This window comes from Aureimonas sp. AU4 (assembly GCF_001463765.1).
Lineage (GTDB): Bacteria > Pseudomonadota > Alphaproteobacteria > Rhizobiales > Rhizobiaceae > Aureimonas.
In genome coordinates this window covers 167,477-279,382 of record NZ_BBWK01000002.1, presented here as the reverse complement: position 1 = coordinate 279,382, position 111,906 = coordinate 167,477, and the positions used below count along the sequence as shown (strand labels likewise).

At 67.0% G+C, this 111,906-nt stretch carries 106 protein-coding genes, 1 tRNA gene and 1 pseudogene (2 of these 108 only partly in view); 63 read left to right on the top strand and 45 right to left on the bottom strand.

Translation table 11 applies throughout. The features are described from left to right. Window positions 1-68, top strand: partial view of a 2-amino-4-hydroxy-6-hydroxymethyldihydropteridine diphosphokinase gene (gene folK / locus AUL35_RS01825; protein WP_062011399.1) — the 3' end only. 433 nt of this gene lie to the left of the window's left edge; the window shows 68 of its 501 coding nt (coding positions 434-501); its start codon lies beyond the left edge, outside the window; its stop codon occupies window positions 66-68. Here the strand turns inward: folK and AUL35_RS01820 are convergent. The 4 genes from AUL35_RS01820 to AUL35_RS01805 form a co-directional block, all read right to left on the bottom strand. Next, window positions 65-598 (bottom strand): hypothetical protein, encoded by a 534-nt coding sequence (locus tag AUL35_RS01820; RefSeq protein ID WP_062011397.1) that lies wholly within the window; start codon window positions 596-598, stop codon window positions 65-67. The genes folK and AUL35_RS01820 overlap by 4 nt on opposite strands. Before the next feature lie 80 nt (window positions 599-678). Then, window positions 679-1,734, bottom strand: coding sequence for a YcjF family protein (locus tag AUL35_RS01815; protein ID WP_062011395.1), 1,056 nt, complete (start codon window positions 1,732-1,734; stop codon window positions 679-681). Further along, complete coding sequence (locus AUL35_RS01810) at window positions 1,731-3,185, bottom strand: YcjX family protein (RefSeq protein ID WP_062011393.1); 1,455 nt, start codon at window positions 3,183-3,185, stop codon at window positions 1,731-1,733. Before AUL35_RS01810 ends, AUL35_RS01815 begins: the two co-directional genes overlap by 4 nt. A gap of 67 nt (window positions 3,186-3,252) precedes the next feature. Further along, on the bottom strand, window positions 3,253-3,741 hold the full coding sequence (locus AUL35_RS01805) for a histidine phosphatase family protein (protein ID WP_062011392.1): 489 nt from the start codon (window positions 3,739-3,741) through the stop codon (window positions 3,253-3,255). A 328-nt stretch (window positions 3,742-4,069) separates the two neighbouring features. Between AUL35_RS01805 and dksA the strand changes: the two genes are divergently transcribed. Next, a complete protein-coding gene (gene dksA / locus AUL35_RS01800; protein WP_062011390.1) occupies window positions 4,070-4,486 on the top strand; it encodes an RNA polymerase-binding protein DksA in 417 nt (138 codons plus the stop codon). A 50-nt stretch (window positions 4,487-4,536) separates the two neighbouring features. On the opposite strand, the gene AUL35_RS01795 is transcribed toward dksA, so the two are convergent. Next, complete coding sequence (locus AUL35_RS01795) at window positions 4,537-6,042, bottom strand: flagellar biosynthetic protein FliO (RefSeq protein ID WP_062011388.1); 1,506 nt, start codon at window positions 6,040-6,042, stop codon at window positions 4,537-4,539. Window positions 6,043-6,335: 293 nt separating this feature from the next. Between AUL35_RS01795 and cckA the strand changes: the two genes are divergently transcribed. Then, window positions 6,336-8,855, top strand: a complete 2,520-nt coding sequence (gene cckA / locus AUL35_RS01790) for a cell cycle histidine kinase CckA (RefSeq protein ID WP_244493632.1) — start codon at window positions 6,336-6,338, stop codon at window positions 8,853-8,855. 6 nt (window positions 8,856-8,861) lie between these two features. On the opposite strand, the gene AUL35_RS01785 is transcribed toward cckA, so the two are convergent. Together AUL35_RS01785 and AUL35_RS01780 are read right to left on the bottom strand one after the other, a co-directional pair. Next, on the bottom strand, window positions 8,862-9,773 hold the full coding sequence (locus AUL35_RS01785) for a pseudouridine-5'-phosphate glycosidase (RefSeq protein ID WP_062011384.1): 912 nt from the start codon (window positions 9,771-9,773) through the stop codon (window positions 8,862-8,864). Then, window positions 9,770-10,738, bottom strand: a complete 969-nt coding sequence (locus AUL35_RS01780; protein ID WP_062011383.1) for a PfkB family carbohydrate kinase — start codon at window positions 10,736-10,738, stop codon at window positions 9,770-9,772. Before AUL35_RS01780 ends, AUL35_RS01785 begins: the two co-directional genes overlap by 4 nt. A gap of 135 nt (window positions 10,739-10,873) precedes the next feature. On the opposite strand from AUL35_RS01780, the gene recA reads away from it, so the two are divergent. After that, a complete protein-coding gene (gene recA / locus AUL35_RS01775) occupies window positions 10,874-11,944 on the top strand; it encodes a recombinase RecA (protein ID WP_062011381.1) in 1,071 nt (356 codons plus the stop codon). 263 nt (window positions 11,945-12,207) lie between these two features. After that, the gene (gene alaS / locus AUL35_RS01770) at window positions 12,208-14,862 is read left to right on the top strand and encodes an alanine--tRNA ligase (RefSeq protein ID WP_062011380.1); all 2,655 of its coding nucleotides are present in this window, start codon (window positions 12,208-12,210) and stop codon (window positions 14,860-14,862) included. A 106-nt stretch (window positions 14,863-14,968) separates the two neighbouring features. On the opposite strand, the gene AUL35_RS01765 is transcribed toward alaS, so the two are convergent. From AUL35_RS01765 to AUL35_RS01750, 4 genes are all read right to left on the bottom strand, one after another. After that, window positions 14,969-15,337 (bottom strand): hypothetical protein, encoded by a 369-nt coding sequence (locus AUL35_RS01765; RefSeq protein ID WP_062011377.1) that lies wholly within the window; start codon window positions 15,335-15,337, stop codon window positions 14,969-14,971. 134 nt (window positions 15,338-15,471) lie between these two features. After that, entirely contained in the window at window positions 15,472-16,686 is a 1,215-nt protein-coding gene (locus AUL35_RS01760) for an NADP-dependent isocitrate dehydrogenase (protein ID WP_062011375.1), read from the bottom strand. Between the two features lie 188 nt (window positions 16,687-16,874). After that, window positions 16,875-18,254 (bottom strand): HAMP domain-containing sensor histidine kinase, encoded by a 1,380-nt coding sequence (locus AUL35_RS01755; protein WP_062011374.1) that lies wholly within the window; start codon window positions 18,252-18,254, stop codon window positions 16,875-16,877. 32 nt (window positions 18,255-18,286) lie between these two features. Continuing rightward, window positions 18,287-18,952, bottom strand: a complete 666-nt coding sequence (locus tag AUL35_RS01750) for a response regulator transcription factor (protein WP_062011372.1) — start codon at window positions 18,950-18,952, stop codon at window positions 18,287-18,289. A 151-nt stretch (window positions 18,953-19,103) separates the two neighbouring features. On the opposite strand from AUL35_RS01750, the gene AUL35_RS22460 reads away from it, so the two are divergent. Further along, window positions 19,104-19,967, top strand: a complete 864-nt coding sequence (locus AUL35_RS22460; RefSeq protein WP_062011370.1) for a hypothetical protein — start codon at window positions 19,104-19,106, stop codon at window positions 19,965-19,967. A 100-nt stretch (window positions 19,968-20,067) separates the two neighbouring features. Here AUL35_RS22460 and AUL35_RS01740 read toward each other — a convergent pair. Next, window positions 20,068-20,141 (bottom strand) — tRNA-Gln (locus AUL35_RS01740). Window positions 20,142-20,357: 216 nt separating this feature from the next. On the opposite strand from AUL35_RS01740, the gene AUL35_RS01735 reads away from it, so the two are divergent. The 3 genes from AUL35_RS01735 to AUL35_RS22455 are packed head-to-tail and all read left to right on the top strand — an operon-like array spanning window position 20,358 to window position 22,956. After that, entirely contained in the window at window positions 20,358-21,794 is a 1,437-nt protein-coding gene (locus AUL35_RS01735; protein ID WP_374754472.1) for a Ppx/GppA phosphatase family protein, read from the top strand. Continuing rightward, window positions 21,791-22,495, top strand: coding sequence for an RlmE family RNA methyltransferase (locus AUL35_RS01730; RefSeq protein ID WP_062011368.1), 705 nt, complete (start codon window positions 21,791-21,793; stop codon window positions 22,493-22,495). The genes AUL35_RS01735 and AUL35_RS01730 overlap by 4 nt, the downstream gene beginning before the upstream one ends. Window positions 22,496-22,512: 17 nt before the next feature. Then, on the top strand, window positions 22,513-22,956 hold the full coding sequence (locus tag AUL35_RS22455) for an N-acetyltransferase (RefSeq protein WP_062011366.1): 444 nt from the start codon (window positions 22,513-22,515) through the stop codon (window positions 22,954-22,956). 10 nt (window positions 22,957-22,966) lie between these two features. Here AUL35_RS22455 and AUL35_RS01720 read toward each other — a convergent pair. After that, window positions 22,967-24,361, bottom strand: a pseudogene (locus AUL35_RS01720) (MFS transporter); the annotation flags it as partial. 177 nt (window positions 24,362-24,538) lie between these two features. Between AUL35_RS01720 and AUL35_RS01715 the strand changes: the two are divergent. Together AUL35_RS01715 and guaB are read left to right on the top strand one after the other, a co-directional pair. Beyond that, the gene (locus AUL35_RS01715) at window positions 24,539-25,537 is read left to right on the top strand and encodes an MBL fold metallo-hydrolase (RefSeq protein WP_062011362.1); all 999 of its coding nucleotides are present in this window, start codon (window positions 24,539-24,541) and stop codon (window positions 25,535-25,537) included. Window positions 25,538-25,654: 117 nt separating this feature from the next. Further along, window positions 25,655-27,160 (top strand): IMP dehydrogenase, encoded by a 1,506-nt coding sequence (gene guaB / locus AUL35_RS01710; RefSeq protein ID WP_062011360.1) that lies wholly within the window; start codon window positions 25,655-25,657, stop codon window positions 27,158-27,160. On the opposite strand, the gene AUL35_RS01705 is transcribed toward guaB, so the two are convergent. Beyond that, the gene (locus tag AUL35_RS01705; protein WP_062011358.1) at window positions 27,139-28,050 is read right to left on the bottom strand and encodes a hydrogen peroxide-inducible genes activator; all 912 of its coding nucleotides are present in this window, start codon (window positions 28,048-28,050) and stop codon (window positions 27,139-27,141) included. The genes guaB and AUL35_RS01705 overlap by 22 nt on opposite strands. Window positions 28,051-28,156: 106 nt before the next feature. On the opposite strand from AUL35_RS01705, the gene AUL35_RS01700 reads away from it, so the two are divergent. The 4 genes from AUL35_RS01700 (at window position 28,157) to mgtE (ending at window position 33,160) form a co-directional block, all read left to right on the top strand. Further along, window positions 28,157-29,665 carry a catalase gene (locus AUL35_RS01700; protein WP_062011357.1) on the top strand — a complete coding sequence of 503 codons (1,509 nt, stop codon included), beginning with the start codon at window positions 28,157-28,159 and terminating at the stop codon, window positions 29,663-29,665. A gap of 176 nt (window positions 29,666-29,841) precedes the next feature. After that, window positions 29,842-31,140 carry an RsmB/NOP family class I SAM-dependent RNA methyltransferase gene (locus AUL35_RS01695; RefSeq protein ID WP_062011354.1) on the top strand — a complete coding sequence of 433 codons (1,299 nt, stop codon included), beginning with the start codon at window positions 29,842-29,844 and terminating at the stop codon, window positions 31,138-31,140. Next, a complete protein-coding gene (locus tag AUL35_RS01690) occupies window positions 31,137-31,586 on the top strand; it encodes a TspO/MBR family protein (protein ID WP_062011352.1) in 450 nt (149 codons plus the stop codon). The genes AUL35_RS01695 and AUL35_RS01690 overlap by 4 nt, the downstream gene beginning before the upstream one ends. Window positions 31,587-31,813: 227 nt before the next feature. Continuing rightward, window positions 31,814-33,160, top strand: coding sequence for a magnesium transporter (gene mgtE / locus AUL35_RS01685; protein WP_244493638.1), 1,347 nt, complete (start codon window positions 31,814-31,816; stop codon window positions 33,158-33,160). 51 nt (window positions 33,161-33,211) lie between these two features. On the opposite strand, the gene AUL35_RS01680 is transcribed toward mgtE, so the two are convergent. Continuing rightward, on the bottom strand, window positions 33,212-34,570 hold the full coding sequence (locus tag AUL35_RS01680; protein WP_062011347.1) for an esterase-like activity of phytase family protein: 1,359 nt from the start codon (window positions 34,568-34,570) through the stop codon (window positions 33,212-33,214). Window positions 34,571-34,729: 159 nt separating this feature from the next. Here AUL35_RS01680 and guaA point away from each other — a divergent pair, with 159 nt between their 5' ends. From guaA to AUL35_RS01635, 9 genes are all read left to right on the top strand, one after another. Next, a complete protein-coding gene (gene guaA, locus AUL35_RS01675) occupies window positions 34,730-36,286 on the top strand; it encodes a glutamine-hydrolyzing GMP synthase (protein WP_062011346.1) in 1,557 nt (518 codons plus the stop codon). 121 nt (window positions 36,287-36,407) lie between these two features. Then, a complete protein-coding gene (locus AUL35_RS01670) occupies window positions 36,408-37,172 on the top strand; it encodes a tetratricopeptide repeat protein (protein ID WP_062011344.1) in 765 nt (254 codons plus the stop codon). Then, window positions 37,169-38,590 carry a ribosome biogenesis GTPase Der gene (gene der, locus AUL35_RS01665; RefSeq protein ID WP_062011342.1) on the top strand — a complete coding sequence of 474 codons (1,422 nt, stop codon included), beginning with the start codon at window positions 37,169-37,171 and terminating at the stop codon, window positions 38,588-38,590. The genes AUL35_RS01670 and der overlap by 4 nt, the downstream gene beginning before the upstream one ends. A gap of 77 nt (window positions 38,591-38,667) precedes the next feature. Continuing rightward, window positions 38,668-39,801 (top strand): cell wall hydrolase, encoded by a 1,134-nt coding sequence (locus AUL35_RS01660; protein WP_062011340.1) that lies wholly within the window; start codon window positions 38,668-38,670, stop codon window positions 39,799-39,801. 61 nt (window positions 39,802-39,862) lie between these two features. Continuing rightward, entirely contained in the window at window positions 39,863-40,198 is a 336-nt protein-coding gene (locus AUL35_RS01655) for an AtpZ/AtpI family protein (protein ID WP_062011338.1), read from the top strand. Between the two features lie 124 nt (window positions 40,199-40,322). Then, complete coding sequence (locus AUL35_RS01650; protein ID WP_062011337.1) at window positions 40,323-41,072, top strand: F0F1 ATP synthase subunit A; 750 nt, start codon at window positions 40,323-40,325, stop codon at window positions 41,070-41,072. 71 nt (window positions 41,073-41,143) lie between these two features. Next, window positions 41,144-41,371, top strand: a complete 228-nt coding sequence (locus AUL35_RS01645) for a F0F1 ATP synthase subunit C (RefSeq protein WP_062011335.1) — start codon at window positions 41,144-41,146, stop codon at window positions 41,369-41,371. Between the two features lie 79 nt (window positions 41,372-41,450). Continuing rightward, window positions 41,451-42,065, top strand: coding sequence for a F0F1 ATP synthase subunit B (locus AUL35_RS01640; RefSeq protein ID WP_062011333.1), 615 nt, complete (start codon window positions 41,451-41,453; stop codon window positions 42,063-42,065). 10 nt (window positions 42,066-42,075) lie between these two features. Then, window positions 42,076-42,558, top strand: a complete 483-nt coding sequence (locus AUL35_RS01635; RefSeq protein WP_062011331.1) for a F0F1 ATP synthase subunit B — start codon at window positions 42,076-42,078, stop codon at window positions 42,556-42,558. 62 nt (window positions 42,559-42,620) lie between these two features. On the opposite strand, the gene AUL35_RS01630 is transcribed toward AUL35_RS01635, so the two are convergent. After that, window positions 42,621-43,253, bottom strand: coding sequence for a ribonuclease HII (locus AUL35_RS01630; protein WP_062011330.1), 633 nt, complete (start codon window positions 43,251-43,253; stop codon window positions 42,621-42,623). A 64-nt stretch (window positions 43,254-43,317) separates the two neighbouring features. Further along, the gene (locus AUL35_RS01625) at window positions 43,318-44,466 is read right to left on the bottom strand and encodes a PA0069 family radical SAM protein (protein WP_062011328.1); all 1,149 of its coding nucleotides are present in this window, start codon (window positions 44,464-44,466) and stop codon (window positions 43,318-43,320) included. 120 nt (window positions 44,467-44,586) lie between these two features. Here AUL35_RS01625 and AUL35_RS01620 point away from each other — a divergent pair, with 120 nt between their 5' ends. Then, complete coding sequence (locus AUL35_RS01620) at window positions 44,587-45,072, top strand: hypothetical protein (protein WP_062011326.1); 486 nt, start codon at window positions 44,587-44,589, stop codon at window positions 45,070-45,072. A gap of 19 nt (window positions 45,073-45,091) precedes the next feature. Here the strand turns inward: AUL35_RS01620 and moaB are convergent, their stop codons facing one another. The 4 genes from moaB to AUL35_RS01600 form a co-directional block, all read right to left on the bottom strand. Next, window positions 45,092-45,634: a molybdenum cofactor biosynthesis protein B gene (gene moaB, locus AUL35_RS01615; RefSeq protein WP_062011324.1), complete on the bottom strand. Its 543-nt coding sequence runs from the start codon at window positions 45,632-45,634 to the stop codon at window positions 45,092-45,094. Then, a complete protein-coding gene (locus AUL35_RS01610; RefSeq protein ID WP_062011322.1) occupies window positions 45,627-46,529 on the bottom strand; it encodes a 4-(cytidine 5'-diphospho)-2-C-methyl-D-erythritol kinase in 903 nt (300 codons plus the stop codon). Before AUL35_RS01610 ends, moaB begins: the two co-directional genes overlap by 8 nt. Before the next feature lie 4 nt (window positions 46,530-46,533). Continuing rightward, window positions 46,534-48,375, bottom strand: coding sequence for a tetratricopeptide repeat protein (locus tag AUL35_RS01605; protein WP_062011320.1), 1,842 nt, complete (start codon window positions 48,373-48,375; stop codon window positions 46,534-46,536). Between the two features lie 140 nt (window positions 48,376-48,515). Then, on the bottom strand, window positions 48,516-49,529 hold the full coding sequence (locus AUL35_RS01600) for a polyprenyl synthetase family protein (RefSeq protein WP_062011318.1): 1,014 nt from the start codon (window positions 49,527-49,529) through the stop codon (window positions 48,516-48,518). Between the two features lie 141 nt (window positions 49,530-49,670). On the opposite strand from AUL35_RS01600, the gene AUL35_RS01595 reads away from it, so the two are divergent. The 12 genes from AUL35_RS01595 to AUL35_RS01540 all read left to right on the top strand — a co-directional run bounded on the left by AUL35_RS01595 (window position 49,671) and on the right by AUL35_RS01540 (window position 62,187). Then, complete coding sequence (locus tag AUL35_RS01595; protein WP_062011316.1) at window positions 49,671-49,898, top strand: DUF2007 domain-containing protein; 228 nt, start codon at window positions 49,671-49,673, stop codon at window positions 49,896-49,898. Continuing rightward, window positions 49,888-50,649: a tRNA1(Val) (adenine(37)-N6)-methyltransferase gene (locus tag AUL35_RS01590; RefSeq protein ID WP_062011314.1), complete on the top strand. Its 762-nt coding sequence runs from the start codon at window positions 49,888-49,890 to the stop codon at window positions 50,647-50,649. Before AUL35_RS01595 ends, AUL35_RS01590 begins: the two co-directional genes overlap by 11 nt. A 78-nt stretch (window positions 50,650-50,727) precedes the next feature. After that, window positions 50,728-51,585 (top strand): S49 family peptidase, encoded by an 858-nt coding sequence (locus AUL35_RS01585; RefSeq protein WP_082666021.1) that lies wholly within the window; start codon window positions 50,728-50,730, stop codon window positions 51,583-51,585. A 62-nt stretch (window positions 51,586-51,647) separates the two neighbouring features. Next, complete coding sequence (locus AUL35_RS01580) at window positions 51,648-51,827, top strand: hypothetical protein (protein WP_062011463.1); 180 nt, start codon at window positions 51,648-51,650, stop codon at window positions 51,825-51,827. A gap of 97 nt (window positions 51,828-51,924) precedes the next feature. Next, window positions 51,925-52,860 carry a glycine--tRNA ligase subunit alpha gene (locus tag AUL35_RS01575; protein ID WP_062011311.1) on the top strand — a complete coding sequence of 312 codons (936 nt, stop codon included), beginning with the start codon at window positions 51,925-51,927 and terminating at the stop codon, window positions 52,858-52,860. 95 nt (window positions 52,861-52,955) lie between these two features. Beyond that, complete coding sequence (locus AUL35_RS01570; RefSeq protein ID WP_062011309.1) at window positions 52,956-53,861, top strand: neutral zinc metallopeptidase; 906 nt, start codon at window positions 52,956-52,958, stop codon at window positions 53,859-53,861. 87 nt (window positions 53,862-53,948) lie between these two features. Further along, on the top strand, window positions 53,949-56,078 hold the full coding sequence (gene glyS / locus AUL35_RS01565; protein WP_062011307.1) for a glycine--tRNA ligase subunit beta: 2,130 nt from the start codon (window positions 53,949-53,951) through the stop codon (window positions 56,076-56,078). A gap of 12 nt (window positions 56,079-56,090) precedes the next feature. After that, on the top strand, window positions 56,091-57,170 hold the full coding sequence (locus tag AUL35_RS01560) for an acyltransferase (RefSeq protein WP_062011305.1): 1,080 nt from the start codon (window positions 56,091-56,093) through the stop codon (window positions 57,168-57,170). A gap of 280 nt (window positions 57,171-57,450) precedes the next feature. After that, window positions 57,451-58,905 (top strand): glycoside hydrolase family 25 protein, encoded by a 1,455-nt coding sequence (locus AUL35_RS01555; RefSeq protein WP_062011303.1) that lies wholly within the window; start codon window positions 57,451-57,453, stop codon window positions 58,903-58,905. A gap of 93 nt (window positions 58,906-58,998) precedes the next feature. Next, complete coding sequence (locus AUL35_RS01550) at window positions 58,999-59,967, top strand: L-threonylcarbamoyladenylate synthase (RefSeq protein ID WP_062011301.1); 969 nt, start codon at window positions 58,999-59,001, stop codon at window positions 59,965-59,967. Between the two features lie 37 nt (window positions 59,968-60,004). Beyond that, window positions 60,005-61,435 (top strand): FAD-binding oxidoreductase, encoded by a 1,431-nt coding sequence (locus tag AUL35_RS01545; protein WP_062011299.1) that lies wholly within the window; start codon window positions 60,005-60,007, stop codon window positions 61,433-61,435. A gap of 176 nt (window positions 61,436-61,611) precedes the next feature. After that, a complete protein-coding gene (locus AUL35_RS01540) occupies window positions 61,612-62,187 on the top strand; it encodes a DUF6101 family protein (RefSeq protein WP_062011297.1) in 576 nt (191 codons plus the stop codon). A 6-nt stretch (window positions 62,188-62,193) separates the two neighbouring features. On the opposite strand, the gene ubiA is transcribed toward AUL35_RS01540, so the two are convergent. Then, window positions 62,194-63,189, bottom strand: a complete 996-nt coding sequence (ubiA, locus tag AUL35_RS01535; protein WP_156417785.1) for a 4-hydroxybenzoate octaprenyltransferase — start codon at window positions 63,187-63,189, stop codon at window positions 62,194-62,196. A gap of 133 nt (window positions 63,190-63,322) precedes the next feature. On the opposite strand from ubiA, the gene purD reads away from it, so the two are divergent. The 4 genes from purD (at window position 63,323) to AUL35_RS01515 (ending at window position 69,529) form a co-directional block, all read left to right on the top strand. Continuing rightward, window positions 63,323-64,573 (top strand): phosphoribosylamine--glycine ligase, encoded by a 1,251-nt coding sequence (purD, locus tag AUL35_RS01530; RefSeq protein WP_062011293.1) that lies wholly within the window; start codon window positions 63,323-63,325, stop codon window positions 64,571-64,573. 86 nt (window positions 64,574-64,659) lie between these two features. Further along, on the top strand, window positions 64,660-66,915 hold the full coding sequence (locus tag AUL35_RS01525) for an acyl-CoA dehydrogenase (RefSeq protein ID WP_082666019.1): 2,256 nt from the start codon (window positions 64,660-64,662) through the stop codon (window positions 66,913-66,915). A gap of 74 nt (window positions 66,916-66,989) precedes the next feature. Further along, window positions 66,990-68,780, top strand: a complete 1,791-nt coding sequence (locus AUL35_RS01520) for an acyl-CoA dehydrogenase (RefSeq protein ID WP_062011290.1) — start codon at window positions 66,990-66,992, stop codon at window positions 68,778-68,780. Beyond that, window positions 68,780-69,529, top strand: coding sequence for a crotonase/enoyl-CoA hydratase family protein (locus AUL35_RS01515; protein ID WP_062011288.1), 750 nt, complete (start codon window positions 68,780-68,782; stop codon window positions 69,527-69,529). Before AUL35_RS01520 ends, AUL35_RS01515 begins: the two co-directional genes overlap by 1 nt. Here AUL35_RS01515 and AUL35_RS01510 read toward each other — a convergent pair. The 7 genes from AUL35_RS01510 to aroC form a co-directional block, all read right to left on the bottom strand. Then, the gene (locus AUL35_RS01510; RefSeq protein ID WP_062011286.1) at window positions 69,482-70,138 is read right to left on the bottom strand and encodes a DedA family protein; all 657 of its coding nucleotides are present in this window, start codon (window positions 70,136-70,138) and stop codon (window positions 69,482-69,484) included. The two genes, AUL35_RS01515 and AUL35_RS01510, sit on opposite strands and share 48 nt — an antisense overlap. 9 nt (window positions 70,139-70,147) lie before the next feature. Then, window positions 70,148-71,374, bottom strand: a complete 1,227-nt coding sequence (locus AUL35_RS01505) for a class I SAM-dependent RNA methyltransferase (protein WP_062011284.1) — start codon at window positions 71,372-71,374, stop codon at window positions 70,148-70,150. Then, complete coding sequence (locus AUL35_RS01500; RefSeq protein WP_082666018.1) at window positions 71,371-72,132, bottom strand: TlyA family RNA methyltransferase; 762 nt, start codon at window positions 72,130-72,132, stop codon at window positions 71,371-71,373. The genes AUL35_RS01505 and AUL35_RS01500 overlap by 4 nt, the downstream gene beginning before the upstream one ends. Further along, the gene (gene dxs / locus AUL35_RS01495; RefSeq protein ID WP_062011280.1) at window positions 72,129-74,036 is read right to left on the bottom strand and encodes a 1-deoxy-D-xylulose-5-phosphate synthase; all 1,908 of its coding nucleotides are present in this window, start codon (window positions 74,034-74,036) and stop codon (window positions 72,129-72,131) included. Before dxs ends, AUL35_RS01500 begins: the two co-directional genes overlap by 4 nt. Before the next feature lie 106 nt (window positions 74,037-74,142). Next, window positions 74,143-74,412 (bottom strand): exodeoxyribonuclease VII small subunit, encoded by a 270-nt coding sequence (locus AUL35_RS01490; protein ID WP_062011279.1) that lies wholly within the window; start codon window positions 74,410-74,412, stop codon window positions 74,143-74,145. A 21-nt stretch (window positions 74,413-74,433) separates the two neighbouring features. Continuing rightward, window positions 74,434-75,360, bottom strand: coding sequence for a histone deacetylase family protein (locus tag AUL35_RS01485; protein WP_062011277.1), 927 nt, complete (start codon window positions 75,358-75,360; stop codon window positions 74,434-74,436). Window positions 75,361-75,405: 45 nt separating this feature from the next. Then, window positions 75,406-76,500, bottom strand: a complete 1,095-nt coding sequence (gene aroC / locus AUL35_RS01480; RefSeq protein ID WP_062011275.1) for a chorismate synthase — start codon at window positions 76,498-76,500, stop codon at window positions 75,406-75,408. A 157-nt stretch (window positions 76,501-76,657) separates the two neighbouring features. Between aroC and AUL35_RS01475 the strand changes: the two genes are divergently transcribed. Beyond that, window positions 76,658-76,873, top strand: coding sequence for a DUF1344 domain-containing protein (locus tag AUL35_RS01475; RefSeq protein ID WP_156417784.1), 216 nt, complete (start codon window positions 76,658-76,660; stop codon window positions 76,871-76,873). Window positions 76,874-76,888: 15 nt separating this feature from the next. On the opposite strand, the gene AUL35_RS01470 is transcribed toward AUL35_RS01475, so the two are convergent. The 4 genes from AUL35_RS01470 to AUL35_RS01455 all read right to left on the bottom strand — a co-directional run bounded on the left by AUL35_RS01470 (window position 76,889) and on the right by AUL35_RS01455 (window position 79,938). Beyond that, window positions 76,889-77,485, bottom strand: coding sequence for a histidine phosphatase family protein (locus AUL35_RS01470; RefSeq protein WP_062011271.1), 597 nt, complete (start codon window positions 77,483-77,485; stop codon window positions 76,889-76,891). 10 nt (window positions 77,486-77,495) lie between these two features. Continuing rightward, the gene (gene fabI, locus AUL35_RS01465; protein ID WP_062011269.1) at window positions 77,496-78,314 is read right to left on the bottom strand and encodes an enoyl-ACP reductase FabI; all 819 of its coding nucleotides are present in this window, start codon (window positions 78,312-78,314) and stop codon (window positions 77,496-77,498) included. A 132-nt stretch (window positions 78,315-78,446) separates the two neighbouring features. Next, window positions 78,447-79,388, bottom strand: a complete 942-nt coding sequence (locus tag AUL35_RS01460) for a DnaJ C-terminal domain-containing protein (RefSeq protein ID WP_062011267.1) — start codon at window positions 79,386-79,388, stop codon at window positions 78,447-78,449. 127 nt (window positions 79,389-79,515) lie between these two features. Further along, a complete protein-coding gene (locus AUL35_RS01455) occupies window positions 79,516-79,938 on the bottom strand; it encodes an RT0821/Lpp0805 family surface protein (RefSeq protein WP_062011265.1) in 423 nt (140 codons plus the stop codon). 77 nt (window positions 79,939-80,015) lie between these two features. Between AUL35_RS01455 and pdxH the strand changes: the two genes are divergently transcribed. Next, the gene (pdxH, locus tag AUL35_RS01450) at window positions 80,016-80,630 is read left to right on the top strand and encodes a pyridoxamine 5'-phosphate oxidase (protein WP_062011263.1); all 615 of its coding nucleotides are present in this window, start codon (window positions 80,016-80,018) and stop codon (window positions 80,628-80,630) included. A gap of 24 nt (window positions 80,631-80,654) precedes the next feature. On the opposite strand, the gene tldD is transcribed toward pdxH, so the two are convergent. Next, window positions 80,655-82,070 (bottom strand): metalloprotease TldD, encoded by a 1,416-nt coding sequence (gene tldD / locus AUL35_RS01445; RefSeq protein ID WP_062011461.1) that lies wholly within the window; start codon window positions 82,068-82,070, stop codon window positions 80,655-80,657. Between the two features lie 70 nt (window positions 82,071-82,140). Then, window positions 82,141-82,632, bottom strand: a complete 492-nt coding sequence (locus tag AUL35_RS01440) for an invasion associated locus B family protein (RefSeq protein WP_062011261.1) — start codon at window positions 82,630-82,632, stop codon at window positions 82,141-82,143. Window positions 82,633-82,933: 301 nt separating this feature from the next. Between AUL35_RS01440 and coxB the strand changes: the two genes are divergently transcribed. The 11 genes from coxB (at window position 82,934) to rnhA (ending at window position 92,068) form a co-directional block, all read left to right on the top strand. Continuing rightward, the gene (gene coxB, locus AUL35_RS01435; RefSeq protein WP_062011259.1) at window positions 82,934-83,878 is read left to right on the top strand and encodes a cytochrome c oxidase subunit II; all 945 of its coding nucleotides are present in this window, start codon (window positions 82,934-82,936) and stop codon (window positions 83,876-83,878) included. A 22-nt stretch (window positions 83,879-83,900) separates the two neighbouring features. Further along, window positions 83,901-85,505 (top strand): cytochrome c oxidase subunit I, encoded by a 1,605-nt coding sequence (gene ctaD / locus AUL35_RS01430; RefSeq protein ID WP_062011257.1) that lies wholly within the window; start codon window positions 83,901-83,903, stop codon window positions 85,503-85,505. Window positions 85,506-85,604: 99 nt separating this feature from the next. Next, window positions 85,605-86,567 (top strand): heme o synthase, encoded by a 963-nt coding sequence (locus AUL35_RS01425; RefSeq protein ID WP_062011255.1) that lies wholly within the window; start codon window positions 85,605-85,607, stop codon window positions 86,565-86,567. After that, window positions 86,557-86,703 carry a hypothetical protein gene (locus AUL35_RS01420; RefSeq protein WP_062011253.1) on the top strand — a complete coding sequence of 49 codons (147 nt, stop codon included), beginning with the start codon at window positions 86,557-86,559 and terminating at the stop codon, window positions 86,701-86,703. The genes AUL35_RS01425 and AUL35_RS01420 overlap by 11 nt, the downstream gene beginning before the upstream one ends. 4 nt (window positions 86,704-86,707) lie before the next feature. Continuing rightward, the gene (locus AUL35_RS01415) at window positions 86,708-87,304 is read left to right on the top strand and encodes a cytochrome c oxidase assembly protein (RefSeq protein WP_062011252.1); all 597 of its coding nucleotides are present in this window, start codon (window positions 86,708-86,710) and stop codon (window positions 87,302-87,304) included. 110 nt (window positions 87,305-87,414) lie between these two features. After that, a complete protein-coding gene (locus AUL35_RS01410) occupies window positions 87,415-88,305 on the top strand; it encodes a cytochrome c oxidase subunit 3 (protein WP_062011250.1) in 891 nt (296 codons plus the stop codon). 74 nt (window positions 88,306-88,379) lie between these two features. After that, entirely contained in the window at window positions 88,380-88,775 is a 396-nt protein-coding gene (locus tag AUL35_RS01405; protein WP_062011248.1) for a DUF983 domain-containing protein, read from the top strand. After that, window positions 88,772-89,572: an SURF1 family protein gene (locus AUL35_RS01400; RefSeq protein WP_062011246.1), complete on the top strand. Its 801-nt coding sequence runs from the start codon at window positions 88,772-88,774 to the stop codon at window positions 89,570-89,572. The genes AUL35_RS01405 and AUL35_RS01400 overlap by 4 nt, the downstream gene beginning before the upstream one ends. Before the next feature lie 35 nt (window positions 89,573-89,607). Then, window positions 89,608-90,633, top strand: coding sequence for a 4-hydroxy-3-methylbut-2-enyl diphosphate reductase (gene ispH, locus AUL35_RS01395; protein WP_062011244.1), 1,026 nt, complete (start codon window positions 89,608-89,610; stop codon window positions 90,631-90,633). Beyond that, entirely contained in the window at window positions 90,633-91,598 is a 966-nt protein-coding gene (locus AUL35_RS01390) for a homoserine kinase (protein WP_062011242.1), read from the top strand. Before ispH ends, AUL35_RS01390 begins: the two co-directional genes overlap by 1 nt. An 8-nt stretch (window positions 91,599-91,606) precedes the next feature. Continuing rightward, the gene (rnhA, locus tag AUL35_RS01385; RefSeq protein WP_062011459.1) at window positions 91,607-92,068 is read left to right on the top strand and encodes a ribonuclease HI; all 462 of its coding nucleotides are present in this window, start codon (window positions 91,607-91,609) and stop codon (window positions 92,066-92,068) included. A gap of 3 nt (window positions 92,069-92,071) precedes the next feature. On the opposite strand, the gene AUL35_RS01380 is transcribed toward rnhA, so the two are convergent. Further along, the gene (locus AUL35_RS01380; protein WP_062011240.1) at window positions 92,072-92,557 is read right to left on the bottom strand and encodes a peroxiredoxin; all 486 of its coding nucleotides are present in this window, start codon (window positions 92,555-92,557) and stop codon (window positions 92,072-92,074) included. Next, the gene (locus AUL35_RS01375) at window positions 92,554-93,312 is read right to left on the bottom strand and encodes a protein-disulfide reductase DsbD domain-containing protein (RefSeq protein ID WP_062011238.1); all 759 of its coding nucleotides are present in this window, start codon (window positions 93,310-93,312) and stop codon (window positions 92,554-92,556) included. Before AUL35_RS01375 ends, AUL35_RS01380 begins: the two co-directional genes overlap by 4 nt. A 171-nt stretch (window positions 93,313-93,483) precedes the next feature. Between AUL35_RS01375 and AUL35_RS01370 the strand changes: the two genes are divergently transcribed. Further along, window positions 93,484-94,077 carry a YqgE/AlgH family protein gene (locus AUL35_RS01370; RefSeq protein ID WP_062011458.1) on the top strand — a complete coding sequence of 198 codons (594 nt, stop codon included), beginning with the start codon at window positions 93,484-93,486 and terminating at the stop codon, window positions 94,075-94,077. 9 nt (window positions 94,078-94,086) lie between these two features. On the opposite strand, the gene AUL35_RS01365 is transcribed toward AUL35_RS01370, so the two are convergent. Genes AUL35_RS01365 through thrC form a run of 4 tightly spaced genes read right to left on the bottom strand, consistent with a single transcriptional unit; the run spans window position 94,087 to window position 100,349 of the window. Then, complete coding sequence (locus tag AUL35_RS01365; RefSeq protein ID WP_062011236.1) at window positions 94,087-96,981, bottom strand: EAL domain-containing protein; 2,895 nt, start codon at window positions 96,979-96,981, stop codon at window positions 94,087-94,089. 37 nt (window positions 96,982-97,018) lie between these two features. Beyond that, window positions 97,019-97,603: a GNAT family N-acetyltransferase gene (locus AUL35_RS01360; protein WP_062011455.1), complete on the bottom strand. Its 585-nt coding sequence runs from the start codon at window positions 97,601-97,603 to the stop codon at window positions 97,019-97,021. Window positions 97,604-97,638: 35 nt separating this feature from the next. Further along, window positions 97,639-98,943 (bottom strand): pitrilysin family protein, encoded by a 1,305-nt coding sequence (locus AUL35_RS01355; RefSeq protein WP_062011234.1) that lies wholly within the window; start codon window positions 98,941-98,943, stop codon window positions 97,639-97,641. Continuing rightward, window positions 98,940-100,349 (bottom strand): threonine synthase, encoded by a 1,410-nt coding sequence (thrC, locus tag AUL35_RS01350; RefSeq protein WP_062011454.1) that lies wholly within the window; start codon window positions 100,347-100,349, stop codon window positions 98,940-98,942. Before thrC ends, AUL35_RS01355 begins: the two co-directional genes overlap by 4 nt. A 145-nt stretch (window positions 100,350-100,494) precedes the next feature. Between thrC and AUL35_RS01345 the strand changes: the two genes are divergently transcribed. Then, complete coding sequence (locus tag AUL35_RS01345; protein ID WP_062011232.1) at window positions 100,495-101,070, top strand: hypothetical protein; 576 nt, start codon at window positions 100,495-100,497, stop codon at window positions 101,068-101,070. 3 nt (window positions 101,071-101,073) lie between these two features. Here AUL35_RS01345 and AUL35_RS01340 read toward each other — a convergent pair whose 3' ends face one another. Beyond that, window positions 101,074-101,757: an HAD family phosphatase gene (locus AUL35_RS01340; protein WP_062011230.1), complete on the bottom strand. Its 684-nt coding sequence runs from the start codon at window positions 101,755-101,757 to the stop codon at window positions 101,074-101,076. A gap of 163 nt (window positions 101,758-101,920) precedes the next feature. On the opposite strand from AUL35_RS01340, the gene AUL35_RS01335 reads away from it, so the two are divergent. Next, window positions 101,921-103,063, top strand: a complete 1,143-nt coding sequence (locus AUL35_RS01335) for a site-specific DNA-methyltransferase (RefSeq protein WP_062011228.1) — start codon at window positions 101,921-101,923, stop codon at window positions 103,061-103,063. A 10-nt stretch (window positions 103,064-103,073) separates the two neighbouring features. On the opposite strand, the gene AUL35_RS01330 is transcribed toward AUL35_RS01335, so the two are convergent. Further along, window positions 103,074-103,679, bottom strand: a complete 606-nt coding sequence (locus AUL35_RS01330; protein WP_062011226.1) for an HAD family phosphatase — start codon at window positions 103,677-103,679, stop codon at window positions 103,074-103,076. Next, entirely contained in the window at window positions 103,676-104,851 is a 1,176-nt protein-coding gene (gene mutY / locus AUL35_RS01325) for an A/G-specific adenine glycosylase (RefSeq protein WP_244493631.1), read from the bottom strand. Before mutY ends, AUL35_RS01330 begins: the two co-directional genes overlap by 4 nt. On the opposite strand from mutY, the gene AUL35_RS01320 reads away from it, so the two are divergent. The 5 genes from AUL35_RS01320 (at window position 104,829) to ppdK (ending at window position 110,907) form a co-directional block, all read left to right on the top strand. Then, window positions 104,829-105,566: a glycosyltransferase family 25 protein gene (locus AUL35_RS01320; RefSeq protein ID WP_192847018.1), complete on the top strand. Its 738-nt coding sequence runs from the start codon at window positions 104,829-104,831 to the stop codon at window positions 105,564-105,566. The genes mutY and AUL35_RS01320 overlap by 23 nt on opposite strands. 20 nt (window positions 105,567-105,586) lie before the next feature. After that, window positions 105,587-106,792, top strand: coding sequence for an O-antigen ligase (locus AUL35_RS01315; protein WP_192847017.1), 1,206 nt, complete (start codon window positions 105,587-105,589; stop codon window positions 106,790-106,792). Next, window positions 106,789-107,316: a DUF721 domain-containing protein gene (locus tag AUL35_RS01310; RefSeq protein ID WP_062011220.1), complete on the top strand. Its 528-nt coding sequence runs from the start codon at window positions 106,789-106,791 to the stop codon at window positions 107,314-107,316. Before AUL35_RS01315 ends, AUL35_RS01310 begins: the two co-directional genes overlap by 4 nt. A 112-nt stretch (window positions 107,317-107,428) precedes the next feature. After that, the gene (locus tag AUL35_RS01305; RefSeq protein WP_374754474.1) at window positions 107,429-108,109 is read left to right on the top strand and encodes a DsbA family protein; all 681 of its coding nucleotides are present in this window, start codon (window positions 107,429-107,431) and stop codon (window positions 108,107-108,109) included. A gap of 116 nt (window positions 108,110-108,225) precedes the next feature. Then, window positions 108,226-110,907 carry a pyruvate, phosphate dikinase gene (ppdK, locus tag AUL35_RS01300; RefSeq protein ID WP_062011216.1) on the top strand — a complete coding sequence of 894 codons (2,682 nt, stop codon included), beginning with the start codon at window positions 108,226-108,228 and terminating at the stop codon, window positions 110,905-110,907. Window positions 110,908-110,914: 7 nt separating this feature from the next. On the opposite strand, the gene AUL35_RS01295 is transcribed toward ppdK, so the two are convergent. Next, window positions 110,915-111,310: a hypothetical protein gene (locus AUL35_RS01295; protein WP_062011214.1), complete on the bottom strand. Its 396-nt coding sequence runs from the start codon at window positions 111,308-111,310 to the stop codon at window positions 110,915-110,917. Between the two features lie 119 nt (window positions 111,311-111,429). Between AUL35_RS01295 and AUL35_RS01290 the strand changes: the two genes are divergently transcribed. Continuing rightward, window positions 111,430-111,906, top strand: partial view of a long-chain-fatty-acid--CoA ligase gene (locus AUL35_RS01290; RefSeq protein WP_062011212.1) — the start only. It continues 1,143 nt past the right edge of the window; 477 of the gene's 1,620 nt are visible here — the first part of the coding sequence; its start codon is at window positions 111,430-111,432; its stop codon lies off the right edge, out of view.

Below are 111,906 nucleotides of genomic sequence, written 5' to 3'. Positions count from 1 at the left end.
CCGACCTCGATGCGTCGGCGATACGGTCGGAAACCGCCGATGGAGAGTGGTGGCGTTCGGTCGCCTAGCGCTCGATCGACGCCTTGCGGACGCTGCCGTCGCGCTTCAGCGTCATGCCGATGACGGGTACGAGTTCTCCCGCCACCTGGACCGAGATCGTGACCGCGAGCTTATCGGTATTGTCGAGCCGCGCGACCATGGCGCCCTTCAGCTGCTTGCGGTCGAGCCCGACCACGACGCGGTTGCCCTCGACATTGCCGGATATGATGTCCAGCCCCTTGCCCTGCGAGCCGTCGAGGAAGGCGCCCTTGTAGGACGAGCCGCCCCGGACGAAACGAGCGCTCATCGGCTGGGAGAAGAGACCGACCCGGCAGGTTCCATCGAGCGACATGCCGACCTCGCGGTCGGGCCGGGCACCGGCGAGATCGCAGGTGAACTTGGTGCCCTTGTATTTTCCGGCGACGATCTCGCCCGGACCCGTCCAGCGTCCGAACACCTGATCGAAGAAAACGGCATCGGGATCGGCGGCCCAAGCCGGAGCCTGAACGAGAACCGACGCAAGAAGACAGAATCCGGCAGCGAGCGAGCGGCGGAGCATGAGCGACCATCCGAGAAAGGCGACAAGTGCGTCTTCCTCGTTTATCGCCTCGAACGGTTAATCGATCCTTGCCGGCCGCCTCACGTCGCGTCACCCTGACCTCTCGCAAGGTCCGAGAGAAAGTCGCCCGCCTTGGGGCGTTGGATCGTGAGGAACGGAAGGGGACGGCAGAGATCCATCGCCGCGAGCCCGATACGCGCGGTCAGAAGTCCGTTGACGACGCCTTCGCCGAGCCGGGCCGAAAGCCGCGCTGCGACACCATGACCGACGACCTGCCCGATGAGGCTGTCTCCCACCGAGATCGTGCCGGTCACGGCGAGGTGGGCGAGAACGTCGCGCGTCAGGCGCACGAGTCCGATGGCGCCGGGACGCGCACCGTAGAGTTCCGACATGGCGCGGATCAGCCGGACCGTTTCGAACAAGACGAAGGCAAGGTCGACCACGGCCCTCGGGCTGACGGCCGTCACCACGGAGACGCGCTTCGACGAGGCCGCGACGAGCGCGCGCGCGCGCGCGTCGAGCGGCAGTAGCAATTCGCGCTCGGCCAGCGCGACGAGATCGCGACCGTCGATCACGTCGTCGCGCAGTTCCGAGAGTTGCGCCCGCCCGCGTGCGGTCTCACTTCGATCTGCGAGCAGCGTACCAAGACGCGCGACCACGGTCCTAGCGGCCTCGGCATCGTTCGTCTCAAAGGCGTGGCGGCCGTCGCGGCGTTCGCGCTCGACCGTGTCGAGACGCATGACGCCCATGACCTCGCGCAGGACGACACCCGCGACGCCGAGAAGAAGCAGAGCGGTCAACCCGATGGCCAACCAGCCCAGCCATTCGGCCCGCGCGAAGAGCTCGGAAATGAGCCGGTCGACCGACAGACCTAGCGCGAGGGAGGCGAGCGAGCCGAAGGCGACTGCGGCGAGGCGTCCGAACGAGAAGCCGCGACTCGACGGCCGGCGGCGGGCGGGCTCTGCATCGAGCGCGTCCAGAGCTACGCGCTCGAGAGCGTCGTCGGCTTCGATCTCAACGCGGGTCATGTCCTCCACCGCTCGCGGCGCGCGTGGTGCCGCCGGTCGGACGTCCACCGGCGGGGCGGACGGCAGATCGAAGGCGCCGGGTTGCCGGCCGCTCGGGCGATCGCTCATGCCAGCTTGTCCCCGATCAGGAACTGGAGCGCGCGGTCGAGGCGGATATGCGGGAGCGACAGGGTCAGCCCGGCCTCGTTGCGCTCCAGACGCGGCGGCCTGAACCGGACGAAGGTGAGGGGGTCGAGCCGCTCGCCGCCCTCGCCGCCTTTCAGGAGGCGGGAGACGTCTTCCGGCAGGTCGCCCGGAAAGACGGCGGTTTCCGTCTCGCCGTCGAAGCGCCTGCCACCGATGGTTTCGCCGGAGATGGGCGTGCCGACGATGACGGGCAGGCGATCGCCGCCCTCCGTGACGTTCGCCTCGCGGGTGGCCCGGATCGCGGCCATGGCGACGACCTCGGTTCGGGCACCGGAAAACTGGGCGCGTCCGATGGCATCGTCGACGAGCCGTCGCACCACCGCTTCCAGACGGGAGTGGCTTTCGCGGTGCAGGTGGTCGGCCTTCGTCGCGGCGACGAGGATGCGGTCGATACGGCGCGTGACGAAGGAGCCGAGCCAGGACGAGCGGCCGGGTCGGAAGCACGACAGGATATCGGTCAGCGCCGCCTCGAGGTCCGCCACCGCCTCCGGCCCGGCATTGATCGCCTGCAGGGCATCGACCAGCAGGACCTGCCGATCGAGACGCGCGAAGTGCTCACGGAAGAAGGGTTTGACAACGATCGACTTGTAGGCCTCGAACCGCCGTCCGTGGATGTCGGCAAGGCTTGCACGCCCATAGGCGCGATCCGGCTCGACAGGTAGGGGCGCGAAGGTGAGCGCGGGTGATCCTTCGAGATCGCCTGGCATCAGGAAGCGACCCGGCGGCAGCGTGGACAGCGCGGTGCGATCCTCACGGCACGCCCGCAGGTATGCGGCGAAGGCGCCGCTGAGCTTCTGGCTCGTCGGCTCGTCGGCGGGACGCGCGACGTCGAGACCGTCGAGTAGCGCTAGGAAGGGTCCCGCCATCTTGGCGCGCGAAGGCAGTCGCGCCCGCTCCAGCGACTCGCGGGAAAAGGTGGCGTAGTCCTTGTCCAGAAGCGGAAGGTCGAGCAGCCATTCGCCGGGATAGTCGACGATGTCGAGGCTGAGGCGACCGGGTGAGAACAGGCGCGACCAGCCGGATGCGGACTGGAACTCGATGGTCAGGCGCAGTTCCGAAACGGCGCGGGTCGACTGCGGCCAAAGCCTGTCCTCGAGCACCGTGCGGATATGCTCCTCGTACTGGAAGCGAGGCACGCCCGCATCAGGCTGCTCCTGCAGAAGCGCGCGCGATATGCGTCCGCGACTTTGCGCCTCGAACAGAGGAAGGCGACCGCCGTGCAGAAGGTTGTGGACGAGCGACGTGATGAAGACCGTCTTGCCGGCGCGCGACAGCCCGGCGACACCCAATCGCAGCGTCGGGTTGAAGAGGTGGGCACTGCGATCGGCGATGTTGTCGAGCGCGATCCGCGCTTCGTCGGCAAGGGTCGTCATGGGTTCCGATCGGCTGTCGTGACCGGCGCTATATAAGGGGGCCTCGCGCCGATCGACAGGCGCGGTCTCAGTTCGGCGGCGTTAGGGACAGGAGCCGTCCTTCCAGCAGTCTGCCTGCCGCGTCGATGCCGAGCTGCATCGTGATCCAAGTCGCCGGCTTGATCCCCGAGGAGAGCCGCTCGTCGTTTCCCGGACACCAGCGCGCGACGAACGTCTCGATCGTCGGGTTGTGGCCGACGAGGAGAACGGGCGAGGCGGCGTCGCCGGCGAGACATGCCGCTTCGTAGGCTTCTACGCCCATCGCATAGAGATGATCGTCGTAACGGAGCGGCGGTTCGCCAAGAGCCGGCAGCAGCGGAACCAGGGTCAGACGCGCCCGCTCCGCCGTCGAGCAAACGATCCGTGCGACGTCGACGGGCCGATGCAGGAGGCGGTCCCGGATGGATTCGACCTCGCGCCGGCCGCGATCGTCCAGTCCGCGAAGATGGTCGCGCTCGCCCGGCACGGCGCGCGAGGCATGAGCATGGCGCAGCAAATGCACCTTGATCTCGGTCATGGCATCCTCCTCCCGATGTGCTTTCCTGAGCGAGACGCGCCATCCCGGATGGCGTTCCAGCTATCCGGCCTACAGCCATGCGAAAGGCGATCGGATTAAGTATGGAGCGAAACTAAGGGATGTGGGGTGAGAGCGCCGCACGCGCATGGCGAGAGGTGCCGGGCGAGGCGAGCGCGATCGCGCTACCTGCCGATGCGGGACGTTTCTGTCGTGCGATCAGGGGGTTGTGACGTCTTGGCGCCAATTTCGACCTGTCGATCACGTAACTTGTCCCCCCAAGCGAGCGTCGATATAAGCACGCGCAGCAGGCGCCTTCGGAGAACGCGACATGAGCGAAACCCTTCCCCTCGGTCAGGGCCTCCCCGAGGACGGGCCGTTCATGAACGATCGGCAGAAGGAATACTTCCGCAAGAAGCTCCTGGCCTGGAAGTCCGAGATCCTGCGCGAGGCGAAGGAGACGCTCGAAGCGCTGGCCAGCGACAACGCGAACCAGGCGGATGCGGCGGACCGCGCGTCGTCCGAAACGGATCGGGCGATCGAGCTGCGGGCTCGTGATCGCCAGCGCAAGCTGATCTCGAAGATCGATGCCGCCATCGAGCGCATTGATGAAGGCACCTACGGGTATTGCGAGGAGACGGGCGAGCCTATCAGCCTGAAGCGTCTCGACGCGCGGCCGATCGCCACCCTGTCGCTCGAGGCGCAGGAGCGGCACGAGCGCCGCGAGAAGGTTTACCGGGACGAGTAGATCGCCTTCGCGTCGGATGGGAAGGGCCGCGACTGCGGCCCTTTTTCGTTTCAGCGACGATCCGAGACGTCCAGCGTGAAGTCGTGCAGGAGACGTTCCATCTCCTCCTCCAAGGTCAGCGTGCGAGCAGGCGACGCGCTCTCGGCTGGCGCCTGCGGCGCCGCAGGTTCTCCGAGTTCGCGATCGGCTGGCGCAGGCTCCGCCGGGCGATGCGGTGCTTCGACCGGTGCGGGCTGAGGCCGCGCCGCGGCGACGGGCGGTGCCGCAACCGGAGTAACGGGCTGGTGTTCGACGGCAGCGACGGCGGGCGCCGCTGCCGGTGCCGCAACCGGCTGCACGGGGTTGGCGCGGCGTGCCTGGATCGTCGTCGCGAAGCTGCGCACCGAGAGCGGCTGGCGCTCGGAGGTTGCCCCTGCTTCTTCGGTCTCGTCCCTGCCTTCGGTCGCCGCGACATCCGCGGCGCGGAAGACCGCCGGCTGGCGCGGTGGCGCAACGGGCAAGACGGGTTCGACAGCCGGAGCGGCCTCCGCGACCGGTACGGGGGGACCCGCCTGCGCCAACGAATTGCGCGAGGACGCCGCGTCTTCGTCTTCGCTGCGGACTGACTCCTCGCTGCGCGGGTTCATCTGCTCGCTGCGCGGCGTTGGAGTCGGGAAACCCTGCGGCAGCGTTGGAGTCGCCATCGAGCGGGGCTGGACAGGCTGGACGGACGTCGTCGCCTGGGTCGGCGTTCCATCGCTCGGTTGCGGCAGAGCGCTCTGAGCCTCCGGCGCTGGCCGCGCCGCGGGAGCGGGTGCCTGGGGCGGCTGCGGCGCGAGCACCGTCGCCGTTGACTGAGCCGGAGCGGCAGACGGCGGACGGGCAGCCGGCAGCGCGCGCTGGGTCGTCACGCCCAGGAAAGCGGGAAGGGCGGGCACCGGTGTGTCGGCAGCCGTGTCGCTCCGCGCCTCGCTCGGAGCGCGAGCCGGGAGCGGCCGTTCGCCGACGCGTTCGCGTAACGCGTCCTGCGGGAGGGCGCGCGCCGCAGCCGGTGACGTGCGAAGGTCGGCTGGCTCGACCGGCTCCTCGCGGACCGGAGCGGGAGAGCGGACGATGCGCGTCGCGCTCGGCACGTTTTCCCGTGCCGTCGGCGCAACCGGGGGTGGTGCGGCCTGCGGCTTGACCGGTGGCACGCGGCGTTGCGGCATGGGCGGCCTCGGCTCGGTCGGCATGTCCGGCTCCGTCCGACCCGCTGCGGGCGCGTCGACCGGGCGCGTGCGCACGCGCTGGATCCCGCTCTCCACGACGAGGTCGTTCTGGCCGCCGATCAGAAGGAGATGCTCGGTGTCGTCCCGCCGCACGAGAACGAGCTTGCGCTTCGGATCCACCGGCGACACGTCCAGGATCGCGAGGCGCGGTGCCCTGGAGCGCCCGCCCATGCCACCCGTTCCGGCGAAGACGCGCTTGGCAAGCCCGATGATCACCAGTGCGAGCAGGATGACGATCGCAGCCGACACGACGACGCTCACGATGGGGGCCAGACTGTCGCCGACCAGACCGGCAAGCCACTCACGCATATGCTCTTCCTTCGAATGGGACCGAGGGCCGCATGCCGGTTACCTCGAAGCCATGACTGTTTCGGACGAGGCAGACACGACTCGGACGCCGCAAGGTCCGCGTCAGCCTCGTTCTGCACCTCCCGTGTATCATGGAGAACGCGACGGGTTGGCGCAAATTCGACGAAATTGCATGCGCATGGCGCCGTCTGCTCGTAAACCGCTCGGTAACGGCCTTCGAGGCCGTTCCGGGCAGATGGAGCGAGTCCTTGGAACAGCCGAGCCCCGTGGCTTCGATACGAGACGAGAAGCCCTTGATCGACCGTGATTCCACGCCCGGCGGATTGCGGCGGCTCCTGTTTCTGGCCGGATTCCTTTTCGTTCTGGCGGCCGCCCTCGCGCTGTCGCGACATGCCTACGGAGCGCCCGCGCTGGTCGCGATCTTCGGCCTGCTCGCGATGGTCGGCATCGCCGCGGTCTTCGCCCTTGCGCTCGGCCTGATCCGAATCGGCGACGGCGACCGCACCGGTGGCATCGGCAAGGACTTCCTGGACGACCTTCCGACGGGAACCCTGATCACCGACCGGAAGGGCCGCATCGTCTACGCCAATCGGGCCTATGGCGAGCAGACCGGCGCGTCGAGCTCCGCCGAGGTCCGCACGCTGGAGCGTCTCCTTTCTCGGGAACCCGAAGCCTCCGAGGCCATCTACCGCCTGGCGAATCAAGCGCGCGAGCGCGTCCCGGGCGAGGAGGAGTTCCGCCTCAGTCGCGACCTACGGCAAGGCGTCGCGCCGAGCCCGCGCTGGTATCGCGCGACCGTTCGCGCGCTCGGCCGCACGGGCGAGCCGCTTCTCGCCTGGACGATCGCTGACATCACCAGCGAGCGCGAGGAGCAGGAGACCTTCTTTCGCGATCTTCAGCATGCGATCGACTATCTCGACCATGCGCCCGCGGGATTCTTCGCGTCCGACGAGGACGGCCGCATCACCTATCTCAACGCGACCCTGGCGGCATGGCTCGGCGTCGACCTCGCCGAGTTCCGTCCGCAGACGCGGTCCATCAGCGAGTTCCTGACCGAGGAAGGGCGCCTCATCCTCTTGCGGGCGCAGGCCGCCGCTTCGGGCAACGAGGTCGCGACGCTCGACCTCGATCTCGTCACCGCGGCAGGCCAGAGACTTCCCGTCCGGCTCCTGCGCAACTCCAGCCGTCGCGTCGACGGACGCAGCAAGCTGACCCGCACGCTCGTCCTGAACCAGCGTCCGAGCGGCGAGGGCGATCCGGCGCGTGCGGCCGAGGTGCGCTTCGTGCGCTTCTTCAACTCCTCGCCCATGGCCATTGCGGCCCTTGACGCCATGGGCCGAGTGCTTCGGGCGAACGCGGCCTTTACGAAGCTGTTCGGCGAGGCGGCGGCGCTCGGCGGCGTGATGATCACCGATTGCGTGCGCGACCAGAACCGCGAGACCATCCGGCAGGCACTTCTGGCCGCCGTGCGCGGGCAGGCCGGCATTCCCGCGCTCGACGTCCAGCTCGCAGGCGAGGCTGCGCGCGCCGCGCGTCTCTACGTCAGCGCCAATTCCGACATTCACGACGGGTCGGGCGAGGTGGCGATCCTCTACGGCGTCGACATCACCGAGCAGCGCGCGCTGGAGGAGCAGTTCGCGCAGAGCCAGAAGATGCAGGCGATCGGCAATCTGGCCGGCGGCATCGCGCACGACTTCAACAACGTTCTCACCATCATCACCGCATCCGTCGACTTCCTGCTCCTGAATCATCCGACGGGCGATCCGTCGTTCCAGGACCTCATCCTCATCAAGCAGAGCGCCAACCGCGCCGCCTCGCTGGTGCGCCAGCTTCTGGCCTATTCGCGCCGCCAGACCATGCGTCCCAAGATGCTGAGCCTCACGGACGTGATCGCCGACATGCATCTTCTCCTGAAGCGCATCTCCGGTGACCTCGTGAAGCTGGAGCGGCGGCACGCGCGCGATCTCTGGCCCGTCATGGCCGATATCGGGCAGTTCGAGCAGGTCATCACCAATCTCGTGCAAAACGCGCGCGACGCGATGCGCGAGAGCGGCACGGTGACGATCAGCACCCGCAACGTCGAGGCGGCCGAAACGGCCGGCTTCGGCTATGCGGAACTGATACCGGCCGACTACGTGCTGGTGGAGGTGGCCGATACCGGCTCCGGCATGCCGCCCGAGGTGGCCGAGCGAATCTTCGAGCCCTTCTTCACGACCAAGGAGATCGGCAAGGGCACGGGCCTCGGCCTGTCGATGGCCTACGGCATCATCAAGCAGTCCGGCGGATTCATCTTCGTCGACTCGGTGATGGGCGAGGGAACGACGTTCCGCATCTTCCTGCCGCGCCACGTCCCGAGCGAGGCCGTTCTTTCGCTGGAGAGCGCGGCTGCCGGCGCCAGTCAGGCCTCGGCTGCGGCAGCCGCAAAGGACCTGTCGGGCACGTCCTCGATCCTTCTCGTCGAGGACGAGGACAACGTTCGCTCCGGCAACGTACGCGCCCTCAAGATGCGGGGATACGAGGTGCACGAGGCAGCCAGCGGCCTCGAGGCGCTCGACGTCATCGACGAAATCGAGGCCGAAGGCGGTCATATCGATCTTGTCGTATCCGACGTCGTCATGCCGGAAATGGACGGACCGACGCTCCTGCGCGAGATGCGCAAGCGTCGGCCCGACCTCAAGTTCATCTTCGTCTCGGGCTATGCCGAGGACGCCTTCGCGAAGAACCTGCCCGAGGGCGAGAAGTTCGGTTTCCTGCCCAAACCCTTCTCGCTCCGCGAGCTGGCCGTCGCGGTCAAGACGGCGCTGGAGGAGTAGCGGGCGTCAGCCCTTGGCGAGCGCGGTGGCGATCGCTGCGGCAAGGCGCGCGTTGGACCGCACCAGTTCGATGTTGCTGGCGAGCGATCGCCCGTCGCTCAGCTCGAAGATGCGCTTCAGGAGGTAGGGCGTCGTCGCCTTGCCGAGAATGCCCGCACGCGAGGCGTCTGCCAGCGCCTGGTCGATCCAGCCACCGATCGTGCCGCTATCGATCTCATGCTCTGCCGGCAGCGGGTTGGCGATGAGCATGCCGCCCTCGATGCCGAGGGACAGGCGCGTCTTCTGGAAACTCGCGATGGCGTACGCATCGTCGAGACGGATCGGCGTCGCGATGCCGGAATCGCGCGACCAGAAGGCCGGAAGCTCGTCGCAGCCGTAGCCGACGACCGGCACGCCCTTTGTTTCAAGCACTTCGAACGTCTTCTTCAGATCAAGGATCGCCTTGGCGCCGGCCGATACGACGATCACGGGCGTGCGCGCGAGTTCGTCCAGATCCGCCGAGATGTCGAAGCTCGTCTCGGCCTCGCGATGGACGCCGCCGATGCCGCCGGTCGCAAAGACGCGGATGCCGGCGAGATGCGCGCCGATCATGGTCGCCGCGACGGTGGTGGATCCGGTTCGTCCGGCGCTGACGGCGTAGGCAAGGTCGGCGCGCGAGAGCTTCAGGACGTCGCGCGCCTGTGCCAGCCTCTCGAGGTCCGCATCCTCCAGACCGACGCGGATCTCGCCGTCCATGACAACGATCGTGGCCGGCTCGGCGCCATTCTCGCGAACCAGCGCCTCGACGCCGCGCGCCATGGCGAGGTTGTCGGGCCACGGCATGCCATGCGTGATGATGGTCGATTCGAGGGCGACCACCGGCCTCCCCTCGGCGAGCGCGGCTGCGACCGCTGGAGACGGACGATAGGAATGGGTCATGCGACAGGGTCCTCGATGAAGGGAAGGGCGGGCGGCAGCGCTTTGGCGATGCGGGCCGCCCGGGACGCGGTCTCCGGGCCGAGGCCCTCGGTGATGCGAAGAGCCGAGGCGGCGAGCCCGAGGCGCACCGCGCTTGCGAGCGGATGGCCACCGGCATAGGCGAGGAAGGTGACGGCCGCCAGCGTGTCGCCAGCCCCGGTGACGTCGCGCACGTTCGTGATCGAGGCCGGCCGCTGGTGGAATGCCGCCGTCCCGTCGATCACCATAACGGCGCGTGGTCCGTCGGTGACGACGCCGCGCCGAACCCCGAGAGTGCTCAGCGCCGCCCGGATCTCACCGAGCGGGCCATGGCAGCCCGTGAGCGCCCGCGCTTCGGCGAGCGACAGGAAGACGAGGTCCAGATGGGGAGCGACCTCGCGCAGCCGAACCACTTTTTCGGGTGAGACCGCAATGGCTGCCCGCAAGCCCTGCGTCCGCTCGCACAGCGCCTTGAGGGTCGGTGCGGAAAGGTTGGCGTCCACCAGCAGCGCCGAAGCCGAGGCCAACCCCTCGCGCAGATGGCGGCGCGACAGGGCGCGCGGCGTCACCATGTCGTAGATGGCCATGTCGGCGACACCTGCGACGAGTTCGCCCGTATCGTCGAGGATGGCGGTGTAGCTTGCGGTCTCGCGGTCGAGCCACACGATGGCCTCGTCCTCGATCCCGTGCCGGGCCAGCTCGTCGATGACCGCGGCGGCACCCGCATCGCCGCCGCGCGCCGAGACGAGCCGGACCCGCGCGCCGAAGCTGCGAAGGGCGACGGCCGCGTTCAGCGACGCGCCGCCGATGCTCTCCCGCAGGACGCCGGGATTCGAAGCGCCCGGCCGAAAGGACACGCTGCTGCGCGCGATCCGGTCCACATGCGCGGCGCCGACGAGTAGCATTCCGCCGACCGGGAAGCGCGCCGTACAGCCGACGTCCGTCACCGGCACCGATCCTGCGTGAAAAGGATGTCGATGCGGAGTTCGCGCCTTGCGGAATGAGAACAAAACGTGTACATATTCGTCATCGCCGGCGTGATTGCGCCCCGCTTCTCCGCGTGAAATAAGGTCTCTTGCCCCATGGCACAGAACTCGCTTCGGCTCGTTGAGGAAACATCCGTGGATAAGAACAAGGCGCTCGACGCAGCGCTTTCGCAGATCGAGCGCGCCTTCGGCAAGGGCTCGATCATGCGCCTCGGCGCGACCGAGAAGCTCGACATCGAAACCGTGTCCACCGGCTCGCTCGGCCTCGACATCGCGCTCGGCATCGGCGGCCTGCCCAAGGGCCGCATCGTCGAGGTGTACGGCCCCGAATCCTCGGGCAAGACGACGCTGGCGCTCCATACCGTCGCCGAGGCCCAGAAGGCCGGCGGCATCTGCGCCTTCGTGGATGCTGAGCATGCGCTCGATCCGGTCTATGCCCGCAAGCTCGGTGTCGACCTCGACAACCTCCTGATCTCGCAGCCCGACACGGGCGAGCAGGCGCTGGAAATCGTCGATACGCTGGTTCGCTCGGGCGCGATCGACGTTCTGGTCATCGACTCGGTCGCCGCACTCACCCCGCGCGCCGAGATCGAGGGCGAGATGGGCGAGTCGCTGCCCGGCATGCAGGCGCGCCTGATGAGTCAGGCGCTGCGAAAGCTGACCGGCTCGATCTCGCGCTCCAAGTGCATGGTCATCTTCATCAACCAGATCCGCATGAAGATCGGCGTCATGTACGGATCGCCCGAGACGACCACGGGCGGCAACGCGCTGAAGTTCTACGCCTCCGTGCGCCTCGATATTCGCCGCATCGGCGCGATCAAGGAGCGCGAGGAGGTCAAGGGCAACCAGACCCGCGTCAAGGTCGTCAAGAACAAGCTCGCCCCTCCGTTCAAGCAGGTCGAGTTCGACATCATGTACGGCGAGGGCGTGTCCAAGATGGGCGAGCTCATCGATCTCGGCGTGAAGTCGGGCATCGTCGAGAAGTCGGGCGCTTGGTTCTCCTACAACTCCCAGCGCCTCGGCCAGGGGCGTGAGAACGCCAAGCAGACGCTGCGCGACAACAAGGATCTCGCGCAGGAGATCGAGGCCGCGATCCGCCAGAACATGGGCCTGATCGCCGAGCAGCTTCTGGAAGGTGGTCCCGAGGATAGCGACGGCGAGGTCTGACGGCTTCTCGCCCGACCGATGGAAACGAGGCGCCCGCGCAAGCGGGCGCCTTTTTCATGCGTCCCGTCTCCGAGCTCAGTCCCGCTCGATCATCACGCGCAAACGGCACCGGCTCCGTGTTCGGCGGTCCCCAGATATGCGTGCCGACGTCCCGCAGGAGCGACATGGACAGAGCGGATGCGCGCCGTTAAAAACCGGCGCTCGGACGGTTCCGGCGCCTTGCGCCCCCAACATGCCGTCCGGTTCTCGAAGAGGTTGAGCGGATGAGTGGCGTCAACGAAATCCGGCGGACGTTTCTGGACTACTTCGCGGCGAACGGACACGAGCCCGTCGCCTCGTCGCCGCTCGTGCCGCGCAACGATCCGACCCTGATGTTCACGAACGCCGGCATGGTGCAGTTCAAGAACGTCTTCACTGGTCTCGAGAAGCGCCCCTACACCCGTGCGACGACGGCACAGAAGGTCGTGCGGGCCGGCGGCAAGCACAACGACCTCGACAATGTCGGCTACACCGCGCGCCACCACACCTTCTTCGAGATGCTCGGAAACTTCTCGTTCGGCGACTACTTCAAGGAGGAGGCGATCAGCCTCGCCTGGAACCTCGTCACGAAGGAGTACGCACTCGACAAGTCGCGGCTGCTTGTCACCGTCTATTCCGAGGACGAGGAGGCGGCGCGTCTCTGGCGTTCGATCGCCGGCTTCTCCGACGACCGCATCATTCGTATCCCGACCTCGGACAACTTCTGGACGATGGGCGAGACGGGCCCCTGCGGTCCATGCTCCGAGATCTTCTACGACCAGGGCGAGAGCGTCTTCGGCGGACCTCCGGGCTCGCCGGACGAGGACGGCGACCGTTTCCTGGAGTTCTGGAATCTCGTCTTCATGCAGTTCGAGCAGGTCGCGCCGGGCGAGCGGCTGAACCTGCCCCGGCCTTCGATCGACACGGGCATGGGCCTCGAGCGCATGGCGGCCATTCTTCAGGGCGTCCAGTCGAACTACGAGACCGATCTGTTCCGCCGCCTGATCGGCGCCGTCGCGGAGGCGATCGGCTCGCGTCCCGAGGGCGACGCGCTCGCCTCGCACCGCGTGATCGCCGATCACCTGCGCGCGACCGCCTTCCTGATCGCCGACGGCGTTCTGCCCTCCAACGAGGGTCGCGGCTACGTGCTCCGCCGCATCATGCGTCGCGCCATGCGCCACGCAAAGCTGCTCGGCGCGCGCGAGCCGGTCATCTACAAGGTCCTGCCGGCGCTCGTGTCCGAGATGGGCCGGGCCTATCCCGAGCTGGTGCGCGCGGAGCAGCTGATCTCCGAGACGCTGAAGCTCGAAGAGAAGCGCTTCCTGGCCACGCTCGATCGCGGTCTCGTGCTTCTCAACGAGGCAACGGACGGCATGGGCCGGGGTGACAAGCTCGACGGCGAGGTCGCCTTCAAGCTCTACGACACCTACGGTTTCCCGCTCGACCTCACGCAGGACGCCCTGCGCGCGCGCGGGGTGTCGGTCGATCTCGGCTCCTTCCAGGCGGCCATGGAGCGCCAGAAGGCGGAAGCGCGGGCGAGCTGGGTCGGCTCCGGCGAGGCGGCGGACGAGAGCGTCTGGTTCGCCATTCGCGAGCGCGAGGGCGCGACCGAGTTCCTCGGCTACGACACCGAGCGGGCCGAGGGCGTCGTGCGCGCCCTCGTTCGCGGCAAGGAGGAGGTCCGTAGCGCCTCGGCCGGCGAGGAAGTCGCCGTGGTCCTCAACCAGACGCCGTTCTACGGCGAGTCCGGTGGTCAGGTCGGCGATACGGGCGTGCTCACTGGTGAGGGCGTACGCTTCCGCGTCGGCGATACGCAGAAGGTCGCAGGCGGCCTCTTCGTGCATCGCGGCCGGGTCGAGGAGGGGACGCTTCAGGTCGATGCGCCGCTTGAACTCGTGGTGGACCATGCGCGTCGCACGCGCATCCGCGCCAACCACTCGGCCACCCACCTTCTGCATGAGGGTCTGCGGGAAGTGCTCGGCACGCATGTCGCGCAGAAGGGCTCGCAGGTCTCGCCCGATCGTCTGCGCTTCGACTTCTCGCATCCCAAGCCACTTGAGCCCGCGGAACTGGCCGAGGTCGAGGCGCTTGCCAACCGCGTGATCCTCGAGAACGCGCCGGTCGAGACGCGGCTGATGGCGGTGGACGATGCGATCGCGCTCGGCGCTATGGCGCTGTTCGGCGAGAAGTACGGCGACGAGGTCCGCGTCGTGTCGATGGGACGCCCGGGCGAGGGTTCGAACCGCGCGGCCTACTCGATCGAGCTATGCGGCGGAACGCATGCGCGCGCCACCGGCGACATCGGTCTCGTCCATGTGGTTTCCGAGGGCGCGGTCGGCGCGGGCGTGCGTCGTGTCGAGGCGCTGACGGGACAGGCCGCGCGCGACTACCTTCTGGAGCAGGATGCTCGTGTGCGCCGTATCGCATCCGCGCTGAAGGTCGGTCCGGCCGAGATCGGGGACCGTGTCGAGCAGCTCGTCGAGGAGCGCCGCAAGCTCGAGCGGGAGCTGACCGAGGCCAGGAAGCGTCTCGCCATGGCGGGTGATGGAAACGTCGCAGCGCCCGCCGCGCGCGAAATCGCAGGCGTTTCCTTCCTCGGCCGCGTACTGGACGGAGTCGGGGCGAAGGATCTCAAGGGGTTGGTGGACGAGGCAAAAGCCTCGCTTGGGTCCGGGGTGGTCGCCTTCGTGGGTGTGGCGGACGGAAAGGCCAGCGTCGTCGTTGGCGTGACCTCCGATCTCACCGAGCGCTTCAGCGCCGTCGATCTGGTCCGTGCCGCTTCCGAAGCGATCGGCGGCAAGGGCGGCGGAGGACGTCCGGATATGGCACAGGCAGGCGGACCCGAGGCAGAAAAAGCCGGCGACGCCATAGGTGCGATCGAGGCCAGACTGGCAGCCTGATCCAACGAACGGGGTGTCGCCACGGCGCAGCCGAATCGTCATCGGCCCATCCGACAATTCGGATAATTGAAAAAGGGGCGCCGTCCGGCGCCCCTTTTCCTTACGGTCAGCCCGCGTAATTCGGGAACGAGGCGACCTCGGCGGCCGACGTCTTGAGGGTCAGGCGGTTGCCGTCCGGCGTGAAGCGGTCGATCGGGATCACCTTGCTGCCGGTAAACCCGGTGGTCGAACCTTCGAAGTCGACGACCAAGGCAACCGGGGTCTTGGCATCGGTGCCGAGCACCTTCTCCACTTCCCCGAGCTCGACGCCATCGCCTGGCTTGAGAACCTTGGCGTCCTCGATAGCGTCGACGGACTTGTTCCAAGGCATCAGCATGACGTTCTCGCCGACCTCGACGAGGGCGGCGTCCTGAGCCTGGACTGCGGCGCCGGACATGAGGAGGGCGGCGGTGGCAGCAAGAAGCAGACGGTTCATTCAGAACTCTCCATCGGAATTGATGGATCGCTAACGACCGTTTCACGCGCGAGGTTCCCGAGCGACCGACGAGCCTGAAATGAAAAACCCGGCCGAATGGGCCGGGCTCTTTCGCTTCGATCTGGTCTGACGCCTCAGGCGGCCATCGCCGTCTTTAGGTTCTCGTCGATCTTGTCGAGGAAGCCCGTCGTGGAAAGCCAAGGCTGGTCGGGACCGATGAGCAGCGCGAGGTCCTTGGTCATGTGACCGGCCTCGACCGTGTCGATGCAGACCTTCTCGAGCGTCTCGGAGAAGCGCTTCAGCTCCTCGTTGCCGTCCAGCTTGGCACGATGGGCGAGGCCGCGCGTCCAGGCGAAGATCGAGGCGATGGAGTTGGTCGAGGTCTCCTGGCCCTTCTGGTGCTGGCGGTAGTGACGCGTCACCGTGCCGTGCGCGGCCTCCGCCTCGACGGTCTGGCCGTCCGGCGAGAGAAGCACCGAGGTCATCAGGCCGAGCGAGCCGAAGCCTTGCGCCACGATGTCGGACTGCACGTCGCCGTCGTAGTTCTTGCAGGCCCAAACGTAGCCGCCCGACCACTTGAGCGCCGAGGCGACCATGTCGTCGATCAGGCGGTGCTCGTAGGTGAGCTTGCGCTTGTCGAACTCAGCCTTGAACTCGGCGTCGAAGACCTCCTGGAAGATGTCCTTGAAGCGGCCGTCATAGGCTTTGAGGATGGTGTTCTTGGTCGAGAGATAGACCGGGAAGTTACGGAGCAGGCCGTAGTTGAACGAGGCTCGGGCGAACTCGCGGATCGACTCGTCGAGGTTGTACATGGCGAGCGCGACGCCGGCGGACGGCGCCTGGTAGACCTCATGCTCGATGACCTGTCCGTCCTCGCCGACGAACTTGATCGTGAGCGTGCCCTTGCCTGGGAACTTGAAGTCCGTCGCGCGGTACTGGTCGCCGAACGCGTGACGGCCGACGACGATCGGCTGGGTCCAGCCCGGCACGAGGCGCGGCACGTTCTTCATGATGATGGGCTCGCGGAAGATCACGCCGCCCAGGATGTTACGGATCGTGCCGTTGGGCGACTTCCACATCTTCTTGAGCTTGAACTCCTCGACGCGCTGCTCGTCGGGGGTGATCGTGGCGCACTTCACGCCGACGCCGTGCTTCTTGATCGCGTTGGCGGAATCGATCGTCACCTGATCGTTGGTCGCATCGCGATTCTCGACCGAGAGGTCGTAATATTCCAGGTCGATGTCGAGATAGGGGTGGATCAGCTTGTCCTTGATAAGCTGCCAGATGATCCGGGTCATCTCGTCGCCGTCGAGTTCCACGACCGGGTTTGCGACCTTGATCTTCGCCATCGTGCTGGGATTCCTCTGGGGTTGGCGGCCCGGCCGAACGGCGGGCATCGGCGGCGCGGCGGCGCGAGGTCGCCGGCATGGGGCGGCTATACCACCCGAGCCCCGACGCGCAAAGGCAGGCGGCCTTAGCGGGCGCCGTTGCTCCGACGCGCGGGACGGCACGTTTTCAGAGGCCCCGGTCCGGTTGTTCAGGCCGGCTCCACCGGGGCGGGAAGCGTGAGTGTTGCGAGGAGACCGCCCCTATCGCCGCGCCGGAGATGCAGCGACCCGCCGTAGAGTTCGGCGATCTCGGACGTGATCGGCAGTCCGAAACCGTGGCCGGGCAGTGTCTCGTCGAGCCGTGCGCCCGGCTTCAGCACGCGGGCGATCTCGTCTGCCTCCAGGCCCGGCCCGTCGTCGGCGATCGAGATCGTCACGGTGCGTCCGCTTCGGGCCGCTCCGATATCGACGCGGCCGCTCGCGTGCCGGCAGGCGTTGTCGAGGAGATTTCCGAGCATCTCGTCCAGATCCTCTCCGTCCACCGCAACCGCGAGATGCTGCGGCACCGCGAGCGAGATGGCGACCCGCGATCCCGACATGAACTTCTCGAGCATGTCGGCGAGGTCCTTGGCGTGCGAGGCGACCGGCGTGCGGTGGCGGATCGGCCCGCCCTGCGCGGCGCTCCTGGCCCGACGGAGATGGTGGCGGATGCGCCGGTCCATAAGTTCCGTCAGCGACTGCCACTCGCGCCGCATCGGCCCGTCCGGAAGGCGAGCGGCCTGCGCGCTGAGCGTTGCTAGCGGGGTCTTCAGACCGTGCCCCAAATTGGCCACGTGGCGCCGCGCCTGCCGCAGCGTTTCCGCGTCATGCTCGATCAGCGCGTTCAACTCCTCGGTCAAGGGGCGCAGCTCGGCCGGCTGCGGCCCGTCGATCCGCTCGCGCCGGCCGGCGCGGATCTCGGCCAGCATGCGCCGCAGGCGGTCGAGCGGGCTCAGCGCGAAGCGCACCTGCACGGCGATCGCGGCGCCGAGACCGATGCCGAGCAGGCCAAGGGTCAGCGCGATCGTCAAAGCTGCGTCGCGGAGCGGGGCCCTGATCGCTTCCAGCGGTGCCGTGGCCGTCAGGACGATGCCTCCGTCTGGTCCCGGCAGCGTGCGGCTGCGCGCGACGAGGGGCTGGCCATGCGGCCCCGTCAGATCGGTCAGCCGGTTCGGTGGACCCCGGCGCCCCGCCTCCGGCGCAATGGGAGGCAGGGGATCGCCGTCGAGGTTCGGCGAGGCGTCGAGAATGCGCCCTCCCGATTCGATCTGCCAATACCAACCGTTGGGGCCGCGCCCGTCAGGTGGCCCGTCGGGCGGTCCGTCGAAGGGGGCACGGCGAAGATGGCGCGGTTCTCCCTCACGGGGTGGTGCGGGGCGCTCGAGCTCCGCCTCCAAGCCGGCGATCTGCAGGTCGAGGCGGCCGGCGATGTCGGCGCGCACGAAGCGTTCGAGGAGGTCGTTCATGACGTAGCCGGTCGCGGCGATCGCCAGCAGGATGAAGATCGCCGCCGACGCAAGAAGCCGCTCGCGCAGGGAGCGTCCGGCCAAGGGGGGGCGATGCGGGGGCGGCCGAGGCGGTTTCATCGCTCGGCCGCCGTTAGACGGTAGCCCAGGCCGCGCGAGGTCTCGATCATGTCGTGGCCGATCTTGCGGCGTAGCCGCGCGATGATGACCTCGAGCGAGTTGCTGTCGACGTCGACGTCGCCCTCGTAGACACGCTCGGCGAGGTCCGCGCGGGTGACGACGACCTCCTTTCGCAGCATGAGGCAGGATAGGACGCGCCATTCGAGCCCGGTCAGCTTGAGGGGAAGCCCGTCCTTCTCGAATGCGCCGATCTGCGCGTCGAAGGTGAGCGGGCCGCAGTTGATGCGCGTGTCGGCGTGGCCGCGAGAACGGCGCACGAGCGCCCGCAGGCGCATGACGAGCTCCTCGATGCGGAACGGCTTGACGAGATAGTCGTCCGCGCCCGCCTTGAACCCCTGCACCTTATCGCCCCAGCCGTCTCGCGCGGTCAGGATCAGAACGGGCAGAGTTCGTCCGGCGCTGCGCCACGCCTGCAGCACCTCGATGCCGGACAGGGTCGGCAGGCCGAGGTCGAGAACGGCCGCGTCGTAGCCTTCCGTGTCGCCGAGATGCCAGCCGTCCTCGCCGTCGGCGGCATGATCGACAGCGAAGTTCTCGGCACGAAGCGCGGCGACGATTTCGGCCGAGAGTGCCGCATCGTCCTCGACCACAAGTACGCGCATCAGTCCGTCTCTCCGCCATCGCCCACAGGTCGCCGCGCCCGCCCGCTTCGCTAGGCGCGGCGGCTGAATGGAAGCTGAACCGCCCGGTTCAGGATCGGTTTCAAGCGGCTGGCTACAGCTGCGGCATCGCCTCAGGAAAAGGAAAGACGCGATGACGAACTCCATGAAGAAGCGCCTCGCCATGGCGGCTTTGGCCGCCCCACTCCTTGCCGGAACGGCAGCTGCGGTCGCCCAGACGCCGGCATCCGCGCCCGCCGTCGCCGCCACGCCGATCAACCAGCTGCGCGACATGAGCGCGATCACCCTGCAGGGGCGTGTCGCGGAGGTCTACGGCAACAGCTTCGTGATCGAGGACGCCACGGGGCGCGCGCTCGTCGACACCGGGCCGCAAGGTGACCGGCAGTCGCTCGTTGCAGTTGGCGACAGCGTTTCGGTTATCGGCCGCTTCGATCGCGGCAAGCTCCATGCCGAAGCGCTGACCGGCGCTAACGGGCAGACGACGCGCATCGAGCGTCCGCGCCCGGACCGCGACGGACCTCCCGGCCCGCGTGGCCCCGGTCGTCATGGCGGCCCGGGCGGTCCCGATGGCCCGGACGGCCCCCGCCCGGACGGCGACCGCGCCGAGCGCCGTGGAGGACCGATGGACTGGTTCGCCCGGGGCGGCGTCGACGAGACCGCAGCCAAGGCCGCCCTCGAAACGGCCGGCTACACCGACGTCGCCCTGATCGATACGAAGAAGCATCACGCCGAGTTCACGGCGAAGGATGCGAAGGGGGCGGCTTGGCAGCTGCGCGTTGACGAGGACAACCAGATCGCCGAACGCCGTCCCTTCGTCGCCCCCTTGGCGGAGGATGCCGCCCGGGCGGCGGCAGGCCGCCTCGGCTACACGGACCTGTCCGACTATGCCGTCCGGGGCGACCATGTCGAGATGGACGCCAGGGACGCGGGCGGACGCCAGGTGCGAATCGAGCTGAACGCCGACGGCACGCTGCGCAAGGAGCGTCTCGACAGCTGAGCAGTCCACGAAATCACCGGCCGGCGGCGACTTTCGCCGCCGGTCGCCAATGCGTGACGACCATGAGGCAGGCAAGCGGCATTGCGTGAACGGGAAGGAGTGGCTGGGGGACCTGGATTCGAACCAAGACTAACGGAGTCAGAGTCCGCTGTTCTACCCTTAAACTATCCCCCAGCAGGGATCGGAACGTCGACCATCCGGTCGGGCCCGGCAGCGGCGACTGCGTCGGCGCTGCGGGAGGTGAATTAGTCGACGAGCCGGCCTGCGTCAACAGGCGTTTGACGGGCTTTTGCGCATTGGAAGGACAACGGCTGTTTCAAGGCAAGCTGTGAGTCCGAAAACACGTCTCTTGTGCATCGTTGTTCAATTGCTACACTCCGAAGCAACGACATGACCGTTTCGCGGTCCCAGGAGCGCCCTTCGGGCCGGCTCCGGAGACAGATTGTGATCCATGACACGCAGCAGAGCCGCCGCGACGCACAGCCCTTGAGTTCAAACAGCGAAGTCGTCGTCCCGGTCGCGGCGGGAACGGCGGATTGCGACCTTCTGGCCGAGGTGGATCGCGAAACCGACGGAAAGCGACGAAACAAACGGAATCGCAGGCGGCGCGGGCGGAAGGCGGGACCATCCCAGGTCCCATCCGCGTTGCAGGGGGCAAGGGCTCTGCCGCCTTCGCTCGATGCGAAGTTGCGTCAGGCCGAGCGCGCGCTTCTCCTGCGCCAGGAGGAGGATCGGGCCGCCAGGCCCCAGGTGCCGCTGGCTACCCCGATCGAGATCCGGGTGCCAGCCGGTGACGTGCCGGCTGCGCCTCCCAGGATGCCTGCCTATGCGGCGCTGGATCTTGGCACGAACAACTGCCGCCTGCTTGTCGCCGTGCCGACGCGCCCCGGCCAGTTCCGGGTCATTGATGCCTTCTCGCGCATCGTACGGCTCGGCGAAGGGCTCGGCCGGACGGGAAGCCTCGCGGCCACGGCGATGGATCGCGCCGTGGCGGCGCTGGAGATTTGTGCGCAGAAGCTCTCCGCGCGCGAGATCTCCGGCGCCCGCCTGATTGCGACCGAGGCGTGCCGCGCGGCGGCCAACGGAGCGGAGTTCATCGAGCGCGTCTGGGCCGAGACGGGACTTCGGCTCGAGATCGTCAGCCGGGAAACCGAGGCGCGACTCGCCGTATCCGGTTGCGGCTCGCTGGTGGACCGCAATGCCCGGGGCGCGGTCCTGTTCGATATCGGCGGCGGTTCCTCGGAGATCGCGCTCCTGGACCTGCGCGGCGGGACCAGCCGGCGTCTGTCGAATCATATCGTGGCCTGGACCTCGCTGCCCGTCGGCGTCGTCTCGTTGGCGGAGCGCCACGGCGGGCGCGACGTGACGCCTGAGCTTTTCGAGCGCATGGTCGGCGAGGTCGTCACGTTGATTCACGCCTTCCCGGGTCGCGACAGGCTTGCGGCGCTCGTCGGCCGCGACGGTTTCCACCTTCTCGGCACCTCGGGAACCGTCACGACGTTGGCGGGGGTGCAACTGAAACTCGAGCGTTACGACCGGCGTCAGGTCGACGGGCTGTGGCTGAAGGATGACGAGGTGGACGAACTCGTCGACCGCATCCGCGGCTGGACGTTCGAGGAGCGCGTCGCCAATCCCTGCATCGGTTCCGACCGGGCCGATCTGGTCCTGGCCGGCTGCGCGATCCTCGAAGGGATTCGGCGCATCTGGCCAGCGCGCATGCTTCGCGTGGCCGATCGCGGCCTGCGCGAGGGCCTTTTGACGGAAATGATGGTGGCGGACGGCGTATGGCGCCGTTCCAGCGCCGGTGGAATGCGAGTGACGGCATGACGGGACGGGGCGACGACCGGGGGCTGCAGGTCCGGGTCAAGAAGAAGCGCGGGCTCACCGCCTCGTCGCGGCGCTGGCTTGAGCGCCAGCTGAACGATCCCTACGTGCGCCGTTCCAAGGCGGACGGCTATCGTTCGCGTGCGGCCTACAAGCTCATCGAGATCGATGATCGCTACCACCTCCTGAAGCCGGGCCAGCGCGTGGTGGATCTGGGTGCGGCCCCCGGAGGCTGGTGCCAGGTCGCCGTGGCGCGGTGCCTGTCGGGCGGCGAGGGGGCGGTGGTCGGCATCGACTATCTCCCCGTCGATCCGATTCCGGGCGCGACGATCTTGGAACTCGACTTCCTCGACGACACGGCGCCGGGTCGCTTGATCGAGACCCTGGGCGGCACGCCCGACATCGTCCTGTCCGACATGGCTGCGCCGACCACCGGCCATCGCCGGACGGATCACCTGCGCACAATGCACCTGTGCGAGGTCGCGGCCGACTTTGCCGTGCGAACACTGAAGCCCGGCGGTCACTTCCTGACGAAGACGTTCCAGGGCGGGACGGAGGGCGATCTGCTCGCCATGCTGAAGCGGGAGTTCCGCTCCGTCCATCACGTCAAGCCGCCGGCCTCGCGCGATGGCTCGGTCGAGCTCTATCTGCTCGCCAAGGATTTTCGCGGACAGGCCCGACGCGACGAGGAGAGCGAGACCTGAGCGACGATTCGATCCGATTGCGGCTGCGGCTCGACGAGCCGCGAGCTGCGAACTGGCCGACGGGTGTCGTTCTCGCTCCCTTTCGCCCGGCGGACGCGCCGGAAGCGCTGCGGGTCCTGATCGACGCCTACCACGACGGCTATGCGGGCGCGTTCGAAGGCGGTGACGACTGGTATGCGAGGGTATCGCGCGACGACGAGTGGGACCCGGCACTCGTGCTCCTGGCACGGGATGTCGAGACGCAGCGCATCGTCGGCGTGTGCCACGGCTGGACCAGCGCCTTCCTGAAGGACGTCTGCGTGGCGCGGGTCGCCCGCGGACAGGGGCTCGGGGAAGCCCTCGTTCTCTCCCTGGCCGAGTCCTACCGCCAGCGGGGCTTCAGCGCGATGGACCTGAAGGTGCTGCCCGGCAATGCGCCGGCACGCGGCCTCTACGCGAAGATGGGCTTCCAGGAGGCCTGAGCGGCCTCGGCTACTCCGCCGGAACGCGCTGCCCCGAGACCTCGGCGCCCGCCTCGTCGGGGAGACGGCGAAACGGCCAGGCCGCGAAGATCGTCACGAGGCCCACCGCGAAGAAGGCGACCTGGAAGTTCCAGAGCGTCGGATGTCCCGTCCCGTTGAGGAGGATGCCCGCCTCCAAGATCCCGCCTGCCATCGCGACGCCGCCCGCGATCGCTACCTGCTGGAAGGCCGCGACCATCGAGGTCGCGTCGCCGGTCCGCAGCTTCGGCACGTCGGCGAAGGCGAGGACGTTCGTGCTCGTGAAGAAGAGCGAGCGGAAGAAGCCGCCTATCAACAGCAGCACCACGAGGATCGGCACGGGCGTCGACGGCTCGTAGAAGCCGATCGCCCCGATCAGAAGTCCGCCCAGGATCGCGGCTCCGGTGAGCGTCGTGCGGAAGCCGAGGTTGCGCAGGATCGGGCGTACCAGAACCTTCATCGTCATCGCGCCGCCGATGGAAACCGCACTGAGAAGGCCCGACTGAAACGGCGTGTAGCCGAAGCCAAGTTGCAGCATCAGCGGAAACAGGAACGGCACGGCGCCGGCCCCGATGCGGAACACGCCGCCGCCGATGATCGCGGTGCGCAGCGTCTGCAGCTTCGCGAGCCGCAGATCGAGGACAGGACGCTCGGTTCGCCCCGCATGGCGCACGTAGAAGGAGGCGAACAGCAGTCCGAGCGCTGTCATGGCGATGCCGAACAGCGGCGGCAGCGCGGGAAGCGACACGACAGAGAGGCCGAACACGACGCCCGAGCAGGCAAGACCCGACAGGACGAAGCCCGTCCAGTCGAAGCGCACCTCCGGCATCGTCTCGATGCGCGGAAGATATCGCTGCGCAAGCGCCATGCCGATGACGCCGATGGGCAGGTTGATGAAGAAAATCCAGCGCCAGTCCGCATAGGTCGCGATCGCGCCACCGATGGGCGGGCCGATCAGCGGTCCGATCAGGGCGGGGAAGGTGAACCACGCCATGGCGCTGACCAGATCGGATTTGGGAACCGCGCGGATCAGAAGCAGGCGCCCGACCGGCGTCATCATTGCCCCGCCCATCCCCTGCAGGAACCGCGCCGCCACGAACCCTTCTAGCGAGGAGGCGAAGCCGCAGGCGAGCGATCCCAGCATGAAGACGGCGATCGCCATCTGAAACACGGGCTTGGCGCCGAAGCGGTCCGCGATCCGTCCCGAGATCGGGATGAAGACGGCGAGCGAGACGTAATAGCTCGTCAGCGCGAGCTTCAACGCGATGGGACTCGCGCCGATGTCGTGCGCGATGGTGGCGAGCGAGGTCGCGATCACCGTCGAGTCGATGTTCTCCATGAACAGCGCGACGGCGAGGACAACCGGAACGATGCGTTTCAAGGTCGTTTGTCCGGTAGGGCGGGATGGGGATAGGCTGTAAGCTCGACTTAGCGCCCTCGCAAGAGCGTGATCGTGAAAGCTCCGTAAGGGCGTTCGCGTTCCGTTGCGCCCGTATTGCCTCGCCGGTCCGGCGCCTCATCTTGTCGCCAGCCAGAACCCATCTCCTTATGCGGAAGCGAGCCGATGCCAGTCAGGACCGGAATCAATCGACGCCACGCCCTGATGCTGGCGGCCGGCGGCATGGCCGCGGGCGCCATGCCGATGGGCGCGTCCGCACAGGAGGGAACCATGGAGATCGAGACCTTGATCGACGAGAACCCCGGTGCCCCCGGCTGGCGGCGCTTCACGGTCGGCGATGCGGTCGTCGTGCAGATCCTCGACGGCATTCGGCCGGGCGAGGGGCCGTTTCCGACCTTCGGCGAGAACCAGACGGCCGAGGCGGTTGGCGACCTGATGGCGGCCAACGGTCTGCCGCGCGATCGCTTCGTGAACTTCTTCCAGCCGACGCTGATCGAGCTCGGCGACCAGCTCATCCTGATCGACACGGGAATGGGCGAGGGCGGACGCGGGAACGGCTCGGGTCTCCTGCTGCAGCGTATGGGTTCCGCCGGCTACGCACCTGAGGACGTCGATCTGGTCGTCCTGACCCATCTTCACGGCGATCATATCGGCGGACTGATGGAAGGCGGATCGCCGGCCTTCCCGAATGCCCGCTATGCGATCGGCGAGCGCGAGCTCGAGTTCTGGACGTCCGACGAGGCGTTGGCGGGCGCCGCTGCCGGGAATGCGAAGATGGTCGCCCAGATGGTGGTGCCGCTTCGCGACCGCGCGACCATGCTGGAGGACGGCGACGAGGTGGTGCCCGGCCTGACGGCGCGCGCCGCCTTCGGGCATACGCCCGGAATGTTGGCCTTCGAGCTGCGCTCCGGCGAGCGGCGCATGATGTTCATGGCCGACACGTTCAGCCAGTTCGTGGTGTCGTTTCAGCACCCCGAATGGCACGTCCGCTTCGATATGGACAAGGAGGCGGCGGCCGCGACCCGCAAGCGCTTCGCCGAGATGCTGGCGGCGGAGAACATCACCTTCGCGGGCTTCCACCTGCCGTTCCCGGCGGTCGGCACCGTGGTGAAGGACGGCGACGCCTATCGCTTCATGCCGGAGAGTTACGCGACGCTTCTCTAGCCTTCGGCAGCGCGTCTTCTTTTCTTCGCACTGCACACGTGCTACGAGCCCGTGCCAATCCTGATCCGCCGGCGTGTCTCGCCCGAGAGCGCCGGCCTTGTTTTTGAGGACTGGCGCATGGCTCGCATCATCGAAACCGCCACCGGCGCGTTGGCTCTGACCTTCGACGACGTGCTGCTGCAGCCGGCTCATTCGATCGTCATGCCGGGGCAGGTCGATGTGCGCACCCGCATCACGCGGACGCTGAACCTCAACATCCCGATCATTTCCGCGGCGATGGATACGGTGACCGAGGCGCGCCTTGCGATCGCCATGGCTCAGGCCGGCGGCATCGGCGTCATCCACCGCAACCTCACGCCGGCCGAGCAGGCCGAGGAGGTCCGGCAGGTCAAGAAGTTCGAGTCGGGCATGGTCGTGAACCCCGTCACGATCGGACCCGATGCGACGCTCGGCGACGCGCGCGCCCTGATGACCGCGCACAGCATCTCCGGCATTCCCGTGGTGGAGAACGCCGGACGGGGCGGCCAGACCAAGGGCCGGCTCGTCGGCATTCTGACGAACCGCGACGTGCGCTTCGCCTCGGACGACCGCCAGAAGATCTTCGAGCTGATGACGCGCGAGAACCTCATCACGGTGCGCGAGAACGTCGAGCAGGACGAGGCCAAGCGTCTCCTGCACAAGCATCGCATCGAGAAGCTCCTCGTCGTGGACGGCGAGGGGCACTGCATCGGCCTCATCACGGTCAAGGACATCGAGAAGTCGCAGCTCAACCCCAACGCCGCGAAGGACGACCAGGGCCGACTTCTCGCGGCCGCCGCCACAAGCGTCGGCGAGGACGGGTTCGAGCGCGCCGAGCGCCTGATCGACGCGGGCGTCGATCTCATCGTCGTCGACACCGCTCACGGGCATTCGCAGCGTGTTCTGGACGCCGTGAGCCGCGTGAAGCGCCTGTCGAACCACACGCAGGTCATCGCCGGCAACGTCGCCACGCGCGACGGCACGAAGGCCCTGATCGAAGCGGGCGCCGACGGCATCAAGATCGGTATCGGACCCGGCTCGATCTGCACGACGCGCATCGTGGCGGGCGTCGGCGTGCCGCAGCTTTCCGCGATCATGGACGCGGTTTCGGTTGCCGACGATTCGGACGTGCCAGTGATTGCGGACGGCGGCATCAAGTATTCCGGCGACCTGGCCAAGGCGCTGGCGGCCGGCGCCTCGGCCGCGATGGTCGGCTCGCTGCTGGCGGGCACGGAGGAAAGCCCTGGCGAGGTCTATCTGCATCAGGGCCGCTCATTCAAAGCCTATCGGGGAATGGGCTCGGTGGGCGCCATGGCGCGCGGCTCGGCGGACCGCTACTTCCAGGCCGAGGTGCGCGACACGCTGAAGCTCGTGCCTGAGGGCATCGAGGGTCAGGTCGCCTACAAGGGCTCCGCGTCTGCCGTTCTGCACCAGCTGACGGGAGGCCTGCGCGCGGCCATGGGCTATACGGGCGCCGCGACGCTCGAGGACTTCCGCCGCAACTCGACCTTCGTGCGCATCACGAACGCGGGCCTGCGCGAGAGCCACGCGCATGACGTCACGATCACGCGCGAAAGCCCGAACTATCCCGGCGCGGTCGGCTGATCCGCCGAAAGGCAAGTGCGGATCAGTTCGGCAAGCCGCTCGTAGTCCGCGCGCCGGTGCGACGATGTGCGGAAGGCAAGGGCGAGCGTTCTCGATGGCGCCGGCTCGCGAAACGGCAGGAAGGCGATGCCGCCGACCCGGCGCTCGGCCGCGAGCGCGCTCTGGGGCACGAGCGTGACGCCGAGCCCGCCCGCGACCATGCGCAGGAGCGTGGCCAGACTCGTCGCGCCCAGCAGCGACAGGTCGCGCCTGTCGGCCAGCCGGCACACGTCGAGCGCCTGGTCTCGGAGGCAATGGCCCTCCTGCAGGAGGATCAGGCGCCGGCTGTCGAGTCCTCCGGCATCGACCGGTTGCTCGGTGCCGGACGCCTCGCGCTCCGGCACCGCCAGCCAGAACGGGTCGATGCCGAGGAGGATCGTGTCGATCCCGCGTCGCTCCACCGGCAGCGCCTGGACGAGGCAGTCGATCGTCCCGTCCGCAAGGTCGTCAAGCAGCGCGGCGGTCACGTTCTCTCGCACGCCGACCGCGAGCCGAGGGTAGGAGCGTGAGAATTCCGAGAGAAGGCTCGGCAGGAGGTAGGGCGCGAGCGAGGCGATGATGCCGATCCTCAGCTGGCCGACAAGCAGCCCGCCGGCATCCTGTCCCAGCGCCTCCAGATCGCGCAGCTCCGCCATGATGCGCCGTACCCTTGTCTGCACCTCCAGGCCACGCGCCGTCAGGATCGGGCCCGCCGGGCGCCGCTCGAAGAGGGGGCAGCCAAAGACCTCCTCCATCTGAGCGATCTGCGCCGAAAGAGCCGGCTGGCTGATGGCGAGCTGCCGCGCCGCGCGACCGAAATGCAGCGTCTCGGCCAGGGTTTCGAAGGAGCGGAGCTGTCGGGTCGTGAGCATGTCGATCCGATAATCTGATCGGGCGGGTTTGAAAATACGATTGGATGTGATCGGTGGAATCTGTTGGAACGGGTCTAACCCAGGGTCCAGCAGGGAGACGACGACCATGTCCGATAGACCGAGGCTGACGACGACGGCGGGCGCACCGCTTTCCTCCAACCAGAACGCCAAGACGGTCGGCCCGCGCGGCCCGGTTCTGCTCGAGGACTACCAGCTCATCGAGAAGCTGGCCCATCAGAACCGCGAGCGCGTTCCCGAGCGCGTGGTGCACGCCAAGGGCTGGGGCGCCTACGGCACGTTGACCGTGACCGAGGACATCACGCGCTACTCGCGCGCGAAGGTCTTCAGCCAGGTCGGCAAGAAGACGGAGATGCTGGCCCGCTTCTCGACGGTCGCCGGCGAGCAGGGTGCGGCCGACGCCGAGCGCGACGTGCGTGGCTTCTCGTTGAAGTTCTACACCGAGGAGGGCAACTGGGACGTCGTTGGCAACAACACGCCCGTCTTCTTCGTCGGCGACCCGTACAAGTTCCCCGACTTCATCCACACGCAGAAGCGCCATCCGCGCACCAACCTGCGCTCGGCGACCGCCATGTGGGACTTCTGGTCGCTCTGCCCGGAGTCGCTGCATCAGGTGACGATCCTGATGTCGGATCGCGGCATCCCTGTCGATCCCAGCCGCATGAACGGTTACGGCAGCCACACCTTCTCGCTCTGGAATGCGGCGGGCGAGCGCTTCTGGGTGAAGTTCCACTTCAAGACCCGTCAGGGCCACAAGACCTTCACGAACGAGGAGGCGGAGAAGGTCATCGCGAAGTCGCGCGAGAGCTATCAGGAAGCGCTCTACGGCATGATCGAGGCCGGTGAGTTCCCGAAGTGGGACTTCTTCATCCAGGTCATGCCGGAGATGGAGGCCGAGGAGTTCGAGCGGAAGACAGGCTGGAGCGCGTTCGACCTCACCAAGGTCTGGCCGCACGGCATGTACCCGCTGATCAAGGTCGGCGAATTCGAGCTCAACCGCAACCCGGACAACTACTTCACCGAGATCGAGCAGTCGGCCTTCAACCCGTCGAACGTCGTTCCCGGCATCGGCTTCTCGCCGGACAAGATGCTCCAGGGTCGCCTGTTCTCGTATCCGGACGCGCACCGCTACCGCATCGGCGTTCACTACGAATCGCTCGAGGTGAACAAGCCGCGCTGCCCCGTCGCGCACTACAACCGCGACGGCTCGATGCCCTTCGGCCTCAAGACCAACCCGGACGCCTATTACGAGCCTAACTCGTTCGGCGGCCCGGTCGAGGACCCGAGCGTGGAGGAGCCGCCGCATCGCTATTCCGGCGAGGTGGGGCGCTACGAGTTCCGCGGCGAGGCGGATCACTACTCGCAGCCGCGCGCGTTGTTCAACCTGTTCGACGACGCCCACAAGCAGCGTCTGTTCAAGACACTGGCGGGCGCGATGCAGGGCGTGCCGCAGTTCATCATCGACCGGCAGCTGGCCCACTTCGACAAGGTCGACCCGGCCTATGGCGCCGGCGTGCGCAAGGCGCTGTCCGAGCAGGGCCGCGACGACGCGCAGGCGAGCCTGACGACGAGCCATGGTGCCGAAGCCGCCGAGTAGGGCGTCAGCAATTCGAAGCACGAATGCGGGGGCCGGCAGCCATGCCGGCCCTTTCGCGTTTTGGCGTTGTGCCTGTTGCGAACGCGGCGGGCGGTGTATTCGCCCTGCGATCTGTCCCTTACTGCGACGCGAGCCCGCATGACCCAATCGATCCCGACCCTTTTCCAGGTGTGGCGATGCGCTTAGGCGGACGCATCGCAGCCGCCGCCGAGGTGCTCGACGACATGGCGGCCCGGCGTCGTCCCGTTGCCGACGCGCTGAAGGACTGGGGCCTGTCGCACCGCTTTGCGGGATCGGGCGATCGCTCGGCGATCGGCAACCTCGTATACGACGTCCTGCGCCGGCGCCGCTCGCTCGCGGCCCGCATCGGATGCGAAACGAACGCGGACCTCGTCTACGGCGCGGTTCTGGACGCGGGCACGGGCGTCGACACGCTCCTGGCAGCGGTCGAGGGCGACCGCTTCGCGCCGGCCTTGCCGCCGATCGGCCAACTGGAACGCTTCGCCTCGGGTGCGCTACCCGACGATGCGCCGCCTGCGGCCATGGCCGACGTGCCGGACTGGCTTGCAGCGCCACTTGAGGTTTCGTTCGGAAGCGATTGGATTGCTGAAGCGCGTGGCCTCTCCGATCGTCCGCCGCTCGACCTGCGGGCCAACCTCCTGAAGACAACGCGCGACGACGTGGTGGCGGATCTCGGGCCGCTCGGCGCGCGGCCAAGCGCGCTGTCGCCCTGGGGGCTGCGGATCGATCCGATCGAGGGCGACGGTCGCCACCCGAATGTCCAGGTCGAGCGCGGCTTCCAAACCGGCCTGTTCGAGATCCAGGACGAGGGCTCGCAGATCGCGGCGCTTCTGGCGGGCGCCGCCCCGGGTGAGCGCGTGCTGGACTATTGCGCGGGCGCAGGGGGCAAGACGCTGGCGTTGGCGGCCGCCAGCGGCAACGAGGCCGAGATCCACGCCTTCGACGCCGATCGGCAGCGCCTGGCGCCGATCTGGGATCGGCTCGCTCGCGCCGGCGCGGAGGCCGTGGTCCATCAGCCGCGAGAGGATCTGTCGGCGCTGCATGGTGCGATGAACCTCGTGGTCGTCGACGCGCCCTGCACGGGGTCCGGCACCTGGCGCCGCCGCCCGGACGCGAAATGGCGGCTGACCGAAGCCCAGCTTCGCAAGCGCATGGGCGAGCAGGACCACGTGCTGGAACGCGCGTCCGAGTTCACGGCCCCCGGCGGCAGGCTTGCCTACATCACCTGCTCCGTTTTGCGGGAGGAGAACGCCGAGCGCGTCGAGAGCTTCCTGGCCGGCCGCACCGGCTGGCGGCTCCTCGACGCCGAAGCGCTTTGGGCGGAACGCCTGCCGGGAGTGCCCAAGACCTATCGAGCCGCGCGGATCGGGACCGGTTCGGTGCTGACCCTAACCCCGCGCCTGTCCGGAACGGACGGGTTCTTCTTCGCGATGCTGGAGCGAAGTATCGCATGAAGCGATGGCTGCAACTGCTCGTCTTCCTTGCGATATCCGTTGGCGGGGGCGCCTTGATCGGTAGCGCAAACGCTCCGGACGACTGGTACCGGCATCTAGCCAAGCCCTGGTTCACGCCGCCCGGCTGGCTCTTCGCGCCGGTCTGGACGGCGCTCTACGTTCTGATCGGGGTCGCCGGGTGGCGTGCCTGGCGGTCGGGTTCTCGACCGCTTGTGACGGCCTGGATCGTCCAGATGGTCCTGAACTTTCTCTGGTCGCCGATCTTCTTCTCGGCCCACGCACCCGTCGTCGCGCTTCTCGTGATCGTCGGCCTGCTGGTCTCGATTCTCGCGTTTCTTGGTCGAAGCGCCGCGAAGGACCGGTCGGCGTTCTGGTGCTTCGTTCCCTATGCGACCTGGGTCGCCTTCGCGACGCTGCTGAACGGCACGATCGTCGCGTTGAACTGACGATTCGCGCCGCAAGTCTGCATTGCGCCGAGTTCATTTGACAGCCGGACGGCGGAGGAGCATTGGCGCCTCTGCGACCCGCTCGTCGAGCCGCGCGAACCCCACGGGAAACCATGTCTAGCGACAGTTGTAACAGGCCCGCTACAGGAGCGGTGGTCGTTCGCTAGCGCCTTGCTGGCCTCGTCCGCCGCCACGCGCGGGCGGAGACGAGACCCATGCAGGAAGAGATGGATATCCGCGTCGGCGACACCCGGATGCTCGCCGCCCACGAGGCTGCGTCGGACCTCGTCGATCGGCTGAATTCGCAACCCCTCGAAAAGGCCGTCGAGGCGATCGAGGCCAGCCCGATGCGCCTGGCCGTCGATGCACTGGACCAGCCTGAATTCGCCGCCGCCGCCGACGTTCTGGCAGCGCTCGCCCCGGCGCGCGCCGCCCGCCTCGTGAACGAGATGTCGGCAGATCGCGCGGCCGATGTGCTGGCGGAGATTCCGGACGAGGCCCGAACCGCCATCGTCACCCAGCTGCCGGTCCCGGTCCGCACGTCTCTGAACGCGCTGCTGGCCTACCCGCGCGATACGGCGGGCGGCATGATGACGACGGAATTCGTCGCCATGCCCGACGACGCGACCGTCGCGCAGACCTTGGACCATGTCCGCACGGTCGAGCGCAGCCGCGAGACGATCTATGCGATCTACGTGCTCGATCACGTGACCGGGCGGCTGCGCGGCACGGTCTCGTTGCGGCAGCTCGTGATCGCTGCGCCCGATATGGGCATCGCGGAACTGGCCCGTGATCCGACATCGATAAAGCTGCGGCCGGACACGGATCGCGAGGAGGTCGCGCGGATCATCCGGCGTCGCGACCTTCTGGCCGCGCCCGTGGTCGATGCGGACGACCGGATGCTGGGCATCGTCACGGTGGACGACGTGATCGATGCCATCGTCGAGGAGCACAACGAGGACACTCAGAAATTCGGCGGTGTCGCCGCCTTCGACGAGTCCTACCTGAAGATCGGTTTCTGGCCGATGATCGGGAAGCGGGCCGGCTGGCTGAGCGCGCTGTTCCTCTCGGAGATGCTGACGGCCAGCGCGATGCAGCACTTCGAGACGGAGCTGGAGCGGGCGGTGCTGCTGACGCTCTTCATTCCGCTCATCATGAGCTCGGGCGGGAACTCGGGAAGCCAGGCCACCTCGCTCATCATCCGTGCGCTCGCGGTGGGAGAGCTGCGGCTGCGCGACTGGTGGCGTGTTGTGCTGCGCGAGGTTCCGACCGGCGTCGTGCTGGGCACGATCCTCGGAGTGGTGGGAATGCTGCGGATCGCGCTCTGGCAGCAACTCGGCTTCTACGACTACGGCACCTACTGGCATCTGATCGCGCTGACGGTCGGTCTGGGTCTCGTCGGTATCGTGACCTTCGGATCGGTGGCCGGTTCGCTGCTGCCCTTCGCGCTGCAGCGTCTCGGCTTCGATCCGGCCAGCGCCTCGGCCCCGTTCGTGGCGACGCTCGTCGATGTGACGGGTCTGGTGATCTACTTCTCGGTCGCGCTGGCGGTCCTCAGCGGAACGCTTCTCTGAGTCCGCCGTGCCGGGCGGGTGGCCGCCCGGCACTTTGCTTTTCGGGTTGCGTCAGCGGGCGCGCAGGAAGTCGCCGACCTCGAGCCGGACGAACTCGTTGTCGTCGGTCTCGTTGAGCGCTCGGCCGGCGGAGAAGGGGTAGTTGTTGTCGTTGCCGACGACGATGTGGTTCTCGTCGATACGGTCGACGTTCTCGATCGTCACGACGGGCATGTCGTAGCGCCCGTTCTCGCCTCCCTGACGCGCCTTGCCCGCCGGGTCGCGGATGTCGAGAAGGTCGATGAAGCCGATCTTGCGGGCGGCCTGGCCGACATTCGCCTCGTTGACCTCGATCTTATAGACGCGCTTCACCTTGGCAGGCGTCGCGAAGCAGCCGGCGTCCGGCTCGCGCTGGCAGGCCTGCGCGGCGCGGCCGGCGCCGTTGTCGCGCTCGATCACCAGCGCGGTCGAATCGTCGAGCATGTTGAAGTCGCCGATCGCGACGCCGCCTTCGCCGAGCGGATACAGCCAGGAGCGGCCGGTCCAGTCGCGCCTGGCCGTATCGAACTCGACGATCCGCAGCGCCGTGCGCCCGTCCGCGGTCTTTTCAGCCGCGCCGTCCTTGTAGACCGGACCTTCCAGGATGCCATACAGGCGCGAGCCGTCCGGTGAGCGCGCGAGGCCCTCGAAGCCGCCCGAACGCTTCAGGTTGAAGGCGGGCAGGGGCTTGGTCGGATCGGCCGGCAGAGACAGCGCCGGGTGATCGGGCGAGCGGATCTCCGTTTCTCCGACCCGCGTGGCATGGACCGAGGTCAGGCGGCCTTCGCGGTCGAAATGAAGGAGGTAGGGACCGAACTCCTCGCCGATCCAGAAGCCGTCCTCGACCGGTTGGATGGATTCGACATCAAAATCCGCGCCGGTCAGGTAACGCGTATCGGTTCCCTCGAGGACGATCGGGAACGGGGCGACCTTGTTCGGGTCGCTCAGGAAGACGGTCTCCTTGCGATCGACGCGTCCGCCCTCCCAATCGAAACCGAGCTTGTGGAGCATGAGCATGGCGTCGCTCGAGTTGCTCTTCGAGCCGAAGCCGTTGTCCGACAGGGTCCAAAACGCGCCGTCCGGCATGGCGCGTATGCCGGAGAAGCCCTGCACGGCCTGCCCGTCCAGCGGCAGGCCGGCATTCGTCGGGCGCTTGCCGTCCATACCCGGCACGGAGCCGAGCGCCTCGCTACGCTGACGGTCCGGCGTCGTGAACTTGCCGGCATGGCGAAGATGCTCGGGCGCGTTCTCAGGGGCGGCGATTAGCGTGTCCGCCGGCAGGACGACCTGCGCATCCAGCGTGGCCGGGAAAGACTGACCCTCAGGCGACTGCGCCGAAGCGCCGCTCACGCAGAGCGCAACGAGGGGAAGGGCGGCGAGAATCGATTTCATGTCGGGCTCCGGCGGCGAGTGATCGGCGACCCGGGAAAGACCTCCGAACCATGACAGGGAGGCTACGAGGACGCGACGGATTGATGAAACATGCGGTTGGCGGCCCCTCGCACCCGCGCCGGGCCTTGCCTTTCCGGACTTCTTATCTAGAAGTCCGCCATGACCCAGCACCCAGACACCATCCTCATCGTCGACTTCGGCTCCCAGGTCACGCAGCTCATCGCGCGGCGTGTGCGCGAGGCGGGCGTTTATTCCGAGATCGTGCCCTTCCAGTCGGCGGAAGAGGGTTTCCTGCGGCTCAGGCCAAAGGGCGTCATCCTGTCCGGCTCGCCGGCCTCGACGACGGAAGCGGACTCACCCCGTGCGCCCGACGCGATCTTTACCGCGGGCGTTCCGGTTCTGGGCATCTGCTATGGCCAGCAGACCATGTGCGCACAGCTTGGCGGCCGGATCGAGGGCGGTCTCCACCGCGAGTTCGGCCGTGCCTTCGTCGAGGTTCAGAAGCCGTCGCCTCTCTTCGACGGCATCTGGGCGGAGGGCACGCGCCACCAGGTGTGGATGAGCCACGGCGACCGGGTGACGGCACTGCCGAAGGGCTTCGAGATCGTAGCGACGTCGGCCGGCGCACCGTTCGCGGCGATCGCGGACGAGGCGCGCCGCTTCTATGGCGTTCAGTTCCACCCGGAGGTGGCTCACACGCCCGATGGCGCGAAGCTCATCTCCAACTTCGTCCACAAGATCGTCGGCGCCCCGGGCGATTGGACCATGGCGGCCTTCCGCGAGCAGGCGGTCGAGGAGATCCGCGCCAAGGTCGGACGCGAGAAGGTCATCTGCGGCCTGTCGGGCGGCGTCGATTCGTCGGTCGCGGCCGTCCTCCTGCACGAGGCGATCGGTGATCAGCTGACCTGCATCTTCGTCGATCACGGTCTGCTTCGCATGGGCGAGGCGGAGCAGGTCGTCACCATGTTCCGCGATCACTACAACATTCCCCTTGTCCACGTTCAGGCGCAGGACCTGTTCATCGATGCCCTGGCGGGGGAGATGGACCCGGAGGTGAAGCGCAAGACCATCGGGCGTCTCTTCATCGAGACCTTCGAGGCGGAGGCCAAGAAGATCGGCGGCGCGTCGTTCCTCGCGCAGGGCACGCTTTATCCGGACGTGATCGAATCCGTTTCCTTCACGGGCGGACCTTCGGTGACGATCAAGTCGCATCACAATGTCGGCGGCCTGCCGGAGCGCATGAACATGAAGCTCGTCGAGCCGCTGCGCGAGCTCTTCAAGGACGAGGTGCGCGTTCTCGGCCGCGAGCTCGGCCTGCCCGAGCCTTTCGTCGCCCGCCACCCGTTCCCCGGTCCTGGGCTCGCGATCCGCTGCCCCGGCGGCGTGACGCGCGAGAAGATCGCGATCCTCCAGCAGGCGGACGCCATCTATCTCGACGAAATCCGCAAGGCAGGGCTCTACGACGCCATCTGGCAGGCTTTCGCGGTGCTTCTGCCGGTTCAGACCGTCGGGGTCATGGGCGACGGGCGGACCTACGAGTTCGTCTGCGCGTTGCGCGCGGTGACGTCGGTGGACGGCATGACCGCCGACTTCTACCCGTTCGACATGGACTTCATGGGGCAGGTCGCCACGCGCATCATCAACGAGGTGAAGGGCATCAACCGGGTGGTCTACGACATCACGTCGAAGCCGCCGGGCACGATCGAGTGGGAGTGAGGCGTCGGTCCTGCTGAGCTAGGTCCCTTTCGCGAAACGGAAAATCCGTTAGAAAGCCCTCCACGATCGAGTTTTCAGAAGGTCCAGCGCGCCAGCGCCCGGCCGACGCAGGTGAGCAGCGATGACCAACGACACATTCATTCGCGAGGTGAACGAGGAAGTTCGCCGGGAACGGATGGAACGGCTCGGCCGGCGATACGGCGCGATCGCGATCGCCGTGGCCGTCGCGATCGTGCTTGGCGTCGGCGCCTATGTGTTGTGGGAGCGGTATCGCGAGGGGCTGGAAGCGGCCGACGGCACCCGTTTCGTCGAGGCCGGCGCGCTGATCGACGGCGGCAAGCCTGACGAGGCGCGGCCCATCCTCGAAGCGCTGGCGTCGAACGGTGTCGCCGCCTATCCGACGCTCGCCCGGCTCCGTCTGGCGGATCTCGCGCAGGCAGGCGATCCCGCCGCCGCGGTTCCGCTGTTCGACGCCGTCGCCAACGACGGCTCGGCCCCGCAGAACCTGCGCGACGCGGCCGCCGTGCGTGCCGCCTACATTCTCGTCGATACGGGAACGCTGCAGGACGTTCGTGCGCGCGTCGAACGGCTGACGGTCGAGAGCGAACCCATGCGATACGTCGCCCGCGAGGCCGTGGCGCTTTCCGCCTTCAAGGCCGGCGACGTCGAGACTGCGCGACCTCTCTTCCAGCAACTGGCCGAGGATCTGGGAACGCCGCGCGGCATCAAGCAGCGCGCCGGACTGATGGTCGAGACGATCGCCGCGTCCACGCCTGCCGCCGCGCCCGCCGCATCGGCACCGGCACCCGCCTCCGCTCCGGTCGAGGGTGGTGCTGCGCCTGCGTCCTCCACTCCCGCCGCACCCGCAGGACAACCGCCCGCATGACGCGTCCCGTCACGATCGCTCTTGTCGGCCGGCCGAACGTCGGCAAGTCGACGCTCTTCAATCGTCTCGTCGGCAAGCGCCTCGCGCTCGTCGACGATCGCCCGGGCGTCACGCGCGACCGCCGGGAAGGCGAGGCCAAGCTCCAAGACATCGAGTTCCGCGTCATCGACACGGCCGGGCTCGAGGAAGCCGGGGCCGAGACGCTGGAAGGGCGTATGCGCGCCCAGACCGAGGCGGCCATCGACCAGGCCGATCTTTCGCTTTTCATCGTGGACGCCAAGGAAGGCCTTGCGCCCCACGACGAAGTCTTCGCCGAGATGCTGCGGCGTCGTAACAAGCCGGTGGTCCTCGTCGCCAACAAGTCCGAGGCGCGCGGATCCGATGCGGGCTTCTACGATTCGTATTCGCTGGGTCTGGGCGAGCCCTGTCCGATCTCCGCCGAGCACGGCGAGGGCATGAGCGACCTGCGCGACGCGATCGTGGATGCGCTCGGCTACGAGGTCTTCGCGGACAATGAGAACGAGTTGGTGGACGAGACCGCCATCGACGTCGAAACCGACGAGGACGGCGAGCCGGTCGAGCGATACGATGCGACGAAGCCGCTCAACATCGCGATCGTCGGCCGTCCGAATGCCGGCAAGTCGACACTGGTCAACCGCTTCCTGGGCACCGACCGGCTTCTGACGGGACCCGAGGCCGGCATCACGCGCGACTCCATCTCGGTCGAGTGGGAATGGCGCGGCCGGCGGATCAAGATGTTCGACACGGCGGGCCTGCGCCGCAAGGCGCGCATCCAGGAAAAGCTGGAGAAGCTCTCGGTCGCCGATGCCCTGCGAGCCATCAAGTTCGCCGAGATCGTGGTCGTCGTCCTCGACGTGACCGTGCCCTTCGAGAAGCAGGATCTCTCGATTGCCGACCTCATCGCGCGCGAGGGTCGCGCGCCCGTGCTCGCCTTCAACAAGTGGGACCTCGTGGAGGATCGGCAGGAGGCGCTGGCCGACCTGCACGAGAAGACGGAGCGGCTTCTGCCGCAGCTGCGCGGCGTTCGCACTGCGACCGTCTCGGGCGAGACCGGCGAGGGGCTCGACCGTCTGATGCAGGCGGTGGTGCAGGCGCACGAGACCTGGAACCGCCGCATCTCCACCGCGAAGCTGAACCAGTGGCTGGAGCGCATGGTGGCGCACCATCCGCCCCCGGCCGTGGCGGGGCGCCGCGTCAACGTGAAGTACATGACGCAGATCAAGACGCGGCCTCCGACCTTCGTCATGTCGACCACGCGGCCGGAAGCGATCACGGCGGCCTATCAGCGCTACCTCATCAATGGCCTGCGCGATCACTTCCAGCTGACCGGCGTGCCGGTGCGCATCCATTTGCGCAAGCCGGACAATCCCTATGCCGGCGCACGCAAGCGCTCGTGAGCCCTCCGGAGCATTAACGCGCCGCTAAGGTTAATGGGAGATGTTCTGACCTCGACCGCAACGATCGAGGCCGGGTCATGCCGATCATCTCCAGGAATGTCGATCGCCGCGCCGCTCGATCCCTCCGCCGTCGCCGCCTCCGCGGCGCGGTGGCGTTTGCTGCCTTCGCCTCGGCGTTCCTGGTCGCGTCACCGGTCGAGCAATTGGTGGACAGGGATGGCGGCTCCGTCATCGCCTCGCTGTCCGCACTTTCCGACGCGCCTGATTTCGCCGACGACGTCGTAGGCGACGCCGCACGGAACGCGGGCCCGGTGTATGTCGCGGACGGCGGACGTTCACGGATGGCGGAGCGGGGCGGGCGGGTCGCGCCGCATCGTCTTGCCGCCGTTCAGCCGCGTTTTGCCGCCGGCAGCCTGGGCGCCGTGTCTGGCCTTCTGCGCGCCGGCATGGCGCTCGGCGACAGCGAGATGCGGACCGCTCTCGCCGGGCCACAGCCCTTCGGTGAGCGGATGCGCATCGCCGCGCAATTCCGCGATCCCTCGCAGTCGACGCTGATGGCCGAAATCGCCCGTACCACCGGGCCGGTTCCGATTCTCCATGACGTCGCGGTAGCCGAGCGCGTCGACGCTTCGCCCGCCTCGCTGGCGGCGATGGCGGCCTATGCGCCGTCCGAGGGGTCGGGTGCCGCCAGCCTGTTCGACAACGTGCTGAAGCCCGCGCCGGACGGGGGCGCCTTCGTTCCGCCGATCGGTGGCAAGGATCACGCCTGGGCCGCGGCGACACTCCCGCCCTCGGTCTTCGGCGCCGACGAGCAGAAATGCCTCGCGACCGCCATTTACTTCGAGGCGCGGGGCGAGTCGGAAGAAGGGCAGGCGGCGGTCGGGCAGGTCATTCTGAACCGGGTTCGCAATCCGACCTATCCGAAGACCATCTGCGGCGTCGTCTATCAGAACGCCGACTGGCGCAACCGCTGCCAGTTCTCCTTCGCCTGCGACGGCATCAAGGATGTCATCTGGAACCGCCGCGCCTACCAGGTCGCCGAGCGAATCGCCGACGAGGTGACGCGCGGCAAGACCTGGATACCGGAGGTGGGCTCGGCGACCCACTACCACGCAGCCTATGTGAAGCCGCGCTGGGCCCGGGCGATGGAGAAGGTCGACAAGATCGGCCTTCATATCTTCTATCGCACCTTCAACGGCGGTTGGAACTAGGCTGCCGCCCGCCTATCATCGCGCGAGAGGCGACGCCCGATCCGGCCGGCGCGACGACAGGATGACCATGAGTGAGCCAGAGCGCCCCGACCTGCGCAGCGACGCCGAACTGGCACGCGACCGCGCCTCGCTTCACGCAAGGCTCGATGCGCTGAAGTCGAGCCGGACCGCCGACGACGCCCCGGAGCCGTCGCGTGCGGTGAAAGGAATGGCCGAGGGTTTCAAGATCGCGAGCGAGTTCATCGCGGGCATCGTCGTGGGGGCCGTGATCGGCTACGGCATCGATCAACTGTTCGGCACCACGCCGTTCGGGCTCATCGTCTTCCTGCTCTTGGGCTTTGCCGCAGGCGTTCTCAACGTCATTCGCAGCGCGGGGCGCAAGCCGACCGCGCCGTGAACGCGCGCATCGCGGCGAAGTCACTCCAACATCATCCAAATCGCCCCGTGGAGGTTGCGAAGCAGGGATCGTGACGCTATGGCAGTGGCGCCCGGAACGGGCTCCGCATCAAAAGGGTGAGACGTTGGCGAACGATCCGCTTCATCAGTTCCAGATTTCTCGGATCGTCCCGATCGAGATCGGCGGCCTCGACTTTTCCTTCACGAATTCTTCGCTGTTCATGGTGGCGACCGTCGCCGTGACCACGGGCTTCCTTTACTGGTCGACGCGCAGCCGTGGCCTCGTGCCGAACCGCTCCCAATCGGTGTCCGAGCTTTCCTACGAGTTCATCGCGAAGATGCTCCGCGATGCGACCGGGTCTGCTGGAATGCAGTTCTTCCCGCTCGTGTTCTCGCTCTTCAGCTTCATTCTGGTCGCGAACCTGATCGGAATGTTCCCCTACTTCTTCACGGTCACCAGCCACATCATCGTCACCTTCGCGCTGGCGCTGCTCGTGATCGGAACCGTGGTCTTTTACGGCATCAAGAAGAACGGCGCCGGCTGGTTCGGCATCTTCGTGCCCTCCGGCGTCCCGGGCGTCATCCTGCCCTTCGTCGTCCTGATCGAGATCATCTCGTTCCTGTCGCGCCCGATCTCTCTCTCGGTTCGTCTCTTCGCCAACATGCTGGCGGGCCACATCACGCTCAAGGTCTTCGCGGGCTTCGTGGTGTCGCTCAGCAGCCTCGGCGCCTTCGGCGTCCTCGGCTCGATCCTGCCCCTCGTCATGACGGTCGCCATCACCGCGCTCGAATTCCTTGTGGCCTTCCTCCAGGCCTACGTCTTCGCGGTTCTGACCTGCATGTACCTGAACGACGCGGTTCACGCTCACCACTGACCGCGCCCACCATTCGCGGCCGGCCGGTCGCGGATCACCGATCCCGCACGATCCAATCAAAGGAGTATCCCATGGACGCGGAAGCTGCACGTTACATCGGCGCTGGTCTGGCCTGCTTCGGCATGGCGGGTACCGCTCTCGGCCTCGGCAACATGTTCGCCCAGTTCCTCTCGGGCGCGCTGCGCAACCCCTCGGCTGCGGACGGCCAGTTCGGCCGCCTGATCTTCGGCTTCGCCGTGACCGAGGCGCTCGGCATCTTCTCGCTGCTGATCGCTCTTCTGCTGCTGTTCGCCGTCTAAGACTGCGTCCGGCAGGGATTGTGCCGCCCGGCCGCGCCCGATCCGGGGCGCGGCCGGTCCCATATCATCGAGGATCGAGATGTTCGTGACGCAAGCGCTTGCGCAAGACCACACAACCGGCACCGACCATTCGGCGCCACCGAACGCCGTTCCTGTGATGCCGACCAATGCCGAGACCGTCGCCCACGAGGGCGGTCACGAGTCGGCGCCTTTTCCGCCGATGAACCCCGAATACTTCGCGTCCCAGCTTCTTTGGCTCGCGATCACCTTCGGCGTCTTCTACTACGTCCTGTCGAAGACGATCATGCCACGCATCGCGGAGATCCTCGAGAATCGCCAGGGGCGGATCACGACCGACCTCGAAGCCGCCGAGCGCATGCGCGCCGATGCGGACGAGGCGCAGGCCGCCTACGAGCAGGAACTCGCCTCCGCGCGCGAGAACTCGCACCGCATCGCCATCCAGGCGCGTGACGCCGCCCGCACCGATGCGGACGCTCAGCGCAAACGTATCGAGGCCGAACTCGACGGACGTCTCGAATCCGCGCAGGCCCGGATCGAGGACATCAAGGCGAAGGCACTGGCCGACGTCGACGCCATCGCGGAAGATGCGACCGACGCCATTCTGACCGAGCTGACCGGCCAGCAGGTGCCGCGCGAAGACGTGTCCCGCGCCGTGCGCTCCGTTCGGGCCTGAGAGGAAACCCATGGCGTTCGACAATAGCTTCTGGGCTTTCATCGGCCTCATTCTCTTCTTCGTTCTCGTCGCCTACCTGAAGGCGCCTTCGAAGCTCAGCCAGACCCTCGATCGTCGCGCGCAGCGCATCCGCAACGAACTTGCCGAGGCTCAAGCGCTGAAGGAAGAATCCAAGCGGCAGCTCGCCGAGTATCAGCGTCGCCGCCGCGAGGCCGAGACCGAGGCGCGCGATATCGTCGCCGCCGCGCAGCGCGAGGCCGCCGCTCTGGTCGACGAAGCCCGGCAGAAGAGCGAGGACTACGTCGCGCGCCGCACGCAGATCGCCGAGCAGAAGATCGCCCAGGCCGAGGCGGACGCGATCGCCGAAGTGCGCTCGACGGCGGTCGATATCGCGGTGAACGCCGCGACCCGCATCATCGCCGAGCGCAACGTCGGGGGCGACACACGGCTTCTCGACCAGTCGATCGACGATGTGCGTCGCCGTCTGAACTAGTCCGCACCGTCCAGGTGTTTCGAGAGCCGGTCGCGGTGTTCTGCGACCGGCTCTTTTTTTGCCTATCGCCGGGACGGGCCGGGCCAGTCCTTGAGCGGGCCGAAGGTCATGCGATGGTGCGGCGAGGGGCCATGGTGTTCGATCGCCCGACGATGTTCCACGGTCGGATAGCCCATGTGCCGTCCGAAGCCATAGCGGGCGTCCTGAGCTTCGAGCCGCTGCATCGCTCGATCACGCATGACCTTGGCGACGATGGACGCGGCGCCGATCGACAGCGACAGCGCATCCCCGCCGATGACCGCGCGCGCCGGCTGCACGAGCCCGGGCGGTACGTCGCGACCGTCGATCAGCACGGTCGCGGGAGGAACCGGCAGGGCGGCCACGGCGCGGCGCATCGCCAGAAGCGTTGCGCGCCGAATGTTCAACCGATCGATCTCCCTTGCCGAGGCGAAGGCGAAGGACACGTCCGCGACGGACAGGATTTCCCGGAAGACCTTCTCCCGCTGCGCTGCCGTCAGGGCCTTCGAGTCACCGATTCCCTCCGGCACGATATTCCGGTTCAGGATCACCGCCGCCGCAACGACCGGTCCCGCGAGCGGACCGCGACCCGCTTCGTCGACGCCGCAAACGGGGCCAGCCACCTCATCCTCTATCGTGAAGCTCGGAACGGTGGCGGGACGCGCGGAACGGGGCATAGGCGTGGCTTGCCGGATCGGCACTGTGCGCGCAAGGTTCAGGTCCGGGTTCGCCTTTCGGTCGTTAGAGAAGGGCGAGCTGTACGCCCGCGCCGCGCGGTGCTCGGAAGAGATCGGTCCGCAGCCTGGTTCGCTCGAGATTGAGGTCCAGTCGCTTGGCCGCGATCTCGAAGCGGCGACGGATCTGCATCGCGTAGGGTCCCTTGCCCGACATGCGACGGCCCCACTCGGCGTCGTAGTCCTTGCCGTCGCGCATCGAGCGCAGGAGCGCCATCACGTGCCGGTAGCGGTTCGGATAGTGCTGCTCCAGCCATTCCCGGAAGAGGGGCGACACTTCGAGCGGAAGGCGCAGAAGAACGTATCCGACCTCTCTCGCCCCAGCGGCGGCGGCGGCCTCCAGCAGGCGCTCGATCTCGCAATCCGTCAGGCCCGGGACGATGGGTGCCGTCATTACCATCGTCGGTACGCCGGCCTCGCTGAGTTGGCGAACCGTGTCGAGACGCTTTGCAGGCGTCGCCGCACGAGGTTCCATCAAACGCGCCATGGTGCGGTCGAGGGTCGTCACCGACAGGGCGACCTTCGCGAGGCCCTTGGCCGCCATGCGCGAGAGGATGTCGAGATCGCGCAGCACGAGCGCCGACTTCGTGACGATGCCGACCGGATGGTTGGCGGCCTCCAGCACCTCCAGGATCTCGCGCATGATGCGCTCACGCTTCTCGATCGGCTGGTAGGGATCGGTGTTCGCCCCGATGGCGAGCGCCTTCGGCTCGTAGCCGGCCTTTGAGATCTCGGCCTCCAGAAGTTCGGCCGCGTTGCGCTTTGCAAAGAGCTTCGACTCGAAGTCCAGTCCCGCCGACAGGCCCATGTAAGCGTGCGTCGGCCGCGCGAAACAGTAGACGCAACCGTGCTCGCAGCCACGGTAAGGATTCACGGACTGCTCGAAGGAGATGTCCGGCGAGTCGTTGCGACTGATGATCGTGCGGGCGGCTTCGTTCTGGACCTCCGTGCGGAAGGCGGGGAGATCCTCCATCGAGTTCCAGCCGTCATCGAAGGACGAACGCGAGAACGGCTCGAAGCGACCGGACGGGTTCAAGCCCGCACCGCGACCACGCCGCCGTTCGAAGCCGACCCGCAGCCCCGCATCCGACAGAAGACGCTGTGCCAGATCGGTCGATCCGGTTGCGCTCGGCAGGTTGGTCGCAGTTTCCGGCATAGGGTTGCAGTCCTGATCGTCCACCGTTCGATCGGTGGAATCTACGATCCGCCAGAGAACAATACAAGAACAAAGTGATTCGCTGGCTTTCGCCGCCGCGAACCGCTAAGGCAATAAGCCATGCTGACCGCCGTTGTCTGGGGTGTTTCGACCCCGCGTCCGTTCGCCTCCACCCTCGCGGCGTTGGTTCCTGCGGCCGTCGACGGTGCGTTGCGGGAAGTCGTGGTGGCGGGGCTGCCGGACGATCCGGACTGCCGCTCGATCGCGGATCACGCGGGTTGCCGGGTGGCGGCGACGGACGGGGCGCCAGCCGAGGCGAGCGCGCGCTTGAAGGGAAGCTGGATCCTCCTTCTGCGCAGCGGCGACCGCCTGCCAGAGGATTGGCTGGACGGTGTGGACCGGCACCTCGCGCGAAGCGATCGGCCCGCGCGTCTAACGGTCCAGCGGCATGATTGGCCACGGTGGCGATGGCTCGTCGGCTGGCGAGCGTTCGCGTATCTGATGCCGAAGGACGAGCTCGGGCGGAACGAAGCCGCCACCTGGGCGGCGCTGGCGTCGGCGCCACGGGGAGCCGTCCTGCGGACGGGACGGCCGCGCCGCGACTGACCGAACCGGCCTGGCGGGTTCAGGCGCCGGCAGCGCCTCGGCGAAGGTGTTCGTCCAGACGCGGCATGATCTCGACGAAGTTGCAGGGCTTGTGCCGGTAGTCGAGCTGCGCGGCCAGAATATGATCCCACGCATCGCGACAGGCGCCCGGCGAGCCCGGTAGGACAAAGACGAAGGTCGCGTTGACGACACCGCCGGTCGCGCGGCTCTGGATCGTCGAGACGCCGATCTTCTCGAACGAGATGCGATGGAACACGGCCGAGAAGCCTTCCATCCGCTTCTCGAAGATCGGCTCCAGCGCTTCGGGCGTGACGTCCCGTCCGGTAAAGCCGGTGCCGCCGGTCGTGATCACGACATCGACGGACTCGTCCCGCGACCAGGCGAGGACCGTTTCGCGGATCGCCTCGAGGTCGTCGGGCACGATCCGGCGGTCGGCAAGGCGATGGCCCACCCCGGTCAGCCGTTCGGCCAGCGTGTCGCCGGACCGATCGTCGGCGATCGTGCGCGAATCCGAAACGGTCAGAATGGCGATGCCAAGCGGCAGGAAGGCTCGTTCAGACATGGGATGCTTCCGTCGAAATGGCGGTCGCGCGCACCCACCAGCCGGGATGTCGCGCGGCGATGCGCTCGGCCGCCAGACGGCATCCATTCTCGGACCCGAAGAGACCGAAGACCGTGGCGCCCGATCCCGACATGCGGGCGAGAAGCGGATCGCTGCGTTCAACCGCCTCGAGCGCTTCGCCGATGACAGGCTCGAGAGCGACGGCCGGGGGCATCAGGTCGTTGCGGCAAAGCCGAAGATAGTCTGCCAACGCCGACGGTACCGCGAAGCCCTCGTCAGGGAGATCGGGAAGCGGCTCGTTGTCCCGTCGCAGCAGCGCCGAAAACACGGCAGGCGTCGGAACTTCGACGCGCGGATTCACGAGGAGGACGAAGATCGGTGCGGTAATGAGGAGAGCCGTGCTCAGTTCGCCGATACCGCGAACGCGGGCGTTGGCGCCGTCCATGCACATCGGTACGTCGGCGCCAAGGCTTAGAGCAGCGATCCGCAGGTCCTTGGCGCAGGATGGCTGTCGTTCCGCAAAAAGGCGCAGGAGAGCGGCGGCGTCGGCCGAACCACCTCCGATGCCCGAGGAGGGCGGAAGGTTCTTGGTCAGCCGGACTGCTTGCGGCGGCAGGCGATGCCCGGCGGCGTCGAGTACCGTTCGCGCGGCGTTCAGGGCCTTCAGGACGATGTTGTCGCTTCCCGCAGGAAGCCGGTGCCCGAAATCGCCCGTCAGTTCCAGCCGGTCCGTCGAACTCGGCGCGATGTCGAGACGATCGCCCTCACGAGCGAAGACGACGAGGCTGTCGAGCTCGTGATAACCGTCGGCTCGCTGTCCGATGACGTGCAGCGCGAGATTGATCTTGGCCCGTGCCTGGACCGTGACCGGAGCGACCGACGCCGCTGCGTCCACCGGTTCAGTTCGGCTGCGAGGGTGCGGAGGAGCGAACGTCGTTCGACGCCCGCTCGCCGACCGGTGCCGCGTCCGGCGCGGTCGCCTTGACGGGCGTCGCGACGCCTTCCAGGCCGTTCGCGACCTTCTGCTTGATGCGATTCACGTCGGCCGCCTCGGGAGCGGGCTGGCCAACCAGGGCCCGGTTCCACTGGAAGCGCGCCTCGCGGGTGCGACCGACGCGCCAGTAGGCGTCGCCCAGATGATCGTTGATCGTCGGGTCGGCGGGCGTGATCAGAACCGCGCGCTCCAGCTGCTCCACGGCGTCGTCGTAACGTCCCAGCCGGTAGTAGGCCCAACCCAGCGAGTCGATGATGTAGCCGTCGTTGGGACGCAGATCGACGGCGGTCTTGATCATCTCAAGACCCTCGTCGAGGTTCCGGTTCATGTCGACCCAGGAGTATCCGAGATAGTTCAGGACCTGCGGCTGGTCAGGAGAGATCTCGAGCGCCTTCTTGAAGTCCGGCTCGGCCTTGTCCCACTGCTTCAGCCGCTCGTAGGCGATGCCGCGCTGATAGTAGATGTTCCAGAGCGTCGGGCTCTCGGTTGGCGCAAGGGCCAGGGCCTTGTCGAGCATCTCGACCGCTTCGCCGTAGTTCTTGTCGGCCGAGAGGACGTCGGCTAGCGCCAAGCGGGCCTGCAGATCGTCGGGATAGCGCTCGACGGCCGTGCGCAGATGCTCCGTCGCCTCGGGCTTACGCTCGGCCTGCCAAAGGTCGAGACCCATCTGCAGCTCGGCGGTGCGCCGATAGGGCGAGCCCTCGGGAATCTGCTTATAGTAGGAGATTGCCAGATCGACCTGCTGCGAGCGGTCGGCGATGCCGGCCAGCGCCGTCAGGAGCTTGTCGTCCGGTCGCTCGGCGACGGCCCTGGCGAACTGGAAGTAAAGCAGGGCGACGTCCTGGCCGTCGCCGCGATTGATCGCCTGGCCCAGGACGTATAGCGCCTCGGCAGCACCGTTGCGGGCATTGGCATAGGGAGGCTCGATGGCCTGGCCCTCGTCGATCTGCTTCCGCAGTTGGGCCAATGGCTCGTAGTTCGGGGCCAGCGCCAGACCCTTGTCCACGGCCGCCAGCGCTTCCGGCTTGTGCTTCGCCCGCGCCTCGATGCGCGCCAGCGCCTCGGCGCCGGCCAGATAGGCGTCGACGGAGGTCTGGGCGGAGCCCTGGTCGTCGAGCAAAGCTCCGAGCGACTTGCGGGCGCGCGGCAGATCGTTTCCGAGCGCCGCGATCAGACCGGTCTGGTACTGATTGAAGGCGGCGAACCAGGTCGCACCCTTCAGCTTGTCGAGGCGGGCGAGGGCGGCCTTGGTGCGACCCGCTCCGGCATCGGCCCAGGAGGCGAGCTGAGCCAGCAGAAGCGTGTCCAGGTCGCTCGTATCGCCGATCTGCCACTCCTGGACCGCTGCGTCGAAGCGGCCCTTGCGCAAGGCGTCGAGGCCGAGCGCGATGCGGGCAACCTTGCCGACATCCGCATTGTCGGTGAGCTTCCCCGCAAGTTCGACGCCCCGCTCGAAGCGACCGTCGGCCAGGTAGGCGAACATGGCCTCCTGCTGGAGAACGTCGGAATCGGGGTCGAGCGACAACGCTCGGTCGTAGTACTCAGCCGCGATGTCAGGCTGGCGGTTCTCGCGAGCCTGCTTGGCGGCAAGATAGGCGCCCGACAGGGACTGGACGGCGGTAGGCGGAAAGGCGTCCGGCTTTGGCGCGCCTTGCGCATCCTGTGCTCGGGCCAGATGGACAGGCAGGATCAGCACACCCGCCAGCGCAGCGTTTCGGGCGATCCGCGTGATGCGCGTTGTATCCACGTCGAGTTTCCTCCGGCTGACGGCTAGGCGATGCCGCGCTGCGAACGCGCCATCTAACGGTGGTGCCCGGCGCACGCCAAGACCGCGATGTGCCCGTTTGCTGCCGCAGAATGTTTATTTTGCGACCGATCCGCCGTGCGTCAGCTGATGCGGTCGATGCAGAAATCGACGACGGCTGCGAGAGCATCGCGACTATCGCCTGCGGGAAGCTTGCGAACGGCATCGAGCGCCCGTGCGCCATGCTGACGCGCCCGCTCGCGCGTCGCTTCCAGCGCTCCGTGGCGTTCGAGGAGCAGGCGCGCCCGCTCCAGCGCTCCGTCGTCGTTCCGGCCGTTCTCCAGCGCCTCGCGCCAGAAGGCGCGCTCGCTCTCGTTGGCCGATCCGTGCGCGAGGATGACGGGCAGGGTGATCTTGCCCTCTCGGAAGTCGTCGCCGACGTTCTTGCCGAGATCTCCGGCCGAGCCGCCATAGTCGAGGACATCGTCGACGAGCTGGAAGGCGAGCCCGAGATGCAGGCCATAATCCCGCATGGCGACGTGCGCCGCATCGTCCGCGCCCGCGATCACCGGCCCGACCTCGGCCGCTGCGGCAAACAGCGCGGCCGTCTTGGCGCCGATCACGGCGGCGTAGTCCTCTTCGGTCGTTGCGAGGCTCTTGGCTGCCGAGAGTTGCCAGACCTCGCCTTCAGCGATGACCGCGGACGCGTTCGACAGAATGGCGAGCGCCCGCATGGAGCCGACCTCCACCATCATCTTGAACGCCTGACCGAGGAGATAGTCGCCGACGAGAACGCTCGCCTGGTTGCCCCAGATCGTCCGGGCGGTCTTTCTGCCGCGGCGAAGGTTGCTCTCGTCCACGACGTCGTCGTGCAGGAGCGTCGCGGTGTGCAGGAACTCGACGCTGGCGGCCAGCTTGATGTGGCCATCGCCCCGGTAGCCGAAGGCGAGCGCGGAGGCGATCGTCAGCATCGGGCGCAGGCGCTTGCCCCCCGAGCCGATGAGGTGCTCGGCGATCTCGGGGATGAGTTCGACGTTCGAACCCGCCATCGAGAGGATCAGCTGGTTGACGCGCTGCATGTCGTCGCGCGTCACGGCCACGATGGGGTCGATCGAGGCGGTGGGCGAGGCGCGGCCAACCGGGCTTGCGAGGCTCAATGGACTTCTCCGTTCGTTGCGCGGGCAATAGCTGCCGGCGCTCGCAGCGGCAAGGAGCAAGATGGCGTCCGCCTCCGGGAGTGGAAGGCCGACGATCTCGCGCCGCTTGCCCCGAGCGGCGATTGCGGGCAAGTCGCGTCGATGCTCGAACTCATCCGCACGAACGACCCCGTCCTCCTGTCCTTCGTGCAGTCGCTGCTGAAGGACGCAGGCATCGGCCACTTTCTGGCCGACTCGCACATGAGCGTGCTGGATGGCTCGATCGGCGTCCTGCCTCGCCGCCTTCTGGTGGACGGCGAGGAGATCGAACGCGCCCGGCGGCTCGTGCGGGACGCCGAACTCGGACACGAACTCACCGATGAGCGATGAGACGAGCGAGTTCACGCACGACGCGTTTCTGAACGATCGCTTCCGCCTATGGCAGCCTCGCGGCGGCGCTCTGCGGGCCGGACATGACGCGCTGCTTGTCGCGGCGGCCTTGCCGGAGATGGCGACCGGGGCGGCGGTCGATATGGGCGCGGGAACCGGAGCCGTTGGATTCGTCGCGGCCACGAGAGCGCCTCGACTGCGCGTCGTCCTCGCCGAACGAGAGCCATCGCTGACGCAGCTCCTGCGTCGCTCGATCGAGGAAACGTCTGACCCGCTGCGCATGCGGCTCGGCGTGGCCGAGGTGGATCTTCTGGCGACCCGCTCGCTGCGCGAGGCGGCGGGCCTGCATGACGGCGCGTTCGACTGGGTGCTGACGAACCCGCCCTTCCATCCGACAGAAGGCCGCGTCTCGCCCGATCCGGTACGCGCGGCCGCTCTCACCATGCCCGCCCCGGATTTTCTGGCGCGCTGGGTGGCCGTCGCCGCGACCTTCCTTCGCCATGGCGGATATCTCATAGCGGTGGGGCGACCCGAGAACCTGCCGACGCTCTTCTCGGCCGCGGAGAATCGTCTCGGCTCGGTGGCCGTGCTGCCGATCCATACGGGCGACAAACCGGCTCATCGCATTCTCCTGACGGCGGTTCGCGGCTCTCGCGCGCCGCTGCGCATCCTCCCGTCGTTCAGGCTCGACGAGGAGGCGCGGCGGCGACTATCGGCAGGAGAGGGTCTGCCCGTTCGCCTGGTGCCATAGGCGTTCGAGTTTGGCGCTGGCGATCACCATGCCTACATGCGCGGGACCCGTTCTTCCCAAGCAAGGCAACCCAGCTCCGTGGCCTCCACTCTCCGCCGCTTTCTACCCAAGCGATTCCGGTCGCAGGATGTCGTGGTGCCGCTCGTGCGCCTCAACGGCGCCATCATGGCGAGCGGCGGACCGCTGCGGCCGACCCTGTCCCTTGCCGCCGTCGCCCCACTTCTCGAGCGAGCCTTCGCGCAGAAAGAGGCTGCGGCGGTCGCCATCAGCGTGAATTCGCCAGGCGGCTCGCCCGTCCAGGCACGGCTGATCTACCAGCGCATCCGCGACCTCGCCGCCGAGAAGAACAAGCACGTCATCGTCGGCTGCGAGGATCTCGCAGCGTCCGGCGGCTACATGATCGCCTGTGCCGGTGACGAGATCGTCGCCGATCCGTCCACAGTTGTCGGTTCGATCGGTGTCGTTTCGGGCGGCTTCGGCTTCGTGGATCTGATCGGAAAGCTCGGCATCGAGCGCCGGGTGCATACGGCGGGGCAGAACAAGGCGACGCTCGATCCCTTCCGCCCCGAGCGTCCGGAGGACGTCGAGCATCTCAAGGCGCTGCAACTCGACGTTCATGCGACGTTCATCGACCTCGTCAAGGCGCGGCGCGGGACGAAGCTCGCCGACGATCCGAACCTCTTCACCGGCCTGTTCTGGTCGGGCGTGCGGGGGCTGGAACTCGGTTTGGTGGACCGCCTCGGCGACCTTCGCACGGTCGTCCGGGAGCGCTACGGCGACAAGGCGACGCTCGGCCTCGTCCAGCAGAAGCGCGGGCTCCTGTCGCTGCGAGCCGCCGCGCCCGGCGTTCAAATCGGCTTCGATGCCGCGCGCCTCGGCGTCGGGCTCATCGAGGCGGCGGAGGAGCGGGCGCTCTGGGCACGCTACGGGCTTTGAGTGGCCTTCACTTCGCCTCGCTCGGGTTGCATAGTCGGCGCGTGTGACCCATGGCGGACCTCATGCCCCTGATCCTTTTCGGCCTCGTCGGAGCCGCGGCCTATTACGGCTACCAGCAGCTGCAGCGCTCGACGACCCGCGTCGTCGAGCGCAATCGTCGCTCGGAGGCGGAACTGCGCACCGGCGCGCAGGGCACGCTCGTACGCGACACGGACGGCGTCTACCGGCTTCGCCCGGACTGATCCGGCTACGCCCGGCCCAAGGCTTGACCCCTCGGCAGGCCGCGTGGCAACTCGCCGGGAAACCGCGCCATCCGCGCGCGATCCGAGGCGTTTCTCCATGTCCGACCTTCCGCCCCACATGCGGCCCGAGCGCTCCTTCCAGGGGCTCATTCTCGCGCTGCACCGCTACTGGGCCGACTACGGCTGCGTCGTGCTGCAGCCCTACGACATGGAGGTCGGCGCCGGCACGTTCCATCCGGCGACCACGCTACGCGCGCTGGGCCCGAAAAGCTGGAACGCGGCCTACGTCCAGCCCTCGCGCCGGCCCAAGGATGGCCGCTACGGCGAGAACCCGAACCGGCTCCAGCACTACTACCAGTACCAGGTCATCCTGAAGCCGAACCCGCCCAACCTGCAGGAGCTTTATCTCGGCTCGCTGAAGGCGATCGGCATAGACATGGGGCTGCACGACATCCGCTTCGTCGAGGACGACTGGGAGTCGCCGACCCTCGGCGCTTGGGGTCTCGGATGGGAGTGCTGGTGCGACGGCATGGAAGTGTCGCAGTTCACCTACTTCCAGCAGGTGTGCGGCATCGAGTGCGCGCCGGTCGCGGGCGAGCTCACCTACGGGCTGGAGCGCCTCGCCATGTACGTCCAGAACGTCGACAACGTCTACGACCTCAACTTCAATGGTCGCGAGGGCGACGAGAAGGTGACCTACGGCGACGTGTTCCTGCAGGCCGAGCAGGAATACTCCCGCTACAATTTCGAGCATGCCGACACGGCCATGCTCCTTCGCCACTTCGAGGACGCGGAGCGGGAATGCCGGGCGCTGCTGGAAGCGGGTGCCGACGGCGAGAACCTTCATCGCTGCGTGCTGCCGGCCTATGATCAGGCCATCAAGGCCAGCCACGCCTTCAATCTTCTCGACGCGCGTGGCGTGATCTCTGTGACCGAGCGGCAGAGCTTCATCCTTCGCGTCCGCACGCTGGCGAAGAGCTGCGGCGAGGCGTTCCTGCGCACCGAGGCAGGCGGCGCGAGGAGGGCGGCCTGACCGCTAAAAACCGTTCGCGTCGATTACTTCATTCCCACCGGGGTCGCTGCGCCTATCTGTCGCTCGCAGGGATGTGAAGCGGCCAGGAGATAGGCATGGAGTGGCGCGGTCGACGCGAGAGTTCCAATATCGAGGACCAGCGCGGAAGCGGTGGTCTGGGAGGTGGTCTGGGTCGCGGGGGCGGAGGCTTGCGCATCCCGATCCGCGCGGGTGGCGGGGGCGGCATCGGCCTCATCATCATCCTGGCGATCCTTTGGATCGGATTCGGCATCAATCCGCTTTCGGTAATCGGATTGGACGACGGATCGCAGCAGACCACGACGCGCACCGCGTCCAACAACGGACCCGGCGTCAACGGCACCGCCGATGACACCGACAATTTCGTGGCCGTCGTGCTCGGCGACACCGAAACGGTCTGGGGCAAGCGTTTCCAGCAGATGGGTCAGACCTACAAGGATCCGACGCTCGTGCTCTTCACGGGGCAGGTCTCGTCGGGCTGCGGCAATGCCTCGGCGGCGACCGGACCATTCTATTGTCCGTTGGATCAGAAGCTCTATCTCGACACCCGCTTCTTCGATCAGCTGCGCGAAGACCTTCAGGCGCCGGGCGATTTCGCTCAGGCCTATGTGATCGCCCACGAGGTCGGGCACCACGTCCAGAACCTTGAGGGTACGCTGGAGCGGATGACGCAGCAGCGCCAGCAGGCATCCGAAGCCGATGCCAATGCCATTTCGGTGCGCACCGAACTTCAGGCCGACTGCTACGCCGGCATCTGGGCTCACGACACCCAGCAGGCCGGATACGTCGAGAACGGCGACGTCGAGGAAGCGCTGAACGCGGCCAGCCGCATCGGTGACGACACGCTCCAGCGCCAGAGTCAGGGAACCGTGGTTCCCGACAGCTTCACGCACGGCACGTCCGCTCAGCGGGTGAACTGGTTCCGTCGCGGCATGACGAGCGGCGACATGGCCCAGTGCGACACGTTCAGCGGCCAGCTCTGAGCCGCTGGCGCCTCGCTCGCTTGCAATCGGCGGGGCGGCATGGTGTGAGGCGGGTCGATTGCCGACCCGCCCGGACCAGACCGCCCCATGCCCGATCTTCTGCTTGAACTCCGTTCGGAGGAAATCCCCGCCCGCATGCAGCGCAAGGCCGCCGGCGATCTGCGCCGCATGGTCACCGACGCGATGGTCGAGGCGGGTCTGACCTACGAGGGTGCCCGGGAATACTGGACGCCTCGCCGGCTGACACTCGACATTCGTGGCGTCGACGCCCGTTCGAAGGACGTGCGCGAGGAGCGCAAGGGGCCGCGTACGGATGCGCCGGAAAAAGCCATCGAAGGCTTCCTGCGCGGCGCGGGCCTTTCCAGCATCGATCAGGCCGAACGTCGCAGCGACGGCAAGAAGGGCGAGTTCTTCGTCGCGGTCGTCGAGCGTCCCGGCCGATCGGCCGAAGAGATCATCGCCGAAATCGTTCCGCGCACGATCCAGGACTTCCCTTGGCCCAAGTCCATGCGCTGGGGCGTCGCCTCGCGCGAGCCCGGATCGTTGCGCTGGGTCCGACCGCTTCAATCCATTCTCTGCGTCTTCGGCCCCGAGAACGGCGAGGCGGTCGTCGTGGACTTCGAGGTGAGCGGCATCCGGTCCGGAGACCGCACCGTCGGCCACCGTTTCCATGCGCCCGAGGAGTTTTCGGTGCGCCGCTTCGACGACTACGTTCGCAAGCTCGAGGCGGCCAAGGTCGTGCTCGACGCCGACCGCCGCAAGGACATCATTCGCACGGATGCCGAGCACCTCGCCTTCGCGCAGGGCCTCGAGATCGTTCCGGACGAGGGGCTGCTGGAGGAGGTGTCGGGCCTCGTCGAATGGCCGGTCGTGCTGATGGGAGAATTCGAGGAAAGCTTCCTCGCGATCCCGGCCGAGATGATCCAGCTGACGATCCGCACGAACCAGAAGTGCTTTGTCTGCCGGCGCTCGGGCGCGGAAGGGCTTAGCAACCGCTTCGTTCTCGTGTCCAACATCGAGGCGGCCGATGGCGGCGCCGAGATCGCACGCGGTAACGGAAAGGTCGTGCGGGCTCGCCTCTCTGACGCGCTCTACTTCTGGCACACGGATCAGGCCGCGCTGCCCGATCTGGCGAGCCTCTCGGACGCGGCCTCGCGCTTTAAGCTCGATCTCGCCAAGCCACTCGACCAGCGTATGGCCAAGCTCGACGCCCTGGGCGTGACCTTCCATGCCAAGCTGGGCACGCAGGGACAGCGCGTCGCGCGCATCCGCGATCTGGCGGCGGCCCTCGCGCCAATGGTCGGGGCCGACCCGGAAGCGGCGGCGCGCGCTGCCGTCCTCGCAAAAGCCGATCTCACGACCGAGGCCGTGGGCGAGTTCCCCGAGCTTCAGGGTTTCATGGGGCGTCGCTACGCGGCTTTGCAGGGAGAAGCGGGCTCCGTTCAGGCCGCGATCGAGGACCACTACAAGCCGCAGGGACCGGGCGACCGGGTGCCGAGCGATCCGGTGGCAATCGCCGTCGCGCTCGCCGACAAGCTCGATACGCTGCTCGGCTTCTGGGCGATCGACGAGAAGCCGACCGGGTCGAAGGACCCCTACGCTCTGCGGCGTGCCGCGCTCGGCGTCATCCGCATCGTTCTCGACAACGAACTGCGGCTGCCGTTCGATCGCTTCCTGACGACGGGCGATCTGCTCGCGTTCCTGCATGATCGTCTGAAGGTCCAGCTTCGCGAGGCCGGTGCGCGGCACGACCTCGTCGATGCGGTTCTCGCGGGAAGCGGCGAGGGCGCGCGGCGCGACGACCTTCTCGATGTCTCGCGACGCGTCGCCGAACTCGGTCGCCTGCTCGACAGTCCGGATGGAGCGAACCTCCTGTCCGCCTACCGGCGCGCGGCCAACATTTTGGCGGCCGAGGAGAAGAAGGGTACGCGGGTCGCGGATGCGGTGAACCCGGCGACCTTCGAGGACGATGCCGAACGAGCGCTCGCACAGGCGATCGACCGGGCGGAAGCCGAACTGCGGCAGGCCCTGGCGGCGGAAGATTATGCGACGGCAACCGCCTCGCTCGCCCGGCTGCGCGAGCCGGCCGACCTCTTCTTCGAGCGGGTTCTTGTTAATGCGCCGGATGAAGATGTCCGAGCCAACCGGCTGGCACTCCTCGCTCGCATCCGCACCGCGACCGACAAGCTCGCGGATTTCTCGCGCATCTCGGGCTAGGGCGCCGCACGCTTGAGCAAGACCGTTCCCGTCCGCATTCCCGCGATCCAGGGACTGCGGGCGGTGGCCGCCCTCATGGTGGTCGCGGCGCATATCAAGATCGCGCTCGAGATCGAACTCCTGCGCATCCCGATCCCGGATCTTCCGCTCAGCCCCTTTCCGCTGGTCGCGGGCGTCGACGTCTTCTTCGTCGTGTCGGGCTTCGTCATGGCGCATGCGTCCGATCGGCTGTTCGGGCGACCGGGGGCGTGGAAGCTGTTCCTGTGGCGGCGCCTTGCGCGGATCGTGCCGCTCTACTGGCTGATCACGCTCGCGCTGCTCGCGCTTATGGTCGCGATCCGGTCGCCTGTCCTCGAGCAGACGACGCCCTGGCAAATCGCCGCCTCGTTCCTGTTCGTGCCGACGCTCAATCCGGATGGCTTTCCGGTGCCGCTTCTCGATGTCGGCTGGACCCTGAACTACGAGATGGCCTTCTACGTCGTCTTCGCGCTTTTCATCGCATGGCGGAGGTCGGTCGCGCTCGCGGCGACGGCGGGGGCGCTCGTCCTTCTCGTCGCGCTTCATCCACTCCTCGCTGTGCAAGGCACCGCGCTCCGGTTCTGGTCAGACCCGATCGTTCTGGAGTTTCTCGGCGGTATTGTGCTCCATGCCCTCGTGCGCGGCGGGCTCGTTCTGTCGCCGTGGACCCGTGTCCTGATGGTCGGCGCGGCCTTCGCCGTGCTGGCCACCTGTCCTGCGCTGGATGTCCCGTGGCGCTGGCTTCAATGGGGCGTGCCGGCGATGCTTCTCGTCGGGGCGGCGGTCTGTGGTCCCGTCTCCTTCGGCCAGTGGAGGCCGGTCATCGAGCGGGCCGGCGACATTTCCTACGCGCTGTACCTCGTTCATTTCTTCGCGATCCGGGCCGTCGCCCAGATCGCGCGCCGCCAGGAATGGGATGCATCGCTCCCGTTCCTCGTTCTCTTCTCGGCGGCCGTTGTAGGGTTGGCTTTAGTTCTGTCCTGGCTGCTCCACACGGCGTTCGAGCGGCCGGCCATGCGGTGGCTGCGGCGGTTCGAGCCCGCACGGCCGACGCAAGCGGTGCCGATTTCGTGATTCGTTGAGCCGACCAAACGGTTCCGGGTTGAGCCAGAAGCAAGGCTTCGCAGATCTAATGGACCAGCACGGACGACATTGTAACAATTCGTGATCGTCAGTGCCCGGAACCCGCCGGATTAGTGAACGACAGAGGCGGCGAACGGCGAGCTGAGCGAAAGACGGCTCCGCTCATGACTTGGACAGTTGGAGGGGCGGCCCGCTCGGGCCGTGTCGACAAATCACCGCTGCTCCTGCGCGCGAGACGCGCCGGGGTGTCGGCGACGAGGGGACAATCCGAATGCCGAAGATGAGCGCCGTGACCGCGGCGGCCCTGCGATGGTTCTGCGTGCTTGGCGCAACGGCGACGCTGGTCGGTGCCGCGCCGGCCAAGGCGGAATGGGACAGGCCGTGGCAGGACACGGAGCGTGCGCTCGTCGTCGACGCCTACGAGTTCAATCCGATCAACTGGAAGGAGATGACCGGCGACAAGCGGATCGCCGGCTTCATCAACAAGGCTTCGGACGGACTCGCGCCGGACTGGTCCTGCAAGGGCCTGCAGGGCGACGACGAGAAGCTCTGCAAGAATCGCTGGTGGAAGTACACGGTCACGCAGGAGCTCTATCTGACGCGCCGCGAGATGGCCAAGACGCTCGGCCTCAAGTGGGGGGCCTACCATCTTGGCCGTCCGGGAAATCCGCGCGAGCAGGCCGACCACTTCGTCGACTTCGCCCAGCCCGAGCCCGACGATCTGATCGCCCTCGACATCGAGGACAACACGTCCGATTGGATGTCGCTGGCGGATGCCGAAACCTTCGCCCGGCAGGTCTATATCCGCATCGGCCGCTATCCGATGCTCTACACCAACGGCAACACGGCGGCCTACGTCGCGCAGAACCGCGAGACCTACCCGCTGCTCTCGCGTCTGCAGCTCTGGTACGCCCGCTATCGTGACGACCTGAAGGGTGTGTTCCCGCAAGGGAACTGGGACCGGTACGCGCTCTGGCAGTTCTCCTCCATGCATAACTGCAACGCCCGCAAGTGCCCCTACCGGGTGGCGGGCGCGCGCAACGACATCGACGTGAACGTGTCGTCGCTGAGCGTCGCCGAACTGCAGAAGGCTTGGCCCTTCGATGGTCTGGTCGGCTCCGATCCGATGGTCGTCGATCCCGGCAGCCGGATCGCGCAGGTCGGGCGGGACACGAAGGCGGCGGTCGCCGATGTCGGGCAGGACGTCGCGGAACTCACGACGCCGGGTGCCACCGCCTCCGACGTGGACAAGCCGGTCGCCGATACGTTGGCCGCCGCGTACGGTCCCTCCCGGCGCGCCCCGGTCGATCCGCTGCAACTCCTCAACGAGGCGACACGTCAGGAACAGGGCGCGGCACCTCTGCTGTCTGCTCTGACCCAAGGCTTAAAGACGGATCCGGCTCCGGGCCCGGTCGCTTCGACCTTCCCGGGCAGCCTCGCGCGGATGCGCGACGAGATGCGCGTCGTCCGATCGATCGTCGGCTATCCCGAGACCCGTGCATCTGCACCGCAAGCGGGCGAGCTTTCCAAGCCCACCGGTATCAGCCTGCGCTCGCGCATCGCCGAGATCATGCGGGCGGCGGCGGAGCGGATCGAGGGCAAGGCGGACGAATCGACGGAAAAGCTCGAGCGTCGCTCGGATCTGGTGCGCGGCGACTGGACGGTCGTCGCGCATCTCGCGCCGATCGATCGGCGCATCACGAAGGCTTTCAGTACGACGCGCTGACCGCTCGCCACCCTTGGCGATCTCGTGTCGATCGTCCGATCGCTTCCTTTCGCGAGGCTTTCGTCCAGGCCTTCGCCGTCCTAAGGAAGGTCGGTGAACCAGACCACGCACCGCCTCGCACTCGACGATCCCCAAGCCCTCGACGAAGCCGTTCGGGTCCTGGCTGCGGGCGATCTCGTCGCCGTGCCGACCGAGACGGTCTACGGCCTTTGCGGCGATGCGACCAACGGCCGAGCCGTCGCGGGCATCTTCGATGCGAAGGGGCGTCCGAGCTTCAATCCGCTCATCTGCCACGTCGCCAGCCTCGCCATGGCGCAGCGCCTTGCGGTCTTCTCCCCGGAGGCCCTGATTCTTGCCGAGCGCTTCTGGCCGGGACCGCTCACCCTCGTTCTGCCCGTGCGTGCTGGCGCCGGCCTCCATCCTCTCGTCGTGGCGGGGCTGCCGACCGTTGCCCTTCGCATGCCGCGCGGTCCTCTGCCCGAGATCGCCGGGCGCATGGATCGCCCGATTGCGGCGCCCAGCGCCAATCGGTCGGGCCGCGTCAGTCCGACGACGGCGGAGCACGTGCTGCGAACGCTGGACGGGCGGATCGCCCTCGTGCTCGACGGGGGTCCGACAGCCCACGGTCTCGAGTCGACCATCGTTGGCTTCGACGCCGACGGGCCCGTTCTCCTGCGCCCCGGTCCGGTCGTCGCGGCGGACCTCTCGGAGGTCCTCGGCCGCGCCGTCGGCGAACGGAAGGAGGGTTCGGCCCTCAGCGCGCCGGGGCAGCTGTCCTCGCATTACGCGCCGCACGGCACCGTGCGCCTCGATGCCGAGCGCCCACTGTCCGGTGAATGCTGGATCGGCTTCGGTCCGGACCCGGCCGAGATCACCGATGCGGCGGCCGCCACCAATCTCAGCCCGCGTGGCGATCTACGCGAGGCTGCCGCTCACCTCTTTGCAGCGCTCAGCCGCTTCGACGGACCGGATTTCCCGCGCATCGCGGTGGCACCCATCCCCCGCGAAGGTCTAGGCGTCGCCATCAACGACCGTCTGAAACGGGCCGCGGCGGCCCGCTGATCTCGACCCGGCGGTGGTTCCGGCCTAACGTCGCGGCATGGATACGATCGCTTCCGCACCACTCTCCGACGATCTTCGCAGCCGCTTCTCCGCGCTTCTGCCGCCCGGCCGGGCGCTGACCGAGGCGGAGGCGATCGCGCCCTATCTTCGCGAACAGCGCGACCTCTACGAGGGCCGCAGCCGGCTCGTGCTGCGGCCAAGCACGGTCCAGGAAGTGTCCGACATCCTGAGACTTGCGAGCGAGACACGAACGCCCGTCGTGCCTCAGGGCGGGAATACCGGACTGGTCGGCGGTCAGGTGCCCCGGTCCGAACAGGAGATCGTCCTCTCCCTGTCGCTGATGAACCGGATCCGCGACGTCGATCCGGTGGGCCGGACGATGACGGTGGACGCAGGCGTCGTCCTGCAGCGCGTTCAGGAGGCGGCCGACGCGGCGAACCTCTTTTTCCCGCTGTCGCTCGGGTCGGAGGGCTCCTGCCAAATCGGCGGCAACCTTTCCTCGAATGCCGGCGGGACAGGCGTTCTGGCCTACGGCAACAGTCGCGACCTGTGTCTCGGCATCGAGGCCGTCTTGCCGAGCGGCGAGGTCTTCCATGGTCTTCGAAGACTGAAGAAGGATAATCGCGGCTACGACATCCGAGACCTTCTGATAGGAGCGGAGGGAACGCTTGGAATCATCACCGGCGCGGTCTTGAAGCTTTTCCCGAAGCCCGCGGCCCGCGAGGTCGCCTATGTCGGTCTCGCCTCGCCGGACCAGGCGATCGAGCTTCTGCGGCGAGCCGAGGCCGTTGCCGGGTCGCAGCTGACCGCCTTCGAGATCATGCCGAGGATCGGGATCGAGTTCACCGTGCGCCATACGCAAGGGGCGCGCGATCCGCTGTCGGGCGCCCACGCCTGGTACGTCCTGCTAGAGATTTCCTCGGCCCGCTCCGCGGAGGATGCGCGAGGGGTGATGGAGCATATACTCGAGGGAGCCTTCGAGGCCGAAGAGATCGGGGACGCGGCGATCGCCCAGTCCCTGGGCGACGCGCGGATGTTCTGGCGCATGCGCGAGGAGATGAGCTGGGCGCAGAAGCCCGAGGGCGGATCGATCAAGCACGACGTGTCGGTGCCGGTCGCCCTCGTTCCCGAGTTCCTGCGACGGGCGGACCGCGCGGTGCTCGAGGCGATTCCCGACGCGCGCATCGTCTCTTTCGGACATCTCGGCGACGGCAACATCCACTACAACATCTCGCAGCCGGTCGGCGCCGACACGAAGGCCTTTCTCGGGCGGTGGCACGAGATCAACCGCCTCGTCCACGCCATCGTCGCCGACATGAACGGAAGCTTCGCCGCCGAGCACGGCATCGGGCAGCTGAAGCGCGTCGAGTTGGCCGAGACGAAGCCGGTTGTCGAGATGGCGCTGATGCGCGGCATCAAGGCGGTGTTCGACCCTTACGGGATCATGAACCCAGGCAAGCTTCTTTAAAGTTTTGTTCGAAGTTACGGATCGAAAACCCTGTTGGAGGTCACAACACCTTAACTGCGTTCCTTAGGCGGCGGGCAATACGACGCGACTAGTCTTCCAGTATCGAAGGCCGGGACACATCGGCCCCAAGCCGGGCCATGAGCCACGGCGAACAGGAAGGCAGAAGAGGAACCGCCATGACCGTCCTCACTCACCCCCAGGCCGTCAAGCCCGAATGGGCGAACGACCCCATCCGCCTCGACCCGGCGCTGGTCGACCGCAAGCAGACGCTGGAGATGGTGGATGGGGGCGAGGTCGTCTCCTATCGCGTCGACCGGCGCGGCGCGGTCGTGCGCCGGAAGCTGGAACAGAGCGGCATCCCGGTCGCGGTCGCGCTTTCGCCGCGCGCCTTCCGGGGTGTCGCCGCCCGCGCCATGGAGGATGGCGAGGGACGCGTGACCGTGACCCTCGAACTGCATCACGAGAACTCGAAGCTCTCGGTCCCGCTTCTCGTCGCCAGCGATCTCTACGATGTCGCCGCCGACTGGCGCGGGTGGGCCGAACTGTTCGGCCTGCCGATGCTGATGGTCGAAGCCGATGGTTCGGTCACCGCGCTCGAGGAAAGCTTCGGACAGCTTCGCTCCGGAACGTCCAGCCGTCGGCGTGGCAACAGCCATCGCGGCCGGCGCCCGCGCTTCCTGGCGCGCCGCAAGCCGGGCGGACTCGGCATGCGCCTCGTCGTCTCCGGCGAGGAGATCATCGCCCGGAACTGATTCGTATCAGACCGGGAAGGACAGGGTCCAAAGGCCGGAGAACAAGAGGCCGAGGAAGATGATCCAACCGAACAGCGAGTTCGACTTGAAGAGTTTCAGGCATTCCTCGCCATTCTCGATATCGAGCCGGCGGATCTGCCAGGCCATCTGACATCCGCCCAACGCAAGAGCGGCATAGGCGGGCCACGCCGGTCCGGTCGAGCCCGTGCCGGTCGCGACGAAGGCGGCAAGAAAGAAGGCAAGCGTCAGCCCATAGAGGATGACGAGGGCGCGCCGCGTATGGGCGCCGAACAGACGGGCCGTGGAGCGAACCCCGACCAGGGCGTCGTCCTCCCGGTCCTGATGTGCATAGATCGTGTCGTAGCCGACCGTCCACGCAACGGACCCTGCGTAAAGAAAGAGCGGCGCCGCATCCAGCGTGCCCCAATAGCCTGCCCAACCCATGAGCGCGCCCCATGAGAAGGCGAAGCCAAGCCCGACCTGAGGCCAGTCGGTGACTCGCTTCAGGAACGGGTAGAGCGCAACGACCGCGAGCGAGGCGATGCCGAGCATCACCGCGAACAGGTTGAACTGGATCAGGACGAGGAAGCCGACCAGCGCCTGAAGGACGAGGAAGAGCTTCGCCTGCAATGGCGTGACGCGCCCGGAGGGCAGGGGCCGCGAGCGCGTGCGCGCCACCTTGTCGTCGATGTCGCGGTCAACGAGATCGTTGTAGGTGCAGCCCGCCCCGCGCATCGCGATCGAGCCGATCACGAAGAGCGCCATATGCCATATGTCGGGCAGGCCCGTGTGCACGGCCGAGGGCGCGGCCCATTGCGGGGCGAGCGCAGCCGACCATAGACAAGGCCAAAGAAGGAGCTGCCACCCGATCGGGCGGTCCCAGCGCGCCAGCTGGGCGAACGGCCAGAGCGTGCGCGGCAGCACGCGATAGGTCCAGTTGTCGGACGGAGCGTCCGCAACGCGGTCCGTTGCGGTCCAGGACGAGGGGTCGGGGCGCGGCATCGCGCTGGTTGAGCGCGGTGGGCGCACGCCGTCAAGTCGTATAGCGCTTGCGGCCGGACTTGACCGACGCAGCGCCATCCCACAAAGCCGCTGGTGGCCCTCGTGCGGCCGGCGATTGTCTGCGGGAGTATCCATGGCGACCGATGTCCTCTTGATCGGCTCGGGCGGGCGCGAGCATGCGCTGGCCTGGAAGCTCGCGCAATCGCCGGAACTCGGCCGCCTCTATGCCGCGCCCGGGAATCCAGGCATCGCGCAGCACGCCGAACTCGTCCCGCTCGCCGCGGCAGACCATGCCGCCGTCATCGACTTCTGCCGGTCCGCAGGAATCGGTCTCGTGGTCGTCGGACCCGAGGTTCCGCTGGTGGCAGGGCTCGCCGACGCGTTGCGGGCGGAAGGCATCCCCGTATTCGGACCGTCTGCCGCCGCCGCGCGTCTGGAGGGCTCGAAGGGCTTCACGAAGGACCTGTGCACCCGCCAGTCCATTCCGACCGCGCGCTACCGTCGCTTCACGGATGCCGCTGCCGCGTGCGAATACGTGCGGGCCGAAGGCGCTCCGATCGTCGTCAAGGCGGACGGCCTGGCGGCCGGCAAGGGCGTGACGGTCGCCGTGGACGTCGAGGAAGCCATCGCGGCTGTCGACGCTTGCTTTGCCGATGGCCCTTGCGCCGAGGTCGTCATCGAGGAATGCATGACGGGTCCCGAGGTCTCGCTCTTCTGCCTCTGCGATGGCGAGCGGGCGATCCCCTTCGGCACGGCACAGGACCACAAGCGAGCCTTCGACGGCGACAAGGGACCCAATACGGGCGGCATGGGCGCGTTCTCGCCCTCGCCGCTGATGGACGACGCGCTGCTCGATCGCGTCATGCGGGAGATCGTCCGGCCGACGCTGGCGGGCATGCGGGAACTCGGCGCGCCCTTCGCGGGCGTCCTCTACGCAGGGCTGATGCTGACGCCCGACGGCCCGAAGCTCGTCGAATACAACGTTCGCTTCGGCGATCCGGAATGCCAGGTCCTCATGCCCCGGCTGGAAAGCGACATCCTGCCGATTCTTCAGGCTGCGGCGGACGGCTCGCTCGAGGGAATCGACGTGCGGTGGAAGGATGAGGCCGCGGTCACGGTCGTGCTCGTCTCGCGCGGTTATCCCGCCGGTTTCGAGAGCGGCACGGCGATCGCAGCGTTGCCGGTCGGGCTGCCCGATACGATCCTCTTCCACGCCGGAACGCGCCAGGACGGCGACCGGCTCGTGGCAGTCGGCGGACGGGTCCTTGCGGCAACGGGCGTCGCACCGACGATCCAGGCCGCTGCCGGGCGCGCCTACGATCTGGCGGCGCGAATCGATTGGCCGAACGGCTTCTTCCGTCGCGACATCGCCGCCAGCGTGTAGCGGGCGGAGCGATCACGAAGCCTTTGGCTGGGAAGGGCGCGCGACCACGTTAGGTTATGGATTGCCGCCGTCTGGGAGTGCCGACCATGTCGTTTCGAAGGGACCGTCTGACGCGGCCGATCTTCCGATGGGCCAAGACGGCATTGCCCGCCATATCGGCGACCGAGGCCAAGGCGATCGAGGCGGGCACCGTCTGGTGGGACGGCGAGCTCTTCAGCGGTCAGCCCGACTGGGCCAAGCTTCTGGCCATGCCCGAATCGACGCTGACCGACGAGGAGCGCGCGTTTCTCGACGGACCCGTCGAGGAGCTCTGCCGCCAGATCGACGACTGGAAGCTGAACTGGTCGGACCGTGACCTGTCGCCGGAGGTTTGGGCGTTCCTCAAGGCGCACCGCTTCTTCGGCATGGTGATTCCGAAGGCTTACGGCGGCCTTGGCTTCTCGCACACCGCCCATTCCGAAGTGGTTCGCAAGATCTCATCGGCGAGCGTCGCAGCGGGCGTGACCGTCATGGTGCCGAACTCGCTCGGTCCCGGCGAGCTGATGCTTCATTTCGGCACCGACGAGCAGCGCCAGCACTGGTTGCCCCGTCTGGCCGACGGACGCGAGATCCCCTGCTTCGCGCTTACCTCGCTAGAGGCGGGATCGGACGCGGGTTCCATGACGGATCGCGGTACGGTCGCCTGGGGCGAGCATGAAGGGCAGCGGACACTCGGCATCCGGCTAACCTTCTCCAAACGCTACATCACGCTCGCGCCTGTCGCGACCGTCATGGGTCTCGCCTTCAAGCTGATCGATCCCGATCAGCTTCTCGGCGGCGAGACCGAACGGGGGATCACGGTCGCGCTGGTTCCCATGGCGACGCCGGGCGTCAAACGCGGCGCGCGCCACATCGCGCAGTTCACCTACTTTCAGAACGGCCCGGTCGAGGGCGAGGACGTCTTTGTTCCCTTGGAATGGGTGCTCGGCGGTCCGGAGCGGATCGGTGACGGCTGGTCCATGCTGATGACGGCCCTGGCGTCGGGACGCGGCATATCGCTCCCCTCTCAGGCGGCTGCTGCCGCAGCCTACTCCGCACGGTTGACGGGTGCCTATGCGCGGGTGCGAACGCAGTTCGGCATCCCGATCGGCAGCTTCGAGGGTATTCAGGAGGCTCTCGCGGAGCTGGCCGCCAACGCCTACCAGATCGACGCCGCGCGCCGCCTGACCGTCGCGGCGTTGGACGACGAGCATCGGCCCTCCGTCATCTCCGCCATCATGAAGAGCAACGCGACCGAGCGCATGCGCTCGTCGGTCAACCTTGCGATGGACGTGCTTGGGGGAAAGGCGGTGATCGACGGACCGTCCAATCCGATCGCGGCCCATTACCGCGCAATTCCGATCGGCATCACCGTCGAAGGCGCGAATATCCTCACGCGAAACCTGATGATCTTCGGGCAAGGCGTCATTCGCGCCCATCCCTACATGCTGCGCGAGATGCGCGCCCTGGCCGATCCCGACGAGCAGCGCGGCCTCGACGAGTTCGACCGCGCCTTCTGGCCGCATGTTGGGCACGCGCTCGGCGTCGGCCTGATGACGCTGCTGACGGGTTGGACCGGTGGGCTTGCGGCCCCGAGGCCGGAAGGAGCGGCCTTTTCCAGCCATTGGCGCCAGATGTCGCGCTTCTGCGCGGCCTTCGCCTTCCTGACCGACCTCTGCCTGCTGACGATGGGCGGCACCCTGAAGCGACGGGAACTGATCTCCGCGCGCATGGGCGACATCCTATCCGAACTCTATCTCCTGGGCGCGACGCTGCGGCGCTTCGAGAAGGATGGGCGACCTGAGGCCGACCGCCCGCTGATCGAATACGTCATGCAGCGCGGCTTCAACCGGATCGGCCACGCTTTCAACGGCACGATCAGCAACCTGCCGTCGCGCTGGGCGGCGATGCTGGCGCGCGTCGTCACCTTTCCGCTGGGCGTTCCGATGCGTGCGCCGTCCGACGATCTCGTTCGAGAGGTCGCCGTCATCCTGCTGGAGCCGTCGTCGCAGCGCGACCGCATCCTGCCCGGCCTTTATCTCGGCGCGGGCAGGCCGGACCATCCGGTCGCCCTTCTGGAGGAGGCTCTGAATCTCGTGGCGGACACCGCCGATATCGCGCGCCGGCTTCGGCAGCACGGCGGTGATCTGGAGACCGCAAAGGCGACCGGTACGATCGACGAAGCCGACCTCGAGAAGCTCCAGCGGCGCGACGAGGCGGTGCGGCGCGTCCTCGTGGTCGACGCATTCGATCCGGGCGACGTATCGCCCCTGTCGTCGCAGCACGAAGCGGGCGGCGAGAGGCGCCGCGAAGCCACCGAGTAAAGCGACTGACTTTGACGTTTACGTCAAAATCCTCTACCTCCTGACGCCTTGAATGACATCGGGAGGACGTGTCCATGTACCGAGCGCCGGTAGCCGACATCACGCATTCGCTGCTCCATGTCGCCGATCTCGGCCGCGCCATCGACGAGGGCCGGACCGGTGACCTGACACGTGATCTTCTCGACGCGATCCTGGAGGAGGCCGCCCGCTTTGCCGAGGGTGAGATTGCGCCACTCTCGTTTTCCGGCGAGAAAACCGGCGCTCGCTTCTCGCAGGGTTCCGTGACGATGCCGGCCGGCTGGCGCGATCTCTACACGCGCTGGCGCGAGAATGGCTGGAACGCCCTGACCGGACCGCTGGACTTCGGAGGGCAGGGCCTGCCGACCGCCCTTTCCGCCGCCGTCTGCGAGATGTGGAACGGGGCTTCCATGGCTTTCGGCATCGGCCAGACGCTGACGATCGGCGCGGTGGATGCCATCGCCACCCACGGTTCGGACCAGCTGAAGGACACCTACCTCGCCAAGCTCGTGAGCGGCGAGTGGATGGGAACCATGAACCTGACGGAGCCGCAGGCGGGATCCGATCTGTCGGACCTGCGCACGCGCGCCGAGAGGCGTGACGACGGCACGTATCGGATCTTCGGGCAGAAAATCTACATCACCTTCGGCGAGCACGACCTTACCGACAATATCGTGCACCTCGTCCTGGCCCGGCTGCCGGACGCGCCAGCCGGGGTGAAGGGCATCTCGCTCTTCCTCGTGCCTAAGTTCCTGGCTCGCGACGACGGGACGCCGGGTGCGCGCAACGACGTCGTCTGCCATGCGATCGAGCACAAGCTGGGAATCCACGCCTCGCCTACCTGCACCATGATCTACGGTGACGGGAAGGGGGAGACCGGCGAGGCCGGAGCGATCGGCTGGCTCGTCGGCGAGGAAAATCGCGGGCTCGCCTGCATGTTCACGATGATGAACTCGGCTCGCCTGTATGTCGGTGTCCAGGGGCTGGGTGTCGCCGAGGCCGCATTCCAGAAGGCACTGGACTATGCCCGCGAGCGCCGCCAGGGCCGCTCGACGCTGCTCGCCAAGGACCGGGCCGAGCCGACCTCCGTGGCCCAGGTGCCGATCATCGAACATCCCGACATTGCGCTGACGCTTCTGCGTATGAAGGCTCTGGTGGGTGCCGCGCGTGCCATCGTCCACAATTGCGCCCATGCGCTCGACCGCGCGGAAGAAGAGGAGAACAAGCGCTGGTGGGCGGAGCGTGCCAATCTTATGACGCCCCTTGCCAAATCCTTTCCGACCGATATCGGCGTCGAGGTCGCCTCGCTCGGAATCCAGGTTCATGGCGGTATGGGCTATGTCGAGGAGACGGGCGCGGCCCGGCTGCTGCGCGACGCGCGGATCGCACCGATCTACGAGGGCACGAATGGCATCCAGGCGATCGATCTGGTGTCTCGCAAGCTTTCGCTGTCCGACGGCGAAACCGTGCGCGCTTATCTCGACGAACTCGATGCGATCGCGGAGCGTACCGCCGCTGCGAACCGTGAGGCCTTCGGCGAAACGGCTGCGCGCCTTCGCGAAGCGCTTGGCGGCCTGCGTGAGACGACCGATCATCTGCTCGAACTCGTGCGCGGCGGCGCGCTTTCCGAGGCCTTGTGCGCAGCGACCGCGTATCAGCGCCAGTTCGCGTTGACGGCCGGCGCCTGCTACCTCGCCAAGGGCGCGCTGGCCGACAGCGCAACCGACACGCGCGCCGTCCTTGCCCGCTTCATGGCCGACAACGTTCTGCCGGAGGTCGAGGGTCTGCGGCGTCAGGTCCTGTTTGGCGCGGCCAGCCTTACGGGCGCCCGCGAGGCGCTCAACTGATGGACGAGGTTCGAAGCGAGCATGTCGCGGCGGCCCGGCAGGGAGCGGTGCTGACGATCCGCCTCGAGAGGCCCGACAAGAAGAACGCCATCGATCGCGCGATGTACGGCGCGATGGCGGATCTCCTCCGGCGCGCCGACACGGACGACGCGATACGCTGCGTGCGCTTCGCGGGCGTGCCGGGCGCCTTCTCGTCGGGCAACGACATCGCGGATTTCATGCGGTTCGGCGCGACCGGGGCGCTGGATGAGGTCCTCGCCTTCCTGGATGCCGTCGTGTCGCTTGCGAAGCCCCTCGTGGCGGCGGTCGACGGCCTGGCGATCGGCATCGGGACGACACTGCTTCTCCACTGCGACCGGGTTCTCGCAACGCCGCGCTCGATCTTCCGCACGCCCTTCACGGACCTCGGCCTCGTGCCGGAAGCCGGGTCCAGCCTTCTGGCTCCCCGCGTTATGGGCGAGCGGGAAGCCTATGCTCTCCTCGCCATGGGAGAGACGTTCGATGCCGCGCGCGCCGCGCGGAGCGGGCTTGTCACGCAGGTGGTCGACGATGCCGAGGTCACCTCGCTTCAGAACGCAACGGCTCTCGCCGCCAAGCCTCCCGAGGCTTTGCGCATCACGCGCGCGCTTCTGCGGCCCGATCCAACCGACTTGCGCGAGCGCATGGCGGAGGAAGCGCGGCACTTCGCCGAGCGGCTGCGCTCACCCGAGGCGCGGGCCGCCTTCTCGGCCTTCCTCGGGAAAAGCTGAGTTCGGATCGTCGGGCAGGTTCTTCAGCCCACGACGGAAGCGCAGGACGGTCGCGAGGGTCAGTCCGATGAAGACCGCGGCGAGCGCGGCATAGGCCCAAGGGCTTCCGTGTAGTACACGATCGACCTGGTTGCCGAAAAAGTAGGCTCCATAGGTGTAGGCGCCGGACCAGAGCGCCGCGCCCACCGCGTTGAAGAAGAGAAAGCGCCACCACGGGAAGCGAAGCGTGCCGGCGGCGACGCCGCACAGCTGGCGCAGGATGAGGATGAAGCGCGCGACAAGGACGATCGGCGGACCCCAACGCCGGAATTCGCGCTCCACATAGGCATACTTCGCGGGTGTGATGCCGAGCTTCCGTCCGTATCGCAGGATGAAGCGCTGGCCGAAGCGGTGGCCGAGATAGTAGCCGCAATTGTCGCCGAGCGTTCCCGCGATCCAGGATGACAGGAAGATCAGGTGGACGTCGAGCTGGCCGTGGCCGGCCATGATGCCGGCGGCGATGAGGATGCTCTCACCGGGAAAGGGCAGGCCCGTCGACTCGAGAAAGATCGAGACGAAGACGAGCGCGTAGCCGTATTGCTGCAGGAAGCCGACGAGATACTCGGTCAACCGTCGGCCTCAGCGCTCGAACAGGGCGACGACCTCGACATGGTGCGTCCACAGGAACTGGTCGATGGGCACGACTCGGCGGAGGCGATAGCCGCCGTCAATCAGCAGACGAGCATCGCGGGCAAGAGTCGTCGGATTGCACGAGACGGCGGCGACGAGCGGCACCTCGGACCGGGCGAGTTCGCGCGAGACGGCCTCGGCTCCGGCACGTGGCGGGTCGAAGGCGACGCCGCCGAAACGGTTCAGCTCTTTCACCGTCAGAGGCCGGCGGAAGAGGTCGCGGCGCTCGGTGGTGATCGCCTTCAGGCCCTGAGGCATGCGCTGGGCGCGGTCGATGGCGGCAAGGGCGGACGCCTCGCTTTCGACGGCATGAACCGCGTGGTCGCGTGCCAGGCGCAGCGAGAAGGTTCCGACGCCGCTGAAGAGATCCGCGACCGCACGGGCCGGCTTGAAATGCGAGACGACGAGCTTGGCCATCGCCTCTTCCGAGGCAGCGACGGCTTGCAGGAAGGCGCCCGGCGGCGGCTCGACCGCAATGCCGTCGAACAGGATCTGCGGCGGTGCCGCCTGGACGGCGATCTCCCCGTCTATCGTCAGGCGGCTCCAGCCCGAAGCCACCGCGTGCTCGATGGCGGCCAGTCGGTTGCGGGCGTTGAGCTCGGCCGCTGCCTCGACCGCGACGTCCAAGCCGTTCTCGGCCGCCGTGACGGTCAGCCGCAACTCGCGCTTGCGATCGATCAGGATGGTGGCCAGCGCCTCGAGCGCGGGGAAGGCGCTGACGATCGCTGGCACAGCGATCAGGCAGGTGCGGATCGGCGCGACGCGGTTGCTGTTCGCCTCGTGAAAGCCAAACAGGGCGCGGGGACCCGCTCGAACCGCCGAGAAGACCGCTCGGCGCCGCGAGGCGGGCGGGCATCGCACCAGATCGTCGATCTCGGGCGTCAGGCCCTCGCGACGGAAGGCGGTCGCGACCCGGTCGCGCTTGAAGGCGGCATAGAGCGGGTCGTCCGCGTGTTGCAACTCGCAACCGCCGCAGCGGCCGAAATGCGGGCAGGGCGCCTCGACCCGGTCAGGAGAAGGCTCGATGACCGCGACAAGGCGTCCCCGCGAACCCTTCGTCTCGACCTGCACGCGTTCGCCCGGCAGGGTCAGGGGGACATGCAGGGGCCCGGCATCGGAGCGCGCGAAGCCGTCACCTTGCTGGCCGAGCGACTCGATCGTCAGGGTCTGGCTCAAGGCTTGCGCGCCCGCAGCAGGAATTCGCGATTGCCGTCGCCGCCGGGCAGCGGGGACGGGATGAGCGACACCGCCTGCCACGTCGTCTCGCCGTTCAGCCAAGCGGCAATGCCCTCTGCGACTGCAGGCGCGGTCTCGGGATCGCGCAGGAGACCGCCGCGCCCGATCGCATCGCGTCCCGCCTCGAACTGCGGCTTGACGAGGATGACGGCGTCCGATCCCGACGGAAGAAGGTCGAGCGCGGGCGGCAGGGCCAGTCGCACGGAGATGAAGCTGACATCGCAGACGAGAAGGTCGATGTCGTGTCCGGCCAAGTGCTCGGCGCCGAGGTCGCGCGCGTTCAGGCCTTCTATGGCCGTCAGGCGGGGCTCGTCGCGCAGCGAGGCGTGCAACTGTTCCCGCCCGACATCGATGCCGACGACATGCCGCGCGCCGCGGCGCAGGAGAAGCTGCGAGAAACCGCCCGTCGACAGTCCAATGTCGAGGCATTCACGCCCCGTCGGATCGATCGCGAAGGCGTCGAGCCCGGCCGCGAGTTTCAGGGCCGAGCGGGCCACGAAGTCCTGCGCGGGATCGGTGATCTCGATCGTGGCATCCAGCCGGACCGCCTGGCTCGGCTTCGACGCAAGTTCACCATCGATCCGCACGTGACCGCGAAGGACTGCGTCACGCGCCCGAGCGCGCGAGTCGACGACACCGCGCTCGGCCATCAGGAGGTCGAGGCGCTGGCGACCCATTTGCGCGGTCGCGGCGCTCATGCCTGCATCACGCGGTGCGCGCCGTCGCCGAGCGCCCGGAACACGGTCTCGACGATGCCGGCCTTGTCAATGCCGGCCGCGCGAAGCATCGCCTCCGGCGCCGCATGGTCGACGAAGCGATCGGGCATGGTGATGGGCCGGATCTTCAAACCGCGGTCCAGCCATCCGCGACGGGCGCACAGTTCGAGGACCTGCGAGGCGAAGCCGCCCGACGCCCCTTCTTCCAGCAGGACGAGCACCTCGTGCTCCTGCGCCAGCCGACGGACGAGATCCTCGTCGAGCGGCTTGGCGAAGCGCGCGTCGGCGACCGTCGTCGACAGGCCGAAGCTCTCCAGGTCCTCTGACGCGGCGATCGCGTCGGCAAGTCGCGCTCCGAACGATAGGATGGCGACCTTCGTACCCTCGCGCACGATCCGGCCGCGACCGATCTCCAAGGCATGACCACGCTCGGGCAGTTCCACGCCGGTTCCGTTGCCGCGCGGATAGCGGAACGAGATCGGGCCCTCGTCAAAGGTCGCCGCAGTGCGCACCATATGGCGCAACTCGGCCTCGTCGGCGGCCGCCATGACGACCATACCTGGCAGCGGAACGAGGAAGCCTGTGTCGAACGAGCCGGCATGGGTCGGACCGTCCGCGCCGACGAAGCCCGCCCGGTCGATCGCGAAGCGCACGGGCAGGTGCTGGATCGCGACGTCGTGGACGATCTGGTCGTAGGCGCGCTGGAGAAAGGTCGAATAGATCGCGACGAAGGGCTTGTATCCCTCGGTCGCGAGCCCGGCAGCGAAGGTGACCGCGTGCTGCTCGGCAATGCCGACGTCGAAGGTGCGCTTCGGGAAAGCCTGGCCGAAGAGATCGAGGCCCGTGCCGTCCGGCATCGCGGCGTGGATCGCGACGATGCGCTCGTCTTCCCGCGCTTCCTGAACCAGCGTCTCGGCGAAGATGCGCGTGTAGCTCGGCGCGTTCGCCTTCGGCTTGGACTGGGCGCCCGTCACGACGTCGAACTTCGCGACACCGTGATACTTGTCTGCGCTCGCCTCCGCCGGCGGATAGCCCTTGCCCTTTCTGGTCACGACATGGACGAGCACCGGACCGTCTATCGTGTCCCGTACGTTCTGGAGAACGGGGAGAAGGTGCTCGAGGTCGTGACCGTCGATCGGGCCGACATAATGGAAGCCGAGTTCCTCGAAGAGCGTGCCGCCGGTGAGGAGGCCCCGAGCCAGCTCCTCGGTGCGCCGGGCGCCTTCCTGGAGGAACGGCGGCAGATGCCGCGCGACCGCCTTGGCGCGGTCCCGCAGGCCCTTGTACGCCTTGCCCGACACGAGGCGGGCAAGATAGGCGCTCATGGCGCCGGTGGGCGGCGCGATCGACATGTCGTTGTCGTTGAGCACGACGACCAGACGCGCGTTCATCGCGCCCGCATTGTTCATGGCCTCGTAGGCCATGCCAGCGCTGATGGCCCCGTCGCCGATGACGGCGACGACATTGCGCCGAACGCCGGAGAGGTCGCTTGCAACCGCCATTCCGAGGCCGGCCGAGATCGACGTCGAGGAATGTCCGGCACCGAACGGGTCGTATTCGCTTTCGGTCCGCTTGGCGAAGCCCGACAAGCCCCGCTCTTGACGGACGGTGCGCATCGCATCCCGGCGGCCCGTCAGGATCTTGTGAGGATAGGCCTGGTGACCGACGTCCCAGATGAGCCGATCGCGCGGGGTATCGAAGACCCGGTGGAGCGCGACCGTCAGCTCCACGACCCCGAGGCCCGCTCCCAGATGTCCGCCCGTCTGCGACACGGCGTCGATCAGGTCCGCGCGCAACTCGTCCGCCAGCTGTCGAAGATCGCCGTCGGGCAGGCGGCGAAGATCTTCTGGCGAGTGGACGCGGTCGAGAAGGGGTGTGGACGACACGATGGCAAAAGCTCCGGGAGCAGCGGTCGGCACGGCGAAACCATCCGCCGGGCCAAGGCCATGGGTTAGAGACGTTTCAAGCCGGCTTGTCCACCGGCGCAGCGTCTCAGGCCGGGTCGAGAGGCTCCGTGCCGCTCGGCTTTCCCGCGCGGTTCAGCTTGATCTTCTCGACCTTGTCCTCGGCGGCCGAGAGCAGGCGATCGCAATGCGACTTCAGCTTCTCGCCGCGCTCGTAGATGCGGATCGACAGTTCGAGCGGCACGTCGCCGCGCTCCAGATCCGAGACGATCTGCTCCAGCGCCCCGAGCGCCTCCTCGAAGCTCATGCGCCGAATGTCGGAATCGTCCGCTGGAATGGTCTGGGTGGCGTCGGGCATTTTGCGGGCACTCCTGCGGTTTCAGCCGACCATCAGCCGCTGGACGTGGGCGGCGACCGATTGGCCGAGACCTCGCAGGTCGTACCCCCCTTCGAGAAGGCTGACCAGCCGTCCGCCGGCATGGCGGTCCGCGACATCGAGCAGCTTTCCCGTCGCCCAGTCGTAGTCCGCCTCGATCATGTTGAGATTCGCGAGCGGGTCGCGGTGGTGGCCGTCGAAGCCCGCCGAGACGATCACGAGGTCGGGTCGAAACCGCTCGAGGGCCGGAAGCACGACGCTCGCAAACGCCTCGCGAAACTCGTCGGAGCCGTCGTCCGCACGCAGCGGCGCGTTACAGATGTTTCCGACCCCCGTCTCGTTGCGCGCGCCCGTGCCCGGAAAGAGCGGCATCTCGTGGGTGGATGCGTAGAAGACGCTGGGATCGTCGTAGAAGATGTCCTGCGTCCCGTTGCCGTGATGTACGTCCCAATCGACGATCGCGACGCGCTCGAGACCGTGGGCGCGCTGGGCGTGCCGAGCCGCAATGGCCGCCTGGTTGAATAGGCAGAAGCCCATGGCCGTCGCGCGCTCGGCGTGATGGCCCGGCGGTCGCGAAGCGACGAAGACGTTGCGGACCGTTCCCGCCACCACGTCGTCGACGCCCGCGCAGGCCGCACCGACCGAATGCAGCGCCGCCGAAAAGGAGCGGGCGCTGATCACCGTATCGCCGTCGATCCGCGTCAGGCCGTCGTCCGGGGTCGCCTTGGCGATGCGTCGCACGTAGTCCGCCGGATGGCAGAGGTAGACGGCATCGATCGAGCCTTCGGGGGCGAGCACGCGGTCCAGATTTTGAAAGGGCTCCGCCTCCAAGGCCCCCGCGACAGCCGCCATCCGCTCGGGGCGCTCAGGGTGACCAGGCCCGGTCAGATGCTCGGCGAAGATCGGATGATGGTAGAGGCGCGTCAGCATCGGGTCATGTCTCGGCGGCGGACCGGATCGGTCGAGGCTCAAGTGTCAGACGCGTCCCGTCTGTCCGCGATGACGTAGGTAGTGATCGGCGATCGCACAGGCCACCATCGCCTCGCCGATCGGCACCGCGCGAATTCCGACGCAGGGATCGTGCCGCCCCTTGGTCATGACGTCCACCTCCAAGCCGTCGGCATCGACCGAGCGGCGCGGCGTCAGGATGGAGGAGGTCGGTTTTACGGCGAAGCGGGCGACCACGGGTTGGCCGGTCGCGATCCCGCCCAGGATGCCGCCCGCGTGGTTCGACAGGAACTCGGGCCGCCCGTTCGCGCCGATGCGGATCTCGTCCGCGTTCTCCTCGCCCGAGAGGGCTGCGGCAGCAAAGCCGTCGCCGATCTCGACGCCCTTCACCGCGTTGATGGACATCAGGTTGGCCGCAATGTCCGCGTCGAGCTTGCCGTAGAGCGGCGCACCGAGGCCGGCGGGCACGCCGACCGCCTCGACCTCCACCACCGCGCCGATCGACGAGCCGCGCTTGCGCACACCGTCGAGCAGCTCGGCCCAGCGTTCCGCCATCTGCGCATCAGGGCAGAAGAAGGGGTTGCGCCGCGTCTCGTCCCAATCGAACCGGTTGCGGTCGATCTCCATGTCGCCGATGCGCACGAGCGCGCCGCGCACCAAGAGCCCAGACACGACCTGACGCGCGATCGCGCCGGCCGCCACGCGTGTCGCCGTCTCCCGGGCGGACGAGCGTCCCCCTCCGCGAAAGTCGCGAACACCGTACTTCATGTCGTAGGTGATGTCGGCATGGCCCGGCCGATAGCGGCGTGCGATCTCGGAATAATCCTTCGACCGCTGGTCGACGTTGCGGATCTCAAGCGCGATCGGCGTGCCCGTCGCAACGAGCTCGCCCTCCCGTTCACCGGGCATGGTGCCCGAGAGAATGGCAACCTCGTCGGGCTCTTGGCGCTGCGTCGTGTAGCGGGACTGGCCCGGTCGCCGCTCGTCGAGGAACCGCTGGATCATCTCTCGGGAAAGGATCGTGCCCGGCGGCGTTCCATCGACAACGCAGCCGATCGCTGGCCCATGGCTCTCTCCCCAGGTGGTCACGCGGAAGAGATGGCCGAAGCTGTTATGCGACATGGCGGGAGGTCCAGAAGGTTGGGCAGGCGCATGTACGATCCGCGGCCGGTCGGGTCAAATCGCAGCGGTCCGGTTTGATTTCCGTCAAACCTGCCCATCGATGGTCACATTTGGGCGGGAACCTCCGGACGATCGACATCCGAACGTGAAGGTCGCCATGCCGCGTATCGTCGCCTTCTTCGCCTGTTCCGTCGTTTGCGTCGCGTCCACCCTTCCCACGCACGCCGAGGAAAGGGCGGGCGTGGTCGAGACCATCGACGCCGAGAACGGCATCGTCATGCTGTCGGACGGAACGCGATATCTCCTGCCGCAGAGCCTCGACAGAGCCTCGGTCCACCAAGGAATGCAGGTCCATCTTCTGATCGCGCGCTGAGCAGCGTGCCGCGCCTCAAACCCAGTCGTAGCGTCCGTTCTCGAAGCGCAGGATGCGGTCCTGCGGAATGCCGACATGGGCGGCTTCGTCCGAGGCCATCCCGCAGAAGGCGCTGAGGAAGGATCTCATCACCCCGCCATGCGCGACGACCAGCGTCGGGCGCGCGAGTTCGCGGAAAAAGGGGACGACCCGCGCCGTCAGCATCTCGTAGCTTTCGGCGCCGTCGCCGGGCGGCAGGAAGCCCCATTTATCGGCGTCGCGCCGCTGCACCGCCGCGCGGTCCCGGCGGCGCAGTTCCGGCACCTCGTATCCCTGCCAGTCACCGAAGTTGATCTCGCGCAGGCGCTCGTCGGTCGCGAAGCCGTCCGCCGCCAGTCCCATCTCGCCGCGCACGATCTGCATCGTCTCGACCGCCCGTACCATGGGGCTCGAGATGAAGTCGGGAAGCAATCCTTCCACCGTCAGACGCTCGCGCAGCGTCCGCCCGTTGCGGCGCGCCTGCTCCCGGCCGCGATCGTTGAGGGGAATGTCGCTCTGGCCCTGCAGACGCCCAACGGCGTTCCAGTCCGTCTGCCCGTGACGGCAGAGGTAGAGAAGGGTTCCGTTCGGCATGAGGCGACGATCAGTCCTTCACGACCGAGATGTCGGGCGCGTCCACCGCCTTCATGCCGACCACATGGTAGCCCGAGTCGGCGTGGTGGACCTCGCCGGTGACGGACCGGGACAAGTCGGAGAGGAGATAAAGGCCAACATCACCGACCTCCTCGATCGTCACCGTGCGGCGAAGGGGTGCGTTGTACTCGTTCCACTTCAGGATGTACCGAAAGTCGCCGATACCGCTGGCGGCCAGCGTCTTGATCGGACCGGCGGAGATCGCGTTGACGCGGATCTTCTTCGGGCCGAGATCGACCGCCAGATACTTGACGCTCGCCTCGAGGGCCGCCTTCGCGACGCCCATGACGTTGTAGTTGGGCATCACCTTCTCGGCGCCGTAGTAGGTGAGGGTCAGCATCGACCCGCCGTCCGTCATCAGCTTCTCGGCGCGCTGCGCGACCGCCGTGAACGAGTAGACGGAAATCAGCATCGTCTTCGTGAAGTTGCCCTCGCTCGTATCGACGTAGCGACCGGTCAGCTCGTCCTTGTCGGAGAAGCCGATGGCGTGGACGAGAAAGTCGAGCTTTCCCCAGCGCTCTTCGATAGCCGAAAAGCAGGCATCGATCGTCGCCGCGTCGCCGACGTCGCAGTGTCCGCAGACGAAAGCGCCGAGTTCGGCGGCCAGGGGCTCGACGCGCTTGCGCAGCGCCTCGCCCTGATAGGTCAATGCGATCTCCGCCCCTTGATCGGCCAATGCCTTCGCAATGCCGTAGGCGATCGAACGATTGTTGGCGACGCCCATGATGAGCCCGCGCTTGCCCTTCATCAGGCCAACCGAATCCACCATGAGCTCATTCCTTCCGCCGCTTGGCATCCTTGGATGCGGCGGCGGTATGGCATAGCGCAGGCAGGCCAGCAAGAAGAGCCGGGCTCACCCGGCCGGCAATCCAGGGTCGCATCCACCGAAGGGCTAGGCGCGCTACTCCACCGTCGCCTGACGCTTCTCCATCAGCGCGATCAGTTCCGCGTCCGGTTCGGCCGGCAGCGAAATCTGAAGCGTGACCAAGATATCGCCGCGCGTGTTGTCCTTGCGCGTCAGTCCCTTGCCCTTGAGGCGAAGCGTGCGCCCAGAATTGGTCCAGGGCTGGATACGCGTCGACACGCGTCCGTCGAGGGTCTCGATCATGATGCGACCGCCGAGCACCGCGTCCGAAAGGTGGACCGACTGGTTCAATTCGAGATCGTGGCCGACGACCTTGAAGCGGGGGTGCTCAGCGAACGCAATGGTCACCAAAGCGTCGCCTGCCGGGCCGCCCGCAAACACGGCCGGCTGGCCTTGGCCGCGCAAGCGGATGACCTGCCCGTCCTCGACGCCGGCCGGAAGGCGAATCGCAAGGCGCTTCCCGTTCGGAAAGACGGCCTCGACCTTCTCGCCCGACACCACGTCCTCCAACCGCACTTTCAGCGTCGCGCGGATGTCTTCGCCCTTCGACGGCGTGTTGCGGGCCGCATTGAACCCGCTGTCGGCCCCGCGCCGGCCACCGCCGAACGCCTGATCGAAGAAGTCCGAGAAGAGACCTTCGCCGGCGCCGCCGCCGAAGCGATTGCCCGTCGACCGGAAGTCGAAGCCGCCGCCCGTGCTACCCCGTCCAGCCGACGCGAACGGGTTTTCGCCGCCGGAGAAACCCTGGAAACGCGGCTTGCCCTCGGCGTCGATCTCGCCGCGATCGAACTGCCCGCGCTTGTCCTTGTCGCTCAGAATCTCGTAGGCCTGATTGGCCTCGTTGAAGCGTGTACTGGCGCTCGCGTCGTCGCCGTTCGCATCGGGATGGTACTTCTTGGCGAGCTTGCGGAAGGCGGACTTGATCTCCGCGTCGCTGGCGGATTTGGCGACGCCGAGAACGGTATAGGGGTCGCGCATGGCCGAACGATCCTGGATGGCGGGAACTCACTGAGCATGACGAGGAGGGCCACCGCACGCAGGCGGCAACCCCTTCGACAACGCTATATGGCCACGGCGAGACCGCATTTGAAGAGGCGAGGGGCGCTCAGCCGCCTTCCGAGAACCGCGTCAACGTCCATTCGCCGGCACCGCGCGTACAGGCCTCGCCCGCAAAAACGGAAACCCCGTCGAAGCGCTGGCGCGATGTGCGGAATGTGCGGCACGTCTGGTCGCCCGCCTTGGTCTCGCGGATGTCGGTGATGGCCCCGGACGCCCCGGTATCGGTGTTGGACCAGGCGAGCGGCTGCAACTCGCTGCGGGTGATGTCCGCCGCCGACACCGCGTTGCGCACGGTGCGGCTGTCGGACAGCGCGTCCGCGACGGCGGGTGCGACGATCGGCACGGAGTTCGTCACGACCGTGCGGTCCACCGCGCTTTCCTCGAGGGCGGAGCCGTTCATCACCGTGCAGCCGGCCGCCATCGGCAGGACCGAGAGGATCGTGAGGATGGAACGGACGAATCCTGCCATGACGCTCATACTTCTTTACCGCCCGGACGATCCCACCTTAGGAAGCGAAACGGCCGCAAACGGAGACTTTCGCAATCATGGACAAGACCGCCTTAACGGACGATGAAACGGTGAGGCAGAGGGATCCGAACGAACTGTTCCGGGACTGGATGGCCGATGCGGAAACGAACGAGATCAACGATCCGGGCGCGATGTCGCTGGCGACGGTGGACGGCGACGGTCTGCCGGACGTTCGCATGGTTCTCCTGAAGGAACACGATGATCGGGGGTTCGTCTTCTACACGAATTTCGAGAGCCGCAAGGGACAGGAAATCCTCGCGCACCGAAAGGCGGCTCTCTGCCTTCACTGGAAGTCGCTGCGACGTCAGGTCCGCGTTCGCGGAGAGGTCGAGATCGTAACCGACGCGGAGGCGGACCGCTACTTCGCGAGCCGCCCCAAGGGCAGTCGCATCGGGGCAAGGGCCTCGGACCAGTCCCGCCCCCTCGACTCGCGCGCCACGCTCGAGACGCGCGTTCGAGATCTCGAAGCTCGGTACGCAGACGGGGAGGTGCCCCGTCCTCCGAACTGGTCGGGCTTCCGCGTCGTGCCAAGCGAGATCGAATTCTGGCGCGATGGCGAGTTCCGCCTCCACGACCGATTCCGCTTCACGCGCGTCGGTCAGGGGTGGGACGCGGTCCGCCTCTACCCCTGAGCTCAAGGCGGCGCGGTGGCTCGGTCAAGCCTCCGTGCCGCCCACCGTCATCGCGTTCATACGTAGATGCGGCTGGCCGACGCCGACGGGGACCCACTGGCCGGCCTTGCCGCAATTGCCGATGCCTGTGTCGAGCGCGGCGTCGTTGCCGACCATCGTTACCCGGTGCATCGCCTCCGGCCCGTTGCCGATCAGCATGACGCCCTTGAGCGGCTCTGCCAGAACGCCACCGCGAATGCGGTAGGCCTCGGTGCAGCCGAAGACGAACTTTCCGCTGGTGATGTCGACCTGACCGCCGCCGAAGGACACGGCGTAGATGCCGTCGCCGACCGAGGAGATGATCTCTTCGGGCGTATGCGAGCCGTTCAGCATCATCGTGTTCGTCATGCGCGGCATCGGAACGTGGGCGTGCGACTGGCGACGGCCGTTGCCGGTCGGCGCCATCCCCATCAGGCGGGCGTTCTGCCGGTCGTGCATGTAGTTGACGAGCTTGCCGTTCTCAATGAGCACGGTGCGGTTGGTCGGCGTGCCTTCGTCGTCGATCGTGAGCGAGCCCCGTCGCTCGGTGATCGTTCCGTCATCGACGACGGTCACGCCCTCGGCCGCGACCTGCTGGCCCATCAGTCCGGAGAAGGCCGACGTCTTCTTGCGGTTGAAGTCGCCCTCCAGCCCGTGGCCCACGGCCTCGTGCAGCATGACGCCCGGCCAGCCGGAGCCGAGCACGATGTCGAACGTGCCGGCCGGCGCGGCGACGGCCTCAAGGTTCACCTGCGCCTGCCGCAAAGCCTCGTCCGCGATGCGGCGCCAGTTGTCCTCGATCATGAAGTCGCCGAAACCCGTTCGGCCGCCCGCGCCCGAGGAGCCGCTCTCCTGACGCTCGCCGCGACCGGCGACCACAGACACGTTGAGCCGGACGAGCGGTCGGACGTCCTGCGCAAGGCGTCCGTCCGAGCGAAGGATCTCGACGACCTGCCATTGCGTCGCGAGCGAGACCGACACCTGGCGCACCGCCTCGTCGCGGCCGCGCAGATAGCCGTCGATCTTCTCGAGGAGCTGGACCTTCGCCTCGAAGCCCGGGTTCGGGATCGGATTCTCGGAACCGTAGAGACGCTGGTTGGTACCGATCGGCGGCTCGGCCAGATGACCCGAATGCCCGGCCTTGACCGCGCCCGCCGCGTCCGCCGCGCGGCGAAGGGCGGCTTCCGACATCTCGCCGGAATGCGCGAAGCCCACGGCCTCGCCGACCACGCAACGCAGGCCGAAGCCCTGGTCCGTCGAGAAATCGCCGGCTTTCAGCCGGCCGTTGTCGAAGACGAGCGACTCCTGCTCGCGATATTCGAGATACAGTTCGCCATCGTCCGCGCCGCGCAGCGTATCGGAGACGATCGACTGGAGGGTCGAGGTCGAGGCGTCGAACCGTTCGACGAGAGAAGAAGTCATGATCGTCTCCATGCGGGTCAGGCCCCTCAGATAGGAGACGGGCCGCCCGGTGTCATCGCGCCGGGCGATCTCAGGGCAGGGCGGCGAAGCCGTCGGCGAATCCGTTGAGGTCAACGGGGATGCCGATGCCCTCCTCGGGCGTCTGGAAGACGATGAAGGTCGCGGACTTCCCGGTCGACAGCGTCTGGCGGAGATTGTCCTCGAGGATGACCTCCGCATAGCAGCCGTCCTCGAAGCAGCGAACGAACTGGGCGCGGCCGATATCCTTGTTGTCGACGTAGAGCCCCAGCCCGTTCGGAAGCAGGATGCCAAGCGGGGCGAGAACGCGAAGGATCTGGGCGCGGCCATCCGCGGTCTTGAGGACGAGCACAGAGAGCCCGACTTCCGGCCTGTCTTCCGCGACGACGTTCTGCAGGAGGGCGCATTGCTCGCCGGCCGCGCCCGCCGGCTGGTCGCAGACAACCGCCCAGGCGCCGTGCTGGGACTTGACGGTTCCGGTCTGCGCCCCGGCGGCCGTGGCGCAGAGCAGGAGGAGGGCGGTGGCCGCCGAGAGGGTCTTCATGGATTCGTCCTGAACGAGCCGCGAAGGGTCGCGGGCGTGGTTTCGGGGCCACGGGGTAGCGCATTCCCATGCGCCCCGTCGAGCGAGGCACGGCAAGCCTTCCGCGAGCCTTGCAACACCTTCATTATGTCGCAAGTGCGGGCGGCGGCGTCGTGTTGCGATAGCGGCGGTTTCATGGTTGAAGCGTTCGAAGGTAGCTGCACATTGGCGGCATTCGAATCCGGGCGACGCGCCCTCATGCTCGAATCCCGCGATGCGTCCGGCCCACCGGAACAAACCCTGTGCACGAGGGAGAGCATTCGTGAAACGAACCCTTCTGGCGGCGGCCGCCACCGTCGGCCTGCCGCTTGCGGCGTCGGCGCAAGACGCCGTGCTGCATCCCGGCCAGCCGCATCCCTGGCAGATCAACCTGCAGGAAGCCCTGTCGCCGATCGAGGCCCAGATCCACTGGTTCTCGAACTATACGCTGTGGTTCATCGTCCCGATCACGATCCTCGTTGCGGCGCTGCTCGCCTGGGTTTGCTTCCGCTACAGCGAGGCTCGCAACCCGACGCCTTCTCGCACCAGCCACAATACGCTGATCGAGGTCGTCTGGACGCTCGCTCCGGTTCTCGTGCTTCTCTGCCTCGCCATCCCCTCGTTCCAGCTCTTGACGGCGCAGTACAATCCGCCGCGTGAGCCGGAGCTGACGGTGAAGGCGACCGGCTACCAATGGTACTGGGGCTACGAGTACCAGCCGGCCCAGACGGTTGCCGCTGCCTCGAGCGCTGCGGCGGGCACCGCCGAGAACCCGGCCAATCCGGCCGCCCAGCCGGTGTCGTTTCTGTCCTACCCGCTCACCGAGGACGCGCGCGACGCGGCCGGAAAGCAGGACCGCGCCGCTTACCCGCACCTTCTGGCGGTCGACAACGAGATGGTCGTCCCGGTGAACCGTGTCGTTCGCCTGCTGTCGACCGGTGGCGACGTCATCCACTCCTTCGCCATGCCGTCGCTCGGCGTGAAGGTGGACGCCATTCCGGGTCGCATCAACGAATACTGGTTCGAGGCCACCCGCGAGGGCATCTTCTACGGCCAGTGCTCGGAGCTCTGCGGCCAGAGCCATTACAACATGCCGATCGCCGTGCGCGTCGTCAGCCAGGCGCAGTTCGACGCCTGGCTCGCGACCGCCGCCACCAGCGTCGAGAACGCCAACGCCCAGCTGACCGCGGAAATCACGTCCGCGAAGTCGGTTGTCGCGTCGCGCTGACCCGACCATACCGGAGTCCGAGATGGCACACGCCACAGTCCACGACGACGCCCATCACGATCACCGGCCGACCGGCTGGACGCGCTGGGTCTATTCGACCAACCACAAGGATATCGGGACGCTCTACCTGATGTTCGCCATCATGGCGGGCGTCGTGGGCGGCGCTCTCTCGGTGGCCATGCGCGCCGAGCTGCAGCAGCCCGGCCTGCAGATCTTCGGCAACCCGCAGATCTACAACGTCTTCACGACCGGCCACGGTCTCATCATGATCTTCTTCATGGTGATGCCCGCACTGATCGGCGGCTTCGCCAACTGGATGATCCCGATCATGATCGGGGCGCCGGACATGGCCTTCCCGCGCTTGAACAACATCTCGTTCTGGCTGCTCGTCCCGGCGTTCCTGCTCCTGATCCTCTCGATGTTCGTCGAGGGCGCGCCCGGCACGAACGGCGCGGGCACGGGCTGGACCATGTATCCGCCGCTCTCGACCGCAGGCCATCCGGGGCCGGCGGTGGATCTCGCGATCTTCGGCCTGCACATCGCGGGCGCCTCGTCGATCCTTGGCGCGATCAACTTCATCACGACGATCCTCAACATGCGCGCTCCGGGCATGACGCTGCACAAGATGCCGCTCTTCGCATGGTCGGTCCTCGTGACGGCGTTCCTCCTGCTCCTGTCGCTTCCGGTTCTCGCCGGCGCCATCACGATGCTGCTGACGGACCGCAACTTTGGCACGACCTTCTTCGCGCCCGAGGGTGGTGGTGACCCGATCCTGTACCAGCACCTGTTCTGGTTCTTCGGCCACCCCGAGGTCTACATCCTGATCCTGCCGGCCTTCGGCATCGTCAGCCACGTCATCTCGACCTTCTCGCGCAAGCCGGTCTTCGGCTACCTCGGCATGGCCTACGCCATGGTCGCGATCGGCGTCGTCGGCTTCGTCGTGTGGGCCCACCACATGTACACGACCGGCATCTCGCTCAACACGCAGCGCTACTTCGTGTTCGCGACGATGGTGATTGCGGTGCCGACCGGCATCAAGATCTTCTCGTGGATCGCGACCATGTGGGGCGGCTCGATCCGCTTCCGCGTGCCGATGCTCTGGGCGATCGGCTTCATCTTCCTGTTCACGGTCGGCGGCGTGACGGGCGTCAAGCTCGCGAATGCCGGCATGGACCGCGTGCTGCACGACACCTACTACGTCGTCGCCCACTTCCACTACGTTCTGTCGCTGGGCGCCGTCTTCGCCATCTTCGCGGGCTGGTACTACTGGTTCCCGAAGATGAGCGGCTACATGTACAACGAGCGGATTGGCCAGATTCACTTCTGGATGACCTTCGTCGGCGTGAACATCATCTTCTTCCCGCAGCACTTCCTGGGTGCCGCCGGCATGCCCCGTCGCTACGTCGACTATCCCGATGCTTTCGCCGGCTGGAACTTCGTGTCCTCGATCGGCTCCTACATCTCGGGCATCGCGGTGCTGGTGTTCCTCTACGGTGTCTACGAAGCCTTCGCCAAGAAGCGCATCGCCGGGCCCAACCCCTGGGGCGCTGGCGCGACCACTCTGGAGTGGCAGCTGTCCTCCCCGCCGCCCTTCCACCAGTGGGAAGAACTGCCGCGCATCCGCTGAGCCTCGCGATACGGATCGCCCAAACCCCTGCGGTCCCGGCTCATGCCGGGACCGCGCCGTTTGCCGGAGGTCGCAACGGCCGCTGGCATTCGAAACAGCATGAAGATCGACGAGGTACCCTTGAGCGCCATCGACCTGTCCTCGACCGACGCCCGTCCCACGATCAGCCTGGCGGAGCCCGGAGACTATTTCGCGCTGCTCAAGCCTCGCGTCATGTCGCTGGTGGTTCTCACGGCCGTCGTCGGATTCCTGGCCGCGCCGGGTGAGATGAACCCCGTTCTGGGCGTCATCTCGCTCCTCGCGATCGCGCTTGGGGCAGGGGGCGCCGGTGCCCTCAACATGTGGTACGACGCCGATATCGACCGCGTCATGACACGCACGGCGAACCGTCCGGTGCCGGCCGGCCGCGTGACGGCTGGCAGCGCCTTGGCCTTCGGCACCTCCCTTTCCGCCCTGTCGGTCATGCTGCTTGGGCTGGCGGCCAACTGGTTCGCGGCGACTTTCCTCGCCTTCACCATCCTGTTCTATGCCGTCTTCTACACGATGGGCCTGAAGCGCCGTACCGTGCAGAACATCGTTATCGGTGGCGCCGCGGGAGCATTTCCTCCCATGGTCGCCTGGTCCGCCGTGACGGGTGGGCTGTCCTGGGAGAGCTTCGCGCTCTTCCTGATCGTCTTCTTATGGACGCCGCCCCATTTCTGGGCTCTCGCGCTCTTCAAGATGAAGGACTACGGCGCGGCGGGCATTCCGATGTTGCCGAACGTGCTCGGCACCGCATCGGCCCGACGCCATATCTTCGTTTATTCGCTGATCCTGGCACCTGTCGGCGTCCTTCCGTTCTGGCTTGGCATTGCCGGTCCGATCTACGGTGCGATATCGACGTTGCTGGGCGCGCAGTTCGTTGTTCACGCCTACCGCGTTCTGCGCATGGATGACGCCGATACCGCCATGCGTCCGGCCAAGGCGCTGTTCGGCTTCTCGATCGTCTATCTCTTCGCGATCTTCGCGCTCCTCCTCGTGTCGACCGTAGCCTCGTCGGAGTTCGGCATTCATGTCCTCTGAGCACGGACCGAACGGCATCCGCCTGACCGAGGCGGAACGCCGCGCGCAGCGCAGGCGGTCGGTCGCGATCGCCTTCATCCTCGTCGCGCTGGTCGTGATCTTCTACGTCATCACGCTGATCAAGATGGGAGGTTGACGCGATGACCGAACCCCTCCGTCGCACGCCAGCGGAAGCGGCCCGACGCGCGCGGATGATCGCGTTGAGTTGCCTTTGCTTCACCTTCGCGATGATCGGCGCATCGTTTGCCGCCGTGCCGCTGTATCGCATGTTCTGCCAGGTGACCGGCTACGGCGGAACGACACAGCGCGCCGAGATGGCGTCGGCAACGATTTCGGACGAGGAGATCAACGTTCGCTTCGATGCGAACGCCTCGCCCGGCGTGCCGTGGAGCTTCCAGCCGAACGAGCGACAGGTGCGTTTGAAGCTCGGCGAGACGCGGCAGATTTCCTATCATGTGCGCAACACGTCCGATCGGACGGTCACCGCGATGGCGACGTTCAACGTCACGCCGGAGCTGACGGGCGCCTACTTCAACAAGATCCAGTGCTTCTGTTTCAACAACCAGACGCTGAAGCCCGGCGAGTCGGTCGACATGCCGGTGATCTTCTTCGTCGATCCTGCAATCGCGGACGACGAGGACACGAAGGATACCCATACGATCACGCTGTCCTACACGTTCTTCCCGGTCGAAACGCCGGTGGCTAACGTTGCGACGGCAAAGCCGAGCGGGACCTGATCGTCTGAGGACGACGACCCGGGACGTTGGGGAACGCCTCGGGTCGAGAGAGTTTTTGTATTCATTCCCGTCTGTTAAGAACGGGGCGACGGGAAGGAGCGGGGCAAGACATGGCTGACACGACCCACACTGCGCATACCAAGCACCACGACTATCACATCATCGATCCCAGCCCGTGGCCGTTCCTGGCCTCGCTCGGCGCGTTCATCATGATGGTCGGCGCGGTGGCGCTGTTCCGCTGGCACTCGGGCAGCCCGTTCATGCTGTTCGGCGGCAACATTGCCACCCCGTGGATATTCTTCATCGGCCTCGGCATCGTCCTCTACACGATGTTCGCCTGGTGGTCGGACACGATCAAGGAGAGCCACGAGGGCGCGCACACGCCTGTCGTGTCGATGCACCTGCGCTACGGCATGATCATGTTCATCGCCTCCGAGGTGATGTTCTTCGTTGCGTGGTTCTGGGCCTTCTTCGATGCCAGCCTGTTCCCGGCCGAGGCCATCCAGGCATCCCGCGTGCAGGTGCTCGGCGGCATCTGGCCGCCGAAGGGCATCGAGGTGCTCGATCCGCTGCACCTGCCGCTCTTCAACACGATCACGCTGCTCCTGTCCGGCACGACCGCGACCTGGGCCCACCATGCGATGCTCGAGGACGACCGCAAGTCGTTGATCACCGGGCTGGCGCTGACGGTCGCGCTCGGTGCGATCTTCTCCTACGTCCAGTATTTCGAATACGCTCACGCGCCCTTCGCCTTTTCGGGCTCGATCTACGGCTCGACCTTCTTCATGGCGACGGGCTTCCATGGCTTTCATGTCATGGTCGGCATCATCTTCCTCGCGGTCTGCCTGCTGCGCGCGATCCGCGGTCATTTCACGCCGCACAAGCACTTCGGCTTCGAGGCAGCGGCTTGGTACTGGCACTTCGTCGACGTCGTTTGGCTCTTCCTCTTCTTCGCCATCTACGTCTGGGGCGGTTGGGGTGCGCCTATCCACGCCGGCTGAAGGCAGCGTTTCGTATGGGTCTTCAAGAGGCGGCCGAGTCTTCCGGCCGCCTCTTTTCTATTGCAAGGACGGCCATGAGCGATCGCGAACTCTCCTATCCTGGCGTCGATCCGGCAAAGGCAGGCGCCGCCGGCCACTGTCCGCGCTGCGGCAAGGGGCAGCTTTTTCAAGGCTTCCTCAAGCTTCGGGCGGCGTGCGGACGCTGCAAGCTCGACTTCCGCCCGCTCGATCAGGCGGATGGCCCCGCCTTCTTCGTAATGACCATCGTCGGCTTCGTCGTCGTCGGGCTCGCTCTCTATGTCGAGGTCGTCTACAGCCCCTCCATCTTCGTCCATCTGCTTCTCTGGATCCCGCTGACGCTGATCCTTTCGCTGCCGCTGATGCGCGTCGCCAAGGGGCTCATGGTCGGCCTGCAATACCGCAATAAGGCAGCCGAGGGACGCTGGGCCGGGCAGGACGATCCAAGGTGACGCTGATCGAGGAAGGGATCGACAGGGATCACAGCCTTTCGCGGCGCCGACGCGTCGTCGTCGGGCTGATCGGTCTGCTGGGCGTCGTCGTCCTGTGTTCTCTCGGCGCGTGGCAGGTCGAACGCCTGGCCTGGAAGAACGCCATCGTCGCGCAGATCGAGGAACGCCAACGACGGCCGGCGATCACGGCATCGGAGCTTGCCGCCGAGGATCCGCAGGCCGCGGAGCTCGACTACCGTGCGGTCTCCGCCACGGGCGTCTTCCGGCACGAGGGCGAGCGCGCCTTTCTATCGACCTTCAGAGGCGCCGCCGGGTGGAACATCTACACGCCGTTGGCGCTCGACGACGGCCGCCTCGTCTTCGTCAATCGCGGTTTCGTTCCCTATGATCGCAAGGACCCGACGACACGGCCGGAGGGACAGGTGACCGGTCGGGTCGAGGTCGAGGGACTGGCGCGCCCCTTCGCGACGGAAAAGCCGGGCAGCTTCGTTCCCGACAACGATCCGGTGGGCAACGTCTTCTTCTGGCGCCATCTTCCCGACCTGCTGCAGGGTCAGGATGTTGCCGACGCCGCGCGATTCCTGCCCTTCGTCATCGATGCGGGACCGGGCGCGGCTCCCGGCGGTTACCCCGTGGGGGGCACGACCGTCGTCGACATACCCAACAATCATCTGCAATACGCGATCACATGGTTCGGTCTCGCGGCGGTACTGGCAGCGATGCTGCTTTATGCCGCCATCCGCAAAGCTCCGGCTGCCGGACCGAACGGCTTGACAGGACCGGACGCCAACCCCTGATGAACGCTGACAGCCATCCACGGAGTCCTGTACCCATGTCGATGACGGCGAAGCCGCCGCTGACGATCCGCCTTTGCGAGCCGCGTGGTTTCTGCGCCGGTGTCGACCGAGCCATCCAGATCGTGGTTCTCGCGCTCAAACGGTTCGGCGCGCCGGTCTACGTGCGGCACGAGATCGTTCACAACAAGTACGTCGTGGAAGGGCTGCGCGGCATGGGGGCCGTTTTCGTGCGTGAGCTCGATGCCATTCCCGACGACGGGCAACCCGTGGTCTTTTCGGCGCACGGTGTGCCGAAGTCGGTTCCGGCCGAGGCGGCGCGACGGGAGATGCTCTATCTCGACGCGACATGCCCGCTCGTGTCGAAGGTCCACAAGCAGGCCATGCGCCACATGCGCCTCGGTCGTCAGGTTTTGCTGATCGGTCATCGTGGGCATCCCGAAGTCGTCGGGACGATGGGACAGCTGCCGGAAGGCGCCGTGGTTCTGATCGAAACGGAGGAGGACGTTGCCGCCTTCGATCCGCCGAACCCGGCGGCCCTCGGCTTCGTGACGCAAACGACGCTGTCCGTCGATGACACGGCTGGAATCCTGGCTGCGCTTCAGCTGAAGTTTCCGCTTCTGCACGCCCCGTCGTCCGAGTCGATCTGCTACGCGACGACGAACCGGCAGGACGCCGTGAAGGCGGCCGCGCCCGGTACCTCGCTCTTCCTCATCGTCGGCGCACCCAACTCTTCCAATTCCAAGCGACTGGTCGAAGTCGCCGAGCGCGCGGGAGCGACCAAGGCCGTACTCGTGCAGGGCATCCAGGAGATGCCGTGGGAACTCGTCGCGGCGGGTGCGACGATCGCACTTTCTGCGGGCGCCTCCGCGCCTGAAATCCTGACGGATGCCATTCTGGAAGGGCTTCGCGTGCGCTTCGATCTCTCGATCGAACTCGTGCAGACGGCGATCGAGAACGAGAATTTTCCGGTGATGCGCTCGCTCCGCGACGTTCCACTGGAAGCGGCGGACATGGCCTTCGTCAACGGCGAAGGCACGGCGGCACGGGCGGTTGCAGGCTGATGGCCGTTTACACCGATGTGGGGGAGTCCGAACTCGCGGGCTTTCTCTCGCGCTACGACTGCGGCCGGCTTCTCAGCTACAAGGGGATCGCCGAAGGCGTCGAGAATTCGAACTTCCTTCTTCGTTCGGGCGAGGGGACGTTCATTCTCACGCTTTACGAGAAGCGCGTGAACCGCGCCGATCTGCCGTTCTTCATCGGTCTCATGCGGCATCTGGCGTCTCGTGGACTCAACTGCCCGTTGCCGGTCACGACGCGGGAGGGGGAAATCCTAGGCGAGCTGGCCGGACGTCCGGCCGCGCTCTTCACCTTCCTGGAAGGCATGTGGTCGCGTCGCCCGAACGCCGACCAGTGCCGCGAAGTCGGCGCCGCGCTCGCTCGGCTGCATGAGATGGCGTCAGATTTCGAACTCCATCGTCCCAACGCGCTGAGCGTTGGGGGATGGCGTCCGTTGCTTGACGGCTGCGGCGAAGGCGCGGACGACGTGGAGGAGGGGCTTCGGGCCGAACTCGAAGCCGAGTTGCGCTTCCTGGAAGAAAACTGGCCGCGCGATCTTCCGACGGGAGTCATCCACGCGGACCTTTTTCCCGACAATGTCTTCTTCCTGTCGGGCGAGCTCTCGGGCCTGATCGACTTCTATTTCGCCTGCAACGACATCCTCGCCTACGACCTCGCCATCTGCCTTTGCGCGTGGTGCTTCGAGCAGGACGGATCCTACAACGTAACCAAGGGGAAAGCGCTCATCGAGGGCTATCGCAGCGCTCGTGAACTTTCACCCGCGGAACTGGCGGCGCTGCCGCTGCTCGCACGAGGCGCGGCGCTACGCTTTCTGCTGACCCGCCTTTACGACTGGATCCACGTCCCGGCCAACTCCTTCGTGACGAAGAAGGACCCGAAGGAATATCTGCGTAAATCCCGTTTTCACCGCAGCGTGCGAAGCGTCGCGGATTACGGGGTGCATCGATAGGCATGAGCATGAGCGAGACGACGCGGGTCGATATCTTCACGGACGGCGCCTGCTCCGGCAATCCGGGGCCGGGTGGCTGGGGGGCGATCCTGCGGTCCGGTGATACCGAGCGGGAGTTGTCGGGCGGTGAGGCGCTGACGACCAACAATCGCATGGAGCTTTTGGCCGCCATCGAGGCACTGGCTGCTCTGAAGCGGCCCTGCGCCGTCCATCTCCACTCCGACTCGCAATATTTGCGAGACGGCATCACGAAGTGGATTCACGGATGGAAGCGCAACGGCTGGCGCACGGCCGACAAGAAGCCGGTCAAGAACGCCGAACTCTGGCAAAGGCTCGACGCGGAACGCCTCCGGCACGAGGTGACCTTTCATTGGGTGAAGGGCCACGCCGGCCACGCCCAGAACGAGCGCGCGGACGAGCTCGCCCGCGCGGGTATGGCGCCCTTCAAGAAGCGGCCGAACGCGGCCTGAGACCTAGAGGCTTTCGAGCATGGCCGCCGCGGACGACGTGTCCGCCCGACCCGGCGACTCCTCGACGTTGAGCGCCCGTACGACGCCGTTCTCGATCAGCATCGAGTAGCGTTTCGAGCGTGTGCCCATACCGCCGCCGCTCATGTCCATCTCCAGCCCGACGGCTCGCGCGAACTCCGCGTTGCCGTCTGCGAGAAACAGGATGCGGTCGGCGGCGCCTGTCGCCTCGGCCCATGCTCGCATGACGTGGACATCGTTGACGGCTGTCACGGCGATCGTGTCGACGCCGCGCTCGCGAAGCTCGCGCTCGTGCTCGAGATAGCCGGGTAGGTGGTTCATCGTGCAAGTCGGTGTGAAGGCGCCGGGCACGGCGAAGAGAACGACTTTCTTGCCCGAGAAGACGTCGGCCGATGTGATCGTCGTCGGCCCGTCCGGGCCCGGCGAGCGGAAGTTGACGGCGGGGATCGTCTCGCCGGGCATGATGGTCATGGTTGGGGAGTCCTGTCTGCTGGCCGCGCGCCGGCCGGCGGCACCGGTTCGACCCGGATGCCTGCATAGGATCGGGCGATCTCGCCGGAGGTCAACACGATATCCACCGAAGGCAGGTCACCCGACCGCGTCTCCTTGACCGATGCGGGGAGGCGCAAGCTCCAGCCGTTTGCTTCGTGCTTCGCGGGCTTCGTAGGATCTCCGAACGACCAGGCAGCGCCGCCGTCGAGAAAGACATCCGGTTTCCCCGGAAGATCGGGCGTACCGATCCGCACGAGAATGTCCGAGCCGTCGTAGCTCGCCTGGAGATCGCCAGGCGCACCGGGCAGCGGCAGGGCACTTGCCGCTGCCAGCGCGACGGCTCGAGCGGAGAGACTTTTCGTCGCCTCCGCCTGCAGCGTGGCCGACACCGGGACGCATAGCGCGCGGCAGAGCCCGAGCGTGACGTCGAGGACGACGCGAGGCCGTCCGCCGCCCGCGACGTTGGCCGAAAAGGGGAGGAGTACCGGCTGGTCATAGCCGATGCTCGACGACCCGGCTTCGTCGAACCGGATCGGCGCGGGAAACAGGGTACGCACGGGGCCGAGGCTGACGCTGCGCCCGAAATTGAGCACCGGCGCAAGCCCGACCGGCCCCGGATTCTTCCAGTAGGTCTTCCAGCCGGGTTCCAGGTCGATTGACAGGACACCCTCAATCACGCCGTCCGATCGGGGCTCAAGTAGTGAGAGCCGCAGCGTCGCGCCATCGATCTGCATCTGCGACAGATCATCCTGTGCTGATGACGGCGCGATGGTACCGAGTAGCAGCGACAGGGCAGTGAGCAATTTGATGCGACGGGGGGTCCGACGAATGGTCCTCCATCCACCACGATCGCCCGTGCAATTCGCAGAAGACGTCTCTATCTTCACGCCATGGACCTCGAAAAGATGCGCAGCCGACCCGACGAGACAGCGTCTCTGGAAGGTCACTTCCTGATCGCCATGCCGGGCATGGCCGACGAGCGCTTCGCGCGCAGCGTCGTCTATATCTGCGCCCATTCGTCGAATGGTGCGATGGGCTTCATCATCAATAAGGCGCAACCGCTGAGCTTCGCGGCGCTTCTGACGCAGCTCGAGATCGTCGCCGATCCTGAGGAGATCCGCCTGCCCGACAAGGGGCGGGAGGTGTCGGTCTGCGCGGGCGGTCCGGTCGAGCGCGGACGCGGTTTCGTTCTCCACTCCGACGACTACGACTCCGAGTCGACGGTGCCGGTGGACGACGGGATCTCGCTGACGCCGACGCTGGATATCCTGCGCGCCATCTCGAAGGGCATCGGGCCTCACACCGCGATCATGGTCTTGGGATATGCGGGCTGGGAGGCGGGGCAACTCGAGTCGGAGATCGCCGCCAACGGCTGGCTCACCTGCCCGGCCGATCTCGACATCGTCTTCGACCCGTCTCTCGACGACAAGTATGTCAGGGCGCTCGGCATACTCGGCGTCGATCCGGCCTTCCTGACAAGCGAGGCCGGACACGCCTGAGGCAACGCCTCAGCTCGCGCGACGGGTCTGGCGCTCCTGCAGCCTGCGCCGCGCCTCTTCCGCGCTCAGCGGGGGCGCGTAGAGATAGCTCTGGGCGTATTCGCAGTTCAAAAGCTTCAGCTTGGCCGCATCTGCATCCGTCTCAACGCCTTCCGCGACGACCGCCAGACCCAGTTCATGCGCCATGTTGACGATGGACTGGACGATGATCGGACGCTGAGGCTGCGCTTCGCCACGCAGGAAGGTCTGGTCGATCTTCAGCGTGTCGAAGGGGAAGCGCATGAGGTAGGAGAGGGACGAGTATCCCGTGCCGAAGTCGTCGAGCGACAGCCCGACGCCCATCTCCTTCAGGCGTACGAGGAGCTTGGCCGAGCGCTCCGGATTGTCCATGACCAAGGACTCCGTCAGCTCGAGCTTCAGCGTTTCCGGCGCGAGGTTATAGAGCTTCAGCGTCTGGCGCACGTCGTTGACGAGATCCTGGCGGATCAGCTGACGGCTTGAGATATTGACGGAGACGAACAGCTTCGCCTGGCCCGGCAGTTTCTGCCAATCCGAGAGGCGACGCACGGCTTCGTCGAGCGCGAATTGCCCCAGCTGCACGATCAGGCCGGTCGACTCCGCGATGGGGATGAACTCGGCGGGCGAGACGGGCCCACGGCGGATATGGTTCCACCGCAGAAGGGCCTCGAAGCCGGCAATCTGCCCGTCCGACAGGCGGACGATGGGCTGGTAGGCCAAGGACAGCTCGTTGCGGCCGAAGGCGCGCCGCAAATCGGATTCAAGCTCCACCTTGCCGGAACTGTGGGTCTTGAAGGCCGGGCGAAAGGCCTCGATGCGGTCGCCCCCCAGACGCTTGGCCTGATACATCGCGAGCTCGGCCTCGCGTAGAACCTCATCGGCCCCCGCGCCCTCGCTCCATCCCGTCAGGCCGATCGAGGCGGTCAGGATGATGTCCCTGTCCGAGAAGGCGATCGGTGCGCGAACCACGTCGCGGAGCGTCTCCGCGAAGGCCCCGACCGCATCGACCTCGGTCTCCGACATCAGGATGAGGCCGAACTTGTCGCCCGAGAGCCGGGCTAGCGAATCCTGCGGCCGAAGGGCGCGCTTGAGGCGGCGGCCGAGCGTCAGGAGGATCGTGTCACCCGTTGCCATGCCGAAATCGTCGTTGACCTGCGAGAAGCGGTCGACGTCGATCACGAAGAGCGTCGGACGGACGTCCCGTCGCGTCGTCGCGAGCGCGGATATGGAATCGAGACGGTCGATGAAGAGTTCACGGTTCGGAAGGCCGGTCAGCTGGTCGTGCAGGGCGTCGTGAAGCAGGCGCTCCTCGGCCTTCTTGCGCTCCGTCACGTCCTTCAATGTACCAACGCAGCGCACCACCTCGCCGGTCGAGCCTAAAACAGGCCGCGCCTGCAGGCAGATCCAGTGATAGTGCCCGTCCTCGGCACGGACACGGAAGTCCTGGGCTATGCGCCCCCGCCGATGCTCGAGAATGGTGTCGAGCGTGATCTTGAAGCGGTCGCGATCATCGGGATGCAGGATCGGAAGCCAGTCGCGCGCGGGGCCGTTCATCGCCGCGATCGGGATCGCAGAACTGCCGTCCGCGTCGGAGCCCGCGAAGATGCGATCGCGCGTGACGTCCCAGTCCCACACCGCGTCGCCCGTGCCCGCAAGCGCCAGCGATCGCCGCTCCATGTCGGACAGAAGGCCGGTGCCGAATCCGCCGCCCGCAAACGCGTGCTGCATGACGGTGAAGCCGATCAGAAGCACGAGGAGGACCAGTCCGCCGCCTAACGCGGGCTGGATGATGTCGTTGTCGATCCGTCCGGTAACGGTGAGCCACCCGGCGAACAGCCAGACGCCGATCAGGATCCAGGTCGGGATCAGCATGATCGCGCGGTCGTAGCGCTGCCAGGAGAGGAAGAGGATCAGCAGGAGCCCGATGGCAGCCGTGGCGCCGAGGGACATACGCGCGATGCCGGATGCCATCGGCGGATCGAAGGCGGCGAGGACGCCGATGCCGCCGAGGCCCGCCAGCCACAGCGCCGTAAAGGCCGACAGGACGCCGTGCCAGCGGTTGAGGTTCAGGTAGGCGTAGAGGAAGACGACGAGCGTGAAGGCGAGGGCGATCTCGGTCCCGGCACGCCAGATACCCTCCTCGCCCGGCACGATCGGGACGAGCTTCTGCCAGAAGTCGAAGTCGATGCAGATGTAGGCTAGAACCGCCCAGGCGAGCGCGGCGGTCGCCGGGAACATCGGCGAGCCCTTCACCACGAAGAGGATCGTCAGGAAGACCGCGAGAAGCCCGGCGATGCCGAGCACGATGCCCCGGTACAGCGTGAAGGCGTTGACGGTGTCCTTGTAGGCATTGGGCTCCCAAAGACGAATTTCGGGGAGCTGGCGCGACGCGAGTTCCGCCACGAACGTGATCGTCGTACCCGGGTCGAGCGTCACGAAGAAGACGTCGGCCTCGGGGCTCTGCTGGCGGTCGAGTGCGAATCCTTCGGACGGCGTGATCGACACGATCCGCCGCGAGCCGAGATCGGGCCAGACGATGCCGGAATCGGCCAGTCTGAAGTGAGGCGCGACGACGAGGCGATCGATCTGCTCGTCGCTGTTGTTGGCGAGCGCGAACACGGCCCAGTCTCCTGAAGACTGCGGCGAATTGGATTCCACCTCGATGCGGCGGACGATGCCGTCGGCACCCGGGACGGTCGACACCTGGAAGCTCGATCCCCTGTCCCGGTAGATGTCGACGGCCGGGAGGAGATCGATCGCGACGTCCTCTCGTCCTATGCTCACCGGCGACAGGGCGTAGGAGTGACCCGTCGCGCCGAGCAGGATCAGGAGGGGCAGGAGCAATCGCACCCAGGCAGCCGGAACGGCTCGACGGAACAGCGTCATGAGGGGGGTGGGAACCTCGTTCGCGCGGCTGGGCGTGTTAAAGTGCATGAGCTCGACGGCTTGGACGATCGTCGGCCAGGAGGCCGTACAAGCGGTGATCCTCCCAGACACCGGCGATCTTAAGGTACTGTCGCAGAAGCCCCTCCTGCCGAAAACCGGATTTTTCGAGGAGCCGAATGGATCGGGCGTTGCTGGGCAGGCAAGCCGCCTCGAGACGGTGCAGCCCTTCGACGTCGAACGCGAAGGTCTTCACGAGGTCCAGCGCACGATACATCACGCCTTGTCCGGAATGGATCTGACCCATCCAGTAGCCGATCGTCGCGCTCTGCGCGACGCCGCGTTGAATGCGGCCGAGCGTGATCCCGCCTGCAAGACGCTTGCCCGAGGCATCGAAGATGAAGAAGCTATAGCCGGAGCGCTCGCGCGCCTCGCGATGGTAGCGACGCAGGCGCATGCGGAATGCGTGCCGGGTCAATTCGTCCCGCGTCCAGGCCGGCTCCCAGGGCGTCAGGAACTCGCGGCTCGCCTCGCGCAGATCCCGCCACTGCAGGTAGTCGCCTCCCGACGGCAGGCGCAGCATCACGTCGTTGCCGCGCAACGTCGGCCGTTCGGCGATATGCATCCAGTCGAAGAAGGCCACGGGCGGCGGACCGCTTATTACGAAAGCGCGGCGGCCGGCGCCTCTTCTGGCGCAGAGCCCATCAGCGAGGCCAGCTCGTCGAGCCTTGGCAGCCGGGAGATGGGACCGATCGCCGCCAGCGTCGGACGCGAACCGACGAAGGTCGCCGCTGCCAGATCGACGAGACGCTGCGGGGTGATGGCTGCGAGGCGCTCCAGAAGCTCCGCGTTCGGCAGGATGTCGCCCTTGAACATCAGCTGCCGAGCCATCTGTCCCGCGCGGGAAGCCGGGCTTTCCTGGCTCATCAGAAGGCTGGCGCGCATCTGTGCTCCGGCGCGCTTCACCTCCTGGTCGCCAATCGACTCGGCCGCTCTCATCAGTTCCTGAGCGATCACAGGCGCAAGCTCGGCGAGCTCTTCCTCGCCGGTCGCGGCGTGGACACCGAAGATGCCGCTGTCCGAGAAGCTCCAGTGGAAGGCGGAGATCGCGTAGCAAAGGCCGCGCGTCTCACGCACTTCCTGGAACAGTCGGGACGACATGCCACCGCCCAGGATGATGGAGAGGACCTGCGCTGCGTAGAAGTCGCGCTTGTAGTAGGGACGTCCCTCGAAGCCGAGCACCATCTGGGCATCGGCGAGATCACGCTCCTCGCGGAAGTCTCCTCCGGTGTAGACGGCGGAGGGACGGGCGGGGCGCTGTGAGGCATGTGACGCGGGAAGGCTTCCGAAGGCGCTGGTGACGCGATCCACCACGTCCCGGTGCGAGACCGCACCGGAAGCCGAAACGATCATGTCTCCCGGCGTGTAGTGGCGCCTGAGGTAGGTCCGCAACGTCTCGGGCGTCATGGACCGCACGCTGTCGCGCGTGCCGAGGATGGGCCGTCCGATGATCTGGTCGCGAAAGGCGCAGGACTGGAAATGGTCGAAGACGATGTCGTCCGGCGTGTCTTCGGCCGCGCCGATCTCCTGCAGGATGACCTGCTGTTCGCGTTCCAGCTCCTCGTCCTCGAAGCGCGAGTCGAGAAGAATGTCGGACAGGATGTCGATCGCGAGCGGGACATCGTCCTTCATGACGCGCGCGTAGTAGGCTGTGGTCTCGACGCTGGTGGAGGCGTTCAGCTCGCCTCCCACGTCCTCGATCTCCTCGGCGATACGACGCGCACTGCGCTTGGTCGTTCCCTTGAACGCCATGTGCTCGAGAAGATGGGCGATGCCGTGCTCGCCGTCCGCCTCGTCGCGTGCGCCGGCCTTCACCCAGACACCGAGAGCCGCGCTCTCCAGCTCCGGCATCGTGTCGGTCGCGATGGTCAGGCCGTTGGAGAGACGGGTGATCTCGACGCTCACGCGGCTGCCCCGAGGCGCACGGCGCGCGAGCGCTCGCGGATGAAATCCTGCACGCTCGCGACGTCGTTGGCGATCGTCTCGAAGCGCTCGGAGCGCTCCATCAAATCCGAATGGTTCGGGGGCAGGGGCGGATGAATGCCGCAAGCCCGCTCGACCGACGCCGGGAACTTGGCCGGATGCGCGGTACCGAGCGTGATCATCGGCTCCGACCCGATACGCGTTTGTGCGACTCCGACACCAACGGCCGTATGGGGATCGAGGAGATAAGACGCGGCCTCGAGGGTTCGACGGATGACGTCGGCCGTCGTTGCCTCGTCGGTTCGCCCCGCCTCGAACTCGGAGCGGATTGCCTCGAGAGCTTCGGGCGCGATCGTGAAGGCACGCGACTGCTGCAGGGTCTGCATCAGCCGGACCACGTCGTTCGCATCCCGGCCGCCCGCCTCGAACAGAAGACGCTCGAAGTTCGAAGAGATCTCGATGTCCATGGAGGGCGACATCGTGGCGCGAACGCCATTCATCTCGTAGCGACCCGTTCCCAGAGTGCGCTCGAGTATGTCGTTCTCGTTGGTCGCCACGATCAGGCGCTCGATCGGCAGACCCATGCGCTTGGCGGCGAAGCCGGCGAAGATATCGCCGAAGTTGCCGGTCGGCACCGTGAAGGAGACAGGACGATCTGGCGCGCCGAGCGTTGCCGCGCTCGTGAAGTAATAGACGATCTGAGCCATGATGCGGGCCCAGTTGATCGAGTTGACGCCGGACAGCGCGGTCTCGGCCCGGAAGGCCTGATCGTTGAACATCGCCTTCACGATGGCCTGGCAGTCGTCGAACGTGCCTTCCACTGCGATGGGATGGACGCTCGCCGACCCGAACGTCGTCATCTGGCGTTGCTGGACAGGCGAGACGCGGCCCTTGGGAAAGAGGATGAAGACGTCGCAGCGCTCGGAGCCGCCGAAGGCCGCGATCGCAGCGCCGCCGGTGTCGCCCGACGTCGCGCCTACGATCGTCGCGCGGCGGGAGCGTTCGCGCAGGACATGGTCCATCAGCCGCGAAAGCAGCTGCATCGCCACGTCCTTGAAGGCGAGCGTCGGGCCATGGAAAAGTTCGAGCACGAAGTGACGGTCGTCGATCTGGACGAGCGGCGCGACGGCGGGATGTCGGAACGTCGCATAGGCCGCGTCGATCATCGAACGGAGCGCGGCTGGGGCGATCTCGTCGCCGACGAACGGCTGAAGCACCTCGAAGGCCACCTCCGCATAGGGGCGTCCGGCGAAGGATCGTATCGTCTCGGGCGAGAGCACGGGCCACGTCTCGGGAACGTAGAGGCCTCCGTCGGTCGCCAGTCCAGCCAGGAGGACGTCGGCGAAACCAAGGGTCGGGGCGCTCCCCCGCGTACTGACATACTTCACGGCCACTCCCTCGGCCCATTGCGGACCGCGTCGTGCGGGCGAACCAGCCTGAAGGCGCGCGGTGGATTTTCGCGGCGCCGGCGGTCGCCTCGCGGCAAGTCGCCTGATATAGACCGGCGCGATACGGTTAGGGAAGAAGCCTGGGATGCATATGTCTCCGAAGCTCGGCACGCTGCGCTTCACCGCGCTGCCGCTCCTCGCTCTCGGCCTGTCGGCGTGCAATACGACGACGGCTACGCAACCCATCCAGCCGCCAATGGGCACGCCCGCCCAGCAGCCCCTGACGGCGACCGGGACCATTCCGGACTATTGTCCACAGGTCTCGCTGCGCGAGGGAACGGCGACCCTTCGCAAGGGCGAGGGCGAGGCCCTCCAGTACGTCGCCTCGATTACGTCCAACAGCCGGTCGTGCCGCGTGCGCGACGGGGAGTTCTTCATGGAAGTCGGCATCACGGGCCGCGTGGTTCCGGGGCCCGGCGCAAAGGCTGGCAACGTGACGCTGCCGATCCGCGTCGCGATCGTGAACGCGGGGTCGGTCGCCTACAGCCAGCTGGGTCAGCAGGGCGTTCGCATCGACTCGGCCGGTGGGCCGGTCGACTTCACCTATGTCGACCGCAACGTCCGAATCCCGATCCCGCAGGGCAAGACGCTGACGGTCTATGTCGGCTTCGACGAGGGCGCGCCGGCCGGCGGCAAGCGCACGGCCAGCGCGAAGCCTTAACGCTCAGGCGTTTTCCCACTCGGCAAAGGCTTCCACAACGCCGGGCAGATCGGCGAGGCGCCGGATGACGGTCTCGGCACCTGCCTCGGTGAGTGCGTCCGCGTGGCCGGGGTAGGTGTGCGATCCGCCCACGAAGCCGACGACGCGGCAGCCTGCCGCCGCCGCAGCCGCGACGCCGTGGACCGAGTCCTCGAGAACGAGCGTCTCTCGCGGCGCTGCCTCGAACTGCTGACAACCGTAGAGATAGACGTCCGGCGCCGGCTTGGTGCGTTTCGTCCCGACCTCGCCGGCAGCGAAGACGTAGGGGCGGAAGCGGTCCCAGAGCCTGGTGCGCTCGAGGACGATCCGCAGCCGGTCGGTCGACGAGTTCGAGCAGATGGCTCGCGGCAGTTCAAGCCGATCGAGCATCTCATGGACCCCCGGGATTTCCTTCACCTCGGCCCGCAGACGCTCGTCGAGCTCGCGGCGCTGGCGCTCGCGGTAGTCCTCGGGAAAGCGAAGCCCGGCCTCGGCGGTGAGAAGCTCCATGATCCGCTCTTGCGTAAGGCCGGAGAAGCGCACGTTGATCTCTTCGGCTGCGATCTCGTAGCCGAGTTCCTTCAGAAGGGCGGCGTCCGTTCGCGACGCGACGATCTCGGAATCGACCAGAACGCCGTCGCAGTCGAAGAGGACGAGGGAGAGGGGCATGGTGCGATCGTGTCCGGCGTGAGTGTCTTTCGGATGCGGGGCGCGTAGCACGACGGGTCGGCTCGCGCCAACGACGTCCAGTTGGTGACACCGGGTTCACGGCTCGTTAACCCTGTTCGGTAACCATAAGCACTGTCCCGTCGTCCCGAGTTCACGGTGCTTCATGTCCCAGCTTCGTTCCCTGTCCCGTCCCGCCGCCGCGGCCACCAGCCAGCAGCCGGAATGGCTGGATACGATCATCAAGGGCGACTGCGTATCGCGGATGGCGGCGCTGCCGGCGCAATCGGTGGACGCGATCTTCGCCGATCCGCCCTACAACCTGCAGCTCGGCGGCGACCTCACGCGCCCCGATCAGTCGAAGGTCGATGCCGTCGACGACGCCTGGGACCAGTTCGAAAGCTTCGCCGCCTACGACGCGTTCACCCGCGCGTGGCTTCTGGCTGCGCGCCGGCTGCTGAAGCCCAACGGCACGATCTGGGTGATCGGCTCCTACCACAACATCTTCCGCGTCGGTGCGATCATGCAGGATCTGGGCTTCTGGACGCTGAACGACATCGTGTGGCGCAAGTCCAACCCGATGCCGAACTTCCGCGGTCGTCGGTTCCAGAACGCCCATGAGACGCTGATCTGGGCATCCAAGAACAGGGACGCGAAGGGCTATACCTTCAACTACGACGCGATGAAGGCCGCCAACGACGACACGCAGATGCGGTCCGACTGGCTCTTTCCGATCTGCACCGGCGGCGAACGGCTGAAGGACGCGGAAGGCTCGAAGGCCCATCCGACACAGAAGCCCGAGGCTCTCCTTGCCCGCGTCATCCTCTCGTCCACCCGTCCGGGCGACACGATCCTCGACCCGTTCTTCGGCACCGGCACGACGGGCGCGGTCGCCAAGCGTCTCGGCCGCCACTTCGTCGGGATCGAGCGCGAGGACAGCTACATCGAGGCGGCGACGGATCGCCTCCTCTCGGTCGAGCCCCTGGACGCCGACTTCCTGCGCACGCTGACGCCCAAGCGCGCCGAACCACGCGTGCCGTTCTCCTCGGTGGTCGAGGCTGGCCTCCTGCAGCCGGGCACCGAGCTGACCGACGCCAAGGGCCGCTGGCATGCTCGGGTCCGAGCCGACGGGACGATCGCGAGCTCCGGCGGCGAGGCGGCCTCGATCCATCGCGTCGGCGCACGCGTGCAGGGCCTCGAGGCCTGCAACGGCTGGACCTTCTGGCATGTCCGCGACGGCGGACGGCTGCGCGCGATCGACGAGTTGCGCCAGATCGTGCGCGAGCGCATGGCTGTTGCCGGCGTCTGAGCAGCCGCGTCTAAAGCAGCCCGAAGGCCGCGAGGTCCTGCTCCAGTCGCTCGGGCGATACGAATAGAACCGATTGCCAGCCAGCCTCGCGGGCGCCCTCGACGTTCGCGGGGCTGTCGTCGATGAAGAGCGTCCGGGCCGGGTCGAGACCGAAGGTTCGCGCGTGATGATCGTAGATCGCGATATCCGGCTTGATCAAACGCACGCGCCCCGACACCGTGACGCCCCGCGCCTCACGGAGGAACTCGAAGTCCGGCGATGCCTCCTCGTAGGTGTCGGCGGCCCAGTTCGTGAGCAGCGTGACGTCCACCCCGTTCGCGATCAGCCGGCGGAAGATCGCGACCGTCTCGGGATAGGCATGCGGCACCATCTCGCGCCAGTGGCGGCGGAAGGCCCGTATCAGGTCGGCATGTTGCGGATGGCGCGCGACGAGCTCCGCCTCGGCATCGGCCCACGCTCGCCCGCGATCCTGTTCCACGATCCAGGCGTGGTTGCAGATCTCGTCCAGAAAGCGACGGCGCTCCGCCTCGTCCGGTATCAGGCGGCGGTAGGGAAGTTCTGGATCCCAGTGCACGAGAACGCGGCCGATATCGAAGACGACATGCGAGACTGTCATGAGCGGCGTATCCTTCTGGCGGAAAGAAGCGGGAAGGCGGCTGCGATCGCGTTGCGCATGAGGGTCGGCAGCGCCTCGTCGTCGATGCGCTCGGGAGGCGCCCACCAGCCGTCGCAATCATCAGCCTCGTCGATCTCCGCGCGGTAGACTTCGAGTTGAAGGTCGAAATGGGTGAAGCCGTGGGCCACGGTGCCGGCCGGCTCCCACTCGGCTGCGAAGGGCGCTCCCTCGATTCCGGTAACGCCGTCGTGGCGGGACGACCAATCGGTCGTCGGCGGTTCCGCCATGCCGCCGAGCATGCCCTTGTCGGGCCTGCGGCGCAGCCAGACCGCTCCGTCGCTCGGCCGCCGCGCCACGAAAGCCGCGCCACGTCTGTTCGGCTTGGCTTTCTTCGCCGCCTTGCGTGGAAACTCCTCCTGACGTCCCGCCGGCCGTGCAAGGCACTCGGCCGAAATCGGGCAGAGGACGCAGGCCGGGCGGCGCGGTGTGCAGATCGTCGCGCCAAGATCCATCATCGCCTGCGCGAAGTCGCCCGGCCGCTCCAGAGGCGTCAGGCGCTCGACCTCGACGCGGATCTGCCGGCGCGCGGCCGGCAGCGGCGTTTCGATGAGTTTAAGCCGGGTCACGACCCGCTCGACGTTTCCGTCGACCACCGCGGCGGGCTCGTCGAAGGCGATCGCCGCGATCGCGGCCGAGGTATAGTCGCCGATGCCGGGAAGATCCCGCAGTCCGGCGGCCGTCTCCGGGAAGCGACCGTTATGCTGGAGCGTCACGGTCCGCGCGCAGGCCAGGAGGTTGCGGGCACGCGCATAATATCCGAGCCCCGCCCAGGCACCCATCACCTCGGCATCCTCAGCGGCCGCCAGATCCTCGACGCGCGGCCAGCGCTCGGTGAAGCGGCGGAAATAGTCCTTCACTGCCGCCACCGTCGTCTGCTGGAGCATGACCTCCGACAGCCAGACGCGATATGGGTCGGAACGGATACCGGTGCGCCGGTCAGCGGGCGAGACGCGCCAGGGAAGGGATCGCGCGTGCCTGTCGTACCAGGCTAGGAGCGCCACGGAGGTGCTGCCGCCTTGACTTGGCTCCGAGCCGCGTCCATCCGACGCGTTGAGCGGGACCGCCGGTTCCTGTGCCGGGATCGTGCCGTTGCGCATCAGCTTCTTCGTCATCAACTTGGATCGTTCGCCCGAGCGGCTTGGCCATATGCGCGAGCAGGCCGCGGCACTGGGCTTGGATCTGATACGGGTCGCCGCCGTGGATGGGAAGAGCGTGCCGACTGGCGAGCGTGAGATCCTCGATCTTCCGACCTTCCTGCGGTGGCACGGCAAGCAGCCGCTTGCGGGCGAATATGGCTGTTACGTCAGTCATCTGGCGGCGCTTGATGCGATTGCACATCAGGACTGCGATGCGGGCGTCGTATTCGAGGACGACGTCATCCTCAAGCCGGAGCTGATGGAGGTTCTAAAGGCGCTCGCGGATCGGGACGACTGGGACGTCGTGCGCTTCGCCCATCATCGCAAGGTGCGCCATCGCATCGTGCGCGAGCTCGCCGGCGAACGCCGACTGATCCGCCCGCTCTTCGGTCCGACGGGGAGTGCCGCCGCCTATATCGTGCGCAGAACCGCCGCCAGTCGGCTACGCGATGCGCTGACGCCGATGCGCCTGCCTTTCGACGTGGCCTTGGAACGTGGCTGGGCGACGGGGCTGCGGACCCTCGACATCCGCCCGGACCTCGTGGGCTTCTCCACGCACTCCAAGACGAGCCTTACGCGCGATGGTCAGCGCTATGCCGCAATGAAGCTGCCGCTTTTCCGAAGGTGGCCGACGCTGATGTTTCGAGCCGGCGAACTCGTCCGGCGCATGGCCGAGGCGTCGCGTTCATGACGGGTCGCGCGAGAGGCCTCGTGCGCCGAACTCTCCTGGCGCGCCGCTGGATCGACCCTTGGGTGTTGGCGGCGTCCGTGACCTGTCTCGGCCTGCTTCTGTCCTTCGGCAAGGTCGGTTTCCTGATCTTCGTCGCCTGCGGCATCTATCTAGGCTTGGGCAGGCCCCGCTCGTGGAGGGCCGCGCCGCCCGTCTTCACCGGCTTCCTCGTCGCCTGGGCCGTTTGGCAGATCGGTCTCAGCCTCCTGCGTGGCGAGCCGATCTCCGGCAATCGGACGCTTTCCTATGCCGGCATCGAGTTGGCGGTCGCCTTCCTGCCGCTCGGGCTAGCCCTGGTGCGCGATCCTATCGGCGCGGTCGCGAACGGGGCGCGGATCGGGCTCGTGCTGCTGGCGGTCATCGCCCCGCTGGCGTATCTCGGCGGCGAGGAGCGTGTCGGCCTTGGTGGCAACGAGGCGATCTTCGCCTTCGTCATCGGCGTGGTCGCCCTGGCCGCCCGGCTCGAGGTCCGCCATCCGCTGCGTTGGCTGCCCAATGCGCGGTGGTGGTCCTACCTCGTCGTCGTTCCGGTTCTCCTCAGCGGAACGCGTGCGGCCTTCGGCATCGTTCTTCTCGTTCTCGTCGCCGACGCCGCCAGTCTCGCGCGTGGACGGCGACCGGCATGGCTACGCACCGGCGGAGGCATGGCGGGGGCGCTTATCGTCGCACTCGGCGTCGGGATTGGCGCGGCTTACGTCGTGCAGAACCGGATCGACGCCGGCATCGCCGAATACCAGACCTTCGAGCGCACCGGCATAGCGGCGGGATCGGTGGATACGCGCGTCGTCATGTGGTCCGCCGGATGGCAGGTTCTGCGGGAGCACCCCTTGCTCGGCGTCGGCGGAACCCACCGCATGGAGGCGGCCGGCGAGAAGGCCGGACGCAACGGTTTCATGGTGACCTACTACCAGCACCTTCACAACATGCTGCTCGACGAGGCGCTCTCCAGCGGGCTCGTCAGCGTCGCGTTGATGATGGCAACCTTCGCGTCCTTTCTGGCCGCCGTCTCCAGTGCCCCGCGCAGCCAGCGCTTCCGTTCGACAGCCGTGCTTCTCGTCATTTTCTTCGCTATCTTCGGCTCGTTCCATGGCGTCCTTCTCAACGAATGGACGCTGATCAGCCTGTTCGGCGTCATGTCCTGCATGCTGACCGGAGCAAGGCGGACGGCTGCGAGGACGCGAGCATGAAGAACGAGGAATTCAGCCGAACGCGGCGGGGCGCGCGCCCCTTGGGCGACCTGATCGCCGCGCTGGTGGACCCGATCGTCGCGAAGAAGGCGGGAATGAACGCGGCCCTCATCCAGTCCTGGCCCGAGATCGCGGGCGTCCGGCTGCAGGAGGGTTGCCGGCCCGAGAAGCTGATCTGGCCATCGCGGCAGGGAGATGACGAGACCGCTGAACCCGCGACGCTTGTTGTCGCGTGCGAAGGTGCCTTCGTTCTTCGTCTCCAACATGAGACGCACGAGGTGCTGGCTCGCGTGAATGCCTTCTTCGGCTATCCCGCCGTCGCCAAGCTGCGCATCGTCCAGAAGCCCATCCTGCGCCTCAGGCCAGACCGCAAGCTGCCGCGAGCGCCGTTGGATACCGCGCAGCGCCGCGATATCGCCGAGGCGACGGCGAGGATCGACAGCCCGAGGCTCCGCTCGGCACTCGAGCGATACGGCGAGACCGTGCTCGGTCGCAACGCGGCGAACCGGAACACGCAAAGCTGAACGGCGAGCGCCTTACGCTTCGTTCATCTGGGCACGGCGGCGTTGGAATCGTCGCAATCATCGATTAGGTCGAAACGACTCGAACCCTATCAGGAAGGGCTTCATGCTCGCCATGTTCCGCAATACCCTCACCGGCGCGGCCGCCGGAGCTCTTCTTCTCGCCCTCGGATCGTCGGCGGCCTGGAGCCAGACCGCGCCGGCAGCCGCTCCCACCGCTGCCGCTGCCGAGGCGCCGGCTCCCGAGGGAACGGCGGACGTCGCGAAGCTTCTCGCGCCGCAGGCGCTGCCTGACGTCGTTCTGGGTGACCCGAATGCCAAGGTGACAATCATCGAGTACGCCTCGATGACCTGCAGCCATTGCCGGGACTTCCACTCGGAAACCTGGCCGACCATCAAGCGCGACTATGTCGACACCGGCAAGGCGAAGTTCATCCTGCGCGAGTTTCCGTTTGACCCTCGCGCCCTGGCAGCTTTCATGCTGGCGCGTTGCGCGGGAGACGACAAGCGCACCGCAATGGTCGACGTCCTGTTCGATCAGCAGCGCGAATGGGCCGGCGCGGAGAACGCCTCCGTCGCTCTTTTGAAGATCGCCCAGCTTTCCGGCATGTCGCAGGACCAGTTCAAGGCTTGCCTCTCGAACTCCGACCTTCAGACCAAGGTCGTCGCCGTTCAGGCGGCGGGACAGAACGACTTCGGCGTCAGCGCGACTCCGACCTTCTTCGTGAACGGCGACAAGTATGCCGGTGCGCTGTCGCCCGAGCAGATGGCGGCCGTGATCGAAAAGCACCTCTGAACCCTGGCCGAGCGTTTTTTGGCATCGCAACAATTGGCGCGACGGTCATGATCCCCTAGAAACAAGCGGGCTGGTGGCCTTAACGCGCCCCAGCTCCTGTTTCCGATCGAACACCGATGGCCAAGCGACTCTTTACGTTCAATCGCGGACACGCGGATCGCACGGTCGATGCGCCGGAAGCGCTTGGGCTGAAGGGTTCGAACCTCGCTGTTCTCGCGGCGCTCGATCTTCCGGTGCCCCCCGGCTTCACGATCTCGACCAGTGCCTGGCGCGAGGCCGGGACCTCGGGCCTTCCGCCAGCTTTGCGCAACGAGATCCTGTCCAGCGTCGAGTGGCTGGAAGGGGTCACGGGCCGTACCTTCGACGGTGCCGAGCGCCCGCTGCTTCTGGCCGTCCGGACAGGCGCACGCAACGTCATGCCTGGACTGGCCGACACGGTTCTCGACGTCGGGCTGAACTCGCGGACGGTGGAGCGTCTGGCGCGCGAGCTCGGCGACCTCGGCTTCGCCTTCCGCTCCTACCGCCGCTTCATCGAAAGCTACTGCGCGCTCGTCCATGGACTCGATCCCGGCGAGTTCGACGAGGTGACCGACCGCGAGCGGGAGCGCGCCGGATGGACCGGTGTGGAGCCCCACTCGATCGTCGACTGGCGCGCTCTGGTCGTCGCCTATCTCGAGTTCGTCGAGGCCGAATGCGGATCTCCGCTTCCGCAGACGCCGCTCCAGCAGCTCTACGACGTCGTCGAAGCGGCCTTCGCAAGTTGGCGCAACCCTGTCGCTCGCGCCTTCCGCATGGTTCACGGCATTGCCGAAAACGCGGGCCTCGCCGTCACCGTCCACGCAATGATCTTCAACGAGCGGGGCGAGAAGTCGGGGACGGGCCGCGCGCTCTCGCGCGACTTGAAGTCGGGCGAGCCGCGCCTTGCCGGCGAGTTCACGCTGGGCGGGCGGGGGAACGGCGACTCGATCGGCATTCTCTCCGATGTCCTCGACCTCGCGGACCTGAGCGGCAACGAGGAGGGTCGCTTCCCGGGCGATCTTGCGGCGCTCTCCGACTATGTGAGGCGGGTGGAGAGCCATATCGGCGACGCGGCGGAGCTCGACTTCATGGTCGGCGACGGCGAGCTCTTCCTTCTGCAGTCGCGGCCGGCCAAGCGCGCCGTCGGCGAGGCGGTGCGGATCGCGGTCGAGATGACGCGCGAAAACGCCATCACCGAGGAAGAGGCGCTTCTGCGCATCGACCCGGCTTCGCTCGACGAGCTCCTGCACCCGACGATCGAGCGCAACGAGGACACGCATGTCGTCGCTCGAGGCATGCCGGCCTCACCGGGCGCTGCCACGGGCGAGATCGTCTTCACCGCGGAACAGGCCATCGCGCTGTCCGCCGAGGGCCGGCGCTCGATCCTGGTGCGCAACGAGACGCTGCCCGAAGATGTGCATGGCATGCACGTGACGGAAGGTGTCCTGACGATACGAGGTGGCACGACGAGCCACGCGGCCGTGGTTGCGCGCGGGATCGGGAAGCCCTGCGTGACGGGTGCCGGCTCCCTTCGCATCACGCAGGACGGAAAGACCCTGATCGCGGCGGGACGGAGCTTTCAGCTCGGCGATCCTTTGACAATCGATGGCACGACCGGCGACGTGATCGCCGGTGCCGCAAGGCTGCGGCGTCCAACGCTGACCGGCGATTTCGCGACCCTCATGTCGATGGCGGACCGGGCGCGGCGCATGCGAGTGCGCACGAACGCCGAAACCCCGGCAGAGGCTCGCGCCGCCCGTGCCTTCGGCGCCGAAGGCATCGGCCTCTGCCGAACCGAGCATATGTTCTTCGAGGGCGAGCGCATTCGCGTGATGCGCGAGATGATCATGGCAAGCGACGAGGAGGGGCGTCGTTCGGCGCTCGACCGCTTATTGCCGATCCAGCGCTCCGACTTCATCGAGCTCTTCGAGATCATGGCGGGACTACCGGTCATGATCCGCCTTCTCGACCCGCCCCTCCACGAGTTTCTACCCAAGGGCGAACAGGAAATCACCGATACCGCCCGAACGCTCGGCATCACCGAGGGCGTCGTCGCGGAGCGCCTGCAATCTCTGCAGGAGTTCAATCCGATGCTCGGCCATCGCGGCTGCCGTCTGGCCGTCTCGCATCCCGAGATCGTCGAGATGCAAGCGCGCGCGATCTTCGAGGCGGCGCTTGAGGCCGGGCAGCGCAAGGGCAAGGCCGTCGTTCCCGAGATCATGGTGCCGCTCGTCGGCCTGCGGAAAGAGCTCGACTTCGTGAAGGCGCGGGTCGACGAGATCGCCGAACTCGTCATGGCCGAGCAGGGACGCAACCTCACCTATCTCGTGGGGACGATGATCGAGCTTCCGCGCGCGATCGTGCGGGCCGACAGCATTGCCGAGGCGGCCGATTTTTTCTCGTTCGGCACGAACGACCTGACGCAGACCGTCTACGGTATCTCTCGGGACGATGCGGCGAACTTCCTGTCCACCTATCAGCGCCTCGGCATCATGGATCGCGATCCGTTCCAATCGCTGGACGTCGAGGGCGTGGGACAACTCATTGCGCTGGGTGTCGAGCGGGCGCGACGAACCAAGCCCGATATCTCGCTCGGCGTTTGTGGCGAGCAGGGTGGCGATCCGACCTCGATCGCGTTCTTCGAGGAAACCGGGCTCGACTACGTTTCCTGCTCGCCCTACCGCGTTCCGATCGCGCGGCTGGCTGCCGCGCAGGCCGCCATCCGCTTCGAGCGCGCGATGCGCACGGCGTCTTCGCCCAAGACACGAAGTCGAGGTTGAAACATCGTCAGGCAGAGCCGGTTAGAAGCTTGTTCTCGAGTCGCTTGAGAAGGCTGACATAGGCGTTGGCGAAGCCGAAGAAGCGTTCGCCGACTTCTTCGCGCCCCATGAGCCGAATGCGTTTCTCGCCGGCTTCAAGCCCAGCGAAAACGAGGACGTCCTTGCCGCCGCCGGGAAGCGAGACGGCTGCAACGCGTTCGATGCCGTCGGCGATCAGGCCGTCCGGCATCTCGAACAGCAGCGTTCCGCCAGCGGCACGAGCGGCGTCACGCACGCATTCCTCGAAAGACCGGTGTTCGACGTCGCTCAAGTCCAGCCGGAGCTGGAAGTCGAGCGCCGCGAAGGGGTCGCCTGTACGCAGGAGCTCCGGCGAGCGGACGAGTGGGGTGAGGTTGTCGGCCATACCCTCTCCGCGAAGGTCGTTCGCGGGCGGCGGGCGCTGGACACACGGACACACCAGCGGCACGCTGACCCGCATGAAATGATCGGCGAGAAAACGCCGAACCGGGAGGAGCGTTCCGCATGCAAGGACTGATGCAGGACTGGCCGCTGCTTTGCACGAAGGTCATCGATCATGCGGCGGAGCACCATGGACGACGCGAAGTGGTCTCGCGCAGCGTCGAGGGGCCGATGCATCGAACGACCTACGCCGAGGTGCGCCGTCGCGCGTTGCGACTGGCCAGCCGCTTGGTGCGTGACGGCATCACGCCGGGCGAGCGCATCGCCACGATGGCCTGGAACACCTGGCGCCATCTCGAATGCTGGTACGGCATCGTGGGAGCCGGCGCGGTCTATCACACGCTCAACCCCAGGCTCTTCCCCGACCAGATCGCCTGGATCATGAACGACGCGGACGATCGCATGATCTTCGCGGACCTGACCTTCGTGCCGTTGATCGAGGCGCTGGTTCCAAAGCTGTCCGGCCTCAGGCGGGTCGTCGTGCTCTGCGAGCGGGAGAACTTGCCCGACTCGACGCTCGACCTCGTCGCTTACGAGGAC

Excerpts from the sequence above, each read along its gene's own strand:
- AUL35_RS01690 (WP_062011352.1), top strand. The coding sequence starts at position 31,137 with ATGAAGCGATGGCTGCAACTGCTCGTCTTCCTTGCGATATCCGTTGGC.
- mgtE (WP_244493638.1), top strand. The coding sequence starts at position 31,814 with ATGGATATCCGCGTCGGCGACACCCGGATGCTCGCCGCCCACGAGGCT.
- AUL35_RS01680 (WP_062011347.1), bottom strand. The coding sequence starts at position 34,570 with ATGAAATCGATTCTCGCCGCCCTTCCCCTCGTTGCGCTCTGCGTGAGC.
- aroC (WP_062011275.1), bottom strand. The coding sequence starts at position 76,500 with ATGTCGCATAACAGCTTCGGCCATCTCTTCCGCGTGACCACCTGGGGA.
- AUL35_RS22460 (WP_062011370.1), top strand. The coding sequence starts at position 19,104 with ATGACGAACTCCATGAAGAAGCGCCTCGCCATGGCGGCTTTGGCCGCC.
- AUL35_RS01620 (WP_062011326.1), top strand. The coding sequence starts at position 44,587 with ATGCTGACCGCCGTTGTCTGGGGTGTTTCGACCCCGCGTCCGTTCGCC.
- pdxH (WP_062011263.1), top strand. The coding sequence starts at position 80,016 with ATGGACAAGACCGCCTTAACGGACGATGAAACGGTGAGGCAGAGGGAT.
- AUL35_RS01365 (WP_062011236.1), bottom strand. The coding sequence starts at position 96,981 with ATGACGCTGTTCCGTCGAGCCGTTCCGGCTGCCTGGGTGCGATTGCTC.
- recA (WP_062011381.1), top strand. The coding sequence starts at position 10,874 with ATGGCACAGAACTCGCTTCGGCTCGTTGAGGAAACATCCGTGGATAAG.
- AUL35_RS01345 (WP_062011232.1), top strand. The coding sequence starts at position 100,495 with ATGCATATGTCTCCGAAGCTCGGCACGCTGCGCTTCACCGCGCTGCCG.
- ctaD (WP_062011257.1), top strand. The coding sequence starts at position 83,901 with ATGGCACACGCCACAGTCCACGACGACGCCCATCACGATCACCGGCCG.
- AUL35_RS01645 (WP_062011335.1), top strand. The coding sequence starts at position 41,144 with ATGGACGCGGAAGCTGCACGTTACATCGGCGCTGGTCTGGCCTGCTTC.
- guaA (WP_062011346.1), top strand. The coding sequence starts at position 34,730 with ATGACCCAGCACCCAGACACCATCCTCATCGTCGACTTCGGCTCCCAG.
- AUL35_RS01815 (WP_062011395.1), bottom strand. The coding sequence starts at position 1,734 with ATGAGCGATCGCCCGAGCGGCCGGCAACCCGGCGCCTTCGATCTGCCG.
- AUL35_RS01630 (WP_062011330.1), bottom strand. The coding sequence starts at position 43,253 with ATGCCCCGTTCCGCGCGTCCCGCCACCGTTCCGAGCTTCACGATAGAG.
- AUL35_RS01810 (WP_062011393.1), bottom strand. The coding sequence starts at position 3,185 with ATGACGACCCTTGCCGACGAAGCGCGGATCGCGCTCGACAACATCGCC.
- AUL35_RS01525 (WP_082666019.1), top strand. The coding sequence starts at position 64,660 with ATGTCGTTTCGAAGGGACCGTCTGACGCGGCCGATCTTCCGATGGGCC.
- ubiA (WP_156417785.1), bottom strand. The coding sequence starts at position 63,189 with ATGCCGCGCCCCGACCCCTCGTCCTGGACCGCAACGGACCGCGTTGCG.
- AUL35_RS01765 (WP_062011377.1), bottom strand. The coding sequence starts at position 15,337 with ATGAACCGTCTGCTTCTTGCTGCCACCGCCGCCCTCCTCATGTCCGGC.
- ppdK (WP_062011216.1), top strand. The coding sequence starts at position 108,226 with ATGGCCAAGCGACTCTTTACGTTCAATCGCGGACACGCGGATCGCACG.
- tldD (WP_062011461.1), bottom strand. The coding sequence starts at position 82,070 with ATGACTTCTTCTCTCGTCGAACGGTTCGACGCCTCGACCTCGACCCTC.
- AUL35_RS01460 (WP_062011267.1), bottom strand. The coding sequence starts at position 79,388 with ATGCGCGACCCCTATACCGTTCTCGGCGTCGCCAAATCCGCCAGCGAC.
- AUL35_RS01425 (WP_062011255.1), top strand. The coding sequence starts at position 85,605 with ATGAAGATCGACGAGGTACCCTTGAGCGCCATCGACCTGTCCTCGACC.
- AUL35_RS01760 (WP_062011375.1), bottom strand. The coding sequence starts at position 16,686 with ATGGCGAAGATCAAGGTCGCAAACCCGGTCGTGGAACTCGACGGCGAC.
- AUL35_RS01580 (WP_062011463.1), top strand. The coding sequence starts at position 51,648 with ATGCCCCTGATCCTTTTCGGCCTCGTCGGAGCCGCGGCCTATTACGGC.
- AUL35_RS01455 (WP_062011265.1), bottom strand. The coding sequence starts at position 79,938 with ATGGCAGGATTCGTCCGTTCCATCCTCACGATCCTCTCGGTCCTGCCG.
- guaB (WP_062011360.1), top strand. The coding sequence starts at position 25,655 with ATGGCTCGCATCATCGAAACCGCCACCGGCGCGTTGGCTCTGACCTTC.
- AUL35_RS01575 (WP_062011311.1), top strand. The coding sequence starts at position 51,925 with ATGTCCGACCTTCCGCCCCACATGCGGCCCGAGCGCTCCTTCCAGGGG.
- dksA (WP_062011390.1), top strand. The coding sequence starts at position 4,070 with ATGAGCGAAACCCTTCCCCTCGGTCAGGGCCTCCCCGAGGACGGGCCG.
- rnhA (WP_062011459.1), top strand. The coding sequence starts at position 91,607 with ATGAGCGAGACGACGCGGGTCGATATCTTCACGGACGGCGCCTGCTCC.
- AUL35_RS01655 (WP_062011338.1), top strand. The coding sequence starts at position 39,863 with ATGACCATGAGTGAGCCAGAGCGCCCCGACCTGCGCAGCGACGCCGAA.
- alaS (WP_062011380.1), top strand. The coding sequence starts at position 12,208 with ATGAGTGGCGTCAACGAAATCCGGCGGACGTTTCTGGACTACTTCGCG.
- der (WP_062011342.1), top strand. The coding sequence starts at position 37,169 with ATGACGCGTCCCGTCACGATCGCTCTTGTCGGCCGGCCGAACGTCGGC.
- AUL35_RS01310 (WP_062011220.1), top strand. The coding sequence starts at position 106,789 with ATGAAGAACGAGGAATTCAGCCGAACGCGGCGGGGCGCGCGCCCCTTG.
- AUL35_RS01330 (WP_062011226.1), bottom strand. The coding sequence starts at position 103,679 with ATGACAGTCTCGCATGTCGTCTTCGATATCGGCCGCGTTCTCGTGCAC.
- AUL35_RS01730 (WP_062011368.1), top strand. The coding sequence starts at position 21,791 with ATGACGGGACGGGGCGACGACCGGGGGCTGCAGGTCCGGGTCAAGAAG.
- AUL35_RS01420 (WP_062011253.1), top strand. The coding sequence starts at position 86,557 with ATGTCCTCTGAGCACGGACCGAACGGCATCCGCCTGACCGAGGCGGAA.
- AUL35_RS01695 (WP_062011354.1), top strand. The coding sequence starts at position 29,842 with ATGCGCTTAGGCGGACGCATCGCAGCCGCCGCCGAGGTGCTCGACGAC.
- glyS (WP_062011307.1), top strand. The coding sequence starts at position 53,949 with ATGCCCGATCTTCTGCTTGAACTCCGTTCGGAGGAAATCCCCGCCCGC.
- AUL35_RS01295 (WP_062011214.1), bottom strand. The coding sequence starts at position 111,310 with ATGGCCGACAACCTCACCCCACTCGTCCGCTCGCCGGAGCTCCTGCGT.
- moaB (WP_062011324.1), bottom strand. The coding sequence starts at position 45,634 with ATGTCTGAACGAGCCTTCCTGCCGCTTGGCATCGCCATTCTGACCGTT.
- AUL35_RS01590 (WP_062011314.1), top strand. The coding sequence starts at position 49,888 with ATGAGCGATGAGACGAGCGAGTTCACGCACGACGCGTTTCTGAACGAT.
- AUL35_RS01335 (WP_062011228.1), top strand. The coding sequence starts at position 101,921 with ATGTCCCAGCTTCGTTCCCTGTCCCGTCCCGCCGCCGCGGCCACCAGC.
- AUL35_RS01405 (WP_062011248.1), top strand. The coding sequence starts at position 88,380 with ATGAGCGATCGCGAACTCTCCTATCCTGGCGTCGATCCGGCAAAGGCA.
- AUL35_RS01595 (WP_062011316.1), top strand. The coding sequence starts at position 49,671 with ATGCTCGAACTCATCCGCACGAACGACCCCGTCCTCCTGTCCTTCGTG.
- AUL35_RS01795 (WP_062011388.1), bottom strand. The coding sequence starts at position 6,042 with ATGCGTGAGTGGCTTGCCGGTCTGGTCGGCGACAGTCTGGCCCCCATC.
- AUL35_RS01370 (WP_062011458.1), top strand. The coding sequence starts at position 93,484 with ATGCGCAGCCGACCCGACGAGACAGCGTCTCTGGAAGGTCACTTCCTG.
- AUL35_RS01520 (WP_062011290.1), top strand. The coding sequence starts at position 66,990 with ATGTACCGAGCGCCGGTAGCCGACATCACGCATTCGCTGCTCCATGTC.
- AUL35_RS01670 (WP_062011344.1), top strand. The coding sequence starts at position 36,408 with ATGACCAACGACACATTCATTCGCGAGGTGAACGAGGAAGTTCGCCGG.
- mutY (WP_244493631.1), bottom strand. The coding sequence starts at position 104,851 with ATGACGAAGAAGCTGATGCGCAACGGCACGATCCCGGCACAGGAACCG.
- fabI (WP_062011269.1), bottom strand. The coding sequence starts at position 78,314 with ATGGTGGATTCGGTTGGCCTGATGAAGGGCAAGCGCGGGCTCATCATG.
- AUL35_RS01490 (WP_062011279.1), bottom strand. The coding sequence starts at position 74,412 with ATGCCCGACGCCACCCAGACCATTCCAGCGGACGATTCCGACATTCGG.
- AUL35_RS01785 (WP_062011384.1), bottom strand. The coding sequence starts at position 9,773 with ATGACCCATTCCTATCGTCCGTCTCCAGCGGTCGCAGCCGCGCTCGCC.
- AUL35_RS01545 (WP_062011299.1), top strand. The coding sequence starts at position 60,005 with ATGGATACGATCGCTTCCGCACCACTCTCCGACGATCTTCGCAGCCGC.
- AUL35_RS01380 (WP_062011240.1), bottom strand. The coding sequence starts at position 92,557 with ATGACCATCATGCCCGGCGAGACGATCCCCGCCGTCAACTTCCGCTCG.
- AUL35_RS01715 (WP_062011362.1), top strand. The coding sequence starts at position 24,539 with ATGCCAGTCAGGACCGGAATCAATCGACGCCACGCCCTGATGCTGGCG.
- AUL35_RS01360 (WP_062011455.1), bottom strand. The coding sequence starts at position 97,603 with ATGCATATCGCCGAACGGCCGACGTTGCGCGGCAACGACGTGATGCTG.
- AUL35_RS01305 (WP_374754474.1), top strand. The coding sequence starts at position 107,429 with ATGTTCCGCAATACCCTCACCGGCGCGGCCGCCGGAGCTCTTCTTCTC.
- AUL35_RS01470 (WP_062011271.1), bottom strand. The coding sequence starts at position 77,485 with ATGCCGAACGGAACCCTTCTCTACCTCTGCCGTCACGGGCAGACGGAC.
- ispH (WP_062011244.1), top strand. The coding sequence starts at position 89,608 with ATGTCGATGACGGCGAAGCCGCCGCTGACGATCCGCCTTTGCGAGCCG.
- AUL35_RS01440 (WP_062011261.1), bottom strand. The coding sequence starts at position 82,632 with ATGAAGACCCTCTCGGCGGCCACCGCCCTCCTCCTGCTCTGCGCCACG.
- AUL35_RS01700 (WP_062011357.1), top strand. The coding sequence starts at position 28,157 with ATGTCCGATAGACCGAGGCTGACGACGACGGCGGGCGCACCGCTTTCC.
- AUL35_RS01515 (WP_062011288.1), top strand. The coding sequence starts at position 68,780 with ATGGACGAGGTTCGAAGCGAGCATGTCGCGGCGGCCCGGCAGGGAGCG.
- AUL35_RS01805 (WP_062011392.1), bottom strand. The coding sequence starts at position 3,741 with ATGACCGAGATCAAGGTGCATTTGCTGCGCCATGCTCATGCCTCGCGC.
- AUL35_RS01415 (WP_062011252.1), top strand. The coding sequence starts at position 86,708 with ATGACCGAACCCCTCCGTCGCACGCCAGCGGAAGCGGCCCGACGCGCG.
- AUL35_RS01500 (WP_082666018.1), bottom strand. The coding sequence starts at position 72,132 with ATGAGCGCCGCGACCGCGCAAATGGGTCGCCAGCGCCTCGACCTCCTG.
- AUL35_RS01555 (WP_062011303.1), top strand. The coding sequence starts at position 57,451 with ATGCCGAAGATGAGCGCCGTGACCGCGGCGGCCCTGCGATGGTTCTGC.
- AUL35_RS01390 (WP_062011242.1), top strand. The coding sequence starts at position 90,633 with ATGGCCGTTTACACCGATGTGGGGGAGTCCGAACTCGCGGGCTTTCTC.
- AUL35_RS01640 (WP_062011333.1), top strand. The coding sequence starts at position 41,451 with ATGTTCGTGACGCAAGCGCTTGCGCAAGACCACACAACCGGCACCGAC.
- AUL35_RS01570 (WP_062011309.1), top strand. The coding sequence starts at position 52,956 with ATGGAGTGGCGCGGTCGACGCGAGAGTTCCAATATCGAGGACCAGCGC.
- AUL35_RS01475 (WP_156417784.1), top strand. The coding sequence starts at position 76,658 with ATGCCGCGTATCGTCGCCTTCTTCGCCTGTTCCGTCGTTTGCGTCGCG.
- AUL35_RS01410 (WP_062011250.1), top strand. The coding sequence starts at position 87,415 with ATGGCTGACACGACCCACACTGCGCATACCAAGCACCACGACTATCAC.
- AUL35_RS01340 (WP_062011230.1), bottom strand. The coding sequence starts at position 101,757 with ATGCCCCTCTCCCTCGTCCTCTTCGACTGCGACGGCGTTCTGGTCGAT.
- AUL35_RS01485 (WP_062011277.1), bottom strand. The coding sequence starts at position 75,360 with ATGCTGACGCGCCTCTACCATCATCCGATCTTCGCCGAGCATCTGACC.
- AUL35_RS01820 (WP_062011397.1), bottom strand. The coding sequence starts at position 598 with ATGCTCCGCCGCTCGCTCGCTGCCGGATTCTGTCTTCTTGCGTCGGTT.
- AUL35_RS01635 (WP_062011331.1), top strand. The coding sequence starts at position 42,076 with ATGGCGTTCGACAATAGCTTCTGGGCTTTCATCGGCCTCATTCTCTTC.
- AUL35_RS01625 (WP_062011328.1), bottom strand. The coding sequence starts at position 44,466 with ATGCCGGAAACTGCGACCAACCTGCCGAGCGCAACCGGATCGACCGAT.
- AUL35_RS01375 (WP_062011238.1), bottom strand. The coding sequence starts at position 93,312 with ATGCAGATCGATGGCGCGACGCTGCGGCTCTCACTACTTGAGCCCCGA.
- AUL35_RS01660 (WP_062011340.1), top strand. The coding sequence starts at position 38,668 with ATGCCGATCATCTCCAGGAATGTCGATCGCCGCGCCGCTCGATCCCTC.
- AUL35_RS01705 (WP_062011358.1), bottom strand. The coding sequence starts at position 28,050 with ATGCTCACGACCCGACAGCTCCGCTCCTTCGAAACCCTGGCCGAGACG.
- AUL35_RS01540 (WP_062011297.1), top strand. The coding sequence starts at position 61,612 with ATGACCGTCCTCACTCACCCCCAGGCCGTCAAGCCCGAATGGGCGAAC.
- purD (WP_062011293.1), top strand. The coding sequence starts at position 63,323 with ATGGCGACCGATGTCCTCTTGATCGGCTCGGGCGGGCGCGAGCATGCG.
- AUL35_RS01735 (WP_374754472.1), top strand. The coding sequence starts at position 20,358 with ATGACCGTTTCGCGGTCCCAGGAGCGCCCTTCGGGCCGGCTCCGGAGA.
- AUL35_RS01750 (WP_062011372.1), bottom strand. The coding sequence starts at position 18,952 with ATGCGCGTACTTGTGGTCGAGGACGATGCGGCACTCTCGGCCGAAATC.